Source organism: Phenylobacterium zucineum HLK1, assembly GCF_000017265.1.
Lineage (GTDB): Bacteria > Pseudomonadota > Alphaproteobacteria > Caulobacterales > Caulobacteraceae > Phenylobacterium > Phenylobacterium zucineum.
On sequence record NC_011143.1, the window covers coordinates 161,548 to 276,890 of the forward strand.

The 115,343-nt window shown below is 68.6% G+C and carries 96 protein-coding genes and 3 pseudogenes (1 of these 99 running past the window's edge); 39 read left to right on the top strand and 60 right to left on the bottom strand.

All coding sequences use genetic code 11. From position 1 onward, the window contains the following. Positions 1–573, top strand: the 3' portion of a protein-coding gene (locus PHZ_RS20345; RefSeq protein ID WP_041374494.1) for a ribose-phosphate pyrophosphokinase. 282 nt of this gene lie to the left of the window's left edge; 573 of the gene's 855 nt are visible here — the last part of the coding sequence; its start codon lies off the left edge, out of view; it ends in the stop codon at positions 571–573. A gap of 761 nt (positions 574–1,334) precedes the next feature. Here PHZ_RS20345 and PHZ_RS20350 read toward each other — a convergent pair. From PHZ_RS20350 to PHZ_RS21980, 8 genes are all read right to left on the bottom strand, one after another. After that, positions 1,335–1,976, bottom strand: a complete 642-nt coding sequence (locus tag PHZ_RS20350; protein WP_012520387.1) for an exopolysaccharide biosynthesis protein — start codon at positions 1,974–1,976, stop codon at positions 1,335–1,337. A 175-nt stretch (positions 1,977–2,151) separates the two neighbouring features. Next, on the bottom strand, positions 2,152–3,273 hold the full coding sequence (locus PHZ_RS20355; protein ID WP_041374495.1) for an MFS transporter: 1,122 nt from the start codon (positions 3,271–3,273) through the stop codon (positions 2,152–2,154). A 50-nt stretch (positions 3,274–3,323) separates the two neighbouring features. Then, positions 3,324–5,711, bottom strand: a complete 2,388-nt coding sequence (locus PHZ_RS20360; protein WP_012520389.1) for a heavy metal translocating P-type ATPase — start codon at positions 5,709–5,711, stop codon at positions 3,324–3,326. Between the two features lie 42 nt (positions 5,712–5,753). Next, positions 5,754–6,413 (bottom strand): methyltransferase family protein, encoded by a 660-nt coding sequence (locus PHZ_RS20365; protein WP_012520390.1) that lies wholly within the window; start codon positions 6,411–6,413, stop codon positions 5,754–5,756. 11 nt (positions 6,414–6,424) lie between these two features. Next, the gene (locus PHZ_RS20370) at positions 6,425–6,631 is read right to left on the bottom strand and encodes a DUF2933 domain-containing protein (RefSeq protein WP_236611943.1); all 207 of its coding nucleotides are present in this window, start codon (positions 6,629–6,631) and stop codon (positions 6,425–6,427) included. Positions 6,632–7,457: 826 nt separating this feature from the next. Next, positions 7,458–7,775: a TFIIB-type zinc ribbon-containing protein gene (locus tag PHZ_RS22305; RefSeq protein WP_012520392.1), complete on the bottom strand. Its 318-nt coding sequence runs from the start codon at positions 7,773–7,775 to the stop codon at positions 7,458–7,460. A 165-nt stretch (positions 7,776–7,940) separates the two neighbouring features. Beyond that, positions 7,941–8,432 carry a hypothetical protein gene (locus PHZ_RS22310; protein WP_148217028.1) on the bottom strand — a complete coding sequence of 164 codons (492 nt, stop codon included), beginning with the start codon at positions 8,430–8,432 and terminating at the stop codon, positions 7,941–7,943. 333 nt (positions 8,433–8,765) lie between these two features. Next, on the bottom strand, positions 8,766–9,413 hold the full coding sequence (locus PHZ_RS21980; protein ID WP_049758502.1) for an RNA polymerase sigma factor: 648 nt from the start codon (positions 9,411–9,413) through the stop codon (positions 8,766–8,768). Between the two features lie 455 nt (positions 9,414–9,868). On the opposite strand from PHZ_RS21980, the gene PHZ_RS23865 reads away from it, so the two are divergent. Further along, positions 9,869–10,276 carry a transposase gene (locus tag PHZ_RS23865; RefSeq protein ID WP_407946781.1) on the top strand — a complete coding sequence of 136 codons (408 nt, stop codon included), beginning with the start codon at positions 9,869–9,871 and terminating at the stop codon, positions 10,274–10,276. A gap of 442 nt (positions 10,277–10,718) precedes the next feature. Here PHZ_RS23865 and PHZ_RS20385 read toward each other — a convergent pair whose 3' ends face one another. Next, on the bottom strand, positions 10,719–12,260 hold the full coding sequence (locus tag PHZ_RS20385; protein ID WP_049758503.1) for an efflux transporter outer membrane subunit: 1,542 nt from the start codon (positions 12,258–12,260) through the stop codon (positions 10,719–10,721). Positions 12,261–12,466: 206 nt separating this feature from the next. On the opposite strand from PHZ_RS20385, the gene PHZ_RS20390 reads away from it, so the two are divergent. From PHZ_RS20390 to PHZ_RS20415, 6 genes are all read left to right on the top strand, one after another. Continuing rightward, a complete protein-coding gene (locus tag PHZ_RS20390; RefSeq protein WP_407946778.1) occupies positions 12,467–13,408 on the top strand; it encodes an HlyD family secretion protein in 942 nt (313 codons plus the stop codon). 100 nt (positions 13,409–13,508) lie between these two features. After that, positions 13,509–15,116 (top strand): ATP-binding cassette domain-containing protein, encoded by a 1,608-nt coding sequence (locus PHZ_RS20395; RefSeq protein ID WP_148217030.1) that lies wholly within the window; start codon positions 13,509–13,511, stop codon positions 15,114–15,116. A gap of 14 nt (positions 15,117–15,130) precedes the next feature. Continuing rightward, positions 15,131–16,207 carry an ABC transporter permease gene (locus PHZ_RS20400; RefSeq protein WP_236611944.1) on the top strand — a complete coding sequence of 359 codons (1,077 nt, stop codon included), beginning with the start codon at positions 15,131–15,133 and terminating at the stop codon, positions 16,205–16,207. Beyond that, positions 16,207–17,310 (top strand): ABC transporter permease, encoded by a 1,104-nt coding sequence (locus tag PHZ_RS20405; RefSeq protein ID WP_041374498.1) that lies wholly within the window; start codon positions 16,207–16,209, stop codon positions 17,308–17,310. Before PHZ_RS20400 ends, PHZ_RS20405 begins: the two co-directional genes overlap by 1 nt. Positions 17,311–17,347: 37 nt before the next feature. After that, positions 17,348–18,364, top strand: coding sequence for a hydroxyacid dehydrogenase (locus PHZ_RS20410; RefSeq protein ID WP_012520400.1), 1,017 nt, complete (start codon positions 17,348–17,350; stop codon positions 18,362–18,364). A 130-nt stretch (positions 18,365–18,494) separates the two neighbouring features. Then, on the top strand, positions 18,495–18,980 hold the full coding sequence (locus tag PHZ_RS20415; RefSeq protein WP_236611945.1) for a hypothetical protein: 486 nt from the start codon (positions 18,495–18,497) through the stop codon (positions 18,978–18,980). Positions 18,981–19,101: 121 nt separating this feature from the next. Here the strand turns inward: PHZ_RS20415 and PHZ_RS20420 are convergent, their stop codons facing one another. After that, positions 19,102–19,335 carry a hypothetical protein gene (locus tag PHZ_RS20420; protein WP_012520402.1) on the bottom strand — a complete coding sequence of 78 codons (234 nt, stop codon included), beginning with the start codon at positions 19,333–19,335 and terminating at the stop codon, positions 19,102–19,104. Positions 19,336–19,547: 212 nt separating this feature from the next. On the opposite strand from PHZ_RS20420, the gene ftsH reads away from it, so the two are divergent. The 3 genes from ftsH (at position 19,548) to PHZ_RS23715 (ending at position 22,416) form a co-directional block, all read left to right on the top strand. Continuing rightward, positions 19,548–21,455 carry an ATP-dependent zinc metalloprotease FtsH gene (ftsH, locus tag PHZ_RS20425; RefSeq protein ID WP_012520403.1) on the top strand — a complete coding sequence of 636 codons (1,908 nt, stop codon included), beginning with the start codon at positions 19,548–19,550 and terminating at the stop codon, positions 21,453–21,455. Between the two features lie 644 nt (positions 21,456–22,099). After that, positions 22,100–22,357 carry a hypothetical protein gene (locus PHZ_RS20430; protein ID WP_012520404.1) on the top strand — a complete coding sequence of 86 codons (258 nt, stop codon included), beginning with the start codon at positions 22,100–22,102 and terminating at the stop codon, positions 22,355–22,357. Then, positions 22,342–22,416 (top strand): hypothetical protein, encoded by a 75-nt coding sequence (locus tag PHZ_RS23715; RefSeq protein ID WP_236611948.1) that lies wholly within the window; start codon positions 22,342–22,344, stop codon positions 22,414–22,416. The genes PHZ_RS20430 and PHZ_RS23715 overlap by 16 nt, the downstream gene beginning before the upstream one ends. 4 nt (positions 22,417–22,420) lie before the next feature. Here the strand turns inward: PHZ_RS23715 and PHZ_RS20435 are convergent, their stop codons facing one another. The 9 genes and pseudogenes from PHZ_RS20435 to PHZ_RS20475 all read right to left on the bottom strand — a co-directional run bounded on the left by PHZ_RS20435 (position 22,421) and on the right by PHZ_RS20475 (position 32,871). Then, on the bottom strand, positions 22,421–23,383 hold the full coding sequence (locus PHZ_RS20435; protein ID WP_012520405.1) for an alpha/beta hydrolase: 963 nt from the start codon (positions 23,381–23,383) through the stop codon (positions 22,421–22,423). Then, positions 23,364–25,580, bottom strand: a complete 2,217-nt coding sequence (locus tag PHZ_RS20440; protein WP_012520406.1) for a TonB-dependent receptor — start codon at positions 25,578–25,580, stop codon at positions 23,364–23,366. The genes PHZ_RS20435 and PHZ_RS20440 overlap by 20 nt, the downstream gene beginning before the upstream one ends. A 49-nt stretch (positions 25,581–25,629) precedes the next feature. Beyond that, complete coding sequence (locus tag PHZ_RS20445; protein ID WP_049758507.1) at positions 25,630–26,736, bottom strand: helix-turn-helix domain-containing protein; 1,107 nt, start codon at positions 26,734–26,736, stop codon at positions 25,630–25,632. Positions 26,737–26,781: 45 nt separating this feature from the next. Then, positions 26,782–28,426: pseudogene (locus PHZ_RS20450) on the bottom strand (long-chain-fatty-acid--CoA ligase). A 79-nt stretch (positions 28,427–28,505) separates the two neighbouring features. Further along, entirely contained in the window at positions 28,506–28,781 is a 276-nt protein-coding gene (locus PHZ_RS20455) for an AAA family ATPase (RefSeq protein WP_012520408.1), read from the bottom strand. Positions 28,782–29,166: 385 nt separating this feature from the next. Continuing rightward, entirely contained in the window at positions 29,167–30,426 is a 1,260-nt protein-coding gene (locus tag PHZ_RS20460) for a three-Cys-motif partner protein TcmP (RefSeq protein ID WP_012520409.1), read from the bottom strand. A gap of 37 nt (positions 30,427–30,463) precedes the next feature. After that, positions 30,464–31,240 (bottom strand): phage Gp37/Gp68 family protein, encoded by a 777-nt coding sequence (locus PHZ_RS20465; protein WP_012520410.1) that lies wholly within the window; start codon positions 31,238–31,240, stop codon positions 30,464–30,466. 114 nt (positions 31,241–31,354) lie between these two features. Next, positions 31,355–32,173 (bottom strand): nucleotidyl transferase AbiEii/AbiGii toxin family protein, encoded by an 819-nt coding sequence (locus tag PHZ_RS20470; protein WP_236611925.1) that lies wholly within the window; start codon positions 32,171–32,173, stop codon positions 31,355–31,357. 86 nt (positions 32,174–32,259) lie between these two features. Beyond that, on the bottom strand, positions 32,260–32,871 hold the full coding sequence (locus tag PHZ_RS20475; protein ID WP_148217033.1) for a type IV toxin-antitoxin system AbiEi family antitoxin domain-containing protein: 612 nt from the start codon (positions 32,869–32,871) through the stop codon (positions 32,260–32,262). A 613-nt stretch (positions 32,872–33,484) separates the two neighbouring features. Between PHZ_RS20475 and PHZ_RS20480 the strand changes: the two genes are divergently transcribed. The 3 genes from PHZ_RS20480 to PHZ_RS20490 are packed head-to-tail and all read left to right on the top strand — an operon-like array spanning position 33,485 to position 44,536. Continuing rightward, complete coding sequence (locus PHZ_RS20480; protein WP_236611926.1) at positions 33,485–42,025, top strand: GH36-type glycosyl hydrolase domain-containing protein; 8,541 nt, start codon at positions 33,485–33,487, stop codon at positions 42,023–42,025. Next, positions 42,022–43,671, top strand: coding sequence for a phosphoglucomutase (locus PHZ_RS20485; RefSeq protein ID WP_012520414.1), 1,650 nt, complete (start codon positions 42,022–42,024; stop codon positions 43,669–43,671). The genes PHZ_RS20480 and PHZ_RS20485 overlap by 4 nt, the downstream gene beginning before the upstream one ends. A 25-nt stretch (positions 43,672–43,696) precedes the next feature. After that, entirely contained in the window at positions 43,697–44,536 is an 840-nt protein-coding gene (locus PHZ_RS20490; protein WP_012520415.1) for a universal stress protein, read from the top strand. A 297-nt stretch (positions 44,537–44,833) separates the two neighbouring features. On the opposite strand, the gene PHZ_RS20495 is transcribed toward PHZ_RS20490, so the two are convergent. From PHZ_RS20495 to PHZ_RS20510, 4 genes are read right to left on the bottom strand one after another with little or no spacing between them, the layout of a single operon-like run. Next, positions 44,834–46,486: an isovaleryl-CoA dehydrogenase gene (locus tag PHZ_RS20495; protein ID WP_012520416.1), complete on the bottom strand. Its 1,653-nt coding sequence runs from the start codon at positions 46,484–46,486 to the stop codon at positions 44,834–44,836. A 16-nt stretch (positions 46,487–46,502) separates the two neighbouring features. Continuing rightward, entirely contained in the window at positions 46,503–47,156 is a 654-nt protein-coding gene (locus PHZ_RS20500; protein WP_012520417.1) for an RNA polymerase sigma factor, read from the bottom strand. Between the two features lie 38 nt (positions 47,157–47,194). Then, a complete protein-coding gene (locus PHZ_RS20505; protein ID WP_012520418.1) occupies positions 47,195–48,058 on the bottom strand; it encodes a universal stress protein in 864 nt (287 codons plus the stop codon). Between the two features lie 14 nt (positions 48,059–48,072). Further along, the gene (locus tag PHZ_RS20510) at positions 48,073–48,684 is read right to left on the bottom strand and encodes a general stress protein (RefSeq protein WP_012520419.1); all 612 of its coding nucleotides are present in this window, start codon (positions 48,682–48,684) and stop codon (positions 48,073–48,075) included. A 193-nt stretch (positions 48,685–48,877) separates the two neighbouring features. On the opposite strand from PHZ_RS20510, the gene PHZ_RS20515 reads away from it, so the two are divergent. The 4 genes from PHZ_RS20515 to PHZ_RS20525 all read left to right on the top strand — a co-directional run bounded on the left by PHZ_RS20515 (position 48,878) and on the right by PHZ_RS20525 (position 52,907). Beyond that, positions 48,878–49,708, top strand: a complete 831-nt coding sequence (locus PHZ_RS20515; protein ID WP_012520420.1) for a universal stress protein — start codon at positions 48,878–48,880, stop codon at positions 49,706–49,708. Positions 49,709–49,905: 197 nt separating this feature from the next. Next, positions 49,906–50,163 carry a cation transporter gene (locus tag PHZ_RS22315; protein WP_236611950.1) on the top strand — a complete coding sequence of 86 codons (258 nt, stop codon included), beginning with the start codon at positions 49,906–49,908 and terminating at the stop codon, positions 50,161–50,163. Continuing rightward, positions 50,102–51,130, top strand: coding sequence for an IS110 family RNA-guided transposase (locus PHZ_RS20520; protein ID WP_012520421.1), 1,029 nt, complete (start codon positions 50,102–50,104; stop codon positions 51,128–51,130). Before PHZ_RS22315 ends, PHZ_RS20520 begins: the two co-directional genes overlap by 62 nt. A 496-nt stretch (positions 51,131–51,626) precedes the next feature. Next, entirely contained in the window at positions 51,627–52,907 is a 1,281-nt protein-coding gene (locus tag PHZ_RS20525; RefSeq protein WP_041374499.1) for an NRAMP family divalent metal transporter, read from the top strand. A 419-nt stretch (positions 52,908–53,326) separates the two neighbouring features. Here PHZ_RS20525 and PHZ_RS20530 read toward each other — a convergent pair whose 3' ends face one another. From PHZ_RS20530 to PHZ_RS20550, 5 genes are all read right to left on the bottom strand, one after another. Continuing rightward, on the bottom strand, positions 53,327–54,292 hold the full coding sequence (locus PHZ_RS20530) for a bifunctional enoyl-CoA hydratase/phosphate acetyltransferase (protein ID WP_012520424.1): 966 nt from the start codon (positions 54,290–54,292) through the stop codon (positions 53,327–53,329). A 207-nt stretch (positions 54,293–54,499) separates the two neighbouring features. Next, positions 54,500–54,703, bottom strand: coding sequence for a biotin/lipoyl-containing protein (locus tag PHZ_RS20535; protein WP_236611927.1), 204 nt, complete (start codon positions 54,701–54,703; stop codon positions 54,500–54,502). 244 nt (positions 54,704–54,947) lie between these two features. Further along, positions 54,948–55,220 carry a hypothetical protein gene (locus PHZ_RS20540; RefSeq protein ID WP_148217039.1) on the bottom strand — a complete coding sequence of 91 codons (273 nt, stop codon included), beginning with the start codon at positions 55,218–55,220 and terminating at the stop codon, positions 54,948–54,950. Positions 55,221–55,342: 122 nt separating this feature from the next. Beyond that, entirely contained in the window at positions 55,343–57,532 is a 2,190-nt protein-coding gene (gene gnd / locus PHZ_RS23725; RefSeq protein ID WP_012520426.1) for a phosphogluconate dehydrogenase (NAD(+)-dependent, decarboxylating), read from the bottom strand. A 28-nt stretch (positions 57,533–57,560) separates the two neighbouring features. Next, positions 57,561–59,933: a phosphoketolase family protein gene (locus tag PHZ_RS20550; RefSeq protein ID WP_012520427.1), complete on the bottom strand. Its 2,373-nt coding sequence runs from the start codon at positions 59,931–59,933 to the stop codon at positions 57,561–57,563. Between the two features lie 212 nt (positions 59,934–60,145). On the opposite strand from PHZ_RS20550, the gene PHZ_RS20555 reads away from it, so the two are divergent. Next, positions 60,146–60,361: a hypothetical protein gene (locus PHZ_RS20555; RefSeq protein ID WP_041374501.1), complete on the top strand. Its 216-nt coding sequence runs from the start codon at positions 60,146–60,148 to the stop codon at positions 60,359–60,361. A gap of 190 nt (positions 60,362–60,551) precedes the next feature. Here PHZ_RS20555 and PHZ_RS20560 read toward each other — a convergent pair whose 3' ends face one another. Both PHZ_RS20560 and PHZ_RS20565 read right to left on the bottom strand, forming a co-directional pair. Then, on the bottom strand, positions 60,552–60,758 hold the full coding sequence (locus PHZ_RS20560; RefSeq protein ID WP_012520428.1) for a hypothetical protein: 207 nt from the start codon (positions 60,756–60,758) through the stop codon (positions 60,552–60,554). Between the two features lie 125 nt (positions 60,759–60,883). Continuing rightward, positions 60,884–61,582: a helix-turn-helix domain-containing protein gene (locus tag PHZ_RS20565; RefSeq protein WP_012520429.1), complete on the bottom strand. Its 699-nt coding sequence runs from the start codon at positions 61,580–61,582 to the stop codon at positions 60,884–60,886. A 299-nt stretch (positions 61,583–61,881) separates the two neighbouring features. Here PHZ_RS20565 and PHZ_RS20570 point away from each other — a divergent pair, with 299 nt between their 5' ends. The 3 genes from PHZ_RS20570 to PHZ_RS20580 are packed head-to-tail and all read left to right on the top strand — an operon-like array spanning position 61,882 to position 64,298. Then, positions 61,882–63,255: a PAS domain-containing sensor histidine kinase gene (locus tag PHZ_RS20570; protein ID WP_330218147.1), complete on the top strand. Its 1,374-nt coding sequence runs from the start codon at positions 61,882–61,884 to the stop codon at positions 63,253–63,255. Then, a complete protein-coding gene (fixJ, locus tag PHZ_RS20575; RefSeq protein ID WP_012520431.1) occupies positions 63,245–63,859 on the top strand; it encodes a response regulator FixJ in 615 nt (204 codons plus the stop codon). Before PHZ_RS20570 ends, fixJ begins: the two co-directional genes overlap by 11 nt. Before the next feature lie 7 nt (positions 63,860–63,866). Further along, positions 63,867–64,298: a response regulator gene (locus tag PHZ_RS20580; RefSeq protein WP_049758509.1), complete on the top strand. Its 432-nt coding sequence runs from the start codon at positions 63,867–63,869 to the stop codon at positions 64,296–64,298. Positions 64,299–64,396: 98 nt separating this feature from the next. On the opposite strand, the gene PHZ_RS20585 is transcribed toward PHZ_RS20580, so the two are convergent. The 4 genes from PHZ_RS20585 to PHZ_RS20600 form a co-directional block, all read right to left on the bottom strand. Beyond that, complete coding sequence (locus PHZ_RS20585; RefSeq protein ID WP_083771052.1) at positions 64,397–65,650, bottom strand: SAM-dependent methyltransferase; 1,254 nt, start codon at positions 65,648–65,650, stop codon at positions 64,397–64,399. A gap of 182 nt (positions 65,651–65,832) precedes the next feature. Next, on the bottom strand, positions 65,833–66,918 hold the full coding sequence (locus PHZ_RS20590) for a chromate transport protein (RefSeq protein WP_148217040.1): 1,086 nt from the start codon (positions 66,916–66,918) through the stop codon (positions 65,833–65,835). 47 nt (positions 66,919–66,965) lie between these two features. Continuing rightward, positions 66,966–67,586, bottom strand: a complete 621-nt coding sequence (locus PHZ_RS20595; protein ID WP_012520435.1) for an RNA polymerase sigma factor — start codon at positions 67,584–67,586, stop codon at positions 66,966–66,968. A gap of 197 nt (positions 67,587–67,783) precedes the next feature. After that, entirely contained in the window at positions 67,784–69,373 is a 1,590-nt protein-coding gene (locus PHZ_RS20600; protein WP_012520436.1) for an ABC1 kinase family protein, read from the bottom strand. A gap of 414 nt (positions 69,374–69,787) precedes the next feature. On the opposite strand from PHZ_RS20600, the gene PHZ_RS20605 reads away from it, so the two are divergent. The 3 genes from PHZ_RS20605 (at position 69,788) to PHZ_RS20615 (ending at position 74,348) form a co-directional block, all read left to right on the top strand. Next, positions 69,788–70,372, top strand: coding sequence for a lysophospholipid acyltransferase family protein (locus PHZ_RS20605; protein ID WP_236611928.1), 585 nt, complete (start codon positions 69,788–69,790; stop codon positions 70,370–70,372). A gap of 197 nt (positions 70,373–70,569) precedes the next feature. Continuing rightward, positions 70,570–72,990: a phosphoenolpyruvate synthase gene (gene ppsA, locus PHZ_RS20610; protein WP_012520438.1), complete on the top strand. Its 2,421-nt coding sequence runs from the start codon at positions 70,570–70,572 to the stop codon at positions 72,988–72,990. Between the two features lie 47 nt (positions 72,991–73,037). Next, entirely contained in the window at positions 73,038–74,348 is a 1,311-nt protein-coding gene (locus PHZ_RS20615) for a hypothetical protein (protein ID WP_012520439.1), read from the top strand. A 52-nt stretch (positions 74,349–74,400) separates the two neighbouring features. Here the strand turns inward: PHZ_RS20615 and PHZ_RS20620 are convergent, their stop codons facing one another. From PHZ_RS20620 to PHZ_RS20665, 10 genes are all read right to left on the bottom strand, one after another. Next, positions 74,401–74,724, bottom strand: coding sequence for a hypothetical protein (locus tag PHZ_RS20620; RefSeq protein ID WP_041374503.1), 324 nt, complete (start codon positions 74,722–74,724; stop codon positions 74,401–74,403). A gap of 80 nt (positions 74,725–74,804) precedes the next feature. Next, a complete protein-coding gene (locus PHZ_RS20625; RefSeq protein ID WP_012520440.1) occupies positions 74,805–75,557 on the bottom strand; it encodes a Bax inhibitor-1/YccA family protein in 753 nt (250 codons plus the stop codon). Between the two features lie 106 nt (positions 75,558–75,663). Beyond that, on the bottom strand, positions 75,664–75,948 hold the full coding sequence (locus PHZ_RS22910; RefSeq protein ID WP_148217041.1) for a hypothetical protein: 285 nt from the start codon (positions 75,946–75,948) through the stop codon (positions 75,664–75,666). Positions 75,949–76,324: 376 nt separating this feature from the next. Then, positions 76,325–77,161, bottom strand: coding sequence for an enoyl-CoA hydratase-related protein (locus PHZ_RS20635; RefSeq protein WP_041374504.1), 837 nt, complete (start codon positions 77,159–77,161; stop codon positions 76,325–76,327). A 115-nt stretch (positions 77,162–77,276) separates the two neighbouring features. Further along, positions 77,277–78,413 carry a methionine adenosyltransferase gene (locus PHZ_RS20640; RefSeq protein ID WP_012520443.1) on the bottom strand — a complete coding sequence of 379 codons (1,137 nt, stop codon included), beginning with the start codon at positions 78,411–78,413 and terminating at the stop codon, positions 77,277–77,279. A gap of 110 nt (positions 78,414–78,523) precedes the next feature. Beyond that, on the bottom strand, positions 78,524–78,832 hold the full coding sequence (locus PHZ_RS20645) for a hypothetical protein (protein ID WP_049758513.1): 309 nt from the start codon (positions 78,830–78,832) through the stop codon (positions 78,524–78,526). 79 nt (positions 78,833–78,911) lie between these two features. Beyond that, positions 78,912–79,382: an SRPBCC family protein gene (locus tag PHZ_RS22325; protein WP_187149119.1), complete on the bottom strand. Its 471-nt coding sequence runs from the start codon at positions 79,380–79,382 to the stop codon at positions 78,912–78,914. A gap of 422 nt (positions 79,383–79,804) precedes the next feature. Further along, positions 79,805–80,509, bottom strand: a complete 705-nt coding sequence (locus PHZ_RS20655; RefSeq protein WP_012520445.1) for a copper resistance protein B — start codon at positions 80,507–80,509, stop codon at positions 79,805–79,807. A gap of 30 nt (positions 80,510–80,539) precedes the next feature. Beyond that, complete coding sequence (locus PHZ_RS20660; RefSeq protein WP_041374506.1) at positions 80,540–82,189, bottom strand: copper resistance system multicopper oxidase; 1,650 nt, start codon at positions 82,187–82,189, stop codon at positions 80,540–80,542. A gap of 90 nt (positions 82,190–82,279) precedes the next feature. Next, positions 82,280–83,482, bottom strand: coding sequence for an acetate/propionate family kinase (locus PHZ_RS20665; RefSeq protein WP_236611930.1), 1,203 nt, complete (start codon positions 83,480–83,482; stop codon positions 82,280–82,282). A gap of 74 nt (positions 83,483–83,556) precedes the next feature. Between PHZ_RS20665 and PHZ_RS20670 the strand changes: the two genes are divergently transcribed. Continuing rightward, complete coding sequence (locus tag PHZ_RS20670) at positions 83,557–84,246, top strand: DUF6629 family protein (protein ID WP_012520448.1); 690 nt, start codon at positions 83,557–83,559, stop codon at positions 84,244–84,246. A 226-nt stretch (positions 84,247–84,472) separates the two neighbouring features. After that, entirely contained in the window at positions 84,473–84,856 is a 384-nt protein-coding gene (locus PHZ_RS20675; RefSeq protein WP_012520449.1) for a response regulator, read from the top strand. Between the two features lie 27 nt (positions 84,857–84,883). Here the strand turns inward: PHZ_RS20675 and PHZ_RS20680 are convergent, their stop codons facing one another. The 5 genes from PHZ_RS20680 to PHZ_RS20700 form a co-directional block, all read right to left on the bottom strand. Further along, on the bottom strand, positions 84,884–85,534 hold the full coding sequence (locus PHZ_RS20680) for a DUF2231 domain-containing protein (protein ID WP_049758516.1): 651 nt from the start codon (positions 85,532–85,534) through the stop codon (positions 84,884–84,886). A gap of 238 nt (positions 85,535–85,772) precedes the next feature. Further along, complete coding sequence (locus tag PHZ_RS20685) at positions 85,773–86,057, bottom strand: hypothetical protein (protein WP_012520451.1); 285 nt, start codon at positions 86,055–86,057, stop codon at positions 85,773–85,775. An 80-nt stretch (positions 86,058–86,137) separates the two neighbouring features. After that, positions 86,138–87,622: a calcium-binding protein gene (locus PHZ_RS20690; RefSeq protein ID WP_012520452.1), complete on the bottom strand. Its 1,485-nt coding sequence runs from the start codon at positions 87,620–87,622 to the stop codon at positions 86,138–86,140. A 138-nt stretch (positions 87,623–87,760) separates the two neighbouring features. Then, positions 87,761–88,192, bottom strand: coding sequence for a Cu(I)-responsive transcriptional regulator (gene cueR / locus PHZ_RS20695; protein WP_012520453.1), 432 nt, complete (start codon positions 88,190–88,192; stop codon positions 87,761–87,763). Next, positions 88,189–90,708: a heavy metal translocating P-type ATPase gene (locus PHZ_RS20700; protein WP_012520454.1), complete on the bottom strand. Its 2,520-nt coding sequence runs from the start codon at positions 90,706–90,708 to the stop codon at positions 88,189–88,191. Before PHZ_RS20700 ends, cueR begins: the two co-directional genes overlap by 4 nt. Before the next feature lie 316 nt (positions 90,709–91,024). Between PHZ_RS20700 and PHZ_RS20705 the strand changes: the two genes are divergently transcribed. The 3 genes from PHZ_RS20705 (at position 91,025) to PHZ_RS20715 (ending at position 92,177) form a co-directional block, all read left to right on the top strand. Beyond that, on the top strand, positions 91,025–91,426 hold the full coding sequence (locus tag PHZ_RS20705; RefSeq protein WP_012520455.1) for a four-helix bundle copper-binding protein: 402 nt from the start codon (positions 91,025–91,027) through the stop codon (positions 91,424–91,426). 142 nt (positions 91,427–91,568) lie between these two features. Next, positions 91,569–91,835: a DUF305 domain-containing protein gene (locus PHZ_RS20710; protein WP_236611931.1), complete on the top strand. Its 267-nt coding sequence runs from the start codon at positions 91,569–91,571 to the stop codon at positions 91,833–91,835. Between the two features lie 111 nt (positions 91,836–91,946). After that, entirely contained in the window at positions 91,947–92,177 is a 231-nt protein-coding gene (locus PHZ_RS20715; protein ID WP_012520457.1) for a hypothetical protein, read from the top strand. A gap of 28 nt (positions 92,178–92,205) precedes the next feature. Here the strand turns inward: PHZ_RS20715 and PHZ_RS20720 are convergent, their stop codons facing one another. Then, positions 92,206–92,643 (bottom strand): DUF411 domain-containing protein, encoded by a 438-nt coding sequence (locus PHZ_RS20720; RefSeq protein ID WP_012520458.1) that lies wholly within the window; start codon positions 92,641–92,643, stop codon positions 92,206–92,208. After that, a protein-coding gene (locus PHZ_RS20725; RefSeq protein ID WP_407946656.1) for an IS3 family transposase occupies positions 92,643–93,808 on the bottom strand; the annotation gives its coding sequence in 2 pieces (ribosomal slippage) (positions 92,643–93,550 and positions 93,550–93,808; 1,167 coding nt in all). The genes PHZ_RS20720 and PHZ_RS20725 overlap by 1 nt, the downstream gene beginning before the upstream one ends. 64 nt (positions 93,809–93,872) lie before the next feature. Between PHZ_RS20725 and PHZ_RS20735 the strand changes: the two are divergent. The 4 genes and pseudogenes from PHZ_RS20735 to PHZ_RS20745 all read left to right on the top strand — a co-directional run. After that, positions 93,873–95,291 (top strand): annotated as a pseudogene (locus PHZ_RS20735) (copper resistance system multicopper oxidase); the annotation flags it as partial. Next, complete coding sequence (locus PHZ_RS20740) at positions 95,288–96,352, top strand: copper resistance protein B (RefSeq protein ID WP_012520460.1); 1,065 nt, start codon at positions 95,288–95,290, stop codon at positions 96,350–96,352. The pseudogene PHZ_RS20735 and the gene PHZ_RS20740, both read left to right, overlap by 4 nt. A gap of 228 nt (positions 96,353–96,580) precedes the next feature. Beyond that, positions 96,581–96,892 carry a hypothetical protein gene (locus PHZ_RS22915; protein ID WP_148217043.1) on the top strand — a complete coding sequence of 104 codons (312 nt, stop codon included), beginning with the start codon at positions 96,581–96,583 and terminating at the stop codon, positions 96,890–96,892. A 559-nt stretch (positions 96,893–97,451) separates the two neighbouring features. Next, entirely contained in the window at positions 97,452–99,554 is a 2,103-nt protein-coding gene (locus PHZ_RS20745; protein WP_012520461.1) for a TonB-dependent receptor, read from the top strand. Positions 99,555–99,681: 127 nt separating this feature from the next. On the opposite strand, the gene PHZ_RS20750 is transcribed toward PHZ_RS20745, so the two are convergent. From PHZ_RS20750 to copC, 7 genes are all read right to left on the bottom strand, one after another. Next, positions 99,682–100,074, bottom strand: coding sequence for a copper-binding protein (locus tag PHZ_RS20750; RefSeq protein WP_012520462.1), 393 nt, complete (start codon positions 100,072–100,074; stop codon positions 99,682–99,684). After that, on the bottom strand, positions 100,071–103,220 hold the full coding sequence (locus tag PHZ_RS20755; protein WP_012520463.1) for an efflux RND transporter permease subunit: 3,150 nt from the start codon (positions 103,218–103,220) through the stop codon (positions 100,071–100,073). The genes PHZ_RS20750 and PHZ_RS20755 overlap by 4 nt, the downstream gene beginning before the upstream one ends. Beyond that, complete coding sequence (locus PHZ_RS20760) at positions 103,217–104,695, bottom strand: efflux RND transporter periplasmic adaptor subunit (RefSeq protein WP_012520464.1); 1,479 nt, start codon at positions 104,693–104,695, stop codon at positions 103,217–103,219. Before PHZ_RS20760 ends, PHZ_RS20755 begins: the two co-directional genes overlap by 4 nt. Continuing rightward, a complete protein-coding gene (locus tag PHZ_RS20765; protein WP_012520465.1) occupies positions 104,692–105,930 on the bottom strand; it encodes a TolC family protein in 1,239 nt (412 codons plus the stop codon). Before PHZ_RS20765 ends, PHZ_RS20760 begins: the two co-directional genes overlap by 4 nt. Before the next feature lie 79 nt (positions 105,931–106,009). Further along, positions 106,010–106,282, bottom strand: coding sequence for a hypothetical protein (locus tag PHZ_RS20770; protein ID WP_148217044.1), 273 nt, complete (start codon positions 106,280–106,282; stop codon positions 106,010–106,012). 185 nt (positions 106,283–106,467) lie between these two features. After that, positions 106,468–107,400, bottom strand: a complete 933-nt coding sequence (gene copD, locus PHZ_RS20775) for a copper homeostasis membrane protein CopD (RefSeq protein WP_012520466.1) — start codon at positions 107,398–107,400, stop codon at positions 106,468–106,470. A gap of 3 nt (positions 107,401–107,403) precedes the next feature. Further along, on the bottom strand, positions 107,404–107,769 hold the full coding sequence (copC, locus tag PHZ_RS20780; RefSeq protein ID WP_012520467.1) for a copper homeostasis periplasmic binding protein CopC: 366 nt from the start codon (positions 107,767–107,769) through the stop codon (positions 107,404–107,406). A 479-nt stretch (positions 107,770–108,248) separates the two neighbouring features. On the opposite strand from copC, the gene PHZ_RS20785 reads away from it, so the two are divergent. The 5 genes and pseudogenes from PHZ_RS20785 to PHZ_RS20805 form a co-directional block, all read left to right on the top strand. Continuing rightward, positions 108,249–109,238 carry an AAA family ATPase gene (locus PHZ_RS20785; protein WP_041374509.1) on the top strand — a complete coding sequence of 330 codons (990 nt, stop codon included), beginning with the start codon at positions 108,249–108,251 and terminating at the stop codon, positions 109,236–109,238. 140 nt (positions 109,239–109,378) lie between these two features. Continuing rightward, complete coding sequence (locus tag PHZ_RS20790; protein WP_148217045.1) at positions 109,379–110,113, top strand: hypothetical protein; 735 nt, start codon at positions 109,379–109,381, stop codon at positions 110,111–110,113. 74 nt (positions 110,114–110,187) lie between these two features. Continuing rightward, the gene (istA, locus tag PHZ_RS20795) at positions 110,188–111,723 is read left to right on the top strand and encodes an IS21 family transposase (protein WP_012520261.1); all 1,536 of its coding nucleotides are present in this window, start codon (positions 110,188–110,190) and stop codon (positions 111,721–111,723) included. 20 nt (positions 111,724–111,743) lie between these two features. Continuing rightward, on the top strand, positions 111,744–112,502 hold the full coding sequence (istB, locus tag PHZ_RS20800) for an IS21-like element helper ATPase IstB (RefSeq protein WP_012520260.1): 759 nt from the start codon (positions 111,744–111,746) through the stop codon (positions 112,500–112,502). Positions 112,503–112,599: 97 nt separating this feature from the next. Beyond that, a pseudogene (locus tag PHZ_RS20805) lies at positions 112,600–113,643 on the top strand (transposase); the annotation flags it as partial. A gap of 141 nt (positions 113,644–113,784) precedes the next feature. Here PHZ_RS20805 and PHZ_RS20810 read toward each other — a convergent pair. After that, on the bottom strand, positions 113,785–114,906 hold the full coding sequence (locus PHZ_RS20810; protein WP_012520470.1) for a GIY-YIG nuclease family protein: 1,122 nt from the start codon (positions 114,904–114,906) through the stop codon (positions 113,785–113,787). Between the two features lie 29 nt (positions 114,907–114,935). Further along, the gene (locus tag PHZ_RS20815; protein WP_236611934.1) at positions 114,936–115,211 is read right to left on the bottom strand and encodes a helix-turn-helix transcriptional regulator; all 276 of its coding nucleotides are present in this window, start codon (positions 115,209–115,211) and stop codon (positions 114,936–114,938) included. Positions 115,212–115,343: the final 132 nt, after the last annotated feature.

A 115,343-nucleotide genomic window follows, 5' to 3' on the forward strand; every position in this document is an offset into this window, starting at 1 on the left:
GGTGAAGCGATCACCTCGAGCCATTTCGCCAAGTTGCTGTCGGCCGAGTTCGACCGGGTGATCACTGTCGATCCGCATTTGCACCGGCGCAGGGCGATGTCGGAGATCTATAGCGCCCGCGCCGACGTGCTGCACGCGGCTCCAGCGCTGGCGACATGGATCGCCGCCGAGGTGTCGCGGCCGCTGATCATCGGCCCGGATATCGAAAGCGAACAGTGGGTGTCCGAGGTGGCGACCGCCGCAGGGGCGCCGTTCGCGGTTCTGCGCAAGGAGCGCTTCGGGGACCGGGAAGTTCGCATCGCCTTGCCGGACCTGACGTCTTGGGAGGATCGCACCCCGGTGCTGGTGGATGACATCGTCTCGTCAGGGCGGACCATGATGGAAGCCGCCGACGGCCTGGTGCGCGCCGGTCTCGCCCGGCCAGTCTGCGTCGCCGTGCACGCCCTGTTCGCGGAGGACGCCTATGAGCGCCTGGCGGCCAAGGCGCAACGGGTGGTCTCCACCGACGCTGTGCCCCACGCGAGCAACCAGATCCCGCTGACGGGGCTGATCGCGGAACATCTGCGGGAATGAGTTGCCGATCTGACGCCCAAGCGCAGCCGCCGAGAGGTGTTAGGAGCGCGCGCTATGCCGGGGGGTGATTGCAAGTCTCGAACGCGACGTAGCACGCCGCCGTGCAACATCTGGAAGTCACGAGCGCGCTCGCCGCGCCGCATCAGCGGCGCCGCCGTCACGGGTTCGCAGTTGGGAGTTCGTGGAGGATGAGGAAGGCGGATGAATTCTGGCGGCCGATCGCGAGCGCCCCGCGGGATGGAAGCGCTATCCTGCTCTACGTTTCCACACGCGGGGGAAACCGCGGAGGATTGGATCGGCATAGGCTTTTTTGAACGGCCCGACGACCTTGGCGAGGGCGGCTACTGGAAAGGTGAGAACCCGACCGTGTCCGCCGTTGGGGCCACCCATTGGGCGCCGCGGCCTGAACCACCCGCGGCGCTTGGGTCCCCGGCGCACCGGGGCCCGCCCAAAGCCGCTCTGTGGCGTGTCGCTGCAGGCGCCGCCATCCTCTTGAGTCTTACCTCAGCCGTGGCTTGGCGGGCCGCTACGGTCTCGGCCCGTCGCGGCGCCCCAAGGTTCAAGACTCGGGACAGCAAGTAGCATCAGCCGGGTGACGCGTTCGGGAGAGAGCAACTTCGGCGTCTTAGCCTGACCTGCCCCCATCCGTCGGGGCCGAAGACCGCCAACCCGGTCCTCCTGTGCGCCAGGGCGCCTGTACCCCAAGCTTGCGACCGGGCGTCACTGCGGCGTGTCGCGCGCCGGGCCGACGGGCTTGCAGTTCAAATTCCCAAGACGCCCAGCCAAATGAGGAGCCGGTTGACCGCCGCCATGACGACTTGGCCGCTCAACACAAGGACGCCGAAGCTGATCGCGGCGGTGAGATAGCCGACGACGGCGAGTGCGCCGTCGCGGTGGACCAGACTGAGCCCCAGGATGGCGATGGCCGTCGCCGGGAGGAGGTTTCCGAGCGGAATGGGGAGGATCAGCACCGCAGCGAGCGCCGTGCAAATCAGCCCTATCAGCATGTCTCCCGGCCCGCCGAAAAGGAACGCCAATCTGCGTGTCGTGAGGCGCTCCACCTTGGTGAGCCACGGTCCGATGCGTTGGTAGACATTAGCCAGGGCGGAACGCGCGATGATCCGCCGTCGGATCGATCCGGGAAGCCAGGGTTCCGACTTTCCGCACGCGAGCTGAGGCGCCAGAAGCAGAAGCGGCATGCCGAGCACGGTCGAGCTGCCGGGGGGAAGCGGCAGAAGGTTCGGAATGGCGAAGACGAACAGCGTCGCGCCAAACGCCCGAGCGCCGAAATGGCCGACGAGGTCGTCGATGCTGAGGTCGGCCTCCGGACGTTGGGCAAGCTGCGCGAGCAATGCAGAGAGGGTGACCGATTCCTCGTCTGGACAGAGCTCCGCCTGGCTCATGGCCCGTCCCTTCGCGGTCCGTGAGCCGGGTGGCGAGGCCGCGGTTTCTTGCTGCTCCGCTTCCGCCGTGAGGGTTCAAAACCAACAGGATGACACAGGACTCGCGGCGGCCGGTTCGCCGCTCGCGCTCGGTCCTGGAGACGATCGACCCTCAGAGACTTGGGTCCAAGCGGCTTCAAGCGTCGGCTCCCAGGCGCGCTCGCTTCCAGCCCGCGGCCAAGACGAGGGCCAGGAACGCCGTTGTCCAAAGTGCGACAGGCGCCTCGGCGGCCTGCGAAACGCCGGCGCCGAGCGCGGCGAGCAGCTGTCCTGCGCTGACGGCGGCATACTGCAGGCCCAGTCCCGCGCCCTGCGCGCCCCTCTGCAGCCGCGACGTCAGATAGCTGGCCAGCACGTTGAGCGCCGCGCCGGCGGCCGCCACCACAGCGATCACCAGCGCCAGCGGCCAGAAGCCGCTGGCCAGGGGCGTCACGGCGAGACCCGCGGCCAAGGCGATCAGCAGTGGCCGGAGCAGCCGAACCGCCCGTGCGGCGGAATTGCGGCCGGAGAAGATGATCACTTGGGTCAGGAACATGACCGCCCCGCAGAAGCTCAGCAGCAGGGAGGCTGAGGTGCGGCCCGCATCGTCCGGCCCGAATGGCACGGCCACGGCGATCTCCTGGGCCACGGCCGACCCCGCCGCCACGGCCGACAGCGCGAGCAGCAACGCCCGCGCCCCAAACCGCCCGCGCCCGGCGGCGCCGGTCGCTGCGGCCTTGGGATGGACGGGTTCAACGCCCGCCAGGAGCAGGGCGCCCAGGGCGGCGGTCAGCGCGGGCAGGGCGTAAGGCGCGAGCGGCCCGACCGGCGCAACGGCTTCGCCGATCAAGGGGCCGGCCAGATACCCGGAGAGAACCGAGGCATTCAGCCAAGCGAACCGCCGCGCGCGCGCGTCCGGATCCGACCATCGGTCCGCGAGGTAGGCGAGGGCCGTCGGTGCGACAGCTGCGGAGAAGGCTCCGTCGAGGCCGCGCGCCAGATAGAGTTCGGGGAGTCCGTCGACCAGCTCGCTCGCCACGAACGCCGTCGCGAAGCCTAGCGCGCCCAGCGCCATGATCGGCCGCCGCCCGAGACGGTCCGAAAGCCGACCCCAGATCGGCGCCGCGACGAGAGCCGCGCCGAAGTAGACCGCGGTGATCCCGCCGACATGGCGCGAGCGCCAGGCTTCGCCGCCCGCGCCAGCCAGATCGCTCAGCAAGGCGGGCAGGCGAGGCAGGGCGATGCCGTAGCCGGTGGCCACCGCGAAGGCTGTCACCATGAGGACGGGAAGCGTCGCCCTGACCTGAAAGCGGGATGCCGACGCCCGGCTCAAGCCGCCTGTTCCGCGACTGTAACCGCCGCCGTTCGCCGACCATGCGGGCGTCCTTCGCCGAGGCGAAGACGCTTCAGCAGGAGCGCGTTGACGGCGACCAGCACGGAGCTGCCCGACATGGCGATGGCGGCCACCTCCGGGCTCAGGGTGATGGGATAGAACACCCCGGCCGCCGCCGGGAACGCGACCACGTTGTAGCCCACGGCCCACCAGAGGTTCTGGTGCATCTTGCGCAAGGTCGCTCGTGAGAGCTCGATCGCCTTCACGACGTCGAGGGTGTCGCTGCGCATCAGGACGACCTTGGCGCTTTCGATGGCGACGTCTGTGCCGGCGCCGATGGCGAACCCGACGTCCGACTGGGTGAGGGCGGGGGCGTCGTTGACCCCGTCGCCGACCATGCCGACCTTGTTGCCCTGCGCCTGCAATTCCTTGACCTTCGCCGCCTTGTCGCCGGGCAGCACCTCGGCCAGCACGATGTCGATGCCGAGCTCGCGTCCGATGCGCTGCGCCGTGCCCAGGTTGTCGCCGGTGATCATCGCCACCTTCACGCCCAGGGCCTGCAGTCGCTCGATGGTTTCCCGCGCGGTCGGGCGCGGCGCGTCGGCGATGGCGATCAGGCCGATCACCCGACCGTCCTGGGCGATGTGGGCGACGGTGCGGCCCGCGCCCTGCAACTCGACCGATCGGGCCGCGAGCGGACCCAGATCGATGCCGTTCTCCTCCATCAACATGCGGTTGCCCGAGTAGACCGTCCGACCGTCCACGACAGCGCGAACGCCCTTGCCCTCAAAGGCGGCGAAGTCCGTCAGCGGCGGCAGCGCGAGCCCCTTGGCGCGCTCGAGGACGGCGACGGCGATGTGGTGCTCCGAGCCTTGCTCGATCGCCGCGGCCGTGGCGATGACGGTCGCCTCGTCGAACCCTGGACCGGGGACCACCTGCTCCACCTTGGGCTGGCCCATCGTGAGGGTGCCGGTCTTGTCGAAGATGACGACGTCGAGCTTGACGGCGTCCTCCAACGCGGCGGCGTCCTTGATCAGGATGCCGTGGGCGGCGCCCAGGCCGGTGCCCACCATCACCGCCATCGGCGTGGCGAGGCCGAGCGCGTCGGGGCAGGCGATGACGAAGACCGTGATGGTGAGCGTCAGCGCGAAGAGCAGCGTCTGGCCGATGATCCAGAACCAGACAGCGAAGGTCAGAAGGCCGATGACGATGGCCGCGAGCACCAGCCACTGCGATGCGCGGTCGGCGAGGAGCTGGGCGGGCGCTTTGGAGTTCTGGGCCTCCTGGACCAGCTTCACGATCTGGGCGAGCGCGGTGTCGGAGCCCACCTTGGTGGCGCGGTATCGGAAGGCGCCGGTCTTGTTGATCGACCCACCCACAACGGTGTCGCCGACCTTCTTGGAGACCGGCAGGGACTCCCCGGTTAGCATCGACTCATCGATCTCCGATGCGCCCTCTTCGATGACGCCGTCGACGGGGATCTTGCCGCCGGGCCGGACCACCACAACGTCCCCCACCAGAACTTCGGAGGTCGAGATCTCCACCTCGACCCCCTGGCGGATCACCTTGGCGGTCGGGGGGGCGAGATCCATCAGACGCCGGATAGCTTCCGAAGCGCCGGCGCGGGCGCGCATCTCCAACCAATGCCCGAGCAGGATAAAGACCAGCAGCAGGGCCGAAGCCTCGTAGAAGTTCTCCGCCTCGAAGAAGAAGGTGGTCCCCACACTGAACAGATAGCCGGTCCCGACGCTCAGCAGGACAAGCACGGCCATGTTGAACACGCCGCGCTGCAGGGCTCTGACCGCCGCGATGAAGAACGGCCAGCCCGGCCACAGGATCGCCCCGCTCGCGAGCACGAACAGGACGAGATCCAGGTCCCAGCCGAACGGCGGATTCACCCGCAGGAAGTCCATGCCCATCGGGGCGAGGAAAAAGATCGGCACGGTGAAGGCCAACGCCACCAAGAAGCGGTTGCGCATGTCCCGGGCCATGGCCTGCATGTCCATGCCGGGCCCGTGCCCCATGTCGGCCATGGCGTCGTGCTCGCCGTGGTCGGCGTGCTGCGCCTTCGACGCGGCCTTGCTGGACGGCGCGGCCTTGTTATGCGCGTGGTCGTGACGCGCATCGGCGCTGACCGCGTCCTGGCCGGGCGCGCAGACGTGGCGCGGCACGACTTGCCCGGCGCAGTGGAAACCGCAGTCCCGCACCGCCTGTTCGAGCTCGGTGTCACTGACCAGCGCCTCGTCGTAGGTCACGGTGGCGCTGGCGGACGCGAAGTTGGCGGCGACCTTGCGGACGCCCTTATGGCGCCGAAGGTGCTTCTCGATGACCAGAGGATCCAGCGGCGTGCGGAATCCGGAGACGTCGACTGTCGTGGTGCGCATAGGCGAAAAACTCGCAGGTTGCGGCGCGCGGAAAGCGCCGGATCAGGCGGGGGAACGCTTGGCGTTCTGGGACGGACGCAGCCGTGGGATAAAGGCTGGGGTCGTGCGCTTGTAGGCGGCATAGGCCTCGCCGAAGCGCGCGGCGGTCTCGCGCTCTTCGCTCACGGCCAGGCGCCAGTACATGAACACCAGCACCGGGAACAACGCGAGCGTGAGCAGGGTCGGCCACTGCAGCAGGAAGCCGAACATCACCAGGACGAAGCCGACGTATTGCGGATGCCGCACGCGGCTGTATGGACCCGTGGTGGCCAGCGTGCCCTCCCGCTGTGCACGGTAGAGCACCGGCCAGGCCGCCGAGATCGCCCAGAAGCCGCCGCCGATGAAGGCGAAGCTCAACAGGTGGAAGGGGCCGAAGTGGGGGTTGGCCTTCCAGCCGAACATCATCTCCAGGAGGTGGCCGGCGTCGTGCGACCACCAGTTCACGCTGGGGAAGCGGCTCTGCAGCCATCCCGAAAGCAGGTAGATCGTCAGGGGAAAGCCGTACATCTCCGTGAAAAGCGCCACCAGGAAAGCGCTGAAGGCCCCGAAGGAGCGCCAGTCCCGCTTCGTCTTCGGCTTGAAGAACGTAAAGGCGAAGAAGATGAACAGAGCGGAGTTCAGGATCACCAGGGACCAGAGGCCGTAGGCGGGCGTGTCGGACATGGCAGCCTCTCTCAGCGCTTGTGTTGATGCGACTGGCCGCCGGTTTGGCCGTCAGCGTCGCCGCCGCCGTGACCCCCGTGTCCACCGTGCATGCCCATGTGCAGCAGCGGGCACAGTAGCAGCAGCAGAAACGGCAGCCAGCCGAGCATGTGGACCCGGTGCTCGCCGACCAGCAGATAGATCAGGCCCGCAGCGAAGGCCGCGATCGTCAGCCCCATGAGGAGCTTCCGCGCTCTCGGTTGCTGCGCGCCCTTCTGAGGCCCAGCTTGCGCATGTTCCATCTGACCTCCTGGCGCGGACGCGCTGCCCACGTTGAATGTTCTGCGCAAACGACGCGGGGGAAGCCGAGAACATTACAGCGGTGTGGTCCTGCTCCCGGGTCCATCCACGCGGTCCTAAGCGCCCCGCATTGGAGACGAGATGGCCTGGACGGCGGGCGCGATCATAAATCAGTCTGCCCGGGGGCTCGTGCCGCCAGGAAGTCCCGCGCGGGCCCACGAGAGGGCTTCCTGCAGCCGCTTCTCCTGGTCGGGAGAGACGGAGGAGCGGATCACCCGGCCCCCGAATGTTGCGAGTCCGGCCAACACCTTATCCGAGGAGTACGGGGGCCCCGTGCGTACTTCCGGTAAGGGATCGGTCAGTGAGGAAATCGCGGCCATGGGTCTGTCAGGGCAAGAACCCTCGAGCACACGACGCAGGCGGCTCCTGTGGAAGGTCGCTCTGATCGTGGGGGCGGGTGTCTCCGCGCTGGCGATCCACTGGCCCGAGGAGCGATCGCGGAATGCCCATGACGACGAGCGGCTTTGGTTCTCGACCGGCCAACGTGACGCTCACGCCGCTGCGCAACGCTGACCGGCTCGTCGGGCGTGGGAGTGCTTCTGGGCGACGGTGTTGCGCGCGAGCATCTAGACGTGGTGGTCGAGGGCGAGCCGGTGTGTTGGAGCCGCTGTCCGACCAGCTGCGGTGAACGCCTCGCCGAGGCGCCCTACGTCCTCCGCTCACCGATGGCGGGGCGCTCTGAATCTCATACCGCCACGCATGGGCTCAGACGTCGAAGTAGCCGCCGAGGAAATTGCGCAGCGAGCCGCCGTGGTGGCCGCCTCCATGGCCACGCCCATGAGCGTGACCGTGATCTCGGGAGCGGCGATAGTCGTCCTGGCGCTGAGGCCCGTCACGCGTTTGCGGTTGGCCGAAGTCTGCCGCCGCCGCATGCTCGATGATCTTGTCCAGTTCGCCGCGATCGAGCCACACGCCCCGACATTTGGGGCAGTAGTCGATCTCCACGCCCTGTCGTTCGCTCATCACGAGGTCGACCTTGCAGTTCGGACATAAAAGGCCGTGCGAGGTCACTTGTTCGGACATGGTCCTGCCTCCGTCGGAGGGTGGGCGGCCGCGGCCCCCGGGCAGACCGATGACCTGGGCTTGTGTGGCGCGGCGGCGTTGAGGTGCGGGTCTGCTTCGCGCGTGGGGCATCCTGACGATCGCAGGTCTGCCGGCCCACGAGGGCCGTGCGCTTTGCGGGCGTTGTCACAGTCGTTCATAACTGAACACCGCCCGCACAGGGTCGTACTTCCGACCGGGCCGGGCGACGTGGAATGTGAGGCGATAACGACCGGGTTGCGGCAGCGCCAGATAGCCGCCGTAGGTTGGCGTCCTGGCGCCTTCGATCGGCCGCAGCGGCATGGATCCGTGTCCGGGATAGCCATGACCTTTGATGTTCAGCATCACGTCGGCATCATCGATCGGTGCGTTCGTCTGCACGTCCCGGGCTTTCAGGGTGACATGATAGAGATTGGTCCGCTCCCCCACGTGTCGGGGCGGCAAAGGCTGGGTATGCGCCGCCGCTTCCGCCGATCGTGTAGCGGCGGCGGGCGCGGCGACGCCGTACTCGAACCTGACCCCCTCCACCACCTGGGATCGACCCCTGACGCCTGGGGAGTCACATGCCGCCGTGGCCGCGGAGACCACCGCGAGCAGCAGCGCGCGGGCGGCGAAAGATCGGGCATGGGGCTCAGACATGTGACCTTCTCTCGAGACTCCACCTTCAGGGTCTCGCGCGATGACGCAGGGCAAGGTCCGCCATTACGTACATGAGGCTCGGAAATACCCGAGAGGTCTTCAAAGGAGTGCTTGCCCGGCGCTAGCGCCGGGAGCCTAGGACGGCGATCAGCGTGGCGCCAGGCAGGAGCCGCACAAGGGCCGCCGCCCAATCGTGCGCTTCGCGCGCGTCGGCGCAGATGGCGACCTCGAAGGCGGGACCCTCGCCGGGGCGATCGAGGCAAATGATATAGCTTTGCATCTGGAGGCGTCCTGAATGGGGGTTGGTGGGCGTGTCGGCGGCTCCCGGCGGAGCTAAGGCTGGAGCAGTTTCTCGGCGCGGGTCTTGGCCCAGCAGTCGGCGAGGGGGCAGGCCTGGCACGTCTCGGCCATGGCCTGGCGCAGGGCGCCTCGGGCGCGGTGCAGGCGCACGGCGGCGTTGTTGGCGGTGAGCTCGAGCCGGCGGGCGACCTCTTTGAGCGGCCGGTCCTCGAGATAGGTCTCGCCGAGGATCTGCCGGTACTCGGGCTTGAGCGCGCCGAGCGCGGCCTTCAGGCAGTCGCTCGGGGCGACGAGATCCGCCTCGTCGTCGGCCGCGTCCGGGGCGGGCTGGACGGCGAGGGCCTCGAGGGTGCGGCGCCGGACCGCGTCCCTTCGGTAGCGGTCGACCACCAGCCGGCGCAGGGAGACGCCCATCCAGGCCTGCGGGCGCTGGACCGCGCCGAGGGTTTCGGCGTGCTGCAGGAACTTGATGGCGGCGTCCTGCCAGGCGTCCTCGGCGTCCTGCAGGCAGGGCAGGCGGCTGCGCAGGAAGCGCAGCTGGCGGGGCCGCTCGGCGGCGAGCTGCAGGGCGAGGTCAGGGGCGCCGCCTTGAGTATCCGACAGCCCGGAGAAAGATTCCCACGGCTGTAATGTTTCGGCGCGCCCAGCGTTGTCGAATTGTGAAGCAGCGGCGTGAAGCATTCGACTTGTCCCTCGATCTGTTCGACGCGAAATCTCAACGCTGAAGGGTGAGGTTTCTTTGATCGGGATCAAGGTTGATCTTTATCTTCCGAGGCAGGGAAATTCTGAGGGATTTCGCCGCTAGGTGCGTAAAACCTAAATCCGGCGAGTCCAGGGTGGCCGCAAGGTTGAGACCGCGCGGCGCGCACCTAACCGCTGCCTCGCCGCCAGGGCTCAGTGACTGAAGAGGACGGGCAAGCGAGGGCTTGCTCTAGGAGCCGGACCCATAACCAGGATTCCGCATACGTTCGAACCGTGATTCACAAGCTTTCAGAGGAGGGCGCGAATGACGGAATTCTGGCCGGCTTAAGCCGTTGCTGCCGAACAAGCCGCGCGGTGTGCCGCGGGCGGATGCGCCGGCCGTCTACCCGACCGAGGAAGACCCTGTACAACCGCTGTGTCCGCCTGCGAAGCTGATGCTCGACAGCACCTGCGCCACGGCGCACCGCTCGGCGGCTGGCGGAGAAGGGGGGGCTCACGCCGACGCCACAGGCCGCTCGCGTGGCGGACGGACCACCAAGCTCCACGCCCTGGTGGACCAACGCGGCCGGTTGGTGGCCTTCGTCGTCACAGCCGGGCAGCGCCGCGACGCCGTTGTCGCCTCCGAGCTGATCGCCAGGACGGCGGACGCCCACAGCCTCGCCCGCGGCACGCGGCCCGTCATCCACTGCGCCTTACCGCAAGCGCCTGCACCCCTTCGACGCCGAGGCCTACAAGCGCCGCAACCTGGTCGAGCGCCTTCTGCGGGCTCAAGGACTTGCGCCGCATCGGAACCCGCTACGACAAGCTCGCCTGCACCCAAGCCGCCGCCGTCTGCCTCTTAGCCATCGTCACTTGGTGGAATGAGACCCGACCCTTAGTCCTGCCGCCCAGGATTCACTCCCTGCCCGGCTGCGCCGGAATGCGCCGGCCGCGTTCAGGTCGCTCTCCATGCGAGAGGGCCACTCTGATCAGCCTTGTCCGCGGCGTCGTGTCGATTCGAGCACCGCCGTGACCCCGTGCCGGGCCAGGCGGGTGGCAAGGATATCCGTCGGCGTCGCCCCATCTCCGAACGCCTGGCGACGCTCACGATGGTGATTTCGCGCGCGCCGCGCTTCTCGCGTGTCCTTCCAGCCGTTTATGATCCGCTCGCAGCCAAGCCTCCGACGACGGGCTAGGCTGCACGTGGATGAGAAGGGTCTTGTAGTCCATCACGGCTTGTCCTGTCCGGTGCGCACCTGGATCCTTCGGAAGCCGTAAGGGCTCCGACCCGCAATCGCGACGCGATCAGCGCTGGCAGGCCGCAACGGTCGTCGCCCCTTCGTCCCAGCCGCCGCCGAGCGCCTTGTGCAGCGCGACGAGATGGATCGAGACGGCGCTCGTACTTTCCACGAGCAGCAGTTCGCTATCGTGCAGCGTCCGTTCCGCATCCAGCACCTCGAGGATGCTGTCGAGGCCGTTCTCGTAGCGCCATCGCGTGAGTTGGAAGGCGGCTCTATTCTGGTCGACGGCGCGCGCAAGCGCCGCGCGGCGGGTCTGCTCCTCGGCAAACGCCGTGAGCGCCCCGTCGACCTCGTGCAGCGCGCCCAGCACGGTTCGCCCGTAGGCGACCCCGGCGGCTTGCGCACGATAGGCCGCCGCCTGCATTCTGGCGCGGCGGCGTCCGCCATCGAGAAGGGGTAGCTGCGCCTGCGGACCGATCACGCCGAAGCGGCTGGCCCAGTCGACCAGGTTGGTCAGGTCCTGCGCCTGGTATCCGCCGGTCGCGAGCAGGGTCAGGCGCGGATACCGCTCGGCGCTAGCGACGCCCTGGCGGGCGACCGCCGCATGCCAGCGCGCCTCCGCCGCCCGGATGTCGGGTCGACGGCAGATGAGTTCCGCAGGCAAGCCAATCGCCACCTCGGCGGGTGGGGCCGGGACCGAGCCGACGGTTTCGAGCTCCGCCCTGAGCGCGCCGGGCTCAAGGCCGAGAAGGCGGCTCAGCGCATTGATGTCCGTGGCGATCTGCCGATCGATCAGCGGGAGTTGCGACTCGATCAGGCTGGACTGCGCCGCCGCTCGGGCGACGTCCACCTGAGTGGACAGGCCAAGTCGCCGCCGGTCGCCCGCGACACGCATGATCTCGCGCGCCGCGGCCAGGTTCTGTGTCGCCGTGGCGCGCTTAAGCTGCGCGCCGCGCAAGTCGATGTAGATCCGACCCACTTCGCCAAGGACGGTGACCTGAATGTCGCGCCGATCCTCGAGCGTGGCTTCGCCGTCGGCGTCGGCCGCCTCCACGGCTCGGCGCACCCGGCCGAAGAGGTCCAGCTCCCAGCTGGCGTCGAACCCCAGCTGGAATTGGCCGTACGGGTTCGCCGGCGCGGCGGCGGGCAGGCCGGCGAGGCCCGGGAGCGCCTCTAGGGCGCCGAACAGCTTGCCGGTCGGGGTATTCTCGCTGACCCGCTGACCCTGCCACGAAGCGACCGCATTGAGGCTCGGCCGTCCTGCGCCGGCGACGGCGGCGCGCTCCGCCCGCGCCTCGGCGATCCGCAGCATCGCCTGGCGAAGATCCAGGTTCGCCTCGCTGGCGCGCCGGATCAGCGAGGTCAGGACAGGATCGTCGAACGCCGCCCACCAATCGGACGAGCGGACGGGCTCTTGGACGGCTCGGCTCGTGGTTGTGGGCGAAGGCTTGGGGGACCACGCGGCCGGCGTCTTCGCCTGCGGACGCCGAAAATCGGGCCCCGCGGTGGCGCATGCGGTGAGCGCCAGGGACGCGAAGGCGATGAGGGGTGCGGCGCGCGCGCCTCTCAACGTGGCCCGGTGCGCCCGCCCGATCTCGAATTCCATTGGCCTCTCCGCGCGCGGGTTCAGTTGGGCGTCGCCCGCAGAGACGCTTTCATCGGGGGCGTCATTACGCCGATCCTGAAATCCGGGAGCTGTAAGCTTATCAGGCGTCAGCGCGTCTTATGTCGGAGGGGCGCGGCGCGCGCAATCTTGGCCAATCGTATGTGGAGAGATCTGTGGGGCTGCCGGCCAGACGCATAAGCTATATCGTGGCCTTGGGCCTGGTTGTACTGGCCGCCGGCTCTGCAGGCCTTTACTGGACGCTGAAGCCGCGCCCGTTGCCGGATCAGGTGATCTATGGAAGCGGCCGGATCGAAGCCGATGAGGTCCGCATCGGTGTCGAGGTTCCGGGGCGCCTCGTCGAAAACGCCGCCGTCGAGGGCCAGACTCTCAAGGCGGGCCAGCTGGTGGCGCAGCTGGACGCCGGGGACTACGAGCTCCAGGCGCTGCGCGCCGGCGCGCAGCGGTCAGCCGCCGAGCTTGCGGCCGCGCAGGTCGGCCCTCAGCTCAACGTCGCCCGGCACCACGCGCAGACCGCGCGCTCCGATCTGCAGCGCTTCGAGACCTTGGCGCCGGCGGGCGCGGTCTCGGCGCGAGAGGTCGATCTCCAGCGGAACAGCTATCAGGCGGCGGCCGAGCAGGTTCGCGCGCTCAGTGCGCAACGGTCAGAAGCGCTCGCGCAAGCCGAGGTGGCCTCCCACAGCCTGGCGCTGGCCCGGTCGCAGATCGCCAAGACCCGGATCTATGCGCCGATTTCGGGGGCTGTGCTGGAGCGGCTGGCCGAGCCGGGGGAAGTGATTGGCGCCGGCCAAGCCGTGGCGGTGATGGCCGATCTCGCGCGCGTAAAACTGAGGGTTTTCATCAGCGAACGCGACCTGGGCAAGATCCGCCTCGGCGCGCCCGTGCGCCTGCGCGTCGACGCCTTTCCCGGGCGTTATTTCGAGGCGCGCGTGGCCCGCATCGACGCGCAGGCTCAGTTCACGCCGCGCGATGTGCACATGGCCGATGAACGCAGCCGCACCGTCTACGGGGTGACGGTCGAGGCGGCCAATCCCGAGGGGCTGCTCAAGCCCGGCATGCCGGCCGACGCCTGGATCTTGTGGAACGGCAAGGCGGGCTGGCCGGCGCGCCTGCAACCGCCGGAGGCGTGAGGTGGCGTCTTCCGCGGTCATCGAGGCGCAAGGACTCGGCCGCCGATTTGGCGCGCGTACGGTCCTCGAGGGCCTGAGCTTCGAAGTCCACGCGGGCGAGGTGTTCGGGATCGTCGGCCCGGATGGGGCCGGCAAGACCACGCTTCTGCAGATGCTGGCGGCGATCCTGCGCCCGAGCGCCGGGACCTGCCAGGTCCTAGGCGTCGATGTCAGACACCGTCCCAGCCTCGTTCAGGCCAGGGTCGGCTTCATGTCGCAGGGCTTCTCGCTGTACGACCGACTGACGGTTGCGGAGAACCTCGCCTTCGCCGCGGCGATCCGCGACGTCCCGCAGCCTGCCTTGGCACCGCGTAAGGCGGAGCTCCTGGCGATGGCCGGGCTGGACCGGTTCCAAAAGCGTCGGGAGGGCGCGCTCTCGGGCGGCATGCGCAAGAAGCTCGCGCTGTGCGCCAACCTTATCCACGAGCCGCCCTTGCTGATCCTCGATGAGCCGAGCCTGGGCGTCGATCCGCTGTCGCGCCGAGAGCTCTGGCGGATTCTCGACCGCGCCAGAGCGGGCGGGCGCACCATCGTGTTCGCGACATCCTACATGGACGAGGCCGATGCCAGCGACCGGGTGATGCTGCTCTCGGGCGGTCGTCCGCTGGCGCTGGGGCCCCCCGGCGAGTTGCGGGCTCGGGCGCAGGGCCGCGTCTATCAGATCAAAGCCTCAAAGGCGGCGGGCCTCGAAGATGCGCTTCAGGCCCAGCCCAAGGTGATCAGTTTTCAGCGCCGCGCGGGCGACGAGCTGCGCGTGCAGATGCGCGACGCCGCCCCGCCTGAGACTGTCGAAGGACTCACCGCCGAGCCGGCCGAGCCGTCGATGGAGGATGTGTTCACGGTCGCCTCGGCGGGACCCGGACCTCCGCCGCCCGAGTCTATGCGGGCTGCGCTTGGGACCGAGGCGCCGGCGCACCGGGCGGACCGATCGGTCATCGACGCCGCGGGCGTCACCCGCCGTTTCGGCGATTTCACCGCCGTCGACGCGGTGACGCTTTCAGTCCGGTCGGGAGAGATCCTCGGCCTGCTGGGGCCGAACGGTGCGGGCAAGACCACCCTGATCCGCATCCTCTGCGGCCTTCTCGCGCCCACCCACGGCCGCGCCCAGGTGGCCGGCTTCGACGTCGCCCGCGAAAGCGCCGAGGTCCGCGCGCGGATCGGCTACATGTCCCAGCGCTTCTCGCTCTATCCGGATCTCACCACGCGGGAGAACCTGAGATTCTTCGCGCGGGCCTACGGGGTGGCGCGCGATGCGCTGGACACCCGCACCCGCTGGGCTGCGCAGCGCACGGGTCTGGACGCCGACGATCAGAAGACGGTCGCCGCCTTGTCCGGCGCCATGCGCCAGCGACTGGCGCTGGCCTGCGCCATCGTGCACCGGCCGGAGGTGCTCTTCCTGGACGAGCCCACCTCCGGCGTCGATCCGCTCTCCCGCTATCGGTTCTGGCGGTTGATCGCCAGCTTGGCGGCCGACGGCATCGGCGTGGTGGTGACCACCCATTACCTCGAAGAGGCGACCTTTTGTGATCGTCTCGGCCTGATGATGGACGGGCGGATGATCGCCCACGGCGCCTTGTCGGACTTGACGCAAACGCTCGGCTTGCAGCGCGCCAGCGTGGAGGATGTGTTTCTGGGCTTCATCGCCCGCGAACGGGCGAGGGCGGCGTGAACCTCCGCCGGCTCTTGGCCTTCTCGCGCAAGGAGGTCCTCGAGATCTCGCGCGATCCCTTCACCATCGGCGTGGCGCTGTTCATGCCGGTGCTGATGCTGTTCCTGTTCGTCTACGGCATCTCGCTCGACGTCGAGAACGCTCCCTTGGTGGTCGTCGACCAGGACAAATCGCCCGCCAGCCGGGAGCTGCAGGCGCGGTTCCTCAACTCCGGCTATTTCAAGCTCAAGGCCGCGCCGGACGACGCTCGATCCGCCGAGCATGCCTTGATGCGCGGCGAGACACGGGCGGCCTTGTTCATCCCGAAGGATTTCGGCCGCCGGCTCGCGGAAGGACAGTCGGCGCCTGTTCAGCTGATCGTCGACGGCACCTATGCGAGCAGCGCCGCCATCCTGTCGGCCTACGGCCGCGCCATCCTCTACGCCTTTCCGGGCGAGCTGCGATCGAGCGTCCGTCCGGAGGTGCGGGTCTGGTACAATCCGCAGCTGCGCAGCCGCAATTTCATCGTGCCGGGTCTCTTCGCCGTCATCCTGATGGCGTTTCCCCCGTTGCTCACGGCGCTGGCGGTGTCGCGCGAAAAAGAGCTGGGGACCATCGCACAGATCTACGCCTCGCCCCTGACCAAGGGCGAGTTCATCACCGGCAAGTTGCTGCCTTATGCGGGGATCGCGTTCGTGGAGCTGCTTATCGTCTTCGCCGGCGGGCTCCTGTGGTTCCAGGTGCCGGTCCGAGGCAGCTTCGCCCTCCTGGTCGCCGTGGGGCTGCTCTATGTCGTCTGCACGGTCAGCATCGGCCTCTTGGTCTCGACTCTCGTGCGCACGCAGCTGGCGGCGATGCTGGTGGCGCTGATCCTGACCATGATGCCGGCCTTTCTGTTCTCCGGGTTCGTCTATCCCATCTTCACGATGCCGAAGGCGTTCCAGGTCTACTCGGCGGCCTTTCCCACCCCCTACTTCCTCGACGTTTCGCGAGGGATTGTCCTGCGCGGGTCCGGACTGGCTGAGCTCTGGCCCAGCATCCTGGTCATCGCCGGCTACACGATCGTCGTGTGTGTGCTCGCCGCCTGGCGCTTCAACAAGAGGATCGCCTGATGCGGGGGCGGCTTGTCGGACTGCTCTCCAAGGAGTTCACGCATTTCCTGCGCGACCCGGTGATGCTGTTCGTCGTGATCTTCCTCTACACCGCCGAGCTGGTGATGTGCACCATGGCCTTGGGCTTCGACGTGCAGAACCTGAAGCTGGGCGTCATCGATCACGACCGATCGGTGGCGAGCCGCGCCTTGGTGGAGCAACTGGTCGCCGGCGACAGCTTCGTGCTCGTCGACCAGTTCTCGGCCATGGGCCAGACCCAAGAGCGGCTGCAGCGCGGAGCGCTGGACGTGGTCGTGGAGATTCCGCCCAATTTCGCCGCCCGGGTCGAGCAAGGCCGAGAAGCTGCGCTGGGCGTCGTGGTGGACGGCTCGAACGGCAACGTTGCGGCGCGCGCCAGAGCCTATGTCATCGAGATCGCCTTGCGATACGCCAGCGAACGCGCGCCGGACGCGGCGCGGACCGTCGCCGGCGTCAGCCCGGAAGTGCGGGTCTGGTACAATCCTGATCTCACCAACACCCGCTTCATGGCCCTCTCGATGCTCGCGCAGGCCGGACTCATGCTGGGCGTGGTCCTGCCGGCGGCGGCCCTGGTGCGTGAAAAACAGGGCGGCACCATCGAGCAGCTGCGCGTGACTCCCACCCGCGCGCATGAGCTCTTCATAGCCAAGGTAGCGCCAACGATTGTCATCTGCACCGGCGCCATCTTCCCCTCGCTGCTGATCGTGACCCTCATGGGCGTGCCCATGCGCGGCGACGTGCCCACCCTGTTGGCGCTCACCGTCGTCTTCCTGCTGAGCGCTGTCTCGCTCGGCGTCTTCGTGGGGATCATCACCAGCACGCTGCAGCAGGCGATGCTGCTGAGCTTCTTCGGGCTTTTCCCGCTTCTGTTCCTGTCCGGGACCATCGCGCCGATCGAGACGATGCCCCCCTGGCTGCAGACGGCCTCGCTGGCCAGTCCGCAGCGACACTATGTCGAGATCGTCGCCGGCCTCTTCCTGAAAGGGGCGGGTCTGGCGGAGCTCTGGGCGCACGCGGCGGCTCTGGTGGGGATCAGCGCCGCCATGTTCCTCGGCGGCTGGCTGCTGTTCCGGCGGCAATGGTGAGACGCGCCGCCAGACTGCGGAAAGGCAGGATCATGTCATGAGAATCGTCGTCTTCGAAGCCGAGGAATGGGAGCGTGAGGCGTGCCTGACCCTTGAGCCTGGGCACACTGTCGCCTGCACTCCCGACGCGCTGGCCGCAGAGGCGGCCGACCTCTTCGCGGACGCTCAGGTGATCAGTCCCTTCGTCAACTCAGACCTCAGTGCGACGGTTCTGCGGCGCTTCCCGCGCCTTGAGCTCATCGCCACGCGATCGACCGGGTACGACCATATCGATCTGGACTATTGCCGGCAGCACAAGGTCACCGTCTGCAACGTGCCGGACTATGGCGACCAGACGGTGGCGGAACATGCGTTCGCGCTCCTGCTGGCGCTGATCCGGCACGTCCCCGAAGCGAGCGCTCGGGCGCGACAGGCCAACTTTTCTCAACAGGGACTGCGCGGGTTCGAGCTCGCTGGCAAGGTGATGGGCGTCGTGGGCGTGGGGCGCATTGGCCGGCGGGTGATCGCGATTGCGCGCGGCTTCGGGATGGATGTGGTCGCCTACGACAGGGCGCCCGACGCCGAGGCGGTAAGAACACTCGGCTTCCGCTACGCGCCGCTGAACGAAGTCCTCGCGACCGCCGACGTCCTTTCACTGCATGTGCCGGGGGGCGCCGGAAGCCGCAGCCTGATCTCGGACGCCGAGTTCGGGCGCATGAAGCCTGGCGCCATCCTCGTGAACACTGCGCGCGGCGGGGTCGTGGACGCGCAGGCTCTGGTGCGGGCGCTGCATTCCGGCCGTCTGGCGGGGGCCGCGCTCGACGTGATCGCCCAGGAGCGGAGGATGCGCGACGAAGCCGAGATCTTCCGAGAGCGCCTGACGCCGTCGCCTGAGAGCCTGCAGGCGCTGCTGGCCGACCACGCGCTGCTGCACATGCCCAATGTTCTGGTCACGCCCCACATCGCCTACAACACGGAGGAGGCGGTGCATCGCATCATCGACACCACCTTGGCCAACATCTTGGCCTTCGCGCACGGGACGCCGCAGAACGTCGTCGCCTCACCGTCGCCGTAATCCGGCGCAGGCGCCGCGCGTCCTATCGTGAGGCTCCGTCGGAGGTCCAGCCTTGCTCCGTCCGTCCAAGTCTCGCCGGCGGCGCGCCTTCTCCAGCCGGCTGCCAGCCGCGGTCTGCGGGGCCCTGATCATGGTCCTCGCGTTTGTGGCCCTGCTGGCGCCGCTGGCCGGACCGACGATCGCTGTCGCCATCTTCGCGGGCGTCTTGCTCGGCGCGGGCTTGGCCGGGACAGTGGCGCTGCTTGATCTGCGCACGCCAGGGCTGGCGTGGCGCATCGCCTGGGTGAGCCTCGCCACCTTGTCGGGCTTGGCCGTCCTTTATCACCACTGGACCGGATCGGGGTCTCTGCGTGGGGTGGTCGGAGCGGCGCTTGTGCTCTTCACCCCCTCTGTCGTGGCGCTTGCGCTGCATCGCCGGGCCCGCGGCGGCCGTGCATGGCTGTGGCCGAGTCTGGGAGGGGTGGCGGCGCTCGCGCTGGTCGGGCTTCTGATCTGGGCGCCGCCGCATTTGGGCCTGATGCTTCTGGGCCTCTTCCTGGCGGTCAATCTGGCGGCTTTCGGCGTCACGCTGATCGCCAGCGACCTGGCGCGGGACATCAGCGCCGAGGCGCTCTGAACCGCGGTGCAGCAGATTGCGCTTGGGAGCGGACCCGAAGGTCCGCTCCCGGCGCAAGGCCTGACCAGGGCGATCAGGCTAAGGGCGAGCGGGACGGGGGGCACTCGCCCATTTTCGCGGCTCAGCGCCGGCCGCGAAACAGGTTGTAGAGGCCGCCGGCGACCAGCGCCGTGTACCAGCCGCAGGCGAAGGCGCCCACGGCGCCCAGAACGATGTCCGAGGGTTCGCGCCAGTCGAAGACGGGAACGATCCGCGCGAGGAAATGCCCAAGGTCCGGAGGCAGCAGATAGCCGAGCGCCACGCAGAGCAGGACGGTCAGCAGGAAGAAGACAGAGAGGCTCCAGCTCAGCGCCATGAGCTGCACGCCGGAACCGGCGCGTCACTGATCGATGGCTTCGCTGCGGCTCATGGCCGGCCTCCAAGCGCCGGCCTCTGCCCCGGCTCTATGAACAAGACGCCGGGCTCGGCGCGAACTTACACAGACGGCCTGTGCGAGTGGGCTTGACTTGCCTCAAGGCGCGCCCGGACGAGCGGCGTTCTTTTGCAAGGGATGCTAAGGAGCTTACGATGGTCAACGCGCCGCGGCCGCAGCCGAAATCCCGGCTGAAGTTCGACATTCTCTACTTCGCCGTGGCGTTGATGGCGATCGTCTTCATCCAGGATCTCGCCCGCCAGGGCCATGACAAGGTGATCCCTTACAGCGAGTTCCGCCAGCTCGTCGACAAGGGACAGGTGAAAGACCTGGTGGTCGGGCCGACGCGGATCACCGGGGCCTATCTGCAGGCCGGCAAGGACGGTCAGGCTCAGCACTTCTCGACAATCCGGGTGGAGGCTGGCATCGCCGAGGCGCTGGCGCGGCGGAACATCAAGTTCTCCGGTCAACCCGAGCCCGGGCTGTTTCAGAACCTGCTTTCCTGGTTCCTGCCGACCATCGGCTTTGTGCTGATCTGGATGTTCATGATGCGGCCGATGATGTCTGGACATGGGCACGGCGGGTTGATGGGCATCGGTCGCAGCAAGGCGAAGGTCTATGCGGAGCAGGAGGTGAAGGTCAGCTTCGCCGACGTCGCCGGCGTCGACGAGGCGAAGGAAGAACTCGCTGAAATCGTGGGCTTCCTGAAGGATCCCACGACCTACGGCCGTCTCGGCGCGCGCATCCCCAAGGGCGTGCTGCTGGTGGGCCCCCCCGGCACCGGCAAGACGCTTCTCGCCCGGGCGGTGGCCGGGGAGGCGGGCGTCAAGTTCTTCTCCATCACCGGCTCGGAGTTCGTCGAGATGTTCGTCGGCGTCGGCGCCGCGCGCGTGCGCGACCTTTTCGAACAGGCGCGCGCCCAGGCGCCGGCGATCATCTTCATCGATGAGCTCGACGCCTTGGGGCGCGCGCGCGGCGCGGGCCTGGACGTGCCCGGCGCCGGCAATGACGAGAAGGAGCAGACCCTCAACCAGCTGCTGGCGGAGATGGACGGCTTCGATCCCAGCGCCGGCGCGATCGTGCTGGCGGCGACCAACCGGCCGGAGATTCTCGATCCGGCCCTGCTGCGCGCTGGCCGGTTCGACCGCCAGGTGCTGGTGGACCGTCCCGACCGGAAGGGTCGCGCCGACATCCTCGCGGTGCATCTGAAGAAGATCAACGTGGCCGACGGGCTCGATCGGGAGACGGTCGCGGCCTTGACTCCGGGCTTCACCGGGGCGGACCTGGCGAACCTCGTCAATGAGGCGGCCCTGGTGGCCACCCGGCGCGGCGCCGACGCCACCACTCTGGAGGACTTCAACCAGGCGATCGAGCGCATCGTCGCGGGCGCCGAGAAGAAGAGCCGCATCCTCGGTGCGAAGGAGCGCGGCATCGTCGCGCACCACGAGATGGGCCATGCGATCGTGGCCATGTCACTGCCGGGGGTGGATCCGGTCCACAAGGTCTCGATCATCCCGCGGGGGATCGGCGCCCTGGGCTACACCATCCAGCGGCCCACCGAAGACCACTTCCTGCTGAGCCGCTCGGACCTCATGAACAAGATGGCGGTGCTGCTCGGCGGGCGGGCGGCGGAGACCTTGGTGTTCTCGGAAGCCTCCACGGGGGCTGCGGACGATCTCGCCCGCGCCACCGACATCGCCCGGGACATGGTCGCGCGCTTTGGGATGACCCCGGAGCTGGGGCAGGTCGCCTACGAGCCCGAGACCTCGGCCTTCCTGGGTGGCGCGCGACCGATGTGGCGGCCACGGTCGTATGCGGACGGCACCGCCGAGGCGATCGACCAGGTGGTGAAGGCGCTTGTGGCGGAGGCGTTCGACCGGGCGACGGCCATTCTGCGGCGTAATCGGCCCGTTCTGGACAGTGCGGCCCAGGAGCTCCTCGCCAAGGAGACGCTGTCGAAGCTCGACGTCGAACGGATCAGCGGCACCGTCACGCCGGAGCCGCCGGCCGACGCCTTGACGCCGCCATCGGCCAAGCGTCCGAAGCTGCAGAGCGCGGTGTGAGGCGCGGCGCCGCAAGGCGCTGACCATTGGAGCGGCGGCTTTCTAGCGCATCCTTTGCCTGCAGCGCCTTCGCGGGCGAATTGCGTGTTCTGTTCGGCGAGTGCACTGACCATCGATCGCTGGCGTCCGTGCATTGCGCCGGCGCGGCACGCGGCGGGCAATCTCTCAGCGCTAGCCGGGGCTCTGAGTTCGCCGCTCATGGTGCGTCCGGTGGAGCCGGGCTGCGGAAGGCGCCTTCACCGATCGGCGCACGCGCTCGCCATCCGGAAGGATCCGGACGGTGCTCCAGCGCCATAAGCAGCCATGCCGACATGCAAAGCGCGGCGGCGCAGAGCGGGCGTACACGCGTGCGAGCCTTGCTGATGCGCAAACCATCCGCCGGCGCGGTGCGCGCGGCGATCGGCCTAGAACCCTAACCTCCGCGCCGGGCCCTGGGTGGCGTAAACCCCGCTTATTTTAGGCTCGGTTTGTTGGAGGCCGTTGAGCGAGGGTCGGCTGCAGGGATGCTCAGGGCGTGCCGGCGCAGCCGGCGAACGGCGATCAGCGCGGCCAAGCCGCCGCCAGCCGCTAGGAGGAGAACTGCCTGTTCTCGGGCGACCACATCATGGGCTGGTCGACGACGGTGATCGCCCCGCGACAGCGACATGACGGCCTACCTGAGGAGCCTCGACCTGATCCGGGCGCGCGGCTTCGACACGCTGTGGCCCACCCACGGGCGGCCGATCCGCGACGTCGCGGTGTTCATCGACGCCTACAAGGCGCACCGGCAGGAGCGCATCGATCAGATCCTCGACCCGCTGAAGGCGGGGCCGGGCAGCCTCGGCGAGCTGGTCCCGCGGCTCGACGCCGACGTGGACCCCGCCTGTGGCCCGCGGCCTTGCGCTCGATGCTGGCGGCGATGATCCACCTGGAGCGCGAGGGCCGGATCCGGCGGGACGGCGGAGCCTACCGGCTGGCGTGACCCCTCAGGCCAGAGCGCGCAGGCGCCGGCCGATCTCGGCGATGACGTCCCGGCCCCGGGCGATCCGCCCGGCGAACAGGACGAAGCCGTGGATCGCGCCCGCCACGCAGAGGTGCTCCACCGCCACGCCGGCGGTGGCGAGACGCAGGGCGTAGGCCCTTCCCTCGTCCCGCAGCGGGTCCAGGCCGGCGGTCACGACCAATGCGGGCGGCGTGCGCGCCAGCGCCGCGTCGGCCGCCAGGATCGGCGAGGCGCCGGGCTCCTCCCCCGCCGCGGGAGTGGGCAGGTACTCGGTCTCGGCGTTGCGGATGTCGGCCTCACGCAGGAAGAAGCGGCCGTCCCCGAGCGCCGCCCGCGACTGGAAATCGGCGTGGGCGCTGGCGCTGATCACCGGATAGACCAGGACCTGCAGCGCTAGGCGCACGGAGGTGCGCTGGCAGACCGCCGCCGCCAGGTTCCCCCCGGCGCTGTCGCCCGTCACCGCGATCCGCGCCGGATCCGCCCCCAGCGTCTCGGCCTCCGCCGCCGCCCAGGCCAGGGCCGCCTCGCAGTCCTCCAGGGCGGCTGGATACTTGTGCTCGGGCGCCCGGCGGTAGTGGACGTCGACGACCACGCAGCCGCCGGCCGCGCAGTAGGCGCGGCACACCCGCTCGTAGCCCTCGGGATCGCCGATCGCCCAGCCGCCGCCGTGGATGTGCAGGAGAAGCGGCGGGCGGGCGGCGGCCTCCGCCGGCCAGTAGATGCGCAGCGGGATGGGGCCGGCCGGCCCCGGGATCTCGCGGTCCTCAATCCCGGCGACCGGCGCCGGGGCCGGACCATAGGCGAGGGCCATCCGGCGCAGCATGGCCCGGCGGTCATCCACCGTCGGCTCGGCGGGGACGTCGGCGAAGTCGACGGCCATGGCCGCCAGCAGCGCCGCCGTCTCGGCGTCGGGGCCCGCCTCCGGGCTAGAACCGGTAACGGACATTGACCGAGTAGGTGCGCGGGGCGCCGTAGTAGCCGAGCTGGACGCCCGGCGAGTCCGTCAGGTCGAAGGCGTGCTCGCGATAGCGCTCGTCGGTGAGGTTGCGGCCCGAGACGACCACGCTCCAGGGGCCGCCGGGCTGCGACCAGACCACCGAGGCGTCGAGCAGCGCGTAGCCGTCCTGGGCCAGCACCTCGCTGCTCGATACGGTGAGGTAGGTCTTGGACCGGTAGCTTACCCCGCCGGTGAACGTTAGCTCGCCGGCGTCGCCGAGATCGAGGTCGTAGCTGGCCGACAGGCGTCCGGACCACTTGGGCGCGTTGACCAGATGGCGCTGGTCGCTGATGTCCACGCCGCCGTCGATGTACTCGTCGTATTCGCTGTGCAGATAGGCGCCGTTGGCCTCGATGCGGAACTTGGGCGTGACCACCGCCGTCAGCTCGGTCTCCAGGCCGTACATGTTGGCCCGGCCGGCGTTGTCGAACACGGCCACGAAGTTGCCGGTGGCCGGATCGGCCGCGAACCGGCTGAGCTGCAGGTTCTTGTAGTCCTGGTAGAAGGCCGCGAGGTTCAGGCGCACGCGGCGCTCGGCCAGCTCGGTCTTCAGGCCGGCCTCGTAGCTCCACTGGGTCTCGGGATCGAATGACTGGGCCGCGGCCGTGTTCCGGCCGTTGAAGCCGCCGCTCTTGAAGCCCTTGCTGGCGCTCACATAGGTCAGCACGTCGTCCGAGAGCTGGTAGTTGAAGGCGACCTTGGGCGTGAACGAGGACCAGTCCTCCTCGGCCTCGAAGCCGGTGACGTTGAAGCCCGCGCCCGTCCGGAACAGCCGCTCCATGTCCTCGGCGCTCGGCGCGACGGCGGGGTCGAACCACTCGCCGCGGTTGTCGGTCCACTTCTCCTCGTAGGTGTAGCGGGCGCCGACCGTGACGCTCGCCCGGTCGGTCAGCTTGTAGTCGAGCTGGGCGTAGGCGGCCGCGCTGGTGTTCTCCGCAAGCCGCAGGCCAGAGGTGTTGGCCGGGAACGGGAAATAGGTCGGTCCAGGCAGGATGACGAAGAAATCCGGGCCCACGAGCCCCGCGAACGTCTCATCGTTCTCCTTGAAGTAGAACAGGCCCGCCACCGCCGACAGCCGTTCACCCTTGTAGAGGACCTGCAGCTCCTGGCTCGTCTGGTCCTGGTCCTCGAAGTCGTAGATGCCGAAGGACTCGTCGGGCGAGGAGTCGAGGTCGAGATGGGTGCGGTATTCCATCTCGCGGTAGGCGGTGATCGACTTGAAGGTGAAGGGACCGCGGTCGTACTGCAGCGTCAGGGCCGCGCCCCGGGTCTTCAGCTTCTCCAGGTCGTTGTAGGTCGCCTCCACCACGTCGGGATCGGCGATCACCGGCCGCAGGGCGCCGGTGTTCACCGAGTAGATCGGCGTCTCGCGGTGCGGCGTGCGCGACGCATCCGGACTGTTCCTGGAAGCGTCGAGCGTCAGGTAGGCCGAGAAGTCCGACGTCGGTCGGAAGAGCAGGCTGATGCGCCCGGCGATGGTGTCCTTGTCGCCGTCGTCCTCGCCGGTCAGCAGGTTCTTCGTGTAGCCGTCGCGCCGGGAGGCGGCGAAGGCGACCTTGCCCAGCAGCACGTCCGAGGCGATCGGGCCGCCGAGCACGGCCTTGAAGCGCCGGTCGTCGTAGTTGCCCAAGGTGGCGTCGAGATAGCCCTCGACCTCGTTCGTCGGCCGGGCGCTGGTGAACTTCAGGGCGCCGCCGATGGTGTTGCGGCCGTAGAGGGTGCCCCGCGGCCCGCGCAGCACCTCGATCTGCTGGGGATCGATGACGTCCAGGAACGAGCCCTGGACCCGGCCCATGTAGACGTCGTCGAGATAGACGCCCACGCCCGGATCGTTGAACGAGATCGAGTCGATCTGGCCGACGCCGCGGATGTAGACGACGGCGTTGGAGGCGTCGCCCACGTGCAGCGACAGGTTGGGCACGTGGGACTGAAGGTCGCCCACGGTCTCGACCTGGTCTTCGTAGAGGCTGTTCGCGCCGAAGGCGCTGACCGCGGCGGGCACGTCCTGGAGGTTCTCGGTCTGCCGCCGCGCGGTGACCGTCAGTTCCTCGACCTGCGTGACCTCGTCCTGGGCGTGGACCGCGCCAGCCCAGGCCAGCAGAGCCAGAGCCGAGACGCCGCCAAGCGCGCGTTTGCCGTATCCCATGCCGTTTCCCCCTGTCGCCGACTGCGCGGCGCTCGATGCTTGGGGGCCATTAGACCGCGTGCGGATCGCCTTGCCGACGACCGGACGGCTCATCTTTGAGGGAACAATTTCGCTCACGCCAGCCGCTCGGCGTCACGCCGTTCCAGGCCTTGAAGGCGCGCGTGAAGCTGCGGCAGTCCGAGAACCCCAGCGCCTCGGCCACGTCGCCGACGCTGGAGCCCTCCGCCAGGCGGTCGCGGGCGGCGCCGTTGAGCACCTCGCGCCGCAGGCCGCGGAAGGAGGTCCCGTCCGCCGCCAGCCGCCGGCGCAGGGTCGCGACGCTGACGCCCAGCCGCCGGGCGACCACCGCCTGGTCCTGGAAGCCGTCGGCCAGGGCCTCGCGGGCGCGGCGCGCGAGGTCCGAAGCGGCCGGCGCGGGCGCCGTCTGCCGCGCCTCGATCAGGGCGATCAGGCGGTTGTGCACCGCGTGGTCCGGCGGCAGGCCGTAGCCTTCGGTGAGCGGCCGAGCCGCAATCGCCGCATCGTAGGTGAGGCCGAACCCCGCCGCGCCGTAGGTGACGGGCGCGTCCCAGAGCGCGAGGGGCGTGGCGTCCCGCGGCGCGGGCCGACGCGTATGGACCCGTCTCAGCATCGGCGTGAGGTCCTCGCCCGCCAGCGTGCAGAAGGTCGCGTGCAGGAACAGCAGCACGCCCTCCAGGCAGAGCTGGATGTAGGTCTCGGACGACTGGGCGTAGGGAAAGGCCGCGTCGTCGACGAAGTAGACCAGGGCCCGCCCGTGGCGCTCGACGCGGTTGTAGTCGCCGCCGTGCAGCAGGTTGTAGGCGCGGGCGATCCGCTCCATGCCGTCGGCCAGGGTCGCGGTGCGCGCGGCGTCGGAGATGACGAAGTCCGACGTGCCCGTCACCAGCGGCCGGGCCGAGAGGTAGAGGGTTTCCTCCCGCGAGGCCTGTTTCATCGCCCGCCAGAAGCGGAAGTAGTCGGTCAGCGGGATCGTCCCGCCGGCATCGGCCGCGGTCCGATCCGGAGACAGGCCGAACCGGGCCGGCACGTCCCCGGCCCCGGTGGACTGCGCCAGGGCCAGCAGGGGCTGGAGATCGGCGAGCGGCACCTGGAGGGCGCCGCGGCCTTCCCCGGCCGCGCCAGGCCACCCTTCCAAGGAAGGCTCCGGACGCATCCGACGCGGCCCCGTCCCCAGCAGCCCCTAGGCCGTAACCGGCTGCTTCGCCGTCGGCAGGACGTAATCCTTCATGCGCCCGCGGATCAGCTTCTTGTCGATCTTGCCTGTCGCGCCCAGCCGGTTGTCGTCGACGAACACCACGTCGTCGGGCATCCACCACTTGGCGATCTTGCCGTCCAGGAAGGCCAGGAACTCGTCCTTGATGGCAATCTCGCCTTCCTTGAGCTTGACTACCAGGACCGGCCGCTCGTCCCCCTTCGGGTGGGCGGCGCCGATCACGGCGCAGATGGCGGCCTTCGGATGGCCCACGGCCAGGTTCTCGATCTCGATCGACGAGATCCACTCGCCGGCCGACTTGATCACGTGCTTGGCCCGGTCGGTGATCTGCATGAAGCCGTCCTCGTCGATGGTCGCGACGTCGCCGGTGTCGAAGAAGCCTTCCTCGTCGAGGATGTCGCCGCCGTCGCCCTTGAAGTACTGGCCGACCACGAACGGGCCCTTGACCATCAGCCGGCCGAAGGTGGTGCCGTCGTGCGGCAGGCGCAGGCCCGCGTCGTCCACCAGCTTCATCTCCATGGCCACCGGCGGACGGCCCTGCTTCAGCTTGCAGCGGATCTGCTCCTCGGGCGGCAGCGCCGCGGTGGCGGCGTTCATCGAGCACACCGTGCCCAGCGGCGACATCTCGGTCATGCCCCAGCCGTGCATGATGTCGACGCCGAACTCGTCGCGAAAGCGCGCACAATGGCCTCCGGCACCGCCGAGCCGCCGATCATCACCCGCTTCAGGGTGGTGATCTGGCCCTTCGTCTCGCGCAGGTGGGTGAGCAGCATCTGCTAGACTGTCGGCACGGCGGCGGAGAAGGTGACGCCCTCCGTCTCCAGGAGCTCGTGCACCGAGGCGCCGTCGAGCTTGGCGCCCGGCATGACCATCTTCGCGCCCACGGCCGGGCAGGAGAAGGCCAGGCCCCAGGCGTTGGCGTGGAACATGGGCACCACCGGCAGCACCACGTCCTTGGCCGAGAGGTTCAGCACGTCGACGCTCATGGTCACCAGGGTGTGCAGGAAGTTCGACCGGTGGGTGTAGAGCACCCCCTTGGGATTGCCCGTCGTGCCCGAGGTGTAGCAGAGGCCGGCCGGCGTCTCCTCGCCGAAGCCGCCCCAGGCCACGTCGGGCGAGTTCTGCTCGACCCGGTCCTCGAAGCAGAGGGCGCCGGGGAAGTCGACGCCCTTCATCCCCTCGCGGTCGGTCATGACCACGATGTGCTTCACGGTGGGCATGTTCGCGCGCTGGGCGGCGATCACCGGCACGAAGGTGGGGTCGGTGAAGAGGACCTTATCCTCGGCGTGGTTGACGATGTAGCAGAGCTGGTCGACGAACAGGCGCGGGTTCAGCGTGTGGCAGACCGCGCCGATCCCCATGATGCCGTACCAGGCCTTGATGTGCCGGCCGGTGTTCCAGGCGAGCGTCGCCACCCGGTCGCCGGGCTGGACGCCCATGCCCTTCAGCGCGTTGGACACGCGCCGGGCGCGCTCGTGAATCTCGGCGTAGGTGGTCCGGACGATCGGCCCTTCGACCGAGCGGCTCACGACCTCGCGGCCCCGTGCCACTCGCGGGCGTGGTCGAGGATCCTGTCGACCGTCAGGGGCCAATTCCGCATGAGGCCCAGCATCTGCGCGCTTCTCCCAACTGAACGCTTGTTAATTGGGGAATACGCTTAGAGAGCCGCTCACGTTTAGGCAACGCGCACGTCAGTCGCGGCCGGCGCTCCAGGCCTTCGCCGCAACCTCCGCCGAGCCCGAGGTGTCCACGCGGGTCCACGCGATCGTCCGATCGAGGGCGGCGAGCTGGTCGCGCAGGACCTCGACGGTCGCATCCGAGGCGTCGCCGGTGCGCCCCGCCACGCGGCCCTCCAGCACCGGCAGCGGCGCCTCCAGCCAGACGCCCTCGAAGGGGACGCTGCATTCGGCCGCCAGGGCCTCGGCGCGGGCCCGCATCCCCGGGCTGGTGAAGGTGGCGTCGAGCACGACCGAGCGGCCGGCGCGCAGCAGTGCGCGGGCGTCGTCGAAGAGCGTGTCGTAGGCGTCTAGGATGATGCGCTCTGCCCTTGCAGGAGCCCCCGCAACCCAGACGATGCGCCATCGACAAAGCCTCGGCGCCCGGCTCGGGTTCGTGCTCTAACGCGCGGCGAACGCATGGTGCGCCTGCACAAGCCGCTCCTTGAGCCGCTAGGGCTGGTGCGAAGGTCCCGGACGACGTCGCGCGCGATGAGCCAGAACTTGGTGTCAAGATAGTCGGCGGTCGGCGGCAAGCCTCGGCAAGCTCGATCTGCCGGTCCTTGGTGTGGGCATCGACCGTGACCTCTGGATGGTCCAGATGATGCGCCAGCGTGTTCAGTTCGGCAGCCGTCGCTCAGCGGTCGCCCGACGGCCCTTCCAGCTTCGCGAAGAGGGGAAAGAACGTGCGCTGATTCTTCAGGCGCAGCGTGTCCCCGATGGTGATCGTGTTCGGCTTGCGCCGCTCGCCGCCGGTGGGCGTGATGATCTCGAGCTCGTCGCTCTCGATCATGGCCGCGTGGATATCGTCGGTGTGCGCCGGGGTCGCATTGTAGATCGACTCGTAGAATTCCCCGACGTTCATGACGTCGCCGGCGCCCGCCACGAGGCGCGGGATGTCCGCGAGAAGCTCGGTCTTGGCGCCGCCGCGCCCGCCTGCGTCGAAGAGGTAGAGGGCGCCGTCGCGCGCCGGATCGTAGGCCAGCATGTTCAAGCCCGAACGGCCGAAGTGCGCCTGCTCGCTGCTGTTGGCGTGGAGCACGTCGTTGTAGACCTGCCGCGCCCGGTAGTTGTTCGCGAAGTGGACCAGCCAGTAGCGCCAGCCGTCGGGATTATGGATCGAGAACGGGCTGAGGAACGGCGCGCAGCCCTTGAACGCCTCGAAGACGACGCGTTCGGCCGCGCCTAGCCAGACATGGTTGCTGACCGGGCCGGAGAAACCCCGAAAGTCGGCGGCCGAAAGCCCCAGCGGTCGCACCTGCGTCTCCAGGAGCGCTGGGTCAGTCCGACTTAGGAACGCCAGCAGCGACTCGATGGCGAAGGTGTAGAAGATCTCGGCGGACGGCGTCGCCCGCATGATGTTGACCAGGGTCGCTCGTTCGACGGCCGAATGCCCGCACTGGTCGAGGTTGAAGAGCACGTTCCGATAGCGGCCCTCGGCGACCAGGTCGCGGATCGCCGGGTAGCCTGCCTCGAAATCGTCGGACATGTAGCCGACATTGAGGTGCAGCTTCGGGCAGGTGTCCTTCGCAGCGGCCAGGATCGGGGCGCAGTGGGTCTTCAATAGTTCGGTGACGTCACGTTTGGCGTCGTTGAAGATCAGGAGGCACTCGATCTCGACGGGACCGAGGCCCTGCGCGGCGCGCTGAAGGTTCACCGCCTCGAGCGCGCGCTGCAGTTCCTCGATGAAGATGATCGGGGACCCGGGGCTTCCGCACCGATACCGCCCCGCGCCCGAGAAGCCGTCCACTACTGCCAGCCGGAACTTGGTCTGCTGCGGGATTTGGCAGCGCACGGTGATGTAGCGGAAGAAGTACTCCCGCAGGATCTTATGCTTCCGCTCGGTGTGATCGTCGAGCGGCGCGCCATCCGCCCATGCATACGCCTTGCTGACCACCTATCGCTCCCGGCGGGCCTGGGCTGCGCCTAGCTGCCTACAGCTCAGGGGCGATCGGCATCTCGTTCCAAGTTCGCCCCCTGTACTCGCGGCCATTGGCCTTCTTCGACCGCCGCTTGTTGTCCTTCCCCCAAGTTCCCCACTGCTTGAAGAAGAAGGCTGTACCATAGCTGCCGCACCGTTCGTAGATTTCGTCAATCCACTCCTCTCGGATCGGCCGGGCCGCACGCCCGCTCTCGCCGCCAACGATCGCCCAATGGATCCCGGTCAGGTCAACCTCGCCTACCGGGCCAATCAGGGGCTCGAACGAGATGAAGCGAATGGCTGCGGGCGCGCGCCGCAGATGTTCGACGCGTCCACAAGCTTGGGCGTCCTCCACGCTCGTACCGAGCCAGACGTTGGGCAACACGTCTGGAACGCAGCTGGCGACCACCTCGGCCATGCGCTCGGGCCGCTTTGTCAGGATTTGATAGTTGTGATGCGGCGTCTCGCGCATGACGCGCCACACCGAGAGAATGAAGTCGTCGCTGACCGCCTCGTGGAAGAGGTCGCTCATCGAGTTCACGAAGATCTTGCGCGGCCTCTTCCAGGCGTATGGGATCTCGAGCGCAGCCGTGTCTTCCCGGACGACGCCGTTCCAGATCGTTCGGCCGCCGCTGCGACGCGTCAGCCCCCGATACTTCGAGGCGCCCATCGCCTCGAGCCGCCGCGCCATCTCCATGGCGTAGCAGTTGGTGCAGCCGGCGGTGACGATGGAACAGCCCGCGACCGGATTCCACGTGGCGTCGGTCCATTCGATCTGCGTTTCCGCCATGCTGTCCCCTTGATCGGCGTCGCCGCCGCGGACGGCGGACCTTGGCGCGCTCGCGCGCTCGTGAATATGGCTAACGAAGCTTTATCAAGCGTTGCGGCCCGCGCGGCCCGCTCTTCACGTGGTCCAGACGCCACCCGGCGGCCAACGGCCCGCGAAGGTCTCGCCATCCGCGATGCGGAGCGTCGGCGCCATCACGAGTTCAACGATCTGGGCCTGAATCTCGGGGAAGGGCTCGGGCGCCAGCGAAATCTCCGTCCGCTTCAGAAAGGCGGTCCACTGGGCCTGCTTGGCTTCCGCGAAGCCAGCGGTGAGGGCGAGCGGTGGCTCTTTCGGCAGCGGCGTCTCTCGGCGTGCGAACGTCGCGGCGATAGCCTGGGCCAGGACCGCCCCCTCGAAGGCGAAGGTGTTGGCGATGGCCCAGAGATCGAAGAAGTCCTTCATGCGCGAGTTGACCATTCCAAGCGCGGTCATCGCCTGGAACTTCTCCGCCACCACCGTCTCCGGCGGGTAGGCGCGGAGCTTTGGCGGCGGCAGATCGAGCAGGGACGGATACTCGATGTCCTGTGCGCCCGGCGTGATGGCGTCGCCGAAACCGATGTCCACATGGATCGGGAGCCGAGCGCCGGCGAGTTCGGCCTGGAAGTCGAGGCGAACCCCGCTGTACTCGTCCTCGGCGCGCGCGGCCGCCGCCACGATGGTGTCCGGTTTGAAGACGATCCCGTCGTCCCCTGGGATCACCATCAACTCTCGGAACAGACCCGCGACCTGATCGGGGTCGTTGTTGCCGAAACCCAGGAGGTCCAGGTCCCCAGTGGCGCGGTATGGCGTGGGCGCCCAGAGGCTGAAGAGCATGGCGCCTTTGAGCACGAAGAGCTGCCGGTAGGGCGAGACGCTGAGGCGCCACAGGAGCCGCTCGATGACGTAGCGGGTCATCAGGAGCTGGGCGTTCTCCTTCCGCTCGCGGGCCCGGTTGGTCAGCCGGGCGCGAGCCGAGACGGCCATGTCCTTGGGCTTGTCATTCACGTGAGCGCCTCGAGGTAGGGGCGCATCACGGTTTGGACCCGGTCGATCTCCGCGAACCGCCAAAGCTCGTCGATGGCCGGTCTGCGATCAGGACGCCGCATGAGGTCGCGCAGCCCCTCCACGGCCACGTCGAGGCCGATCTTGTTTCGGTACTTGAAGCAGTCGACCACCGTCTTAGCGGGCGAGGTGATCGGCACCGGCACCTGGTCAATCTCGTGACGCTCGACGCCTTCGCGAAGCGCGCGGCCGCTGGCGCGGATCACCCGGATCTGTACGGGCGCGCTGGTGGGCGCCCAGTCCTTGGGGCCGAGCAGCATCCAGACCGCGTGGGGCGTCTGGGTGGTGAGGTCATGGTACTGCAGGGCCGAGAGCAGGCCGATCACGCCGCGGGGTTGGATCCGGACGGCCTCGGCCAGGCTTGAGGCCGCGTCGGAGGGGGAGTCGGCCAGGCGATAGAGTCCGCGTCCGACCTGCAGCAGCACGCCGTCTTCCGTGAGGCGCTTGAGATACATCCGGGGCACGCCGGCCGCGTCGAAGTCCGATCCGCGAGCGATCCCTTGCGCGCGGGCGACCTCGATGGCGCGTTGGCGGTGACCTCTGGGTTCCATGGGGGTGTTATAAATCCTCGGAGAATGTTCGCAAAGTCCGAGATCTTGTAACAGGGCCATGGGGGCAAACCACCCTTCAGGCAGCGAGGTCAAATGTCTGCTGTTGCGCCTTAGACCATCGTCGTTCAGCGCCGCTCGCCCTGAACCAGCGCTGCACAGATGCTTACACATCTCGACGTTGGGCAGAAAGAATGTATTGTAAATCCAGCCATTAGCGGCAGGTGCGCCGGATCAAAAGCAGGCGCAGCGCGGAGCCGATTGCGGCAATCGGAGGCCCCCGTGAGCTGCGGAGGTGACGGCGAACAGCTTGCCTGCTCCGAGCTCAAGCCGCGCCACGAACGTGGCGGACGTCATGCCGCTGTCGGTTGACGCCGTTCTGACGAGGATGACGGCCAGGGTCGGCGCAACAGCTGTGATCCCTTCCCCCGGATCTGAATCAGTCGCCGCGCGGCCAAAGTCGCGTGGAATGGCGATGGCGCCGCTGTAATTGCGGGCGGTCCGCGTGCGTCTGGTCGGGGATGAACACCGCCCCCGGACAACGCGCAGGCGTCGGCGCCGACTCGCGCCGGCGCGGTAGATCCTTCGATTACCACAGGTGCGGAGGGTTTCGGCCGTGGCGTTAGACCTGATCCGACGCGTGCTGGAACGTAGGTCCGGCGCTCTTTGGTGTGATCGCGCGCCGATTCGCGCCGAGCTGTTCAGCATCGAGCGGCTCGAGGCGCACGCCAAGACGCTCGCGCTGGCTCAGCCGGTCGCGGCGCGTCCCAAGGCTGGCCGCAGCGTCGCGGGGCGGCTGCTGGACAATCAGCGCCGGCTCGTCGAGGCCTACGCCGTCCTGCAGCGCTCTGGCTCCGGCGGCGAGGCCGCCACGCCTGCCGCGCAGTGGCTGCTGGACAATTTTCATGTGGTTGAGGAGCAGGTCCGCGAGATTCGGCGTGACCTGCCGCCTGGCTACTACCGGCAGCTCCCCAAGCTGATCTCAGGCCCGTTCGCCGGCTATCCCCGGGTGTTTGGTTTGGTGTGGGGGTTTGTGGCGCACACTGACAGCCGCTTCGACGTGGAGATGCTGCAGCGCTACGTCAACGCCTACCAGACCGTTCACCCGCTCACCATCGGCGAGCTGTGGGCGGTGGCCATCACCTTGCGCCTGATTCTCGTGGAAAACCTCCGACGGCTCGCTGACCGGATCCTGGAGAGTCGCGAGGCCCGCATGGCCGCAGACCAGGTCGCCGATCGCTTACTTGGCGCCTATGGCCGTGACCCCGAACCCGCCGATGTCGCGCTGCAGGCCTGGGAGGGGCGGCGGCGGCTGCCGGACGCCTTCACCATGCAGCTGCTGCACCGGCTGCGCGACCAGAATGCGAGCATCGCCCCCGCCTTGAGCTGGTTGGACGAGCGGCTCGCCGCGCAGGGCGCGACGGCGGACGGTGTGGTTCGCGAGGAGCATGACCGGCAGGTCGCCGCCGCCGGCACGGTCCGCAACATCATCACCAGCCTGCGGCGCATCTCGGAAGTCGACTGGCTCGACCTGGTCGAGCGGATGAGCCTCGTCGACGCGGCTCTGAACCGCGCCGGCGACTTCGCGGAGATGGATTTCCCCACGCGAAATCTCTACCGGACAGCCATCGAGGCCCTGGCGCGCGGGAGCGGCAAGAGCGAGATCGAGGTGACCCGGGCGGCCATCGCCCGCGCGCGGGCCTGCGCTGGCGAAGTGGCGAGCTGTCACGTCGGCTGTCACCTGATCGGCTCGGAGCGGCGACGCTTCGAACAGACGCTGGGATACCGGCCGCCGCTGCGCTCGCTCCTGGGTCGCACCTTTCAGCGATTGGGCGCGGGAGGCTACGCCGCCGGGATCCTCTCCGCGGCGGCGGTGATCCTCGTCCTGCCGCTGCTCTACCTGCGCGACGCCGGCCTCGGCGACGGCTGGCTCGCGGCGCTTGCGGTGCTCGGCGTGATCCCCGCCTTGGAGCTCGCGGTAGCGATCGTCAATGCGATTGTGACGCACAGTGTCCGCGCCAGCTTCCTGCCGGCGCTGGAACTCGCGGGCGGAGTGCCGTCCGAGCATCGCACGCTCGTGGCGGTGCCCATGATGCTCACCACGCCGGAGGCGATCCAGGAACAGGTCGAAAACCTTGAGATACATTACCTCGCCAGCGCCGAAGGCGAGGTGCATTTCGCCCTGCTGTCGGACTGGACCGATGCCGACAGCGAAGGCGAGCCGGAAGACGCCGATCTTCTCGCCGTCGCCGCCGCGGGCGTCGAGGCGCTGAACCGGAAATATGGTCCGGCTCCGGGGGGAGACCGCTTCCTGCTGCTCCATCGCCGTCGCGTCTGGAACGACAGCGAACGCCGCTGGATCGGCTGGGAGCGTAAGCGCGGCAAGCTGCACGAGCTGAACCGGCTGCTGCGCGGCGCGAAAGACACGACCTTCGTCGCTCCGCCAGGGACAGCCCTGAGCGTTCCGGCGGGCGTGCGCTACGTCATCACCCTGGACGCCGACACCCGCCTGCCGCCTGACACCGTGCGGCGGCTGATCGGCAAGATGGCCCACCCGCTCAACCGTCCGCGCCTGGACCTTCGAAGCCGTCGGGTCGTGGAGGGCTACGCTATACTCCAGCCGCGGATTACGCCGGCGCTGCCGGTCGGCCATCGCGGCTCGGTTTTCCAGCGGCTGTTCTCGGCCGCGAGCGGGATCGACCCTTACGCGGCCGCGGTCAGCGACGTCTACCAGGATCTGTTTGGCGAAGGCTCCTATGCGGGCAAGGGGATCTACGATGTCGACGCCTTCGAGGCGGCGCTCGCCGGGCGTGTCCCCGAATCCACGCTGCTGAGCCACGACCTCTTCGAAGGGGTCTATGCGCGCGCCGGCCTGGCCTCCGATGTGGAGGTCGTGGAGGACGCGCCGACGCGCTACGACGTTGCGGCTCTGCGGCATCACCGCTGGGCTCGTGGCGACTGGCAGCTGCTGCCCTGGATCCTGCGTATCCCGGCCGGCCGATGTCGCACCCCAGGGCCCGTGCCGGTGATCGGCCGGATGAAGATGCTCGACAATCTGCGGCGGACGCTCACCGCGCCGGCGGCCGTGGCCGCGCTGTTCGCAGGCTGGGCCGCCCCTGGCGCCCACGCCGCCGTCTGGACGCTGTTCGTGCTGGGCTCCGTGGTTGCGCCGGCGCTCATGCCGCTGATCGATGATCTGGCGCCGCGGCGCGCCGGAATCCGCGCCCGCGACCGTCTGAAGGCCATGGGGGCGGACCTGGGGATCGCTGTGGCGCGCGCGCTGCTGCTGATCGTGTTGCTGGCGCACCAGGCATGGCTGATGTCGGACGCCATTGTGCGCACCCTATGGCGGCTGTTCGTCAGCCGCCGCCGGCTCTTGGAGTGGGTGCCGGCCGCACAGCTCGCCGCAGGCCTTCGCGCGGACTTGGCCGCCTTCTATCGCCGCATGTGGGGCGTCTTGCCTTTGGCTATCGCAGGCCTTGCGATCGCTGCGCTTTGGTCAGGGCGGGCTTGGCCGCTGGCGGCCGGCGTCTCCTTCGCCTGGCTGTTTGCGCCGCTGCTGGCGCAGCGGGTCAGCCGGATCCAGCCCCTGCCGGAGGCGGACGAACTGGCGCCCGCCGACGCCTGCGCCCTGCGTCTGACCGCGCGGCGAACCTGGCGCTATTTCGAAACCTACGTCACCGCGGCCGACAACCACCTCCCGCCCGACAACGTGCAGGAGGATCCGCCGGCGGTCGCGCATCGCACGTCCCCAACGAACATCGGGCTTTATCTCCTCTCGACCGCCTGCGCGCGCGACCTGGGTTGGATCGGGGCTGGCGAGGCTCTGGAACGCGTCGAGGCCACGCTCGCCACCCTGCAGCGGATGGCTCGCCACCGCGGACATTTCCTCAACTGGTATGACACCCGTGACCTGCGCGCGCTCGAGCCGCAGTATGTCTCAACGGTCGACAGTGGAAACCTCGCGGGATGCCTGCTGGCGCTCGCCCGTGGGTGCCGCGCCTGGCGCGACGAGCCGTTGCCGCTGGCGTCGCGATGGGCGGGGGTGGCGGACGCGATCGATCTGGCGCGGGAGGAGGTGGCGCCGCTCTGCGCGCCCGCGGTGGCCGAGCATCAGACCTGGCGGCGCCTCGACCTGGCGCTGCGGGGTCTCTCTGACGCCTTGCGCGGCGGCCAGGAGGAGCCAGACGCCCGGGCGGCGTTGGAGGCCGTGCTGCGCGAATGGGCCGGCCTCGCTGAACCGCTCCGCGGGCTGCTGGCCGAGCGGGAGGACGCTACAGAGCTGGCCTATTGGTTGTCGGCGGCCGAGGCGGGGCTCCGCAGCCATCTGCGCGATTTCGAGTTTCCTGAGTTCGACCGCCGGCTCGGGGCGGCGGAGGCTGTGGCGCGGCGGCTGGCGCTGGAGATGGACTACGGGTTCCTGCTCGACCAGGACCGCAAGCTGCTGTCGATCGGCTACCGCGTCGCCGAAGGGGCGCTGGACGCCAACTGTTACGATCTGTTGGCGTCCGAGGCGCGGCTGGCGAGCTTCCTCGCCATCGCCAAGGGAGACGTGCCGGCGCGCCATTGGTTCCGCCTGGGCCACGCGGTGACGCTGACGCCCGAGGGCGCGGCCCTGATCTCCTGGTCAGGCTCCATGTTCGAATACCTGATGCCGGCCCTCGTGATGCGATCCCCCGCCGGCAGTCTGCTGGAGCGGTCGTTGCGCGCGGTCGTCCGCCGGCAAATCGACTACGGTCGAAGCCATGGGCGTCCCTGGGGCGTCTCGGAATCGGCGTTCAATGCGCGCGATCTCGAGTTCACCTATCAGTATTCGAACTTCGGCATCCCGGGCCTCGGGCTGAAGCGAGGTCTCGGCGACGAGGCCGTGGTCGCCCCGTACGCCACGGCGCTGGCGGCGATGATCGATCCCCGCGCCGCCGTCGCCAATTTCGAAGTCTTGACGGCGGCGGGCGCCAAGGGACGACACGGCTTCTATGAGGCGCTGGACTACACGCCCGCCCGCGTCCCGGACGGCCAGCGGGTCGCGATCGTGCGATCGTTCATGGCCCATCACCAGGGGATGACGGTCACCGCCTTGGCGAACACGTTGCTGGGTGGTCTGTTGCGCGAGCGCTTCCATGCCGATCCGCTCGTGCAGGCCGCCGAGTTGCTGCTGCACGAGCGCATGCCACGGGACGTACGGCCGGCGACAGCGGCCGCAGAACTCGCCAACACGCCTCTGCCCGAGGCGCCGGAACCGACGCTGGGGCGTCGCTATACGTCGCCGCATGGCGCGAGTCCGGCCACGCACCTGTTGTCGAATGGCCGCTACAGCGTGCTTCTCACCGCCGCGGGCGCCGGCTACAGCCGCTGGCGCGGGCAGGCCCTGACGCGCTGGCGCGAGGATGGGGTGCGCGACGACTGGGGCGCCTTCCTGTACCTGCGGGACATGCGCAGCGGCCAGGTGTGGTCCGCCGGCTATCAGCCGACCGCCGCCGAGCCCTCGGATTTCGGCGTGACCTTCTTCGCGGACCGCGCCGAATATTGGCGCCGGGACGGCGAACTCCTGACGGAGCTCGTGGTTCTGGTCTCCGCCGAGGACGATGGGGAGCTCCGGCGCCTGACCCTGACGAACACCGGGGATGCTGAGCGAGAGATCGAGATCACCTCCTACGGTGAACTGGCCCTCGCCCCCGACGCCGCCGACGTCGCCCACCCGGCCTTCTCCAAGCTGTTCGTGGACACCGAGCATCAGGCGACGGTGGGCGGCGCCTTGCTGGCGACTCGACGACGTCGCGCGCCGGACGAGCCGGAGATCTGGGCCGGCCACCTGGCCGTCGTCGAGGGCGAGGGGCTCGGCAAGCCGGAGTTCGAGACCGACCGGGCGCGATTCCTGGGCCGAGGGCGCGACGTCCGCGCGCCGGCCGCCGTCATGGAGGGGCGCCCGCTGAGCGGCCAGACCGGCGCCGTGCTCGATCCCATCTTCGCGCTCCGCCGGCGGCTGCGGATTGCGCCAGGGTCCACGGCCCGGGTGTCCTTCTGGACCTTCGCCGCCGGTTCGCGCGAGGCTCTATTGGACTTGTTGGACCAGCACCTTGACAGCGCCGCCTGCGAGCGGGCCGCAGCCCTGGCCTGGACCCGGGCGCAGGTGCAGCTGCGCCACCTCGGCGTCACCCATCGCGACGCGGAGGACTTCCAACGCCTGGCGGGCCACCTGATCTACGCCGCGCCCGCCCTGAGACCGCCATCGGACGTGGTGGCGGCCGGCGCGGGGGGACAACCGGACCTCTGGGCGCTGGGGATTTCCGGCGATCTGCCCCTGATCCTGTTACGCATCGACGCGGTCGAACACCTCGCCGCCGCCCGTGATCTGCTGCATGCGGCGGAATACTGGCGCCTGCAGCGGCTGGCGGTGGACGTGGTGATCCTGAACGAACGCGCCGCCTCCTACATCCAGGACCTGCAAAGCGCGTTGGAGTCACTGGTGCGGGCCACGCAATCGCGGCGCGCGCCGGACGAAGAACCGGTCGCGGGCGGGGTCTACGTGCTGCGCGCCGATCTCGTCTCCCCAGAGATCCAGGCTCGCCTGCTTTCGGCGGCGCGGGTGGTGCTGTCGGCGCAGCGGGGGCGGTTGGGGGACCAGCTTGACCGGCTTGGGGATCTGCATGGGACCCCGCCGCCGCCTTTGGCGGCGCCACAGGTTTCGGCCGCGCCATTGCCGTCGTCGCGCATTCTCGACCTGGAGTCCTCCAACGGCATCGGTGGGTTCGCGCGGGAGGGCCGGGAGTATGTCGTGGTCCTTGGACCCGGTCAGACCACGCCCGCGCCCTGGATCAACGTGGTCGCCAATCCGGGCTTCGGCTTCCAGATTTCCGCCGAGGGCTCCGGATACACCTGGGCCGTCAACAGCCGGGAGCATCAGCTGACGCCTTGGTCGAACGATCCTGTCGCCGATCGCGGCGGCGAGGCGCTGTACATTCGCGACCTCGACACCGGTGAAGTCTGGAGTCCGACGGCCTATCCCGTGCGGGACCCGAAGGCGACCTACGTCTGCCGCCACGGCCGCGGCTACAGCCGGTTTGACGTCTCGGTCGGTGATGTCGAGACCGAGCTCCTCGCCTATGCGCCCCTGCAGGACCCGGTGAAGATCCTGCGCCTGAAGGTTCGCAACCTCTCGGAGCGGCCGCGCCGGCTGTCCGCGTGCGCCTATGTGGAATGGGTGCTCGGCCGCAGCCGGGGCGCGGCGGCGCCCTTCACCGCCACGCAGCTCGATGGGGCGAGCGGCGCTCTGATGGCGTGGAACCGTTGGGATCCGGGCTTTGGCGACCGCGTCGCCTTTCTGGACGCCCGTGGCCGCCAGACGAGCTGGACAGGCGATCGGCGGGAGTTCATCGGCCGCAACGGCAGCCTGCGTCGGCCGGCGGCTCTGGCGCATGGCGCCCCGCTCTCCGGGCGGACCGGGGCCGCGCTCGACCCGTGCGGAGCGATGGACGCGCCGCTGGCGCTCGCGCCTGGGGAGACCGCCGAGCTGGTCTTCCTGATCGGCGAGGGCGAAGACGCCGAGGCGGCCCGCAAGCTGGTCGCGCGCTATCGGGAAGCGGACCTGGATGAGGTCCTGGCGGAGGTGGACGGCTATTGGGAGCGCCTCCTGGGCGCCGTTCAGGTGCAGACGCCCGACCCCGCGCTGGACCTGATGCTCAATGGCTGGCTGCTCTACCAGACCGTGGCCTGCCGTCTGTGGGCGCGGGCCGGCTTCTATCAGGCAAGCGGCGCCTATGGCTTCCGCGATCAGCTACAGGACGTGATGGCGCTGCTGCACGCGGCGCCGGACACCGCCCGTGAGCATCTGCTCAGGGCCGCGGCGCGCCAGTTCCCGGAAGGCGACGTACAGCATTGGTGGCTGCCCCACTCCGGCCAGGGGGTGCGGACACGCTTTTCCGACGACCGGGTGTGGCTGGCCTACGTGGTGGCGAACTATGTGGTTGCGACCGGCGATCGTGCGGTGCTCGACGAGCCCGTCCCGTTCCTTGAAGGCGAGCCGCTTGAGCCCACCGAAGCGGAGGCGTTCTTCCGCCCCGGAGCCGGCGAAAGCGCGAGCCTCTATGAACACTGCGTCCGGGCGCTGGAGGCCAGCCTGCAGCTCGGCGGCCACGGCGTCCCGTTGATCGGCGGCGGCGACTGGAACGACGGCATGAACCGGGTCGGCCACCGCGGCCAGGGCGAGAGCGTGTGGCTGGGCTGGTTCCTCCTTCGCACCTTGGCGGACTTTGCGCCGCTTGCGGCGGCGCGGGGCGAGGCGGAGCGCGCCGCCCGTTGGGACGCGCACGCCGAGGCTCTGAGGGCAGCGCTCGAACGGACCGCCTGGGGCGGCGACTGGTATCTTCGCGGCTGGTACGACGACGGCTCGCCGCTGGGTTCGGCCGACAGTGAGGAGTGCCGCATCGACGCCATTGCGCAATCGTGGGCCGTGCTCTCGGGGGCGGCGCAGCCGGCCCGCGCCCGCCGGGCGCTGGCGGCGGTGGAGCGGGAGCTCATCGATCCCGATGCCGGATTGGCCCTGTTGTTCGCCCCGCCGTTCGACAAGGGCCTTAAGGATCCCGGCTACATCAAGGGCTATCCGCCCGGCATACGGGAGAACGGCGGGCAGTACACGCACGCCGCAGCCTGGACGGTCATGGCCTTCGCCGCGTTGGGGGAGGGGGATCGAGCTGCGAGCCTCTTGTCCATGCTCAACCCCATCAATCACAGCCGCACGCGATCGGAGGCGCAGCGCTACAAGGTCGAGCCCTATGTGGTCGCCGCCGATGTCTATTCGCACCCGCCGCATGTGGGTCGCGGCGGCTGGACCTGGTACACTGGCGCGGCCGGCTGGATCTACCGCGCCGGTCTGGAGTCGCTGCTCGGCCTACGCCGCCGCGGCGAGGCCTTGGTGCTTGATCCGTGCATCCCGCGCCACTGGCCAGGCTTCAAGCTCGTCTACCGATATGGCGACGCTCGCTACGAGATTGAGGTGGAGAATCCCGACGGCGTCTGCCAAGGCGTCGCCGAAGCGATTCTGGATGGCGTGCCGCTGCTGGAGCGACCGGTGTGCATCCCCCTCAGCCCCGCCGAGGCGGTGCGGCGTCTGCGCATCCGCCTCGGGGCCGCTGCGGGCCGCCAGGGGCGCGTGGCGTGAGGCGCCACGTCGATCCACGCGCGGGACGTCCCGTGGCGGCGGCGGACCTGATCGACGTCCCGGAGCTCCTCGACGCCTACGCCGCGGTTCGCCCGGAGCCGGCCGATCCGGCGCAGCGCGTGGTCTTCGGGACCTCCGGCCATCGCGGCTCGGCGCTTGCCGGGACCTTCAACGAGGCCCATGTCGTGGCGATCTGCGGGGCGATCTGTGTTCACCGAAAGGCGGCGGGCGTCGATGGGCCGCTGTTCCTGGCCGGCGACACCCACGCCCTCTCCACGCCTGCGCTCAGGACGGCGCTTGAGGTGTTCGTCGCCGCCGGCGTCACGGTGATGCTCGACGCCCGGGACGGCTACACCCCGACGCCCGCCGTGTCGCACGCCATCCTGCGCCACAACCAGGGCCGGGCGGCGGGTCTGGCGGACGGCGTCATCCTCACCCCGTCGCACAATCCGCCCCGGGATGGCGGGCTGAAGTACAATCCGCCACATGGCGGGCCGGCCGAACCTGCGATCACGGAGACGATCGAGCGGCTCGCGAACGCGGCGCTGCCCACGGCGTTGCAGGACGTCCCGCGCGTTCCCTACGCCCGCGCAGCTCGCTCCGGGCTGGTGGCGCGTTACGACTATCGGACCTGCTTCATCGCCGAGCTGCCGCAGGTGGTGGACCTTGCGGCGATCCGCAAGGCAGGGGTGCGGATCGGTATTGATCCGCTGGGCGGGGCCAGCGCCGAGTACTGGCCTGTGGTCATGGAGACCTATGGCCTGCAAGGCGCGGTCGTCAGCGAAGCCATAGACCCCCGGTTCGCCTTCATGACTGCCGACCACGATGGCGAGATCCGCATGGATTGCTCTTCGCCCTATGCGATGGCTCGGCTCGTCGACCTTCGGGGGCGCTTCGATGTCGCGTTCGGCAACGATCCGGACGCCGACCGCCATGGCGTGGTCACGCCCTCGAGCGGGCTGATAGCGCCGAACCGTTACCTGGCGGCGGCGGTCGCCTACCTGTTCGGACATCGGCCCGCCTGGCCCGCTAGCCTTGCGATCGGCAAGACCATGGTCACCAGCGCCCTTCTCGACCGGCTCGCGGCCAGGCTCGAGCGGCCCCTGGTGGAGACGCCGGTCGGTTTTCGCTGGTTCGTCGAGGGGCTTTGCGACGGCACGCTCGGCTTCGCGGGCGAGGAGAGCGCCGGCGCGGTGTTCCGCAGGTTGGACGGGACCCTTTGGACGACGGAGAAGGACGGCTTCAGCCTGGGACTCCTGGCTGCGGAAATCCTCGCGCGAACCGGCCAGGGTCCGGACGCTGTGTACGAAGCCGTCGCCGACGCGCTCGGTCCCTCCTACTATGAGCGCATCGACGCGCCGGCGACGCCGCGGCAGAAAGCATGGCTGCGGGGCCTGAAACCGCAGGACCTGCAGCTCGATCAGCTCGGCGGCGAGCCGGTGCTTTCGGTGGAGGTCGCGAGCCCGCGCGGCGAGCCGTTCGGCGGCGTCAGGGTCAAAACGAGGAGCGGCTGGTTCGCGGCCCGTCCCTCCGGGACCGAGCCGCTCAACAAGATCTATGCCGAAAGCTTCGTCAGCCTGGACCACCTGCAGGCGATCCAGGCGGGGGCGCAAGGGGCGCTGGACGCGCTCAGCCGAGGCGCCTGAACCCGAGACACCTGAGGAGAAGACGATGAGCATTGGCCGCATCCTGGTCTCTGTCGAGGCGGAGCCGCAATATGACTGCCTCGCCCTGGCCGTCGCCTTGGCGGACGACCTTAAGGCGACGCTCGTGGGTCTTGGCGTGGAAGCCATGCACATGCCGATGTTCGCCGAGCCCATGTTGGGCAGCGGTTTGGCCATTGAAGCGGCGCTGCGGGTCGAGGAGGACCGCACTTCGGCTGCGTTGAGGGCGGCTGAGGCGCGATTCCGCGCCGCGACCGACAGACTGCCCTCAGGCGCCGAATGGCGCTCGGGCCGCAACTTCCCCCTTTATGACGTCGCCGCGGCCGCCCGCACGGCGGACTTGATCATCACCAGCCTGGCAGGGCGGGCGCACCGCTCCGACCATAGCATCGCCGCGCCGGCGGCCCTGGTCCTGCAGGCCGGCCGCCCCGTGCTGGCCGCGGCGCCCTCCTTGGCGCAGCTCGACCTCGGGTCTGTCCTGGTGGCGTGGAAAGACGTCCGTGAGGCGCGCCGCGCGACGGCGGACGCCCTGCCGCTGCTGAAGCGTGCAGGGTCAGTGGTCGTCGCTGAGATTTGCCGGCATGGCGAGAAGGCGCAGGCAGAGGGGCGGCTCGCCGATGTCGTCGAATATCTCGCGAGTCACGAGATCATCGCGAGTGCTCGCGTCTGCCCGGACCAGGAAGATGTCGGCGCACCGCGGCAACTGCTCGAACTGGCCGATGAGCTGAAGGCCGGCCTCATCGTGGCCGGGGCGTATGGCCACCCCCGGGTTCAGGAACTGGTCTTCGGCGGTTTCACCCGAGCCTTGCTGCAACAGGTCGACCGCGCAGTTCTTCTTAGCCACTGAAGGTGCGCAGTAAGCACGGAGCTCCATGTACCCGGCCAGCTTCACGGGTTCACGCCCGAGGCGGGGTGGCGCTTCGGGCGGAGGAGAGTGTTCTTTCCTCCGGAAGAGCCCCCGATGGTTACGACCGGCTGACGAGCAAGGCCCAGTCGACCATCGCGCACCCTGTCCGGGTGACGAACTTGCTTATGTCATCGAAGCCAATCGCGTCGTGCGGACGAAGGCGCCGAGGGTCTGGCCTGCCGCCAGCCCGCGCAGGGCCAAGTGCCTGGCGGCCGCCCGGCCATTCTCGCGGCGCGCTCAGGTGAGCCCATCGCCCGCGCGATCCACGATCCCGTGCAGGTCGAGCCCCGCAGGTAGCAAGCCAAAGGCGCCGCGTTCGCCGCCCACTCGCGTGGCCAGGAAGGCGTCGGAGATGATCGGAGGGGCGTGGCGCGCCAGCAGAGCGGCCTGGACCGTGACGACGAGGTCGCGGCAGTAACGCCGCAGATCCCCTTCGCCAAGACCTTGCCGGGGCGCAGAGAGCACCACCTCGATCTGCGCGTCCAGCCGGCGATCGACGCCGGCCAGCGGCGCGAGTTCGGCGGCCACCGCCTCCAGGCATCGTGGCTCGCGTTGGAGGGCGCGGAGCACGTCCAGGCACACCACGTTTCCGGAGCCTTCCCAGATCGAATAGACGGGAAGCTCCCGATAGAGGCGCGGCATGCCGCTGTCCTCGATGTAACCAGCCCCGCCCAGCACCTCGAGCGCCTCCGCGGCCAGGATCGGGCCGCGCTTGCAGACCCAGAACTTCGCCGCCGGCGTCACCAGCCGGCGCAGCAGCGTCTCGGGTTCATCCTCCCGGGCGTCGAAGGCGCGCGCCAGGCGGAAGGCCAGCGCGGTGGCGGCCTCGACCTCGAGAGCGAGGTCGGCCAGGACGTTGGTCATCAGCGGCTGATCGACCAGTCGCTTCTGGAAGGCGGTGCGGTGGCGGGCGTGATGGAGCGCTTGAGCGAGCGCCTGGCGCTGCACGCCCGCAGAGCCCAGGACATTGTCCAGGCGGGTGTAGCCGACCATCTCCAGGATGGTGGCCACCCCGCGGCCCTCGTCGCCCACCAGCCAGCCGAGCGCGCCCTCGAATTCAACCTCCGCCGAGGCGTTCGATCGGTTTCCGAGCTTGTCCTTCAGACGCTGAAACCGGAGCGCATTGAGATCGCCGTCGGGTGTCCAGCGGGGCACGAAGAAGCAGGAGAGGCCGCCTGGCGCCTGGGCGAGGATAAGGAAGGCGTCGCACATCGGCGCCGACATGAACCACTTGTGGCCGACGATGCGGTAGGCCTCGCCGGGCGCTCCGCTGGCGAGCGGCGCGGCGCGGGTGGTGTTGGCGCGCACGTCCGAGCCGCCCTGCTTCTCAGTCATCCCCATCCCGATCAGCGCCCCCGACTTCTCGGCGACGGGGCGGTGCGCCGGATCGTAGCGGCGCGAATAGAGCTTCGGCAGCAAGGCGCGAACGGACGCGCCGGCCTGGGCGAGCACCGGCGCGGCGGCGTAGGTCATCGAGATTGGGCAGCTCGTCCCCGCTTCCACTTGGCCGCTCATGTAGAGGCCGGCCGCCCGGTGGACGTGCGCGCCGGGTTTGGGCTCCGACCAGGGCGAGGCGTGGATCCCTTGCGCGACCTGCATGCCCATCAAGGCGTGGTAGGCCGGGTGGTGCTCGACCCAGTCGATCCGGCGGCCGAAGCGATCGAAGGCGTGCAGGCGCGGCGGGTCGCGATTGGCGAGCGCCCCATGCTGCAGTGTTTCCGCCGTCCCGAGTTGTTCGCCATAGGCGGTCAGGTCGTCCAACGCCCAGTCCGCCCCTTCGCGGCGCACCGCCTCGATGAGCGCCGCATCCGAGCTGAACAGATTGTAGCCCTCGAGCGGCGGCGGCTGATTGAAGACCTCATGGGTGCGAAACGCCGAAGGCTCCACCATGCCGGCTCCCAAGGGCTCAGCCCGCCGCCGTGCGCCGCGCGCGGATCTGGCGGATATGTTCACCCTCTTCGCACTGGCAGTCGAGAAAGCCGTGTTGCGGACAGGTGAGGCAGATCTCCTCGAGCCGCAGGCGCAGCGTCCGCCGCCCGCGATGGAGCCGCACGTTGACGTTGTTGAGCGTCAATCCGAGCGTCACTGCGACGCGATCGCGCGGTTCGCCGAGCAGATCGATCCGCCAGATCAGCTCGCTGTATTCGGCTTTAAGAGTCGGCAGCAAACGGTAGAGGCAGAAGCAGACGGCGGTATCCACTTCGACGTCGGGCGCGACGGCAAGCTCCTCGAGGTCCGCAGGATCGCGCGGCGAGTCTTTTCGGCGCGCGGCGCGCCGGTGATGATCCACCAGCGTCGTCGCGAGGATCCGGCTGAGCCAGCCCCGGACCGACTGGATGTCCCTGAGATCCTTCGACCGCTCCAGGGCGCGCGCGATGAACTCCTGCAGCACGTCCTCGGCGTCGTGGGGACTGCCGAGACGCCGACGCAGGAAGGCGAGAAAATCCCGGTGACACTCGACGAGTTCGCGCCGAACCGCCGCATCCGCGGCCTTGGCCGCCTCGCTCTCGTCTTGCGAGTCGAAACCGGGCGCTGGAGGATCTTCGCTTGGCGACGTCATGGCGGCTCCTCGAGGCTCATGCTGCGGACCGCAAGCGCTTAGTGGCTCAGCAGGACGAAGCGCTGCGGCGCGTGGAGGAGATCGCGGGTCACGCCGCCGAACGCCCATTCTGCGCGACGGCTGTGCCCGTAAGCGCCGGTGACGATGAGGTCGGCTCCGAGCGCCGCGGCCGCGATGTCCAGCTGCTCCGCGGGCGGCGCATCCGTCACCGCCACCTCCGCCCGGGCCTCGACGCCGCGCCGGCGCAGGTTTGCAGCTACAGCGGCCGCGTCGTCGTGCGCCGCTGCGCGTGAACCGTCGTCCTCGCAGACGCTCTGGACGAGCACCTCCTCGGCGAGCTGCAGCAGCGGCAGCGCGTCGCTGACCGCCCGCCGCGCCTCGCGGGTGTCCTTCCAGCCCACCACGATGCGGCGCGCCTCGAGCCGAATGACCGCAGGCGGGGTCAGCAACACGGGCCGCCCGCTTCCCAGGACAAGATCGGCCGCGTCCGGCCGTTGTTCGCCATCCGCGCCGCGTCGATCCGGCGCGGCCACGACGATGAGATCAGCGTCCCGCGCGGCGCGTGTCACCGCGCGCCCCGGCTCGTCGTGAGCCGGGCGCCACTCAGCCTCGAGGCCGGCGCTGGCTTGTTCGAACGCCACCCGCGCGAGCAACAGGTCAGCGGTCACCTGACGTTCGAGGTCGTCGGCCATTTGGCCATAGGCGAAGCCGCCATCGGCGTCCCAGACCGGCGGAAGGTTGAAGCGTTCGGCGCCTACGCCGATGAGCCGCGCGTGGAAGCGACGGGCCAGATCGGCGGCGACGCTCAGAACCTCGGCCGCGCCGCGCGAAGCGACATGCAGGACGAGACTCTCGTAGCGCGCCGAGACCGCAGCGCCCGCAGAGGACGGCAGTTCGGACATCCTGACGCCCTCTCTCACCGGGTTGATGCCGAGCCGGGCGCAGCGACGGCCTCGGCGCGTTCGCGCGCGGCGTGGCCGGCGTGATGAGCGCAGGTGTGTTCGTGCACGTGCAGCTCTGCGGGCCCCGCCGCCTGCAGCAGCGCCTGGGCGCGCTTGATCTCCTCCGGAGCGCCGTGCGCCATGACCAGGAAGCGATCGGCTTTGATCGCCTCTTCGTAGCGCAAGACGGTGTCTTTCGGGATACCGATGCTCACCAAGGCGCCCGCGAGCGCGCTGAGGCCGCCCCCGAGCAGCGCGCCTTCGGCCGCGCCGACGAGCATGGCCCCAAGATGACCCAGCACGACAACCGGCCCGATCAGGGGAACGGTCATCAGCACGCCGCCGACGAACAGGCCCCAGAGCGCGCCCCAGAAGGCGCCGTTCTTCCCCCAGAGCTTGATGCGGTCGCCGATGTTGTAGAAGCCGATCACCTTCTCGTCGGAATGGTAGCCCTTGCCGACGATCGTCAGCTGCTCCAGCGGAAATCCCGACTGCCCCAGCTTTCGGACGGCGTCCTCGGCCTGGGCGTGGCCGTCAAACACAGCGACGGCGACATTCTCTTCAGCTTTGGCGACTTCTTCGTTCATGGCAGCGGGTCTCCTCGACCGATCGGGTCAGATCGCATTCTAGGACGCGCGGGTCCTTGCGTTCATTACGGGGCGAGGTGAAGCGCGGCGGCCCGCCGGGTCTTGGCGCACCGCAACGCCGGGTTCGGCGAAGGCTGTAATGCACCCTCCCTCGGGGCGTCTTGTTTGCAGGACCGAGAGACGGGAGGCTGAATTGACCTACAAGGCTATCATGGTTGTCGCTGACGCGACGGATTCCTGTGAACGCCGCGTCAATCTCGCCGCGCACCTGGCGCGCGACTGCAACGCCGTCCTGCTTGGCGTGGCTGCAGAGACGATCTCGGGCAATTACTTCGGCGCGATCGGTGAGGCGGGTTACATCGCCGGCGAGCTCATCGAGAGCCAACAGTCGCTCGTGGAGGCGGACCTCCAGACAGCGGAGCGGCACTTCCGCGCGGCGACCGGCGGGCTGCAGGCCGAATGGCTGTCGCTCAGGGGGCCGACGCTTTCGGCCATCACTCAGGAGGCATGCCGCGCGGATCTGGTGATCGCGGGCCGGCGCTCCGGCGACGACTTCGGCTTCAACCGCGGCAGCGGCGCCGCCGACCTGCTGCTGCTGTCGGGCCGGCCGGTCTTGGTTGCGCCGCCCGAGCTCGATCGCCTGGACACTCGCACCCTCATGGTCGCCTGGAAGGACACCCGCGAGGCGCGGCGGGCGGTTGCGGACGCCCTGCCGCTTCTGCAGCAGGCTGAAAAGGTCATCGTCGCCGCGGCCGGAGAGGGGGGTGACGATGCTGAGCCTGATGCTTCGCTGGGACGGATCTCGGACTATCTGGGCCGCCACGGCGTGGCGGCCGTAATCGACCGGGTCTCGGATGACGGCGATGACGTCGGCAGCCGCCTCGTCCGCGCCGCGCAGGGCTTCGGGGCCCAGCTCGTGGTCGCCGGGGCTTACGGCCATTCGCGCGCTCGCGAGTGGGCGTTCGGCGGGGTCACCGAGCACCTCATTCGCCATTCCCCCGTCGCCAGCTTGATGAGCCACTAAGCGCCGAGGATCGGATCAGCGGAGGTGGCCCTCGTGGCGACCACGCCCGGTCCAGCGCGCGCGCACCTGATCAACGGGCATGGCGTCGCTCCTCCAGCGCCCGAGCCGTAATCCAAACGGCCCGCCGGCGTCTCCTCATCAAACGACGCAAGCATCTAGCGCTGGAGTTGATGATGACGACGCTGAAAGTGAAGGGCATGACCTGCGGCGGCTGCGCCGCGGCCATCAAGCGGGCGATCGCCAGGGTGGACCCTGGCGCCGCCGTGGACGTGGATCTCAAGGGCGGCCAGGTGCACGTGCAAAGCAGATGGGGTGGATGGCTCCCGCTCACGGCATCTGAGTGCCAGACTTGTGGAAGTTGTCGAACAACCACGAGCGAAGGGAGCCACCCAGATGGAGATTACAACGATCGGCCTGGATCTCGCCAAGAGCGTTTTTCAGGTTCACGCGGTTGACGCCGAGGGGAAGGTCATCGTCCGCAAAGCTCTTCGACGAGCCCAGGTTCTGCCGTTCTTCAAGACCGCGCCGCCCTGCCTGGTGGGGATCGAGGCCTGCGGCACGTCGCACCATTGGGCGCGCGAGCTGAGGCGGCTCGGCCACGAGGTGCGGCTGATGCCGCCGGCTTACGTGAAACCCTACGTGAAGCGCGGCAAGACCGACGCCAACGACGCCGAGGCGATCTGCGAGGCGGTGACGCGGCCGACGATGCGGTTCGTGGCGATCAAGTCCGAGCAGCAGCAGGCGGCCCTGGCGCTGCACCGGACCCGAGATCTGCTGGTCAAGCAGCGCACCCAGCTGGTCAACATGATCCGCGGCCTCCTGGCTGAGTTTGGGATCGAGATGGCGCGCGGCCTGCATCATGCCCTCGACCTAGCCGCACGGGTTGCTCAAGGCGCTGCGCCGGACGTGCCCGAGCTGGCGGCGCGAGTCATCACCGGCCTGGCGGGCCAGATCGGCGATCTGCAGGTCCGTCTCACGGCGCTGGAGAAGGAGCTGCTGACCTGGCATCGGACAAACGAGCTGTCTCAGCGCCTCAGCACCATCCCTGGCGTCGGCCTGATCTCGGCCACGGCGCTTGCCGCCTCAGTCACCGACGCCAGCCGCTTCCGCTCCGGGCGGCAGTTTGCGGCCTCGCTTGGCCTAACACCGCTGCAGAACTCCAGCGGCGGCAAGGAGCGGATGGGGAGGATCTCACGGATGGGCGATCGATATCTGAGACGCCTGCTGGTCGTCGGCATGACCTCGCTCGTGCGCCGTGCACGAACAAGACCGGACTCGGTCGACCCGCGCATCGCTGCGATGCTGGCGCGCAAACCCGCTCGCGTGGTGACGGTGGCCGCGGCCAATCGCACCGCCCGTGTCGCCTGGTCGATCATGGCCCGCGGCGGCGTCTACCGCGCGCCTCAGGGCGTGACCGCCTGACAGATTAGCTGATCGTCGACGACCAGCTTCCGGAGGTTGCGAGCGCGATGTGAAGTGATGGCGAACCGGTCAGACCGGGAGCTGGGACACCCCGCGTAGTGTCCAAGGCGTCGAAGCCTGCAAAGCAGAGTGGGACCCAGCTTGCGGACACCATCAGGGCCAGCAGTCCTTGAAACGACTGCATCAACAGGCCGGACACAAGACTGCACCCGACCCAGCCGCCAAAACATCAAATCGAGCCTTGCAACGCGGGAGCCATCCACACAGGACGCGACGCGGCGACGCTCAGATCGGCGATCGAGACGGCCGGGTATCAGGTCGTGAACTAGGACGCCCAAGGCGGACTTCGCGAGACGGCCGAGGTAGGTTGATGGCGGCCGCGAGGGTGCGGGCGCGCCGAGGCGCGGGACGTGCCTCCTCACGATCGCCTTTTGACTCAGGAGGCTGCGCCGCCCGGCGCGTCTGTGGCATCGGAGCAGGGGCGGCGGCAGCCAGCATGGCCTTGAAAGAACGACTTGGACGCGCGGCCACGACGGTGCGCGCGCTGGGCCCTGGCCTTGTCACAGGCGCTGCCGATGACGATCCCGGCGGGCTCGCCACCTACTCTCAGGCCGGGGCCCAGTTCGGCTTCGGGCTCACCTGGACGATGCCGTTCACCTTCCTGCTGCTGGCCAGCATGCAGGAGATCAGCGCGCGTATTGGGCGGGTGACCGGGCAGGGCCTCGCCGCCAGTCTGCGCGGCGCGTTTCCGCGGCCGGTGCTGGTGCTGATGGTAAGCCTGCTGCTCATCGCAAACACGATCAACCTGGGTGCGGACCTCGGCGCGATGGGCGAGGCGACCGCCCTCATCGTCGGCGGGCCAGGCCACCTTTACGTGGTGCTGTTCGGCGCTTTTTGCGCTGGGGCCCAGATCTTGCTCCCCTACAAGCCCTACGTGCGGCTGCTGAAATGGCTCACGCTGTCGCTCTTCTTTTATGTGGGGGCGGCTTTCAGCTTGCAGGTCCCGTGGGGCGCGGTGCTGGTCGGGACGCTGCTGCCCAAGATCAGCTGGACGCCTGACTATCTGATGGCCGTGGTGGCGGTGCTGGGGACGACGCTCTCGCCCTATCTGCTCTTCTGGCAGGCGTCGGAGGAGGCCGAGGACGTCGTCGCGAACGGGGGCGCCGCGTTGCGGCAGGTCCCCGCGCATGGCGGCGCGGAAATGCGGCGCATTCGCCTGGATTCCTATATTGGGATTGGGTTCTCCAACCTCATCGGCCTCTTCGTCATCGTCACTACCGCCGCGACGCTGCACGCGTCTGGCGTGCGGGACATCGGCACAGCGGCCGAGGCGGCGACAGCCCTGCGACCGATCGCGGGCCCCTTCGCCTTCTTCGCCTTCGCGGCGGGGATTATCGGTACTGGGCTCCTCGCCGTGCCGATTCTGGCGGGATCCTCCGCCTATGCCGTGACGGAGGCGTTTGGCCGCCCGGTGGGACTTTCGCTCAAGCCTGCCCGCGCCGCGATGTTCTACAGCACCTTGGCGTTGTCGACCGCTCTGGGCGTCGGCATGCATTTTCTCCCCGTCCCGCCGATGAAGCTTCTCTATTGGAGCGCGGTCCTGAACGGCGTGGTGGTGGCGCCGGTCATGGCGATCACGGTGATCGTGGCAAGCCGGCCGAAGACGATGGGAGGGTTTGTCTTACCGCTGCCGCTCCGGATGGTTGGCGGCGCGGCCACAGCCGTCATGGCGGTGGCGGTATTGGCGATGTTCGCAGCTTGGCTCAAGCCGAGCTGATGCCGATCGGAGGCGAACGCTATCGTCGGCCGCTGAGAAAAGTTGGCCTTCCGCGGTGGGGCGAGCAGAAGGGCGCTGGCGGAGAATAGATAAGGCGGCTGGATAGAGGTGGTGGGCGCTGCGCACCGCATGCGCGAGCAACGCATGGTCGACATCGGCGGCGGCCTCGGCATAGACGCCGCGGACGAGCGATAAGTGCTCGCCGCTCTGCGCCAGGCCGTGTGCGCGGCGCTTGTCGATGGTCTCGCCAACGAAGTGCAGGGTCATGGACCGTCTCGCATCTAAGAAGCGCGAAAGTCAGGTCGCGGCGGGCTGCCGGTGCGCGATAGTCGCGCGATGAGCCATCCGGAGATGCGGCGCAGGCGCCGCGGCGGACGGGGCCGCAGCTGGCGGCGTTCATGGTGGAAAATCCGATCTCCTCATCGGACATACTTGCTAGGCTTGTGCTGGCTGACGAGGATGGCGAGTGCGCACGACGCTAGACGCGAAGCCTCGGGATCGGATCGGCTGGTCAGCATGATCGGCACGCGGGCGCCCATGACGATCCCCGCGGACTGCGCATTCGAGAGGTAGAATAGCTGTTTGGCCAGCATGTTGCCAGACTCAATGTCCGGCACGATGAGGATGTCTGCTTGACCCGCAACGCTCGAAACAATGCCCTTGGCCCTCGCCGCTTGCCGGGAGATCGCATTGTCGAAGGCTAAGGGCCCATCGAGTTTGCCGCCGACGATCTGGCCCCGATCGGCCATCTTGCAGAGCGCCGCCGCATCGACGGTCGAGACCATCTTCGGGTTTACCGTTTCGATCGCCGAGAGGATGGCCACCTGGGGCTCGGCCAGATCCATGGCATGGGCGCAGTCGATGGCGTTCTGCACGATGTCGCGCTTCGCGGCGAGATCCGGCGCGATGTTCAGCGCCGCGTCGCTCACCAGCAGCGGCCGGGGATAGCTTGGGACGTCGAGCACGAAGACATGGCTCATCCGCCGGTCGGTCCGAAGGCCGGAGCCGGCGTCGACCACGGCCTCCATCAATTCCTCGGTGTGCAAAGCCCCCTTCATGATCGCCGCGGCGTCGCCGGTCGCCGCGAGCTGGCAGGCCTTGGATGCAGCCTCATGGCTGTGCGTGGCGTCGATCAGCGCGTACGCGCCGAGGTCGAGACCGGCGGCGTGTCCAGCCGCCCGGATGCGATCTGTTGGTCCGACGAGGATAGGTTCGATCAAACCGCGTCTCGCCGCCTCAACCGCCCCCGCCAGCGAGAGCGCGTCGACCGGGTGAACGACGGCTGTCCGCAGCGGCGGTTGCGCCTCGGCCAATCGCATCAGCCGCTGCAGCTGTGATCGCGTTGAGGGCGGATTCTGAAGGGACCTGCTCGTCTGGACCGTCATGGCTGCTCCGGCTTTAGTCATTGATCTGGCACGTCTTGAGCGATGTCACCGGAAGACCAGCCGCGAGTCCGAACTCCTCCGCCGGTCTCCGGGAGCCGCCGCCATCAGTCGCCCTGCGTTCGGTTGCATTCGACCGTGCGAGTGCGCCGGAGCTCAAAAGGACAGAGCTGCGGGTTCCGCAGTGTCGGCCGCCGTAAGACCCCTCTCTCACACCGGCGCAGCAATCTCCCCGAGGACAGATCCTGGCTCGATGACGGCGTCGACAACGGCCAATGCGACCACTCGGCCGCTGACGGGCGCCACGATCTCGTGCAGCGCGTCCTCGATGCGGACCTCCATGACGGCGTCCCCGCGGGCCACCGTGGCGCCCGTCTCGACCATCCAACGTTCGACCGTCCCCTCGGGCAACATGCTGGTCGCCCAAAGATCCTGACTGGCTCGGATTTCGGCTATGCGCCTCACCTGTTAGCTGTCCTGCAGTAAGAAAACCGCGCTTGCGCCGTAGGCGCAGCCTCTCAGTCGATCCGCGTCGGGACGGCGGACTAGCGGGCCGCAGCGGCGGCCGCTCCGGCCGGTGGGCGCGACGGCATCCGTCCGTGCTGCCGAACAGGGGCCTCCGGTTGCATTGAGACACGTCATCGGAAATGTCGCAGCCCTACCTCAGCCTATAGGTGAAACCTGCCAGTGGAGGAACGCCGTGGACAGGGGTCGTGTCGCTGAAGATCAGTCGCTGATCGCCCGGCGGCGCATCGGACGGCTTCAAGAGCAGGCGAAAGGGCCGGGCGGCCGCCGACCCTGGCCTCGCGTCCGCCAAGCCGTCGGAGAGCTGGGACGGCAGACTTGCGACGATCAGGTCGAAGCGAATCCCATCGACCACCTTCGACTGGCGCTCGCCGCCCGCGCGCTCGCAGGCGGCGAGCGCCAGCACGACGCCAGCTGCGGCGCAGAGGCGTCTGGCGGCGCGAGCGCGCCCAGCCAGCCCGCCGGCGGGAACGGACAAGCCCCGCAACCCAGATCGCCGGTCGAAGTCCGGGGCCGGTGAGCGCTTGATCATGAAGCGCTGACCCGCGCCGTCCTGGAGAGCGCCGCATCCCCTGCCTCGACATGCCCGCCGAATGCGGCCCTCAGCGCCGAAATCAGTTTGTCGCCAAAGGTGTGGGGCGTCCGCGAGCGGAACCGGGCGTAGAGCGCCGCCGCGAGCACCTGAATCGGTTCTTCCTGGTCAAGCGCAGCGCCGATCAGCCATCGCGCTTCGCCTCCGTCGCTCACCGCGCCGACATAACTGTCTAGTGCGGAATCTTGCGCCAAGACTTCGGCGGCAAGGTCGAGGAGCCCAGAGGACACGATGCTGCCGCGCCGCCAAGCCTGGGCGATTTCGGCGAGGTCGAACGCGTATCGTTCAGACTCGGGCAGGGCGTCGGAGTCGCGACCCCGCAGCACACTGAAGCCTTCTGCAAAGGCCTGCATCAGCCCGTACTCGATGCCGTTGTGGACCATCTTCACGAAATGCCCGGCGCCGACCGGACCGGCGTGAACGTAGCCACGCGCCGGCCGCGGATCCCGCCCCGCAGCCGGCGGCAGGCTTTCGGGCGTTGGCGGCTCGCCGGGCGCCAGCGCTTGGAAGACGGGGTCCAGCTCCGCCACCACGGCCGCTTCGCCGCCAATCATCAGGCTATAGCCGCGCGACAGCCCTGCCAGGCCGCCCGCCACGCCCACGTCAAGGAAACGAAACCCTTTGGCGGCGAGCTGTGAGCCGCGGCGGATGGCGTCGCGGTAGTAGCCGTTTCCCCCGTCCACGATGACATCGCCGGGGGCGAGAAGCTTGGCGAGCTCAGCAATGGTCGTCTCGGTGGGCGCGCCCGCGGGCAGCATGAGCCAGACGACGCGCGGCGCGCTCAGCTGTTGGACGAGATGGGAGAGGCTTTCTGCTGCAGGGGCGCCCTCGGCCGAGAGGATCGCCGTCCTCTGCGGGTCCTGGTCGTAGATGATGCAGGCTTGATCGTGGCCTTGGAGCCGGCGGACCATGTTTGCACCCATGCGACCCAGGCCGACCATCCCCAGATGCGGCCCGGCCGGGGCGGAGGCCTGAGCGGGGGACGGCGGCGGTTGCGGGGCGCCCAGGATCCGGCGGCGCTTCTCGGCGAGGGCTTGCAGGAGGCCGTCGAACGCGGCGGTGAAGCGCTCGACGCCGTCAAGGAGCAGCGCCTTGCAGGCCGCGTCGACATTGAGCCCGTAGGCGTCGGCAGACGTCAGAACGTCATAGGATTCCGACGGATGTTCCAGCAGGCGTGAGTGCGCCTGGCCGTGGTCGCGAAACGCCTCGAGCGTCTGCAGCGGCATGGTGTCGACCGTTCCCGGGCCGATCAGGCTTTCGACGTAGAGCACATCCGAATAGGCGGGATCTTTGACGCCGGTCGAGCCCCACAGCAGCCGCTGCGGCGCGGCTCCGGCCTTGGCGAGCGCCTGCCAGCGCGGTTGCTCCAGGACTTCCAGGTGGCGGCGGTAGGCGATCCGGGCGTTGGCGATCGCCACCTTGCCGCGCAGGCGGCGCAGCGCGGCGGCCGTATCGCCCTCGCAGACTTTCAACCGCCGGTCGATTTCCGCATCGATGCGGCTGTCGATTCGACTGACGAAGACGCTGGCCACCCCGTGCACGCCCTGCAGGTCGCCGCCGGCCTGGAGCCGATCTTCAAGGCCCGCCAAGTGGGCTGCGACGGCGGCCAGGTACTGGTCGACGCTGAACAGCAGGGTCACGTTGACGTTGATCCCTTCGGCGATCAGCTGGCGCACCGCCGACAACCCCGGTGATGTGCCGGGCACCTTGATCATGAGGTTCGGGCGATCGACGGCCCGCCACAGGCGCCGGGCCTCGTTGATGGTCGCGTCCACGTCAAACGCCAGCCGAGGCGAGACCTCCAGGCTCACATAGCCGTCGCCGCCGCCCAAACGGTCGTAGGTCGGCCGCAGCAGATCGGCCGCGAGCTGAACGTCGGCGACCGCAAGCTGTTCATAGAGCGCCACCGGCTCGGCGTCGCCGGTCTCGAGCAACGCCGCGATGCGCCGGTCCTCCGCGTCGCCCGCGAAGGCCTGCTGGAAGATGGCGGGGTTGGTCGTGACCCCGGTGACGGCGTCCTCGGCGATCAGCCGCGCAAGGTCGCCGCTCTCCAAGAGCGGCCGGTCCAGCCGGTCGAGCCAGATAGCTTGGCCCAAGCGGGCGAGATCCTGCAGGGGGTTGCTCATCATCACTCTCCAGTCAGGCTGCGACCGGTCAGGCGCGCAGCACCCGCGGGTCGCCGACGCCGAGCACGGCCTCGAGCTCCGCCGGTTGCAGCAGATCGGTCGGCGGCGCGCCCAGAAGGTCGGCGACGTCCGCGAGGATGTGCGCCCAGGTGCAGCGGTTCGCGAACAGCATGCCCGGCACGTCCAAGGTTCCGCCCCGGCTGATGTAGCCGCGGGCGCGCGTGGCGCTTCGTCCGCTGTCCAGTCTGCGCAGGAGCCCGAGCATGGGCTCCGGCCGTGTGTGGGTGATCAGGATGCGCCGCTTCGTCGGGGGGAAGAGCGCCTCAAGCTGCGCGTCGTCCAGGACGAACTCGGCTTCCAGGTCGTCACGTGGGTCCCGTAGCCGGCCGGGCTCGAGGATTGCGGTGACACAGACTGTGTCGCGTCGGCCCACCATCCGCTCGGCCGCCTTCAGCGCCTCCTGCAGCTGGTACGCCCCGATCGCAACCAGCTGCACGTCGCAGGCATCAGGCTCGCCCAAGAGGTGGATCGCGCCCTGCCGGAAGGCCGCTTGCGCCTGCTCGGCCGTGAGCACCAGCGGGACCGGTCGTTTGGGAACCACCAGGCAGCCGATCTGGCCGCGATTGCGGTAGAGCTCCCGCAGCGCTTCCACCGCGCTGTTGGCGTCGACGGGAAACAGCACCCGCGAGGTCTCGGACATCTCCCCCAGCAGAGCTTCGGCCAGGGTGGGATCCTGGTGGGACTGCTCGTTCTTGGCGTTCTCCCAGGTGTGCGAGGTGGCGATCAGGGGGATGCCGATCCAGCCGGGCGGCTGCCCGATCTCCCGCTGCCGGCGGGCGAAGATGATCTCCTGCCGCACCGCCCCGAGCATCTTCATGGCGAAGGCCTCGTAGCTGACGATCAGGTTGAGGCCGCCCTTGTTGCCGAGGGCCGCGCCCGCGACAGCTTCCTCGTTGAGCGCGGTGATGACGCCGCCTGTGACCGACTCCGGCTGCCCGGGCTCAGGCCGGTTGACCCGGTGGCGCAGGCGCTCCAGCGTGCCGCCCATCTGGTTGCTGCGGAGCTCATCCGGGTTGCCGACCCGGACACGCAGACCGGGGTTGGCGTCCACTAGACGGACGAAGTAGTCGTCGATGGCCTGCATCGCCGAGCTGGCCGGCCCTGGGGGGGCCAGCCAGCGGGGCTCCGGCAGCACGGGCGCTGGCGGCCGCCGCACCGCCAACGGGTGATCCCGTTCGAGCGGCCGGCCCTGGGAGTGGTGGAGGCTGAAGGCGGCGACCGCCACCTCCAGCTCCTCGGTCGGCACGAAAAGCGCCGCCGCGCCCGCATTGAACTCGTCACGCGCGGCGCGGTCGGTGCGCGGGTTGCCGGAAAGCGGAAGATTGTGCGCGCGGTTCGTCGCGGCGCCGGGAAATCCGAAACCCTTGGGCGCGTGCGCGACCGCGTAGGGCAGGGGCGCTGGATAGGTCCGCTGGCCGGCGGCGAAGTCGTCCGTCATTCGTTCGCCCTCCAGGATCGCCCAAGCAAACGCGGCCGGATCGCGGCCGTCGATCTCGAACGGCGAAAAGCCGCTCATCCGGAGATGATCAAGCAGCCATTCCGCGCCGCCTTCTTGGGCGATCTCCGTCCGCTGCTCGATGCGACGGCCGTTGAGGATCATCACTGGGACAACCGTCCCGCTGTCCTCGGCGCGCCACCAGCGCGGCGACCAGTCGGCGCCGCGCTGTTCCTCAAACGCGCCGTCGCTGAGGAAGGCGACAAGACGCTCGCCGGCGAGCGGCATGTGCACGTACTGCACTTCTGCAAACCCGAGGTAGCCGCCCTCCAGCACGCCGCCGGCGGTGTGCGGGCCCACGTGGCTCCCGAGCGGCGCGGCCGGGGCGCCGTCGGACGCTTGCGCGTAGCTGTAGAAGTCGGCGGAGAGCCGGCTCAGCCCTTCGGCGCTGCGGTCGTAGCGCCCGACTTGCGCGGGAGACAGGTTGCCGACCAGGACGTTGACCGCTTCGATCGCCGCCACGCAATGGCCCTGGCCCATCACCCAGCTGCGGGTGGCGCCGGTCAAGGCGTTGGCCGCGAGATAGCCGACATAGGCGGGAACCATATTCAGCGACCCGCCGGTATGGCCGTCGGGCGCGGCCTTGAACGCCTCGGGGGGCAACGGCGCGCCACTGGGGTCGACCACCTGCGCATAGGTCATGTGCGCGACCAGCCACATCGCGGCGCTCGTCAGCCGATCGGCGGCGGCGAGAATACGGTAGACCTCGTCCCGGTCGCGCACGCATGCGCATCCGACCAGCCGGTCCGCCAGCGCCTGAGCGCGCTCTGCGGTCTCTTTCGAATGGCCGATCACGCCATAGCCGGCCCGCCAGACGTCCTCGTCGGGGGACGCTTCGGATCGCATGGGATTCTGATCCACGGGGATCTCCTGTCGCGGTAGGGACGTGCTGTCCAAGACGCTTGCCCGCGCCCTATGTTACATTCCCCCGAGAGGGGAACTGTTGGCGGCAGCTGCGCGTCGCGCGTAAGGCGCGCCAGGCTGTTGCGTCATTTAGGCAAGACCAATGCCGTCGGCGCCGTCACCGGGCTGCCGACACCCCTTTGAGGAGTCCAGCCATGGCAGAGCCTGACACGATCAGCACGCGGGAACGCGGAACGATCACGTTTGAAGTGGTCAAGGAGGCCTACGGCTGGGCGGTGCGCCGGGACCGGCAGATGATGACCCCATGCTGGTGCAAGGCGCTCGCCGTCGATCAGGCCCAGCGCATGGTCGATGCGCTGCGCCGGCACGGCGAACGCGCAGAGATGCGCGTGAGCGATATCGATGGCTAGCCGCGCGGGAAAGGACCGGTAGCCGCTCGGGGGCGGGCGCGCCGAAGGTGGCGCGGTTCGCGATGAGGACGGCGGCCTTCGAAGCCGGGGACGCCAAGGCTGTGGGTCGCTTGCGCGCAGCGCCTGGGGCGAGCGAGAATTGGGAGGGCTACCAATTTCGGGGCAGCGTGCGTCCAGCGATGCTTAGGTCCTAGCCGGGCGGCGGCTTACGATCCCGCTTGACGCGAAACAGCTCGCCGTCGCCACAAGAGACGTCGACGGCTTCGTACTGCGGGTTCTGCGCCAGCAGCGCGCGAGCCCTTTGCATCGCCTCGACGTTGGTCTTGCAGGTGACGGCTTCGACGCGCGAGGTGTTCTCGTCGGCGGCGCGGAGATAGAGGGCGTAGGTCTTCAACACCGCGGAACCCTGGAAAGCAATTGATCGCGGAGACCTTGATCTGGGTCAAAGGCTAAGCGTAGGCGTTCGGCCTGACCCATGCACCGATGGTCCGCTCACTTGGCCCTCTCGCCTGCGCCGGCTCGTCAGGCGGCTAGGTTCATCAAGGTCTCGCGATCGCGCAGGACGACTTGGCGGCAGCTCGGCAAGGCGATCACTTTATCGTCCTGCAGCTGGCTCATCGTGCGCGACACCGTTTCGATGGTAAGGCCCAGGAAGTCGGCGATATCCTGTCGCGACATCGGCAACTCGATGCGGTTCGGCGCGGGGATCCGCTCAGCCATGTCCATCAGGAACCAAGCCAGCCGCTCGCACGCGCTCTTGCGGCCAAGCACCAGCATGTGCTCCTCGCTGCGGCGCAGGTGATGCAGCGTGAGGGCCAAGAGCTTGTGGGCCGTAGTGTTGTCGCGCATCGCCCGGTCAGAGATCTGGCTGCGTCGGATAGCGAGCACCTCGCAGTCCGTCACGGCTTCGGCTGAAGCGGCATGATCGCCGAGGGCCTGCAGACCGAACACGTCTCCGGGAAGGAAGAACTCGGCGATCTGGCGACGTCCGTCGGCCAAGATCCGATAGGTGCGCACGACCCCCTTCATGACCCTGTAGATGTAAGTCGCCGGTTCGCCTTCGCCGAAGATCTCGGCGTTGCGCGCGTAGGTCTTCCTGACGCCGGTTGCGCCAAGCGGGTCCTTCGCCGATTCTGCCGGCGCGTCGGCCGGGGCCAAGAAATCCTTGTACTGGTCCTGAAGGACTGAGGCGTTCGGGGGGAAGGACGGTTGGACGTGCATCGGTTCGCTCCAGGACGCATATTCGTGCTGGACCGATGAGTAGGCGGCCCAACCGGCGCCGAAAATTCCGGAGATCGCCCATTGGGAAAACTACGTAAGGCGCCGCCACACGGTTGGTGTCGAGGCCGGAACGAGGAGATTTGCGTGCGGGGGCGTCATTGCGAGCTGGCGTAAGGCTGCGGAGACTTCTGGCGGCGGAGCATTGGACAGGAAGCCTGGCCGGGCGTTGCCTGATCGCGGTCGCTCTGGTCAGCGCGGCGGCCGTCGCCGAACGGGGCTTCGCCGCGCAGGCTGAAGGGGTGGCGACTTACCTGTTCGCCACGGCGGCGGTGGGAATCGCCGGGGTCTATGGCGGCGGCGTTCCCGGCGTTGTGGCGACCGTCGTCGGCATCGGCTATGGCCTCCTCTGGGGAAGCGCCCCGACGTTGGAGCCTGCCGCCATGTTGTTCGGCCGGACCGTCGCCTTTGCGGTGATCGGGCTCGGCGCAGCCTGGGTAGGTGAGCGGCGCCGCATCGCGATTCGCAGCGCCGAGAAGGTCAACGCCGATCTGGTCGCCCAGCAAGCGCACCTTCGCTCGATTCTCGAGACCGTGCCTGACGCGATGGTGGTGATCGACAGCCGCGGGCGGATCCAGTCGTTCAGCACGGCCGCCGAGCGCCTGTTCGGCTACTCAGCCGGGGAAGTGGTCGGCAACAACGTGAACATGCTGATGCCTGCGCCGTATCGCGAAAACCACGATACCTACCTTGAACGCTATTTGCGCACGGGCGAGCGACGGATCATCGGCGTGGGCAGGGTGGTCGTGGGCCAGCGCAAAGACGGATCGACCTTTCCGATGGAGCTCTCGGTCGGCGAGATGCAGTCTGGCGCCAGCCGGTTCTTCACCGGCTTCGTGCGGGACCTTTCCGAGCGCCAGCTCACCGAACAGCGCCTGCACGAGCTGCAGAGCGAGCTGGTCCACGTGTCCCGGCTGACGGCTCTGGGCGAAATGAGCTCGGCCCTGGCGCACGAGCTGAACCAGCCGCTCTCGGCGATCGCCAATTACCTCACAGGCGCGCAGCGGCTTCTGGCGCGCCAGAAGGACGCAACCTCCCAGAAGGTCAATGGCGCTTTGGACAAGGCGGTCGCGCAGGCGCTGCGATCGGGCGACATCATCCGGCGGCTTCGGGAGTTCGTGGCGCGCGGCGAGACGTCGCAGCGGCCGGAGAGCGTGGCCAAGCTGGTCGAGGAAGCGAGCGCGCTGGCGCTCGTCGGGGCAAGGCAGCTGGGCGTCCGCGTGGTGTTCGATTTGGACGAGCGCGTCGACTATGTGCTGGTGGACAAGGTCCAGATCCAGCAGGTCGTGCTGAACCTCATCCGCAACGCCGTAGAAGCCATGACCGACAGTCCGCGGCGAGAGCTGACGGTGGCCAGCGCCCCCGGGCCGGACGGCATGGTCGACATCAGCATCGCCGACACCGGTCCAGGAATCGACAAGGATGTGGCCGGGAAGCTGTTTCAGCCCTTCGTGACCACCAAGGCGCAGGGGATGGGCGTGGGGCTCTCGATCTGCCGCACGATCGTCGAGGCGCACGGCGGGCGCATCTGGGCCGAGCCCAACCGGGGCGGCGGCACGATCTTCCACTTGACGGTGGCCGAAGCGACCGCAGAGGAATTGGCGCATGCCCGGTGAGCTTCTGATCCACGTGATCGACGATGACGAGGCCGTGCGCGACTCGCTGGAGTGGGTCTTCGAGACCGCCGAGATGGCCGTGCGCACGCATGAGTCGGCCATCGCCTTCCTCGGTTCGCTCGAAAGCGAGGCCTCGGGCTGCATCGTCACCGACGTGCGCATGCCCGAGATGAGCGGTCTTGACCTGTTGCTCGAACTCCAGAAGCGGGGCGTCCGCATGCCGGTGATCGTGATCACTGGCCACGGCGACGTGCCCTTGGCGGTGGAGGCGATGAAGGCGGGCGCCCACGATTTCCTGGAAAAGCCGTTCGAAGAAGCCAGGCTGCTCGCCGCGGTCCGTCGCGCCTTGGAGCGGGGCGCGGATCCGCCGCCAACCCAGGAGCAGGCCGACGCCCGCACAAGGGTCGCCCGTCTGTCGCCGCGCGAGCGGCAAGTCCTGAAAGGGCTGGTGGTCGGCCAGCCCAACAAGACCATCGCGTGGGAACTGGGGATCAGCGCGCGAACTGTGGAGGTCTATCGGGCCAAGCTCATGGAGAAGATGCAGGCCGACGCCTTCGCCGACCTGGTGCGCTTGGCCGTGCTGGCCGGCGACCTGGACGGCTAGAGCTGCGTTGCTGCAGATCAAGGCGGCGCGCGTCGAGCCGCGGCATGATCCGCCGATGTCGCCGCCCCTGGCCGAGGTCCCACAGCTCATCGCCGTCATCGAAGATGATCGGGCGGTTCTGGACGCGCTGGAGTTTGCGCTTGAGACGCAAGGGTACGCTGTTTGCGCCTTCGAAGGCGGCCGCCAGGCTCTCAGCAGCGGCAGCATCGATGAAGCTGACTGCCTGGTGATCGACTACGCCATGCCGGACATCGACGGCATCGCTTTGCTGCAGGCGCTGCGCCAGCGCGGTCTGACATGCCCCGCGATCATCATCGCCAGCACCCCGACGCCGCAATGCCGCAAAGGCGCGGCGGCCTTGCACGCCCAGTTGCTTGAAAAGCCCCTGATGCAGGATGTGCTCGGTGAACGCATTCGGCAGGTCCTGGCGCCGCGATAGAGCTTTCCCGGCCAAGACGCCCGCACAGGCCTGCCCGCCGGGGCCACCTGCGGGGTCAGCGGCGGCTTGCGTCGGGCGAGCCGATGCGTGCCAAATGGTCAGGTCCCCGCAAGCCGCCGTTCGTTGTCGACCATATAGTCGCGCGTGAGCGGGAGCGCCGCCACGTCGCGGGCCAGCTGGATCTGGAACACCATCAGGCTGCCCACCCGGAAGCCAGCCTCACAGGCCGCCAGATAGAACTCCCACATCCGGCAGAAGCGCTCGTCGTATAGACGCGCGGCGGTATCACGGCCGGCCTGGAAGCGCTCGTACCAACGGCTCAACGTCTCGGCGTAGTGCAACCGCAGGACCTCCATGTCGGTGACCCAGAGGCCGGATTTCTCGATAGCCGCGAAGACTTCCGACAGCGACGGGCAATACCCGCCGGGGAAGATATACTTGTCGATCCAAGGATCGCTGTCGCTCGGCGGGTCCTTGCGGCCGATCGCGTGAATCAGCGCCACCCCGTCGGGCGCGAGACGCTCGCGCACCATATCGAAGAATTCCCCATAGTGGGGGACGCCCACATGCTCGAACATGCCGACCGAGACGATGCGGTCATAGACGCCGGCCTCTTCCCGGTAATCTCGCAGATGGAAGCGGACCCGGTCTTGCAGGCCTTCTGCACCGGCGCGGGCCTGCGCCACGGCGAGCTGCTCCTGCGACAGGGTCAGGCCATCCACCCGCGCGCCGCAGCTGCGCGCGAGCTCCAGGGCCATGCCGCCCCAGCCGGAGCCGACGTCGAGCACCTTGGCGCCCGGCTGCAGGCGCAGCTTGGCGGCGATGTGCCGCTTCTTCTTCGCTTGCGCCGCTTCGAGGCTTTCATCGCCGGACTGAAAATAGGCGCAGGAGTACTGGAGATCGTCGTCCAGGAAGAGCGTGTAGAACTCTTCGGAAAGGTCATAATGGTGGGCCACATTGGCGCGGGCGCGGGCGATGGGATTGTGCCGCCGCAGCTTGGTCAGCGGGGCTGCGATCTCCTTGACAGCGCGGGCTTCATTGGCCAGCTCACCCGCTGCGGCCACCCCGATCAGCAGGAAGTCGCGCAGCGAGCCTTCCTCGATCACCAGGGATCCGTCCATGTAGGCTTCACCGGCGCGGAGACTGGGGCTGGCCAGGAGGCGCGCCGCCTCGCCTGGCTCGGTCAGCCGAACCGTGACGAACGGGGCGTCGCCGGTTCCCACCACGTGACGCTCGCCCCAGGGGTCGATCAGCGCCAGGGATCCCAATCGCACCGCGCGCCTGAGAAGTTTCACCAGCAGTTCGTATGCAGCCCGCTCGGGAATGATCGAGCTCAGCGCCTGTCGCAGCATGGGTCAGCCTCTAGCGTATTCGGACACCCGCCCCAGACGCTTTCGGCCGCCGGCGCATTACAGGCCCCTGCAACTGAAACGTGCCGCCAGGAAGAGAGCGACTTTGCGAAGTGAAAACGGTTGGATCGCCGCCGCGGCGAGAGCAGAGGTCCGCTCTGGCCCGCGAACGGCCTCCTGTCCCTTTAATCGGCGCCGGCGCCCGCGCTGGCGAAGGCCGCAAGACCCAGCAGGGTGGCCATGACCACGTAAGCGGCCCCGTAGGGGAGGGGACTGGCTGAGGCCGCCGTCCAAGCCAGCACCCCGGCGGCTTGCCCCAGGAACAGGGCGGCCACGACGCAACCTGTACAGTTTGGGACTACGCTCTGGCGCCAGGCGAACAGCGGCGCCGCAAGCCCGGCCAGGCCCGCCCCGATCAGCGCCGCAGCGGCGAGCGCGAAGGGCGCGCTGAGCGCGCCCTGCAGCAGAATGAACCCAAGGGCCGCGCAACCAAAGGCCCCGCCCAATCGCGCGACGCGCGCCCGGCGGCGCAGCATCTCACCGACGGCGACGCCGATGAACGCGCCCACGGCCGCCGCGACAAGCAGCCCTGCCGCAGTCACCGTCTGTCCGGCGGCGGTCGGCGCCGCCAGACCGGCCAGGGCCAGGCCAAGCCCCCCGCCAGCCACCGCCAGCAGCACATGCGGATTTAAGGCCTGGCGCCGGCGGTGCGCCTGGTCGGACAGCGCGTCAGGGGCCCGCCCGTCGTGACCGGCGGCATGCAGGAGGCCGTGCCCGGCGACCGCGAGGGCCGCTGCGAGCAAGGGGGCCATCGATGGCCGTAGACTGTAGCTGGCCGCAGCGCCCGCGAAGACGGGCAGCATCCACGCCGACCCGAGGTGGGCGGCGCCGTTCGCAGTGCGCTCCAGGCGCGCGAGCGTCGACCTCAGCACCCCGCCTGCGACGGCGCCCGCCGCAAGAGCGCTCAGAGGGCCGAGCGCGCCCGACGCGCCCCCGCCATGGACCGCAGCCATGCCGCCAAGCGCGAGCGCGATCAGGCTGAGCGCAAGCGGCGGCGACCGGCGGGTGAAGGCCGGCCGCACGCCGACCAGCAGGCCGAGGGTGCCTCCGCCGAGCATGTATGCCAGAAGCCCCGGCCCTGACGCACTCCCCAGCCCATAGACCACGCCGCCGCTGGCGCCCGACACGGCGGCCGCTGCGAGGAGGGCCAGTCGCGTCAAACGAGGGCGCGCGCCTGCCCGGGTGGGATCGGGGGTCTCACCCACCAGCACGCCTGCGGGCTGGCGCGCCTCCAAGACGCAGCAGCACTGGACCCGGCCTACGCTTGGAGCAGTTTCTCGGCGCGGGTCTTGGCCCAGCAGTCGGCGAGGGGGCAGGCCTGGCACTTCTCGGCCATGGCCTGGCGCAGGGCGGCGTTGTTGGCGGTGAGCTCGAGCCGGCGGGCGACCTCCTTCAGCGGGCGGTCCTCCAGATAGGTCTCGGCGAGGATCTGCCGGTACTCGGACTTGAGCCCGCCCAGCGCGGCCTTCAGGCAGTCGCTGGGGGCGACGAGATCCGCCTCGTCGTCGGCCGAGTCCGGGGCCGGCTGGACGGCGAGGGCCTCGAGGGTGCGGCGCTGGACGGCGGCCCGTCGGTAGCGGTCGACCACCAGCCGGCGCAGGGAGACGCCCATCCAGGCCTGCGGGCGCTGGACCGCGCCGAGGGTTTCGGCGTGCTGCAGGAACTTGATGGCGGCGTCCTGCCAGGCGTCCTCGGCGTCCGGAAGGGAGGGCAGGCGGCTGCGCAGGAAGCGCAGCTGGCGGGGCCGCTCGGCGGCGAGCTGCAGGGCGAGGTCAGGGGCGCCGTCTTGAGTATCCGACAGTCCGGAGAAAGATTCCCACGGCTGTAATGTTTCGGCGCGCCCAGCGTTGTCGAATTGTGAAGCGGCGGCGTGAAGCATTCGACTGTCCCTCGATCTGTTCGACGCGAAAACTCAACGCTGAAGGGTGAGGTTTCTTTGATCGAGATCAAGGTTGATCTTTATCTTCCGAGGCGGAGAAATTCTGAGGGATTTCGCCGTCCGGTGCGTAAAGCCGACCTGACTTGGGTAGCGGCGACGCGCGTCGACCAGCAGGGTCGCCGACAGGCCCCGGACGATCAGTTGCCGTCGGTGCGATCGATGCTGCGCACCAGGCGGAAGGTGAACCAAAGCGCCAGGGCGTAGCCGACGGCCGCGAGCAAGGGCAGGTCGCCGAGAATGCGAGGGCCGATGCTGTGCTGCATCAGCAGGGATGCCGCGATGTAGAGGCCCAGCGCCACGAGTGCGATAGCGATCCGATCGGCCGCGCGCCCCAGACGACCCGCGGCGTTGACGACATCGGGGAAACGCAGAGACAGTCCGCCGCCGTTGCTGGCGCGGCGCAGGAGCTGCGAGATTTGGTCCGGGAGCTCCTCGGCCGCGACCGCCGTTTCCCATTTCAGACGGCGAAGCTTGCCGGACGCATCATGGCTGATCGCACCACTCGCCAGGAGCGACTCGCCGCTTTCGTGGAAGGCGCGAGTCACGTCCAATCGCGGATCCAGTGCTCGAAGCGTGCCCTCCGCCGTGAACACCGTACGGACCAGGGCGGCCAGATGCGGCGGCAGCACCAGGGCGTCGCTGCCGCCCAGGCGGGCGATGCTCATCATGACGGCGGCGATCGACCACTCCTGTAGCGGCGCGCCTTCGAGATCGGTCAGGATCGCTTCGACGCCGCGCGTCACCGCTTCGCGATCGGCCGTGGGCGACAGCAGACCCAGATCAAAGGCCGCGTCGGTCAGCCAATCCGAATCTTGTCCAGTGAAGGCCTGTACGAACGCCAGGAGGGCGCGCCGCGACCGGGAGTCCAGCACGCCGACCGCGCCGAAGTCATGGAAGCACAGTCGTCCGTCGTCCATGACGAAGATGTTGCCGGGATGGGGATCGGCGTGGAACACGCCGAGTACAAAGAACTGGCGCAGGTAGAAGTCGATGAACGCCTTGGAGAGGAGGCCCGCGAGGGGCGTCAGAGCCGGATCGCCGACGAGCCGCCCGTGGCTCATCTCCTGGACCAGCACGGTCTCGGTTGTGAGCGCATCGTCGACGTCGGGTATGAAGATGCTCGGGGAACCCTGGAAGGCGCGAACGAAGCGACGCACGTTGCGCGCTTCCTCCCGCAGGTCGGTCTCGCGGCGCAGGTTGCGCCAGATCTCGTGCAGCAGCTCGACGGTGCGGCGGCGCCGCAGGAAGGGTATGGTGGCGCTGGCGACCGCCGCCACCGCCACCAGGATGCGCATGTCGCGGTCGATCTGCGCCCGAACGTCGGGACGCAGGATCTTCACGATCACTTCGCGCCCATCGTGCAAACGGGCCCTGTGCACCTGAGCCACGGAGGCGGCGGCCAGGGGTTCGGCGTCGAAGCTCGCGAACACCTCATCAAGGGGGGCGCCCAGCGCCGCCTGCGCCGCGCGGGCCGCGGCCTGGCCGGAAAACGGGGCCACGTGGTCGCGGAGGCGGGAGAGTTCCTGTGTCCAGCGGGCGGGAAGCAGGTCGCGGCGCTGGCTGAGGGCCTGGCCGAGCTTGACGAACGTGGGGCCGAGCCGTTCCAGCGTGCGCCGAAGCCGGGCGGGGAAGTTTCGCCGGCGGGGCGGCGGAAACCGTTCGGCCGCAGCGGCCAATAGCAAAACGGTTGCGGCCCAGCCGATCCGAAGGGCCCGGAGGATGTTCACCTTGCGCCTCTTGAACCGTCACACCAAGCTACGGGGAGACGCCCCGGCGAGCGATCGATTACAGGCGGGCCTTGCCAAGCATGGTTGCGCCGCCGCGGCGGGCAGACCCGATGGGGTGAGAGGCGTCCTCGTGGAAGTCACCGACTCGGGGTGGCGACACTGGCGTTCTCATCGGCCTGCCCGCCGGTTCGTGACGCGCGGGGCGTAATACGGGCGGGCAGCGGGCGTCTTCCAAGCATGCGCGCTCCTCCCGAAGGATCGCGGAGGAGTCCTGCCCAGGCCCTCCGATCCTGGACCTTTGACGCTCTGTGGGCCATCTGGACGGCCCTGTTCGGTTTGACCATTCCGCTCCTGTGGGGCCTCGGCTCACCACCCCGCCTCGTGCGTAGCGGCTCGAGAGTCTGGGCGCGCGGGGTGCTGGCGCTGCTCGGCGTGGTCGCGGGGGTCCGCTACGTGGTGCGAGGCGCCTCCAACCTGCCGGACCGGCCATGCCTGATCGTCGCCAATCACCAGTCGACGTGGGAGACTATCGCCGCCCTGGCGCTGTTTCCGGAGGTGGCGATTGTCGCCAAACGGGAGTTGCTGCGCATTCCAGTCATGGGTTGGTATCTGCGTCGCTCCCCGATGATCGTCATCGACCGCGAGGAAGCGGGCAAGGCCCTGCGCGAGATGACGGCGCAGAGCCGCGCCGCGATGGCCGAGGGCCGTTCCGTGCTGATCTTCCCCGAAGGCACCCGAACCCCGGTCGGTAAGCCGGTCAGCTTCAAGCGGGGCGTAGAGTTGTTGTACCGCACCCTCGAGGCGCCGGTAGTGCCGGTCGCGCTGGACTCCGGCCGATTTTGGCCGCTGGGCTCTCGGCTGAAGGCGCCCGGTGTCATCACCGTTTCGCTCCTGTCGCCGATCCCGCCGGGCCTGCCGGCCGCAGAATTCGCGCGACGCGCCGAGTCGATGATTGAAACGGAGAAGGCCGCGCTTGTCGCGTCCGGCGCCTCGTCGTGAATTTCCACCCGTCCCTGCGCTCGGCCGGCAGCGGAAGCGCCGGGCGTAAGGCTCTTCATCCGTCGGCGTCTGTGAACCGGGCGCCGGCCTGATCCCGCAACCCGCGGGCCGCACAGCGTCGCGGCGCGCTCAGCAGTTGGGCCCGGAACCTTCGAGGCGACAGCGCCACCGTTGATCGCCGCCACAGGAGCTAAGAGATGCCGCCGACCACGCCAGAGTTTGTCGCCCCCTTCGAAGCGCTTGGCCGCGGTGATGTCGCGCGGGTGGGCGGCAAGAACGCCTCGCTCGGGGAAATGGTCGGCCAGCTCGGCGCGCGCGGGGTGCGGGTGCCGCCGGGGTTCGCGACCACCGCCGAGGCGTACTGGCGGTTCCTCGACCACAACGCCTTGCGCCCGGTGATCGCCGAGGCCCTGTCTGATCTCGCCGGCGGGCGCGCCGCCCTGCAGGACGTCGGCGCGCGCATCCGGCAGGCGATTCTGGCCGCGGCCTGGCCAGAGGAGACCGCCGATGCGATCCTGCGGGCCTATAGCGTGCTCTGCGCGCGCATCGGCCGCATCGACGCCGATGTCGCGGTACGTTCCAGCGCCACCGCCGAGGATCTTCCGGACGCCAGCTTCGCGGGCCAGCAGGAGAGCTTCCTGAATATTCGCGGCGAAGACGCCCTGCTGGCCGCCTGCCGCCGCTGCTACGCCTCGCTCTTCACCGACCGGGCGATCAGCTACCGCATCGCCAAGGGGTTCGACCACATGAAGGTGGCGCTGTCGATCGGGGTGCAGCAGATGGTGCGCTCCGACCGGGCCGGCGCCGGGGTGATGTTCTCCATCGACACTGAAACCGGCTTCGACAAGGTGGTGCTCATCAACGCCGCCTGGGGTCTCGGGGAGACCGTCGTTCAAGGCGCCGTAGACCCCGATGAGTATCAGGTGTTCAAGCCGCTGTTGTCAGAACCCGGCGTCCAACCCATCCTGGAGAAGCGCCTGGGGGCCAAGGCCCAGAAGATGATCTATGCCGGGCCCGGCGAAGCGCCGACCCGCACCACGCCGACCTCGCGCAAAGAGCAGTCCAGCTACGTCCTGGACGATGGCGAGATCCTCTCGCTGGCGCGCTGGGCCTGCGAGATTGAGGCCCATTACGGCTGTCCCATGGACATGGAGTGGGCCAAGGACGGCGAGAGCGGCGAACTCTTCATCGTCCAGGCTCGCCCGGAGACGGTGCAGTCGCGCCGGAGCGCGGGTGCGCTCAACAGCTACCGTATTCTCGCCAAGGGCGCAGAGCTCGCGCGGGGCTTGGCGATCGGCGACGCCGTGGTGTCCGGCCGGGTGTGCCTGATCGCCAGTCCGGAGGAGATCGGCCGTTTTGTCGATGGGGCGGTCCTGGTCACCACCTCCACTGATCCCGACTGGGTGCCGATCATGAAGCGTGCGGCGGCGATCGTGACCGACCACGGCGGGCGCACCTCGCACGCGGCGATCGTCAGCCGCGAACTTGGTCTGCCGGCGATCGTCGGGACTGGGGACGCCACCCAGGTCCTGCATGACGAGCAGGAGATCACGGTCTCTTGCGCGGAGGGCGATCAGGGCTTCGTCTATGAGGGCCGGGCCGAGTTCGAGGTCCAGGCGCTCGACGCCGCCGGCCTGCCCCCCACCCGCACCCAGGTCATGCTCAATCTCGCCAACCCAGCCACGGCGTTCCGCTGGTGGCGCCTGCCGGCGGACGGCGTAGGTCTGGCCCGCATGGAGTTCGTGGTGAGCAACCACATCCGGGTGCATCCGATGGCGCTGGTGCGCTTCGATGCGCTCAAGGACGAAGCTGCGCGGCAGGCGATCGCCAAGCTCACGGAAGGCTACGCCGATCGCACCGAGTACTTCGTCGATCGCCTGTCGCGCGGGCTGTCGCGCATCGCCGCCGCCTTCCATCCGAAGCCGGTGATCATCCGGATGAGCGACTTCAAGACCAACGAATACGCCAATCTGCTGGGCGGTGCGGAATTCGAGCCCAAGGAAGAGAACCCTATGCTCGGGTTCCGCGGGGCCTCGCGCTACTACTCGCCGCGCTATAGGGACGGCTTCGCCCTCGAATGCCGCGCGATCGCGCGGATGCGCGAGCTGATGGGCTTCCGCAATGTCGTCGTCATGATTCCCTTCTGCCGCTCGGTCGGTGAAGCGGACCGGGTGCTGCAGGTCATGGCGGAGAACGGCCTCGAGCGCGGCCGCGGTGGGCTGCAGGTCTATGTCATGTGCGAGATCCCCGCCAACGTGGTGCTGGCGGCGGACTTTGCGCAGCGCTTCGATGGTTTTTCCATCGGCAGCAACGATCTCACCCAGCTCACCCTGGGCGTCGACCGGGACTCGGGCGAACTGGCCGAATTGTTTGACGAGCAGGACCCGGCGGTCAAATGGATGATCAGCCAGGTTCTCGTCGCCGCGCATGCCGCCGAAGCCAAGGTCGGCATCTGCGGCGAGGCGCCGAGCAACCATCCCGAGTTTGCGCGCTTTCTGGTCGAGGGCGGCATCGACTCCATCTCCGTGAGCCCGGACAGCTTCGTGGCGGTCAAGCAGGTGGTCGCCGCGGCGGAGGCCGCCGCAGACGCGCAATCCACTCCCGAACCTGCAGTCTGAGCCGAGCTGCGGACGCATCACTGTTTGACCGACACGAGCTCGCGCCCATGAACGCCCCTGTCCCGCCCAAGGCCGCCCCGTCGCCACCGCTCCGGCGCAGCGATGAGCTGAACGGCGGCTGCGTCTGCGTCACCCTGGACCGACGCGTGCTCGCAAGGACGCTGGACAGCGAGGTGGGCGCGCCGGGCTTCGCCAACGGTCTGGCGGAGGCGCATCCTTGGTTGTTCGCCCATTCGCCGCTCTTCGTGCCGGCGGCGACCTTAAGGCAGATGGGCCAAGTCGTCGCCGCGGTCGAAGCGGCCGCGCGTCTTCCGCGATACCGCCAAGCCGTGCTGGCCTGGGCGTCCCCGTTGGCCCACGCCGACTTCGGGCCTGCCGGCGTGCTGATGGGCTACGATTTCCACCTCACCGAGGCAGGGCCCAAACTCATCGAGGTGAACACCAACGCCGGCGGCGCCTTCCTCAACAGCCTTCTGGCGCGCGCGCAGCGCACCTGCTGCGCCTCAGCCGGCGTCGCGGCCGACACTCCCAGCCACGCCGATTTTCAGGCCCGCGTCGCGGCCATGTTCCGGGAGGAGTGGCGTCGTCAAGGTCGCTCAGGCCCGCTCCGTCGCGTTGCGATCCTCGACGACCTGCCTGAGGCGCAGCCGCTGTTCCCCGAGTTCCGGCTGGCGCAGGCGCTGCTCGCCTCTCAGGGAATCGAGACCCTGATCGGAGATCCCCGCGATCTGGAGTTTGACGGGACCGAGGTGAGGTTGCAGGGGGTCCCGGTCGATCTCGTCTACAACCGGCTGGTGGACTTCGCCCTCGAGGAGGTCAGCCATCAGGTGCTGCGGCGCGCGTACGAGGCCGGCCGCCTCGTGGTCACACCCAATCCACACAATTACGCCGTGTTTGCCGACAAGCGGAACCTGACGCTCCTGAGCGACCCCGAACGGCTGCGCGGCTTGGGCCTGGAGCCCGCCTCAGTGGGCGTGCTGCAGAGCGTCGTGCCACAGACGGTGCTGGTGACGCCGCAGAACGCCGCCGCCCTGTGGACTGATCGCCGCCGATGGTTCTTCAAGCCCGCGCGCGGCCACGCCAGCAAGGCGGCCTACCGAGGCGATAAACTCACCCGCCGGGTGTGGGATGAGATCCAGCGTGCGCCTTACGTCGCCCAGGCCTTCGCGCCCCCGAGCGTGCGACGCCTTCAACACCAGGGGGAAGCTGTCGAACTGAAGGTGGACGTGCGCCTGTACACCTATGCGGGCCAGGTGCTTCTGGCGGCGGCCCGTCTCTATCGCGGCCAGACCACCAACCTGCGGACGCCTGGCGGCGGCTTCGCGCCGGTCCTTGTCGTCGCCGACGACGCGAGGTGAAGAAGCCCCGCGACCGGTCCTTTGCGCACCGGCGGCGGGGCTGATCACCGGCCTAGCGCTTCGACGGCGCCGCCGCGGTCGACGACTCCTTCGCCATCAGAGCCTGGCACTTGTCGTGCATCGCCTTCATTTCGGCCGGGCTCAGCGGCTTGCCGCCGGGCCAGGTGGCGGCGCCGGTCTTGTCGCGGCCGTGATCGTGCGGCTGCTTCGGGTCCATCTGACGGCCCATATAGGCCTTGCATTGCTCATGCATCTGCGCGTCGGCCGCCGCCTGCTTGGCCTCCTTCACGCCGGGGTGGTGGTCGGCATGATCCTGCGCGAAGGCGGCGCCGCCCGCTGCCAGAGCCAACGCCGTCGCGGCCACGATGATCTTCATCTTGCTTCTCCGATCCTGCGCCAACAGGGCGCTCAGAGACACTGACGCAGCCGCCGACCGGCCCTTACGCAGCCGAACGATCAGCGGCGCTGTCCGAAGAGGCTGAGGAGGAATTGGAAGAGGTTGATGAAGTTGAGATAGAGGCTGAGCGCGCCATAGCTCGTGGCTGCGCCGAGAGCCGCCTGATCGCCGCCGAGCTCGTAGTAGGTGAGCTTGAGGCGCTGGGTGTCGTAGGCGATCAGCCCGGCGAAGATCAGCACGCCCGCGGCGCTGATCACGAAGGAGAAGCCAGGCGGATTCCAGAACATCTGCACCAGCGAGGCGATCACCAGGCCGATCAGGCCCACCAGCAGGAAGCTGCCGATGCCGGTGAGGTCCTTCTTGGTCGTGTAGCCGAACAGGCTCAGCGCCCCGAAAGCGGCCGCTGTGATGAGGAAGGTCGAGGCGAGCGACGCGCCGGTGTAGACGAGCCCCAGCACCCCGAGGGAGGCGCCGATGAGCGCGCAAACCGTCCAGTAGAGCGCGCTGGCGCCCCGCGCCGTCGGCTGGCGCATGGCGAACATCGACCCTAGCAGGACGACGAGCGGGGCGAACGCCACGACCATCCCGATCAGGGTGTAGCCGGCGAACCGGCCATCTGGCGTGAGCCGGAACATCAGGTCCCGCACGGGGGGGACCATGCTCGTCAGGTAGGCCAGGACCGCCGAGAGGACGAGGCCAAGGGCGACCTTGTTGTAGACGCCCACCATGAAGCTGCGCAGGCCGGCGTCCACCGCCATGTCCGCGCGTTCCATGGGCAGGCTACGCAGCCGGGTCTCATTCGAGTTCGCCATCGGTCCCTCCTAGCAGACAGGGCAAGCGACGGATCGCCTCACCCTCGCCGCAAAAGACGCAAGCACCGCACGAAGCTTACACGCGCCCGCGTCCCGAGCCGATGGATCAGGCGCGCTCTGCGCCCCGAGGCTCGAAACTTTGCCAGCCTGCCTCGGCCGCGGAGGTCGCGGGATGGACGACGACGCTGTCGGGACTTGCGCCGGTCAGGATGGCCTTCGCCCGGCGGACCTGGACCGGCGAGCCGTGCGCGATCAACAGGAGCCGGTCGGCCTTGACCGCCGTCTCATAGCGAACGACGGCGTCTCTGGGCAGTCCGATGCTGGCCAGTGCGCCGGCCAACACGCCAGCGCCGCCCACGACCGCTGCGCCCTCGGCCGCCGCCAGCAGCATAGCCCCAAAGTGGCCGAGGACGACGATCGGGCCTACCAATGGCGCCGTCATCATCAGGCCGCCAACGAACAGCCCCCAGACCCCGCCCCAGAATGCGCCGTAGCGTCCCCAGAGGATGATCCGGTCACCTACGTTGAAGAAGCCGACGGCGTGCTCTTCGGCGTGGTAGCCCTTGCCGACGATGCTGAGCTGCTGGATCGGGAAGCCGCCGCCGGCAAGCTTCCGGATCGCGGCCTACGCGTCGGCGTGCCGCGCGAAGACGGCCACCACGGTTTCCTCATCATCCATCTCTGCTCCGAGGGTTCTGCGTGGCTCCGACGCCACTCTGTTCAACGACGGCGACGCGCCGGCGCGCTTACGCCTTGCCGGCCCGTCCTCAACCGCGCCAGGCGGGCTTGCGCCGCTCCAGGAAAGCAGCGACGCCCTCGCGCGCCTCCGCGCCGGCTCGCAAGGCGGCGCCGCGGCGCGCCAGCTGGTCTTTTGTGGCCTCGTCGCGATCCTCGGCCTCGCGGAGCATCTGCTTGGTTTCCGCAGCGGCCTGCGGCGCGCTGGTCATCACCCAATCGATGAGACGGTCCATGGCGCGGTCGAGATCCGCAGCGTCGGCGAGCACCTCGCGGACCAGACCAACCCGTGCCGCGTAGGCGGCATCGATGGTCTGCCCCGTCACGAACAGCGCGCGAGCTTCGCGCCAGCCCACGGCCCTCGCCACAGGGGAGGCGGACAGCGCCGGCGCGAGGCCCAGCCGAACCTCTGGAAAGCCGAACGTGGCCTGCGCTGTCGCCAGGGTGATGTCGCAAGCTGCGGCAAGGCCGACGCCGGCGCCTCGCGCCGCGCCTTCGCAGAGGGCCACGGTAAGGGCGGGGGTCTCCTCGATCGCCCTGAGCAGCGCGGCGAAGCTCTCGCCGGCCGCGCGGAAGTCGGCCTCCGTCCAGTCTGGCAGCGCGCTCTGCATCTCCGTCAGGTCGGCGCCGGCGCAGAAGTGGCCTTCGGCGCCGCGCAGAAAGACGACCCGAACCCCAGACGCGCCCTGCAGGGTTTCGAAAACCTCGGTAAGCCCTTCGACAGCAAGGCTATTGAGGGCGTTGCGGCGCTTCGGGCGGTTGATCGTTACGATCGCGACCCCCTCCTGCGTGGCCTCGAGGCGCACGACGTCCGCGACGTTGTCGATAATGACGTTCTCGACCAAGGGGTCGCTCAGCGGATTGATCATGCGGCTTAGCTCCTTCGTGAAATTGTGCGGCCGACGGGGCTTCGTCGATCTGAACCGCCTCTCCGAGGCGCCGACGCCCGGACGCGCGTTCGACGGCTCAAGATCGCAAGACTTCTCAGAACAGCGCCACGCGGCCGTGAACGAAATCTTCGAGGCGGCCGGGCAAGGCGGCGAGCTCCCTGGCGACGATCGCCTCGATCGAACCCCGTACGTCCCGCAACGCCTCGCCCCGGCCGAGCTCACACCGCAGCTCCGCCACCGCAGGCTCCGTGATCGGCGCGCCGATCTGGCTGACCAGGAGGCATTCGGCGCGGCGGACCGGCGCCAGCTCGGCCACCACTGAGCGGGCGATCTCTTGCGCCGCGACGTTGTAGATCTTGCCGACATGCGTGACCGGGTTCTTGCCCGCGGCCGCTTCCAGGCTCATCGGCCGCCCCGGGGTGATCAACCCGCTGACCCGGTTGCCTCGGCCCACCTGCCCGTCATCGCCGGATTCCGCGGACGTGCCGGTTACCGTGAGATACAGCAGGCCTGCCTCTGGCTGATCCGCGGCGTTGACCGCCACACGACAAGCGCGGAAACCCCGCTCAGCCGCGCTTGCGGCGGCCAGATCGGCGATCGCCGCCTTCTCCGCGAGGTAGGCGTCCAGGTTGCGGAGCTCGCCGCCGATCAGGGCGCAGGAGATGGTGAGGGTCACGTCCTGGCCTGTTCGCACGGCCATGATCTTGACATCCTCGCCCCACGCGGGGCGTCCCGCGTCCTGCAGGGCGCGTTCCAGGTCAAGGACCAGCTGCTCCAAGGGGCTCAAGGGCGCATAGCCCACGCCGATGGAGGTGTCGTTGGCCCGCGGGATCGCCGCGGCGGAGCCCTCGAAAAGCCCCTGCAGCTCCGCCGAACCAGGCCGCAACACCGGATGGATGCGGACGTGGCGTTCGGCGTCGAGCGCATGCAGGTGCTCGCGCAGCCAGCGGCGTGCGCCCTCCACGGCGAGCTCCTTGAGCTCGGCGCCGCCGTTCTTCTGCAGCGCCGCCGCCCGCCCCGCCAGGTAGATGTCGATCGGCTCGGCGATGCGGTCGCCGCCGAAGGCCGGGGAGGCGCGGCCGGCGCAAAGCAGCGCCTTGTCGACGTTATGATGCAGGATCAGGCCAAACGCCGCCTGGTAGCGGCGGCACAGATCGCGAGACAGGTTCTCCGCGAGGGCGTCGCAGATGCTGTCCGGATGGCCGCAGCCCTTGCGCTCGACGACCTCCACCCGCCCGCCGTCGGATGGCAGCCGCGTCAGCCACAGGTTCCTGACCGTGCGGGATCGCCCAGCACGACCGTTCCGCGCCCGGTCCGGCGGGGGAGCGGCCGGCAATCCGCTCACGCCCGCCGCTTGGCGAAGACATTATAGAGCGATCCCCACACCACGGCCGTATACCAGCCGCAGGCGAAGGCCAAGATCGTGCCGGCGAGGATGCTCGCCGGCGCCGCCCAGTCGAGCTCGGGGTAGACGGCCTGGAGCAGGTGGAACGTGGCCAACCCAGGCACGAAGGCGCCAAGCGCGCACAGCAGGAAGGTGATCGCAAAGAAGAGCGAGAGGCTGAGGCCGAGCGGGGCGATCTGCACCGCCCGCTCGGCAGGACCCCGCGCGCGGCGCAGCGCGCCGGCGTCGGGAGAGGTGACGGACATGGCGACCCTCCTATCTTGCCGGTGCGGGCCGGCTGTCGGCCGCGATCCCGGCACGGGGAAGACGCAGCCGCGGCTGAGCTTACGCGCCGCCGGCGGTTGTAAGCCCCGCCTCCAGGAGGCGCTTGGCTTGGCGAAGGCCCTGATCACCGTCCCGCTGGTTGCGGCGGCGAAGAAGCAGGGCGTCGAGCAGCCTGAACCAGCGCGAGCGATAACGGTATCGCACGTCCCGCTCAACCGCTGTGGCGCCCTGCTCGGGACGGAAGCGCAAGGCGACCGCCGCCTCCATTGGGATGGAGGCGGACCTGAGTTCGATACGCCAAAGGTACGGCGCCTCGTTGGCCACCACTTGCCACTTTGCCCGTCCGCGGACACCGTCGGCGCCGACCAGATCCTCGCTGAAGGTTTCACCAAGCTTGGCCTGATGGTCCACCGCTCCGGCCACCGAGACGGAGGCGGGATGCCATCTTGGAGCGTTTGCAGGTGCCGTGAAGAAATCGAAGACCGCCGCGGGCTCCCGTCGTATTCGTATGCTGCTCGTGATCCGGCTCATCGGCGGAGCCAGGGCGGCTGGATCCACACCGAACACCGTCGAATAGTCGGCTGGATCAGTCCGCTCCAGACCGCAGCCGCGCCAAGGCCAAGTGCGAACGCGCCGGTGGACACGAGCGCCAGCGCCCATGGGCCTGCGAAATCAATGGAGGGCAGAAGCAGAGGATAGAGGTTCCACCCCAGAGCGATTGCGGCAAGACCCACGATGACATACGCCAAGCGGCCGATCCAACAGGGGCGCTCGCTCCGCGCCCGCCTGCTACGACGAGCGCTAGGCCGACTGTCAGTGGGCAGGAAACGGCGCCCCTCGTCGTTGCGACTCATAGGTCCCGCTCCGGTTCCGCGGCGGGGGAAATCCGCTCACCCCTATAGACGCCGCAGCGCGGCCGGCGTTACGCCCGCTCGGGGTTTCGTGCAGCCGAGCTAAAACAGGAGGCGCAAGCCCACGCGACCAGAGGTCTCCTTCGCATCGCCCCCCGCCGCCGTCAGCAGCCGCTTGGTGGAACCGTAGCGCCGGGCCCAGCTGACGCCCACGTAGGGCGCAAAGTTGCGGGAGAACTCGTAGCGGAGGCGGACGCCGGTCTCCGTATCCATCAGTCCCGACCCTTCCAGCAGCTTGGGGTCGGTCTTGGAGGCGAACCTGGCGGTGACGAACGGCTCGGCGAACACCCTTTGCGTCAGGGTGAGCTCGTAGGTGCCCTCGAAACGTCCGGTCAGTCGCCCCCCTTCGCTCAGGAAAGCCGCGGCGTCGACTTCGAACCAGTAGGGGGCCAGACCCTGCACGCCGAGCACCGCGGACGTTCGGGCGGCGGGCTCGAGGGTCTGGCGCACGCCGGCCTGCACGTCCCAGAAGTCGTGGATCGCCCGCGAATAGAGCAACTGCACGTCCGCTCGGTCCGGCGACCCGGCCGACTGCAGGTTGCCGGTCGTCTTGACCCAGGCCTTCTGCTCGTCGTTGCCGATCCACCCCTGGGCGTCCCAATCGAAATCGCTCTCCCCTTCGGTGGAGCTTCCGACATCAGTCCGGGAAAGCCAGAAGGTGTAGGGGGCTGCCGCGTCTGCGGCCTCGGCGCGGAGCGCAGGTGCAGACAGGCAAGCCACCGCGGCGGCCAGCAACAAGGATCTCATGGTCGTCTCCTAGAGAGGGCGTGCGGCGGGCTAGTCCGCGACCACTTCGGCCACCTGCAGGGTGGTCATCATCCCCGTGGCGGCGTGAAAGAGGATGTGGCAGTGGAAGGCCCAGGTCTTCAGCGCATCGACCGTCACGTCGGCGGTGACGGTCTGGTTAGGACCGACGACGACGGTGTGCTTGCGCGCGCCCAGCGAACCGTCGCCGTTGACCAGGTCCATCCACATCCCGTGCAGGTGCATGGGATGGTCCATCATGGTGTCGTTGACGATGCGGACCCGCACCCGCTCGCCGAAGCGCACCTTCAGCGGTGGCGCATCCGGCCATTTGCGGCCATCGATGGACCAGTAATAGCGGTTCATCGAACCGGTCAGGCGGATCGTCACCTCCCGAGTCGGCGGCCGCCTGTCCGGATATGCGGCGGCAGCGGCAAGATCGCCGTAGGTCAGTGTCTTCGAAGGCGCGCTCTGTCCGGGATGCAGATGCTCCTCCATCTCGGGCTCGCCCATGTCCATCTCAGGTGTCCTGGCCTCCTCCATGCCCGGCATGTCGTGCCGCGCGAGCCGCGGCGGCGGCTCCGGGGCGCCATGTCCTGCGTGCGCGCCCGGAGCCATCTTCATCCCGGGCATCGGCATGTCGGCGAGAGTGCGCACAGGCCGCGCGTCAAGCGGCGGGATGGGCGCGGCCATGCCCTCGCGCGGGGCCAGCGTGGCGCGGGCATAGCCCGAGCGGTCGAAGGCCTGCGCAAAGAGTGTATAGGCTTGGTCCGCCTCCGGCTGGACGATCACATCGTAGGTTTCGCCCATAACCATCCGGAACTGATCCACCTCGACCGGCCGCACGTTCTGGCCGTCGGCTTGGACGACGGTCATTTTCAGCCCCGGGATGCGGACGTCGTAGAAGGTCATCGCCGAGGCGTTCACGAAGCGCAGGCGGATCCGCTCTCCAGGCTTGAAGAGGGCGGTCCAGTTAGCGGCCGGATCCTTCCCATTCACCAGGAAGGCGTAGCCGGACACGTCAGTGAGGTCGGTGGGGTCCATCCGCATCCGCCCCCAGGCCAGCCGGTCGCGCAGAACGGCGGCGCGCGCCTCACCGTCGGGCGCGCGCCGCAGGTCGGCGAAGAAATCGCCCACGGTGCGACGGTTGTAATTGTACCAGCCGCTGTCCTTCTTCAGGTTCCGCAGCGCCTGGTACGGATTCTCCTTCAGCCAATCGGAGAGCACCACGACATACTCGCGGTCAGCCGCGATCCCATCCGGTGTCGCCGGATCGATGATGATCGGCGCAAAGATCCCCTGCTGCTCCTGCAGGCCCGAATGGCTGTGGTACCAGTAGGTGCCGGACTGCCGCACCTTGAAGCGGTAGGTGAAGGTCTGCCCCGGCTTGATGCCGTCGAAGCTGAGCCCCGGCACGCCATCCATATCCTGCGGCAGGATGATGCCATGCCAGTGGATCGACGCGTCCTCCGCCAGCCGATTGGTCACGTGGAGCGTAACGTCCTCGCCCTCGCGCCAGCGCAGCAGCGGTCCGGGAATCTGTCCGTTGATGCTGAGCGCCGGGGACGACTTGCCGCCGGCGGTGACAGTCGCAGGCTGGAGGCTCAGGTTGTAGACGGCCCCGAAGGCCGGCGCGGCGAGCGCCAGAGCTGCGAGGGCCGAGGCCGAAGCAAGAAGACGCATGAAGGATCCTGTGAACGTGGTCGTGCGCAGGGACGCGGGCACACGCCTCAGCCTTACAGACGGCGGCTGCGGCGAGGCGCCGCGGGCGGCTCAGCCGCCGTCTGGGGCCGTGATGTTCGCGTCGCGCAGCGCTTCGGCCATGGCCAGTTCCTCGTCGGCGGGTTCGACGAGCACCCGGACGCGGCCGGTTCCGATCTCCGGCGCGCCGGCCTGATTGCGGCGCGCATCGATCTCCACCTCCAACCATCGCATCTGGCCGCAGACGCGCGCCCGGATTTCCGGGGAGCCTTCGCCGACACCCCCGGTGAACACCAGGGTGTCGAGCCCGCCCAGGACGGCGGCGAGAGCGCCGATCTCCCGCACGACGCAATAGACGAAGAAGCTGACGGCCTCGGCCGCCTCGCACGAGGCGCTCGCCAGGAGGGCGCGCATGTCTCCCGAGATCCCGGAAAGTCCCAGAAGTCCCGATTCCTCGTAGAGGAGACGGCTGACAGCGTCGGGCGCCAATCCGCGCGCCTGCAGCAGATGCAGGACCACGCCGGGATCGAGCGCGCCGCATCGCGTGCTCATGGGGACCCCATCGAGCGTGCTGAACCCCATGGTGGTCGCAAGGCTGACGCCGGCGCTCAAGGCGCAGAGGCTCGCGCCGCTGCCGAGGTGAGCCACGATCGCCCGTCCGCCGGCGTGCTCCGGATCGAGCGCCTGCAGGCGTCGGGCGACATGCGCATAAGAGAGGCCGTGGAAGCCGTAGGCGACCAGCCCGTCCTCCAGAAGATGCCGCGGGAGGGCGTAGAGCCGGGCGAGCCTCGGCTGCGCCGCGTGGAAGGCGGTGTCGAAGCAGCCCGCGTGGACTGCGGATGGAAGGCGCCGCATGGCCGCCTCCGCCACATCCAGACTTGCGTCCTGGTGAAGCGGCGCGAGCGGCGAAAGCGCGCGGAGCGCGCGCAGCGTCTGGTCGTCGAGGATCGCGGGCGCCCGGTGTTGCGATCCCCCGTGGACGATCCGATGGGCCACGACGCCCACGTTCTGCAGCAGGCCGCGTGCGTTTAGGGCAGCCAGGAGATGTTCCGCCGCGGCGGCCGGGGGAAGCGGTCCAGCGATGCGCTCAAATGGCGCGCCGCCCGCTTCGGCCTCGAACGCGAGCCGCGGTTCGGAGCTGAGATCGCGCAGGCTGCCGCGGGCGAGAGGCCGCAACCCAGTCAGATCGAACAGCGCAAACTTGAGGCTGGACGAGCCCTTGTTCAGGACCATCAGGCGCTTGGCGCGAGCGTTCATGTTCTGGGATGAGGGCATGGGCGTGCGCTAAACGTATTGCACCAAGGGTGACAGACTCCACCCGTCTTTCGCCAACCGGTTTGGAGAACAGCATGTGCTTTTCCGCGGCGGCCAGCTTTACGGCCGCGAGCGTGCTGGCGCCGCTCGGCGTGGCCAGCCTGGTGCGAGCCTGGCGAGGCGAGCGTCGTTACCTGGCGCTGGCCACACTGCCGGTTCTCTTCTCGGTGCAGCAGCTGATGGAGGGCTTCGTCTGGCGTTTCGGCGCCATCGGCGACGCCGCCGCCGTGGAGCGGTTTTCGCTCGCGTACATGTTCTTCTCCTGGCTCGCCTGGCCCGTCTGGGTGCCGTTCTCCGTCTACTTTCTGGAGCCAGGCCGCCGCCGGCCCATCTATCTCGTCCTGGCGATCGCTGGGGGGCTGCTCGGCGGTCTGCAGTACGTCCCCTACTTCGCCCACGAGGGGTGGCTCACCACTCGCTTCCTTGGCGCCGCCATCAGCTATGAAGGAACGGAGCTCCTCGATTACGTCATCGGCCGAGATTTCACCTATGCGATATACCTGTTCGTGGTCATCGGACCGCTGCTGCTAAGCAGCGATAAAGATGCACGGGTGTTCGGTGTCCTCGTCGCTCTGGTCTTCGTGGCGACTTATCTGTTCTTCCAGTTCGCGTACATCTCCGTGTTCTGCTTTGGGGGCGCCTTGATGTCGCTCTACCTCGTCTGGCGTCCGTTCTCCACGCCCCCGCGCGGCCGAGCGACGACAACTTCCCCCGCACTTGCGTGAGCCACCGGCTCTCGGCGAGGGCCCAACTCGCCAGCGGTCGCGCAAAGCTGAGGTGGAGAGACGAGGAGCTGAGAGCTGCGGTTGCGGCGATTGCACCAGACCTTCTCGACGATCTTGCCATCGGGACAGCCGAGTTGAGACTGAGCTTGAGCGGGACTGTTGACGGTGTCCCTGAGGGGTGTCCGACATCTGAGCCGTATGGGCTCTTGGTGCAGTCGGGGTTTCCGTGTCGCTGCCACTGGTCCTTGTTGTCGATGATGAGGCGGCATGCCGCCTGATCGCCTGCGAAATGCTCGCAGACGCGGGCTTCGTTTGTCTTGAAGCCAGCGATGGTGTCGAGGCTACCAGGGTGGCTTGTCAAACGCAGCTTCGCCTCGCCGTGGTGGACCTGCTGATGCCAAACAAGGATGGGATCGAAACCATCATGGATCTCCGCCGCCGCAGTCCCGAGACCCGTCTCGTGGCGATGAGCGGCGGTGCGGGCAAGCTGGAGGCCCACCACCTGCTGCACACCGCGAGAGCACTCGGAGCGGATGCGGTGCTATTCAAGCCCTTTCGCCCGGCGGAGCTCTTACAGGCGGTTCATGCGGCGCTCACAGCGGTCCGCTGACCTGTCGCCTTGAGCCCAGGTCCAGGCTCAAAAGGCAAGATGGTCCACTCCATGGATCAGGGCGCCTCCGAGGTAGCCGTTGACGCCGATCGCCAGCACCGTGAGGCCGAGGAGGCCGCCGTACAGCGCCCCGGCGCCGGTTCCGCGGCGGCGCAGGAACCGATTGTTGGCCCACCAGGTGACGAGCGCGAGCCCGGCGATGGTGCTGCCCAATAGGCGGTGCGCGGTCTCCAGCGGCTTGTCCTCGGCCAGATTCCAGCCCATCGCCATCCAGCCCAGTGCAACGGCCACCAGGGCGCCCAGCGCGCCGAGGGCCACGAGGATGCGGGTTGTCTCAAGCATTGAAGGTCGACGACGGACGATGGCCCAGGCCTCCAGAGCGCCGGCGACGATGAAGAGGGCGATCGGGAAATGAACGACGGACGGGTGCCAGCGGCCGAGCCAGTCGACGAGGCGCCCGGTGAACGACGTCGGACGCGGCTCGGCCGCCATGTGGCCGGGGACCGCGGCGTGGGCGGGCGTGGCGCCCGCCATCGGCGGGCTGGCCGCCGGCGTCCCCGAAGCCGCGGCTCCTGCGGCGGCGGCCTGCTGCGGGTGATCCTTGTGAGCACGCGCGGGGGCCGTCAGGAAGAGCGGCAGCAGCATCGCCACGAGCAGCGCCAGCAGTCGGGTCCGCATGACCGAGTCTCCGGTGGGTCTATAAGCTCTACGCGCCGGGCGCGGACTTCCCCTCGCGGACGGATGCGGCCCAGGCCATCGAGCCGAAGCCCGTCCAACGCAGCAGAGGGTCGGTGACGAACGCGGCGTCCTCCGAGCGCAGGAAGGCTATCGCCGCGCCTCCTCTTCTGACTGGCCGAGGTTCGTCAGCGCATGAGTTGCGCGCCTCCATTGGAGCGCGCCGGCCTCCGCGCACGGCTCAACGCTTGGCGGGATCCAACCCCTCCATCTTGGAGTGATCCATCCCAGGCATGTCGGCGTGGTCGGCCGGCGAGGCCTCCGGCGAAGGCGCAGCCGGGCGTTGGGCGGGCGGCGGTGCGGCGGCGGGGGCTGGAAGGTTGGTCGCCGCCGCGGCCGGCGGCGCGGCGGCGGGAGCGTCGGCCGCCGGCGTCGCCTCGACGGGTGCAGGCTCCTCCTGACGCTGGCAGGCGGCCAGAGCGGCGACAAGGCCGGCGGCGGCGAAAAGGGCTGGGACTGTCTTCATGCGAGTCTCTCCTGAAAAGGCCAGGCGCCACAGGCGCCCAGCCCTATAGCTGGCTACGCGCGGCGGGGCCGACGCCCTCATCAGCCGGGGAACACCAACCAGGAGCCATAGTCGTTGATCCCGGCCACGAACCCGGGCTCATCGACGAACATGAAGTCGCTTTGGCGGAGGTCCGCTCTAAACACGCCTTGAAGCAGCACGCCGCCTTCTGGATCCGTATCGGCGTCGGTGTTCCAGGAGACGAAGGCGCCTTCGGCCCGATCGGTGACCGAGACCTGGTCCGGACGAATGTCGCGGAGCGCGAGGTGGTCGAAGGCGCCCTGCGCCTCGCCTAGCGCTTCGAAATCGAGCACCACATCGAAGCCGCTGTCAGGCGAGACGATGTAGGCGTCGGCGCCCGTGCCGCCGGCGATGGTGTCGTCGCCCATGCCGCCTTCGATCATGTCGTGGCCCGCCCCGGCGTCGAGGGAGTCGGCGCCGTCCATGCCCATCAGCTCGTCGGCCATCGCCCCGCCAACCAGGGTGTCCGCGCCCATGCCGCCGTCCAGGCGGTCCATGCCGTCGCCGCCGTCCAGCAAGTCGTCTCCGGCGTCGCCCTGCAGGATGTCGTCGCCGCCAGCGCCGGTCAGCGTGTCATTGCCGTCGCGGCCGAACATGTTGTCCCAGGTCGCGCCGCCGGTGAGCTCGTCGTCATGGAGCGTGCCGACCACCACCTGATAGGCTTCGTCACCTTGAAAGCCGAACCGCGCGGGCCCGTCGCGCAACTCGTCGTCGGCCGCCTTATCGAATTTCTCACCGTGCAACCGGCGCTCGTGAGCCGTGGGGCCTTCCGAACTGGGCGACGGTCGCTCGGCTGTCGGTCCGGCCGGGTCCTGCGCTCCGGGCGGAAGGTCCGGCGCGTCGGCGAACATGAAGTCGTCCTGCGCCAGATCGGACTGCCGCACTCCCTCGAGCAGCACCGAGCCGCCCGCCCAGCTGATCCGGACCCCCGCGGCGGTGTCCTGGAAGCTGAGGTCTTCCCAGCCCAGGCCACGCAAGGCGAGGTGGTCGAACATGCCAGGACCGGCCGTGAAGTCGCGGATCACATCGTCCCCGCTCGTGCGGTCCACCGCAAACGCGTCCGGGCCGAGCCCGCCGACCAGGGTGTCGTTGCCCAGGCCGCCTTCAAGGTCGCCGTGGCCCGCGCCTTCGTCCAGGTAGTCGTCGCCTTCGTCGCCGTGCAGCGAGTCCGCCTCCGCAGCGCCGAATAGGCGATCGCGGCCAGAGCCGCCGATTAGCCGATCGCTGCCGTCCCCGCCGCTCAGGGTGTCGCGACCCTGATCGCCATAGAGGACGTCATCTTGGTCGCCCCCGGTGAGGAGATCGGCTCCGGACAATCCCCACAAGTGGTCGCGCGCCTCATCGCCGGTCAGGACGTCCGGCTCGCTGCCGCCTACGGCCAACTTGTAGTCGTAGGGCACATGTCCGGCGTCGAAGTCGAACACCAGCCCGCCGCGCGCAATGTAGTCGTCGGCCAACTCCTGAAGGGGCCGTTCTTTCCAATGATGAGTAGGTTTGTGCGACATAGACCCCTCTAAGATTACAGTACAGGGAAGGTTTCCGCGCGCCACGCGGGCCGCAGAACTTTGCCCTTAACTGCTCTTCGAAGCGCCAGTTCCAGCCCGGGCGGCGGCGGCGCAAGAATTGCCGCCGGAGCGCCTCGTTCAGCGGCCCCGATCGACCGACCGGGCGATTTCGTCGCCCTCCTCCTCGCCAGTAAGGTCAACGAGGATCGGGCAGTCGGGGCGGTCGTCGCCGGCGCAAGCGCGGGAAAGGCGCTGGAGCGTGTCCACCATCGCCTGCATCTCCGTCAGCCGAGCTTCAAGTTCGGCCACATGGCGATCGGCGATCGCCTTCACGTCTCGGCTTGGCCGTGCGCGGTCGCGCCAGAGCGACAGAAGCTGCACGATCTCCGGCACTGAAAACCCCAGGGAACGCGCGCGTTTAATGAACCGCAGTTCGTTGATTTCGCGCGGGCCATATTCCCGGTAATTCGAACCGGTCCGGTTCGCAGGGCGGACCAGGCCGATCGAGTCGTAATACCGGATCATCTTCGCGGACACGCCGGAAGCTTTCGCGGCCTGGCCGATGTTCATGCTGCGCCTCCGGGGATCGCGACCGGTTCGGGTTCGCCCCTCGGCTCAGGGGCGGCCGTTGAGCGGAAGCGGCGCAGACGCAGCGCATTTCCGACGACGCTGACGCTGGAGAGCGCCATGGCGCCGGCTGCGACCATCGGCGAGAGCAGGACGCCGAACAAGGGATAGAGCAGCCCGGCGGCGACCGGAATCAGCAAGATATTGTACCCGAACGCCCACAGCAGATTTTCCCGAATGTTGTTGAGCACGGCCCGGCTGAGCGCGATGGCGGTGGCCACCGCGCGTAGGTCGCTTCGCATCAGCACCACGTCCGCGCTCTCGATGGCGATGTCGGTGCCGGCGCCCATCGCCAGTCCGACGTCGGCGGTGGCCAGCGCCGGGGCGTCGTTGACGCCGTCGCCCACGAAGGCGACCCGGCCATACCGCTGCTGCAGCGCCTTCACCGCCTCCGCCTTGCCGTCCGGCAGCACCTCGGCCAAGACATCGTCCAGTCCCAGAGCCGCCGCCACGGCGCCGGCCGTGCGCCGGTTGTCGCCGGTCACCATCACCACCTTCAGGCCGGTGCGGTGCAGGGCCGTCAGGGCCTCGGGCGTCGTTGGTTTGATCGGATCGGCGACGGCCAACAGGCCGGCGAGCTCCCCATCGATGGCGGCATAGAGCGGCGTCTTGGCCTGGGCGGCCATCTGCTCGGCCGCATGCGCAACAGGTGAGATCGGGACTCCCAGGTGCGCCATGAAGCGATCCGCCCCCACCTCGATGCGGCGGCCCGCGACCTGGGCGCGCGCGCCAAATCCCGGAACCGCCTCGAACGCCTCAGCCTCTGGAACCTTCAGGCCCTTCGCTTTAGCCGCCTCGACGATGGCCTGGGCGATCGGGTGTTCCGAGCGGGTTTCGACGGCCGCCACGAGGCGCAGGAGCTCAGCCTCCTCGAAGCCCGGGGAGGGGTCCAGGTCGGTCAGCGCCGGCCGCCCGAGCGTCAGGGTGCCCGTCTTGTCGAAGATGACCGCCCGGACGCTGTTCAGGGTCTGCAGGGCCTCGCCATGGCGGAAGAGGATGCCGAGTTCGGCGGCCTTGCCGGTGCCGACCATGATCGACGTGGGCGTCGCCAAGCCCATGGCGCAGGGGCAGGCGATGATCAGCACCGCCACGGCGTTCACCATCGCGAAACTGAGGGCCGGGGCGGGGCCCACCGCCAGCCAGACAGCGAAGGTGAGCGCCGCAGCGCCGATCACCGCCGGAACGAACCAGCCGGTCACCTTGTCCACGAGCGCCTGGATCGGCAGCTTGGCGCCCTGGGCCGCCTGGACCATGCGGACGATCTGCGACAGCAGAGTCGCGGCCCCCACCTTCGTGGCCCTGAAGCGGAAGGCGCCGGTCTTGTTGACCGTCCCGCCGACCACGTCGTCGCCGACGCCCTTGGCGACGGGGACCGGTTCGCCCGTGATCATGGACTCGTCCACGAACGACGCGCCTTCGACCACCTGTCCGTCCACCGGAACCCGTTCGCCCGGCCGCACGGCGACCACGTCGCCGGCGAGAACCTGGGCGATAGGGATCTCGCTTTCCTCGCCGTTGCGCAGCACACGGGCTGACTTCGCCTGCAGAGTCATGAGCCGCTTGATGGCCTCGCTCGTCCGGCCCTTGGCCTGCGCTTCGAGGAGGCGGCCGACCAGGATCAAGGTCACGATCACCGCGGCCGCTTCGTAATAGACGTGGTCGACGCTCTCCGGCAGCAGCCGTGGAGCAAAGGTGGCGACAGCGGAGTAGGCGAACGCGGCGCTGGTCCCGAGCGCCACCAGGGAGTTCATGTCGGGAGTGCGCCGGACGAGGTTCGGCAGGCCCTTGGCGAAGAACCGCAGCCCCGGCCCGAAGAGAACGAAAGCGGCCAGTCCGAAGCTGATGATGCGCCACGGCTGTTCCCCGATGACGCCCACCAGCCAGTGATGCACGCCCGGAATGACGTGGCGCGCCATCTCGATGATGAAGAGCGGAGCTGTGGCGACCGCGGCGAGCACCACGGAGCGCCGGAGCCCCGTGACCTCCGCCTCGCGGGCAAGCCGCTCACGGTCCGCCTGCTCAGACGCCTCCCCCACGGGAGAGGCGCCGTAGCCGGCCCTCTCGACCGCGGCGATGAGAGCCGGGATCTCGGCTGCGCCTTCAAGCGCCACGATCGCGGCGGTTTCGGTGGCGAGGTTGACGCTCACCGTCAGCACGCCAGGAACGTCCTGCAACGCGCGCTCGACGCGGCCGACGCAGCTGGCGCAGGTCATCCCATCGATCTTGAGGTCGAAGGTGCGCTTCAGCGGCTCATAGCCGGCGCTGCTTATGGCGTCCACGACGGCCTGGGCGCGTTCCGGGGAAGTCACCGCTACATGCGCGCGCTCCGCGGCCAGGTTCACCGACGCGGCGGCGACGCCCGGCACCGCCTTGATGGCTTTTTCCACGCGGCCGACACAGCTGGCGCAGCTCATCCCCAGCACCGGGATGTCGATCGAGGTGAGGGTAGCCTCGGGCATGCGGGGAACTCCTATCCGACGACGCCCGCCTCAGATGGACCTTCCCATGATGGGAGGGTCAAGGGCCTCGCCAACAAGAGCATTCGCCGGTCTCCCTCGCGCGGAGTTGTAGAAGGTGATCGAGTGCGGGATGCAGACGAGCCGCGACCTAAGCCGCGCCGCCGGTCAACTCCCGTCTATTCAATACCGATACGCGCCACCCGTCCGAGCCCCTCACATTTTCCAGGCTTCCGACGATCTTTTTCGCGATGGTCGCTTAGGCAGGAACCTCCCGGCTGAAGAGGGATTGAACGCGCATCGCCACTGGAGAACGGCCATGCACGCCCAACAGATGATCAGTACGCATCCGCAGGTGCGAGGAAGCACCAATGACAGCCTCGTCCAGTGTATTGAGGCGTGTTACGACTGCGCCCAAGCCTGCACGGCCTGCGCCGATGCTTGTCTGGGCGAGGACGCGGTGCGCGAGCTTATTCAGTGCATCCGTCTGAACCAGGACTGCGCAGACATCTGCGCGGCAGCCGGCGCGATCGCCTCCCGCCGGACGGGCTCCAATCCCGAGGCGATCCGCGCGGTGCTGGCCGCCTGCCAGGACGCCTGCCGAGTCTGCGCCGAGGAATGCGAGCGGCACGCCTCGATGCACGAGCACTGCCGCATCTGCGCCGAATCCTGCCGGCGTTGTGAGCAGGCCTGCCAAGCCGCCTTGCAGACCGCCCACTGAACCGCTGAGCAAGACCGTGAACAGATCAGCAATCTTTGCCCTGGGGGCCGCGCTTGTGGCGGGGCCGGCTTTGGCTCAACCCGCCGCGAAACCGGCTCCCGAGCACAAGGGTATGGACCACAGCGCCATGCAGCATGGCTCGATGGCCAAGCACGAATACGCGCAAGTCATGCAAGGCATGCACAAGACCATGATGTCGCGGGAGGACGCCGACCCTGATCGGGCGTTCGCCCTGAAGATGATCGAACATCATCGGATGGGGATCGCTATGGCCGATGTCCTGCAGAAGCACGGCGACAACCCTGACGCTAAACGGATGGCCACGCGGATGGCCGCAGAGCAGCGTAAGGACATCGCGGAGCTGCAGGCGTGGCTGGACAGAAACGGCGGCCGCACCCCAAAGCCCTGATCGCCGGCGTCCGGAAGGTGTCAACAGCGGGCGCTGGGGTCATCGTGGCGCCGCCGCGGTCTTGGCTCGAGCGTCGGCTGGGCTGTTCGTCCGCACCCAGGAGCAAACCTTATGAAGCGCATTGCGGCTTCATCAACCGCGCTCGCGATGGCGGCGGCGGCGCTAGCCGGCTGCGGGACGCTGCAAGGCCCGCAGCCGACGGCGGAGCGCCGCGCCGCTTGTGAGCAGATGCTCACGACCATGGGCGAAGGGGCGACCCACAGCCATACGTCGGACAAGACCGGCGCGGTGAACGCCATGGGCCTCACACACGCTCAATGCCGGCGGATGCTCGGCCGCTGAACCGACGCCGGTTTCCTCCAGGGGCGGCTCAGCCGTGATGGGCGAAGACGCGTGTGCGGCCTGTCCGGTCGAGCAGAAGAAGGGTCGCGTAATTTTCAGACTGCTCCGACGGAGTCTCCATCCCGGGCGAACCGATTGGCATGCCAGGGACGGTGAGCCCGATCGCCTTCGGTTTGTCCGCCAGCAGACGCGCCACATCGGCGGGCGGAACGTGCCCTTCGACGACATAGCCGCCCACCAGGGCCGTGTGGCACGAAGACAGGGTGAACGGCACCCCGTATTGGGCGCGAATCGGATTGAGGTCCTGCACCTCCCGCACAATGGGATTGAAGCCGGCCCGGCGCATGTGCGTGATCCAGCCGTTGCAGCAGCCGCAGTAGGGCGTCTTGTAGACGACCAGGTCGCGTGACGGCGAGGCTTGCGCGCAGCCGCCGGCTGACCTGCCCCCCGCCGGTCCCTCGATCATTATGAGAGCCCAGGGGGTTGGTAGCTGATCTCCAGCGCCGGCGGTAGCGGCCGGGCGGTGGAGCTGATCAAGTTGCGCAGCCGGCCGGCCGCGGGGTTCAGACGCACGGCTTCCGGGGTCAGTCCGCCGTGCGCCGAGTGCGGCCTGACGTGGTTGTAGTCGAGCCGCCAGCGCTCGATGACAGCCCGGGCCTCGGCGAGGTTGGCGAAGACCTCCTCGTTCAGGCACTCGTCGCGCAGCTTGCCGTTGAAGCTCTCGACGAAGCCGTTCTGCTGCGGCTTGCCGGGCGCGATGTAATGCCAGTCGACGCCGGTGCGGTTGGTCCATTCCAGCATGGCCCGGCTGGTCATCTCGGTCCCGTTGTCGCTAACGATGGTCGCCGGCCGGCCGCGCCGGGCGATCAGGGCGTCCAGCTCGCGGGCCATGCGATGGCCGCCGATCGAGGTGTCGACCACCAGCGCCAGCGCCTCGCGGGTGAAGTCGTCGACGATGCACAGGATCCGGAAGCGCCGGCCCCAGCTCAGCGTGTCGGCCACGAAGTCCAGGCTCCAGCGCTGGTTCGGCCCGTCCGGCAGCGCCATGGGCGCCCGCGTGCCGGTGGCGCGCTTGCGGCCGCGCCGCCTTCGCACCGCCAAGCCCTCCTCGCGGTACAGCCGGAAGAGCTTCTTCTTGTTCATGCTGACGCCTTCACGCTCGAGCAGGATGCCGAGCCGCCGGTAGCCGAAGCGGCGTCGCTCCGCCGCCAGGCCCCGCAGCCGGGCGCGTACCTCCGCATCGCCTGGCTGGGCCACGCGGCGCACTGTCTTCGGATCGACCTGGACCAGCCCGCAGGCGCGCCTCTGCGAGAAGCCGCGCTCCGCCATCAGGCGAAGCACGGCCTCCCGGCGCGCTGCAGGCCCGATCAGTTTTTTCCCAGCAGGTCCTTCAGCGCCGACACGTCGAGCATGGACTCCGCCAAGAGCTTCTTCAGTCGCCGATTCTCGTCCTCCAGCGTCTTCAGCTTCTGGGCATCCGACACGTTCATGCCGCTGTACTTCGCCTTCCACCGGTAGAAGGTCTGCTCGCTGATCCCATGCCGCCGGCAAACCTCCGCCGTCGGGCTCCCGGCCTCCTGCTCCCGCAGCACGCCGATGATCTGCGCCTCGTTGAACCTGCTCTTCTTCACGTCCGTCTCCTCAGGGTGACGGACTCTCACTCAAACCGAGGGATCAGGAAGGGGGCAGGTCAACTGGTACCACAGCCACTCGGGTCTGCAGGAAGCCCAGGGCCACTACGGGCCCATCATCATCGACCCGGCCGCCCCCGACCCGGTCGAGTACGACCGCGAGCACGTCGTGGTGCTCGCCGACTTCAGCTTCCTTCATCCGCACCGGATCTTTCAGAAACTCAAGCAGCAGGGTGGGGTCTTCAACTATCAGAAGCAAACCATCGCCGGCCTGCTTGCGGGCAAAGACCAGACGCTGCGCGAGCGGATCGAGTGGGCGAAGATGTTGATGGACCCCACCGACATCTCCGACGTCACGGGCGCGGTCCTGAAGTTCCTGGTCAACGGCCACGGCCCCAACGAGAACTGGACGGCGCTCTTCAAGCCAGGCGAGCGGGTGCGGTTGCGGTTCATCAACGCCGCCGCGCAGATGATCTTTAATGTGCGCATCCCGGGCCTGCGCATGACGGTCGTGGCGGCGGATGGACAGAACGTCCGCCCCGTAGAGGTGGACGAGTTCCAGATCGGCAACGCCGAGACCTATGACGTGATCGTCCAGCCGACGGAGGACCGCGCCTATACCATCGTCTCCGAGGCGGTGGACCGCTCCGGCATGGGACGCGCCACCCTGGCGCCGCGTCCCGGCATGACGGCGCCCGTGCCGGCGCTGCGGGAGCGCCCCTTGGCCACCATGAAGGATATGGGCATGGACATGTCGGCCCATGCCGGGCGCGGCGGGGCGGCCGCGGCCGCCGCGGGCGCGCCGATGGGCCATGGCAACATGCCGGGGATGGACCATGGCGGTGCGGCCGCCCCCCCGGCGCCGCCAGGGATGGCGCCCCCCAGGCCCCGCGGCTCTGACGTCATGGCGGACATGCCCGGCATGGACATGAACATGCGCGATCCCAAGAACGCGCCCCAAGTGAAGATGGGACCCGGGGTGCAGATGATCTCCCCGATGCCCATGGACCGCACCGGCGATCCGGGCCAGGGGCTGGAAAGCGTCGGCCACCGGGTGCTGGTCTACAAGGATCTCGTCGCGCTGGAGCCGAACCCCGACGCTCGGCCGCCGGAGCGCGCGCTCGAAATCCGTCTCACGGGAAATATGGAGCGCTTCATGTGGGGCTTCGACGGCAGGAAGTTCAGCGAGAAGCCGCCGCCCTACGCCTTCCGAAGAGGCGAACGCGTGCGCGTCACCCTGGTGAACGACACCATGATGACCCACCCGATCCACCTGCACGGCCACTTCTTCGAGCTGGTGCACGCCCCTGTTGGACAGCTGCCCCGCAAGCACACCGTCAATGTCCTGCCGGGGGGAAAGGTATCGTTCGACATTACCGCCGAAGGCGGCGACTGGGCCTTCCACTGCCACATGCTCTACCACATGCACGGCGGCATGTTCCAAGTGTTCAAGGTGCGGCCATTCGAAGGAGAGGCCGCATGATCCGCCTTCTCCTGATCAGCCTGCTGCCCGCGGCCCTGGCTACGCCGGTCCTCGCTCAAGCCGCCGACCCGCACGCAGGACATCAGGCGGCCACACCCGCCCCGCCTGCGGCGCCGGCGGACCCGCACGCCGGCCACAGCACGCCCGCCCCTGCTGCGCCGGGCGATCCACATGCCGGCCACGCCATGCCGTCCACCGCGACGCCGCCGGCGGATCCTCACGCCGCGCATGGCGCGACACCGCCCTCGGCTGCGCCGGCCGACCCGCATGCGGGCCACGCCATGCCTGCAACGTCCGGAAGGCCGTTGACCGCCGCCGAACAACCTGTGGGCTCCGCCCCGCCACCGCCGCCGCCGACCGACAATGCCGCCGACCGCGTATTTGAGCGGGCTGCGATGGACCGCGCGCGCGGCATCATCCTAGAGGAACACGGCGGCGCGCGCGTGTCGAAGGTGATGGGCAACATTCTCGAGGCTAAGTCGGACCCGAAGGGCGGTTATCGCTGGGATGTGGAAGCCTGGTACGGCGGCGACCTCAACCGCTTCGTCGTCAAGACGGAAGGCGACGGGGGCCGCGAGGACGGCGTCGAGGCTGCGGAGGTCCAGGCGCTCTACTCCCGGGCGGTGGCGCGGTACACGGATGTCCAGGTCGGCGTGCGGCAGGACTTCGAGCCGCGCGGCCGCACCTACGCCACGGTGGGCGTCGAGAGTCTGTTTCCGTATTGGTTCGAGGCGGAGGGGGCGCTGTTTCTGTCCGACAAGGGGGACCTCCTGGCCCGGATAGAGGGTACCTACGATCTGCGGCTGGCGCAGCGGCTGGTGCTGCAGCCGCAGGCGGAGCTCGGCCTGTCTGCACAGGATATCCGGGAGACGGACACCGGCTCGGGCTTTACGCATCTCGAGTTCGGCCTGCGGCTGCGTTACGAAATCCGGCGGGAATTCGCCCCCTACATCGGCGTCGCCTACGAACGGAGCCTCGGCCGTACGGCCGACTTCGCCCGCGCCGCAGGCGAGGACGTTGAGAGCACCAGCTTCGTGGTGGGGCTCCGCGCATGGTTCTGACCCGCTAGCTGCCTTGCTGCCCTCCCGGCTCGCAAATTCGAGCCGCAACCCCTTCGCGTTCGTAATCGCCTGAGGTAGCCCGAGCGTCAGATCTACCTTCAGCCCTGTGCCCGAACAGGAGAAAGGTCTCAACCGCTGCGCAGGGGCACGAGCGAACAAGATGCATCGCTCCCGCAGATCACCGATGAAAGGCGAACAGGGCATCGGGGTTTGTGATAGATTGCGGGCATGCTGCGTCTGCGGATCATGGTGGGCGCAATCCTTGCGCTGGCGATCATCATCGCGCCGGCCTCTGCGAGCCGGGCCGCTGCCTGCGTCTGCGAGGAGCCGACGCCCTCCTGCCAATGCCACGCCCCAGAATGCCGCCTACTACCGACGCAGGGCTCAGCGTGCGCCTGCGCCGCCGCGGCTGCGCCGCTGCCGAACGTCGAAGACTGGCAAACTCCGACCAATGCCGGCCAAGCGTGGACGATCATCGCTCAGGAGCGGCTTGCGGGCCTTAATCCCGCACCGCCGCGTCGACCACCGAAACCCGTCTGATTGCGAGAATTGCAGCGGACTCTGTCCGCCGTGTCACGCGGCCGCCGCTCCGAAAATGGACCGGCGCCCCATCAGACGAGATGACTATGAAACACCTGTCGAAGATCTGCGCGGCTGCCCTCCTTAGCGTCAGCCTCGCCGCCTGCACGACCCAACAGGCCAATCCGGCCAGCGCAGGCAATCCCAAGTTCACCACCGGGATTTCGGCGCCCGAGCCCGTTCGGCGTTGATGCCGAGATGCACCAGGCGCTTGAGGGGTCGAGCGCCACGATGCGTATTTCTCGGCAAGCAGCACTCCCGCTCTCGCCCATTATCCCCCGCTGAGCGGTGAGGAAGGGCGGTCCGGATCGGATCGCCCTTCGGCTGCCCGAGATGTCGCCACAGATCGGAGGCGTGCTTTTGCACGGGCTCGAAAGCGCACTTACGACCGTGCGCAGGTACATCTGCGCGCGGTCGGTAGTCGGCTGCGTGGCTAGGCTCGTACTTGCGACTCATTCTCATTGCCATCTGCAGGGCCAGAGGTTAGGAACGCTTCGCATTTGCAATATGGATGGGGAGCATGAAGGGCCGACGCGCACATTATCTGGCCGCCGCCGCACCGCTGGTGCTCGTCCTTGCCGGAACGTCGGCCGGCGCAACGGACACGCTAACTTCACCGCAAGTCTCCTCACTAACGGTCGTGGCTCCGCAGGACGACGCCTACAAGGTCGAGCGCACGGGCACGGCCACCAGGACCGACACACCGCTGGCGAATGTTCCCCAATCGGTCACGATCATCACAGACGAAGCCATTCGGGATCAGTCGATGCGCAGCATCGCAGATGTGGTTCGCTACGTGCCTGGCGTCACGAGCGGGCAAGGTGAAGGCCACCGCGACGCCCCGACGCTCCGCGGCAACTCCACGACGGCTGACTTCTTCGTCGATGGTGTGCGCGACGACGTGCAGTACTTCCGAGACCTCTACAATGTCGAGCGGGTCGAGGTGCTGAAGGGCGCGAATGCGATGATCTTCGGCCGCGGCGGCGGCGGCGGGATCATCAACCGCGTGATGAAGAAGGCCAACTGGGCGACGGAACGCCAAGCGGCGGTCGAACTCGGATCCTATAGTCTTCGCCGCTTCACCGCCGACGTCGGCCAACCGCTGGCCGGCGGCTTCTCGGGCCGGATCGTCGGGGTCCACGAAAACGCGGAGAGCTATCGCGACTTCGTCGAGGTTGAGCGCTGGGGCCTCAACCCCTCGATCGGCTGGCGCGACGACCGGCTGACCGTCGTCGCCTCCTACGAGCACTTCGAGGACGATCGGACCGTCGACCGCGGCATTCCATCGCAAGCGGGCCGACCGTCCGCCGCCCGGCGCAGCGCCTTCTTTGGCGACCCTGACCAGAGCTTCGCCGCGACGCGGGTGGACCTGCTGAACCTGGCGGTCGAATACCAGCTCACGCCGGACCTTGTGGTGCGCAATCGCACGCTCTGGGGCGACTACGACAAGTTCTATCAGAACGTCTATCCGAGCGGCGCAGTCGGATCCAACGGTATGGTCAACCTTGCCGCATACAATAGCCGAAGCGACCGCGAAAACCTGTTCAATCAGACGGATCTCGTGCTGAAGGCCGACGTCGCGGGACTGAACCACACCCTGCTCATGGGCGCCGAGCTCGGGCGCCAGGTATCGGACAATGTTCGCCTGACCGGTTTCTTCAACAGCACCAGCCTGAACATGCCGGTGTCGCTGGCCAGCCCGACCCGAGGCGGCGTTCCGATCGCCTACCGGCCCAACGGCTCTGATGCGAACAATCACGTCGTCGCCAACGCCGCAGCGCTCTACATGCAGGATCAGGTGGAGATCACGCCCGAGCTCCAGCTCGTGCTCGGGCTCCGCTACGACAGCTTCGATCTCGATTACCGCGACAACCGCAGCCCCGCCCGCTTCTCGCGCAAAGACAAGCTCTGGTCCCCGCGCTTCGGCCTCGTCTACAAGCCGGTCGGAGCGCTTTCGCTCTACGCCAGCTACAGCGTTTCCTATCTGCCGAGCTCAGGAGAGCAGTTCAGCTCTCTGACGGCCAGCACGGCTGGTTTCGAGCCCGAAGAGTTCAAGAACTACGAGGTCGGCTTGAAGTGGCAGCCGAGCCCGGTCGTGATTTTGACGGCCGCGCTCTACCAGCTCGACCGTACCAACACGACCTCGCCGGACCCGGCCAACCCAAACCGCCTCCTGCTGACGGGTGAGCAGCGCTCGCAGGGCTTCGAGGCCAGCATCACGGGTCAGGTCACCAGCCGCTGGCAGGTGCTCGGCGGCTACGCCTACCAGGAGGCGGAGATCACCCGGACGACAGCCGCCGCGCCGCGCGGACGCCAGGTTCCGCTCGTCCCCGAGCACTCCTTCTCGCTTTGGAATAAGGTCGAGTTGACGCCGATGTTCAGCGTCGGTCTGGGCGTCATCCACCAGACTGATGTCTACACCTCGATCAGCAACGCCGTGAAGCTGCCGAGCTTCACCCGCGCGGACGCTGCTCTGTTCGTGCGCCTACAGGAACGCCTCGAGGCCCAGCTCAACGTGGAGAATGTCTTCGACAAGGACTATTTTCCGACCAGCCACGGCGACAACAACATCCTGCCGGGCGCGCCGCGTTCTGTTCGAGTGGGGCTGCGGACCAGTTTCTAGCCTGCCAAGGGCGCTTCATCGCCGCCGGATCGGTCCCGCCGGCGCGGCCCACCTGACGAGGTGGAAAGCGGGGAGGCCGCTGGCCAAAGTCGAACGATCACGCTGACCGGGCTGCCTCCCGCATGTCTTACTGCTTGCTGATGGCGGTGATCTCGCCGCCGCCATCCTTGAGGGTAAGGTCGAAGGCGACCTTGTCGCCGGCCTTGACGCTCTGAACCAGGGGAGGGGCGGCCTTGAAGGCCATGGTCATCGCCGGCCAGGCCGCCTCCGCGATCGGGCCATGGGCCACCGTGATCGTCCCGGCCATCGGATCGACCGCGGTCACCGTCCCGGCGCCTTTCGCAGTCTTCGCCGCCTCGGAAGAGGCCATGTTCATGCCGGCCATGTTGCCGTCCGCGGGCGCCGGCGCCGCCGCGGAGTTCCCGGACGGCGCCTCCGCGGTCGCATCGGACTTCTGCCCGCAGGCCGCCAGGGTCCCTGCGATCGCGAGCGCGCCGGCGGTCAGGTAGATGCGCTTCATTGGGGATCTCCTTTGAGGATTGAAGTTCTGGAAGGGCGTCGACGCCGAAGCAGGAGGTATCCTGCCGGTACGACGAACATAGACAGAAGCGGCGCCGTCAGCATGCCGCCGATCATCGGGGCCGCGATGCGGCTCATCACTTCCGAGCCCGCGCCGTGCCCGATGAGAATCGGGAAGAGGCCTGCCAAGATCACCGCAACAGTCATCGCCTTCGGCCGCACGCGGAGCAAAGCGCCCTCGCGGATCGCCGCCTCTACATCGGCGGCGTCCGGCCGCGGCCCTCGCTCGGCCAGCGCATGCTTAAGATAGATGAGCATGACGACCCCGAACTCCGCCGCCACGCCGGCCAGCGCGATGAAGCCGACGCCGGTGGCCACCGATTGTTCGTAGCCGAGGAGGTAAAGGGTCCAGACGCCGCCGGTGAGGGCGAAAGGCAGGGTGAGCATGATCAACGCCGCCTCGTCGAAACGGCCGAAGGTCACGTAGAGCAACACGAAGATGATCGCCAGAGTGACCGGGACGACCAGCTTCAGCCGCTCCGCCGCGCGTTCGAGATATTCGAACTGGCCGGAGTAGGCGATCGAGACGCCAGGCGGCGCCTTGACCTCCTTGGCGACCGCCTGCTGCAGGTCCTTGACCACGGAGTTGAGGTCACGGCCTCGCACGTCCACATAGATCCAGGTGGAGGGCCGGGCGTTTTCGGTCTTCAGCATCGGGGGTCCGTCGGCGACGCGGATGTCGGCGACGGCGCCCAGGGTGATCTGCTGTCCCGCTGGCGTCAGGACAGGCAGGCTCCGCAGGCCGTCCAGGCTGTCGCGCAGCTCGCGCGGGTAGCGCACGCTGATCGGGTAGCGCGCCACCCCCTCCACCGTCTCGCCGATGGTCTCGCCGCCCACGGCCCCCGAGACGATCTCTTGGACGTCGGCGATGTTAAGGCCGAAGCGAGCCGCCGCTGAACGGTCGATCGACACGTCCACATATCGCCCTCCAGTGAGCCGCTCGGCCAGGGCCGAGCTGACCCCCGGCGTGCGGCGCGCCACCGCCTCCACCTGAGCGGCGACGCGGTCCAGCTGCGCAAGGTCGGGTCCGGAGACCTTGACGCCGATCGGGCTCTTGATGCCAGTCGCCAGCATGTCGATCCGGTTGCGGATCGGCGGGACCCAAACGTTGGCCAGGCCGGGGACCTGGACGGCCCGATCCAGCTCCTCCACCAGCTTCTCTGGCGTCATGCCGGGCCGCCACTCACCGCGCGGTTTGAATTGGATGGTGGTCTCGAACATCTCCAGCGGCGCCGGATCGGTGGCGGTCTCGGCTCGGCCCGCCTTGCCGAACACGGTCTTCACCTCGGGCACCGTCTTGATCAAGCGGTCCGTCTGCTGCAGCAACTCCGAGGCCTTGGCCGCGGAGAGGCCGGGCAGGGCGGAGGGCATGTAGAGCAGGTCGCCCTCGTCCATCGGAGGGATGAACTCGCCGCCGAGGCGGCTCACCGGCCACGCAGTCGTGGCGAAGACCGCCAGCGCAATCAGCAACACCGTGCGCGGCCTGCGGAGCACCCAGTCGATGGCGGGCTGATAGGCGCGGGTCAGCCAGCGGTTCACGGGATTTTTCTCCTCGGGCGGGATGCGCCCGCGGATCAGGTATCCCATCAACACGGGGACCAAGGTCACCGAGAGGATCGCCGCGCCCGCCATGGCATAGCTCTTGGTGAAGGCGAGCGGGGCGAAGAGTCGCCCTTCCTGCGCCTGCAGGGCGAACACCGGCACGAACGACAGGGTGATGATCACCAGGCTCAGGAACAGCGCGGGCCCCACTTCCGCCGCGGCCTCGGTGATCAAGCGCCACCGCTGCGCGGACGTGAGCGTCTCCTCCGGATGAGCGTGGGACCAGCCTTCCAGCCGTTTGTGGGCGTTCTCGATCATCACGATGGCGGCGTCCACCATGGCCCCGACGGCGATGGCGATACCGCCCAGGGACATGATGTTGGCGTTCACCCCCTGCATCCGCATGACGATCAGGGCGAAGAGCACCCCGAGGGGAAGGGTGAGGATGGCGACCAGCGCGGAGCGGGCGTGCCAAAGGAACAGGCCGCAGACGATGGCGACCACGACGAACTCCTCGAGCAGCTTCTGGCTAAGATTGGCGATCGCCCGGTCGATCAGCTGCGAGCGGTCGTAGGTGGTCACCACCTCCACCCCTGGAGGCAAACTGCGCTTCAGCTCTTCGAGCTTGCCGCGCACGGCTTGGATGGTCTCGCGGGCGTTCTTGCCGGAACGCAGGATCACCACGCCGCCGGCCACCTCGCCCTCACCGTTGAGCTCGGCCACGCCACGGCGCATCTCCGGCCCCAGCTGCACGAAAGCCACGTCGCCCAGCCGGACCGGCACGCCGCCGGCGGCGGTCCTCAGCGGAACGGCCTCGAAGTCCTCGAGCGTCTTCAGATATCCGCTGGCGCGGACCATGTACTCGGCCTCGCCGAGCTCGAGCACCGACCCGCCCGCCTCCTGATTGGCGCGCCGAAGAGCCTCCGTGACCTGCTGATGGGTGACCCCGTAGGCGGCGAGCTTCACCGGGTCGAGCACCACCTGGTACTGCTTCACCATGCCGCCGATACTGGCCACCTCCGCGACCCCAGGAAGAGTCTTCAGCTCGTAACGCAGGAACCAGTCCTGCAGGCCGCGCAGCTGGGCGAGGTCGTGGCGGCCGCTGCGGTCGACGAGGGCGTACTCGAACACCCAACCCACGCCCGTGGCGTCCGGGCCGAGAGAGGACCTCGCCTGTTCAGGCAGGCGCGACTGGACCTGGTTGAGGTACTCCAGCACCCGCGAGCGGGCCCAGTAGAGGTCCGTCCCGTCCTCGAAGAGGACATAGACGAAGCTGTCGCCCAAGAAGGAGTAGCCGCGCACCGTCTTGGCCCCCGGCACCGAGAGCATGGTGGTGGTGAGCGGGTAGGTGACCTGGTTCTCGACGATCTGCGGGGCCTGGCCCGGATAGGACGTCCGGATCACCACCTGCACATCGGACAGGTCGGGAAGGGCGTCCACCGGCGTGGACCGCACCGCCCACAGGCCGGCGGCGAGCAGGGCCGCCGCCGCCAGCAGGACAAAGAAGCGGGCGCGCACGGATGCGCGAATGATGGCGGCGATCATTGCGCATCCGCCTTTCCGAGCTCTCGTACGACCGGGCCCCTCGGGGTCTCCTCGAACCCGAACGCTACGCGGTCGCCGACCCGCAGCCCTTGCGCAAGCTCAGGGCGCGCCAGCGGAAACTGCATCGTCATGGCCGGCCAGCCGGCGCTGGGTATGGCCGCGTGGGAGAGGGTCACGGCTTGCGGCGAGATCTGCTCCACGCGCCCGGTTGACCGGTGGAGGACGGGGGCGGCGTGAGCTTGCGCCGGAGCGGGCGCGGCGGGTCGCGGCTCGACGCCGGCCAGGCTCGCCTCGGAGTCGATCAGGAACTGACCGGAGGCCACCACCTTTTCCCCGACCGAGAGGCCGGCCAGGATCTCCGTCTTGCCGGCCCCTTCTCGGCCGGTGCGCACCTCGGCGGGCGTGAACCGCCCGCCGTCGCGGGCGACCATCACCAAGGTGCGGCGCCCCGTGCGGATCAGCGCCTCGGTGGGCACGACCATCGCGGGGGTTTCGGGGCCGTCGAAGCGGACAGTCGCGAACATTCCCGGTCGCAGCCGTCCGCGTGGGTTGGGCAGTTCGATTCTCGCCGCAAGCGTCCGGCTCTCGCTCTGCGCCTCCGGCAGAATGGCGCTGACCCGCCCCCGGAAGGTCTCGCCGGGATAGGCCGCCAAAGTCGCCGAAACCAGCTGGCCCGGCCGCAGTTCGCTGGCCTCCGCCTCGGGCACCGCGGCGTTGAGCCACACTCGGGCGAGGCCGTTCACCTCCGCGAGGGTCTGGCCGGCCGTCACGCTCATGCCCTGGCGCACGCCCAGTGTCTTGATCGCTCCACCCGTCGGGGTGGTGATGGTGATGACGTTGCGGACGCGGCCGGTGCGCTCGACGGTCGCGATGAGGCTTGGCGGCATTCCCAGAAGCTCCAGGCGCTGACGGGCCGCGCGAACCAGGACCGGGTCGCCCGCACGCTGCACCGCCAGGAACTCGCCCTGGGCGCCGGCCCACTCCGGGACCAGGAGGTCGGCAAGCGGAGCGCCGGCGGCGACCACGTCGCCCGGCGCCCGCGCGTACACGCGCTGCACGAAGCCGGCGGCCCGCGCCTGGACTATGGTGATGTCGCGCTCGCTGAAGCCGATCAGCCCGGTCGTAGTGAGGACGCCGGGTATGCTTGCCCGCTCCACCGTCGCCAGACGGACGCCGAGGGCCTGCGCCCGCGAAGGGTCGATGCTCACGCCTGCGGCGGCGTCCGCGCCAGCTTCGTCCGCGTACTTGGGAATCAGTTCCATGCCCATGGAGGACTTGCCTGGGCCAGGGTATCGCTCCCCCGGCAGCATCGGGTCGTACCAGTAGAGGATCTTGCGGCCGCTCTCCGCCTGGGCCGGTTGGGACGCGGGCGCTTGCAGGCGGGCGAGGCCGAACCCCGCGGCGCCGCCGGCGAGCGCGATGGCGCCGGCGATCAGGCCGAGGCGGGTATTGCGGGAGAGATTGAAGGCGCTCATGGGGCAGGGGTCCCGTAGGTGAGGGCAAGGCGGGCGGCGACGCGCGCCAGCTCCGCTTCGCGGGCGATCTCGTCGAGCTTGGCGTCGGCGAGGCTGTCGAAGGCCATCAGCACCTCGGCGAGGCCGGTGGAGCCGGCCGCGTAGCTGGCGACCTCCAGGTCGGCGCGTTTGCGCGCCAGCGGGAGCAGGGCCTCGCGCGCACGGCCGAGCCGCTCGCGGCGGGCGTCATAGTCGGCGAGCTCCGACTTCAGCCGAGCCTCCAGCTCAAGCCGCGCGGCCTCAGTCTGGGCGCGGGCGGCCGCCAGGTCGGAGACGCGTCCGGCGACGACCGGGTCCTGCCGCCGCTTGGCGAACAGGGGCAAGCTGACCGTGACGCCAACGGAGACCATGTCGCCGAACGCCGGGTCGCGGCGCTGGTAAGCAGCTTCGACGGCCCAGTCGGGACGCTTGTCCGCCCTGGCGGCGGCCAGCTCCGCCTCGGCGCGGACACGCTCGGCGGCCGCTTCGCGCAAGGCCGGGTGCCGCTCCATCCCCGCAGCCAGAGCCGCGCCGTCGATGGCGAACGCCGGCGGCGGGCCCTCCGCCTCGGCCGCCGGATCGCCCACCCACCGCGCAAGCTCGGCCCGCGCGCGGGCTTCGGCGGCGCGAAGCTCGCTCCGCTGATCGGCCAGTTCGGCTCGCCACTGGTCGGCCTCCACAGTTTCGCCCGGCCGGGCGGAGCCGGCGGCCAGGCGGGCGGGAAGGGTCTTCCAGAGCGGCTCGAGCGAGGCTTCGACATCGGCAAGCGCGCTCAGCCGCCGGCGAGCATAGTGGAGGTCCAGCCAGGCCAAGGCTGCGCCGAGGCGGGCCTCGAGCGCCTCCTGGTCCCGCGACGCCTGGGCCGCACCAACCCCCGCCTGCGCAACCGCGCTGCGGGCCTGCCGCTTTGCCCGGTTTGGAAGTTCCTGCATCACGCCGACCCGCGCCATGGTCATCTCGTCGGCGTTCATGCGGCCGGCCATCGGGCCGCTGACGGGGGCGTTCTCGAGGCCGAAGCTAAGGCGGGGGTCGGGCAGCTGGCCGGCCGCCGGCGCGGCCGCCAGCGCGCCGCGTACCCGTAGGTTCGCGGCCTGAACGGCCGGGGCGGACTGGTCGGCCCGGGCGACGGCTTCGTCGAAGGTGAGCGGCCCGGCATGGGCCGAGGCCGCGGCCGCCCCGCCGATGATCAGCGGGCACAGCCACTTGAGGGGAGGCATGTCCAGGACTCCTGGGATAGTGACACCGGGCGCCGCAGGGCGCGCCCGAACTCAGCCGGTGTCGATCAGCCGGCGCGGATCAGGCGACGAGCGCCCGGGGCGGCCGCAGAATCCCCTCGCCGGGCCGGGAGACCACGAGGTCGTCGGGCTCGAGTCGATAGACCATGCGCCCGGGGATCGGTTCCCCAAGGACATGGGACGGTGGGGTGACGGCTGGCGGGCTGGCGTGGCAGGCCATGCCGGGGCGGCAGTCACCTCCACTCGGGACCACAGGAGCGTGATCGTCGCAGCAGTCGAGAGATCCCGCGTTCGCATGGGTGTCGGCCGCCGCGGCGGCCGAACCCTCGGACATGGCCGTTTTCCCCGCGAGCGCCGTTGGCGCGAGCAGGAGAATGGCCAGACAAGCCATGACCGAGACGATCTGCCTGAAGAGGCGCGTCAAGCTCAACGTACGGCGCTCCGCGCCAGCGATTGATCCACAAAATCTACCACACACTAGCGGTTCGGCGACAGGCGCGCCTTGATGCGCATCAAGCGTCACCCCCCGGAGGGCGGCGCGAGGGTCCCAAGCCAGGCCACGAGCGCCAGGATTCCAAGCCCTGCCCCGGCTTCGACGATCACGCTGCGACGGAGCGCCGCGAGCGCCGCCGCCGCGGCGGAGCCTGTGGCGAGCGCCGCTTCCAATCGCGGGGTGAGCCGGTAGCGGTTGGCGGCGGCCAACCCCAGCATGAGGGCGAACAGCAACAGCTTCACAGAGAGCAGCCGGCCGTACTCGCTCGCCCACAAGGTCCACACGTTCGACGGACCGACCAAGTACCAGCTGTTGACCAATCCGGTGAGGATCAGGGCGGCGACCGCCGTCGCGCCGATGCCGCCGAAACCATGCAAGGACCGGTGCACGACTCGGCCAGCCGCCGCGCCGATCGACATCGGCCGCCACAGCAGAAGCAGGAACGCCGGCAGCGCTCCGAGCCACAGCCCCGCCGCCAGGGAGTGGACAACATCCGCCACTAGGTGAACGAGCGCGCCCGCGCCTTCCGTGGCCGCGCCATGGCCCATCCAGGCCCAGCTTGCCGTCGTCACTCCGCCGAGGACCGCGAGGAGCCCCCAGAGCCAGGCGCCCGGCCGAAAGAGAAGGAGGCCAACAGCCGCGACGGCGGCCGCGAGGGCCCGAAAAAGCGCCGCGCGGCCGATCCCCGTCCCACCAGCCACAAAGGTGAGCGCCGCGGGCTTGAGGCCTTCCGTCAGCGAACCTGCCATGGTGGCGGTTTGGACGATCAGCCCCAGCACGGCGCCCACGAGTGTCAGGAGCGTCGCCACGACGAGCAGACCCCGCGGCCAAGCCAGCGCCGGAGGGGCGAGCTCGCCCGCTCGGGGCAAAGCGTAGAGGAGGAACAGCGAGGCGCCGAACAGGATGGCCGCACCCGTATACTGAGCGAACCTCAGGACGACGAGCGCGGCCTCGAGCACGCCTCAGTTCACCTTGAAAGAAAGGTCGCCGGTCATGCGGTGGCCGTCGGGGCCGGCGGCATGCCATTGGACCTTGTAGGTGCCCTTCATGAAGGCGCCCTGCGGCGTCCCCGTTAGGGTCCTACCGTCGGCCGACACGGCAGTCTTCACCGGGACCTTCATATTGTGCTCGACCATGGTCAGGTCGAACCCGGAGAAGGCGGGCACGACCTTTTCGCTGAACGTCAGGCTGATGGTCTTCGGGGCCGCGACGACCGTCTCGGCGGCCGGCGCCGAGCTTACCAGCTTCGCGTGGGCGGCGGCTTGAGAAGCTAGGAGAAGGGCGGTCGAACTAGCGGCGATCGCAACAGCAAGGCGGCTACGGAGCATCTGGTGTCCTCATGGTGGGAATGTGCCAGGTATACGCGCCAGCGAGCTGCATCCCTCGGATTGGGGGATAGGTTAGAGAGACCGATCCGCAAAGCGCTCCTATTATGCGAAAAGTTTGGCATGTTTCTGAGGCTGGCAACGACGGTGAGCCCATGAACTGCAGCTGGACGCGTTACGCCAAGCCGCTGGAACAAGACCCAAGGGCACGGCTCTAGACCGGGTCAGGCCGCCGTGGACCTGGCTGGCCTGGTTCAAGTGCACGTCGCCAGGGCGACGGATGAAGTTGTCGTCGGGCCTTATCGCACGCAGGTGAACCCATTTGCTCGCGCCCTGCGCGCCAGCCCCATCACCTTGCGGCTCGCGGCCATCCGCCCCCTCGCGGCCCGGCGTGGTTGACGCCATCTTAAGGCCTGGCCCGGAATGGTCCGCGGTCAGGAATTCCACTAACGTCCTGCAGATGGGCATTTAGACGAATCGTCATGGCGCGCGGCGAGCTGATGAAGAAACTGCTGGCGAGCTACGGCCGGGACGACGAGTTCCGCGCCGTCGCCGAGCAGATCATCCTTGAGGAAGAACAAAAGAACAACCGCGTGCTGGCGCGCACGCTTCGCAAGACCCTGGATAACGCCCAGCCTGCGACGCCCGCCCCGAGGGCGCTGGCGCCGCTCATTCCGTTTCCCGACGCGGCCAGCGATTTCGTCGAGCGGATCGAGCCTCAGCACAACAAGAATGACATCGTGCTCAGCGACGAGAACGTGCGGGTCTTCGTCGACCTGATGCATGAGTTCCGGCGCGGCGACGAAATCCGTCGGCGCGGCCTCGACGTTCGCTCGAAGCTGCTGTTCTGCGGGCCTCCCGGCTGCGGCAAGACCCTCTGCGCGGAGGTGTTCGCAGCCGAGCTCGGGCTACCCCTCTACGTGGTCAAGATCGATCGGCTGATCTCGTCCTATCTCGGCGAGACGGCGGCCAACATCCGCAAGATCTTCGAGTTCGCTCGGAAACAGCCCTGCGTCCTGTTCCTCGACGAGTTCGACGCACTCGCACGGTCGCGCGACGACACCAGCGAGCACAATGAGCTGCGGCGTGTGGTCAACAGCCTGCTGCTGTTCATCGACCGCATTCGTCCCAAGGGCTTCATGATCGCCGCGACGAACCTCGACCAGTCGCTCGACCCGGCGATCTGGCGCCGCTTCGACGAGGTGATCTGGTTCGACAAGCCCGACCGGCAGATGATCGAGCGGTTCCTTCAGCTAAAGTTCAAGAACGTGGCCCTCGACTTCGACCCGCTTGCCCAAGCGGGCAAGCTCGAAGGCTATTCCTATGCCGAGATCGAGCGCGTCTGCGTCCAGGCGATCAAGTCGGCCGTCATCCATCGGCGCAGGACCGTCCGCGAGCAGGACCTCCGCCGCGCCATCGCCGATGAGGTTCGCCGCCGATCCGGAAGGGCGCGCCTGAAGGCCTCGGACTGAACAAGCCGGCATGCCGCGACACGACCACTTGCGGCTCGTCCGCCTGCCTGAGCAACTGGAGCGCCGCAAGCGGCGGGGGCGCGCCCGCGCGGGATCCAGGTCACCACAGCGGCCGGCTCGAGGCCGAGCTCACGGCGGCGGTGGAAGAACAGCAGCGCCGCCGTCGACCGGAGTTCGTTGATCCGTCCCTGATCCTGCGCGTGCGCATGAACGGCATGACGCTGGAGGAAGACTGGGAGCGGCTCGGCCTGACGGTGCTCTCCACCGACGACGACAAGACGCTCGTCCTGTTCGCTTCCGAGGATGATCTGCGGGGCTTCCGCGAGCGCCTCGCCGCCTATTCGCGGGGCGTCCCCGACGGGCAGGCCTCACCAGCGTACAGCGGGTTCATCAATCGCGTCGAAGAGATCGCCGCGGTGACCCCTCGGGACCGCATCGGAATCCGCCTGCGCGAGGAGGGCTTCTCCGAGCCTGCCGACTTTGTCGACGGTCGCGAGTTCGTCCTGGACCTGGAGCTCTGGGAATTCGGGCGCCGCGAGGCGCGAACGCGCAAGCTCGACCAGATCGCCGACTATATCGAGAGGCGGGAAGGGGAGGTCCTGGACCGCTATGTCGGCCCGTCGATCACCATGTTGAGGCTGCGCGCCGACGGGGCGGTCGTCAGGACCCTGCTCGATGTGGAGGAGGTGGCAGCTCTCGATCTCCCGCCGGAGCCGGACGTGGCCATCGGCGAGGCGTTGAACCTGACGCTGGAAGAGCTTCCGGCCCTCGCCTGCGAATTCCACGCGATCGTGGGCACGAATTCCACGGCAAGGTGGGCACGAATTCCACGCGATGGTGGGCACGGATTCCACGGGATCGTGGGCGCCCCCTGATCTGAGGGGGGTGAGCGCGGTTCGGCCGACAATCTGAGGGCTAAAGGTCCCCTGTGCTGAGCAGAGGGGGCCCGATGCCGACCGAGAGATTGTCGATGCGCCGGATAAGAGAGTTGTTGCGCCTGAGGTTCGAGGTCGGCCTGAGCACCAGGCTGATCGCGACGTCGCTGGGGATCAGCAAAGGCGCTGTGGGCGACTACCTGCAGCGGGTTCAAGTCGCCGGGCTGGGCTGGCCGCTGCCCGAGGACTTGGACGACACGGTGCTTGAGCGGCGGCTTTTCCCCGGGCCGCCGCCAAGCAAGGCACCGCGGGCCGAGCCGGACTGGGCCGCCGTGGACCGAGAGCTGCGGCGCAAAGGCGTGACCCGATCTCTGCTCTGGCAGGAATATCGGGCCGAACATCCCGATGGGTACGGCTACGCCTGGTTTTGCGAGCACTATGAAGCCTGGAAGGCGCGGCGATCGCCGACGATGCGCCAGAAGCACCTGGCGGGCGACAAGGTCTTCGTCGACTACGCCGGCGATCCGATCGAGCTGATCGATCCCGAGACCGGCGAGGCCCGGCCGATGAAGCTCTTCGTGGCGGCCATGGGGGCGTCGAGCTACGTCTACGCCGAGGCGCGGCCCAGCGAAGGCTTGGCGGACTGGATCGGTTGTCATGTCGGGCTCTTCGCCTTCCTCGGCGGCGTGCCGGCGACCATCGTCTGCGACAACCTCAAGGCCGGCGTGGCGCGCGGCGACCGCTACGAGCCGCAGATCAACCGGACCTACCAGGACCTGGCGCGGCACTACGGAACCGCGGTGATCCCGGCCCGGCCGTACAAGCCGCGTGACAAGGCGAAGGTGGAGCAGGCCGTGCTGCTCGCCGAGCGCTGGATCCTGGCGCGGCTGCGCAACCTACGCTTCTTCAGCCTGGTCGAGCTGAACGCGGCGATCGCCGAGCTCGTCGCAGAGCTCAATGCCCGGGTGATGCGCGCCTACGGCGCGAGCCGCGCGGAGCTCTTCGCGGCGGTGGATGTCCCGGCGCTGAAGCCGCTGCCGGCCGAGCCCTACGCCTTCGCCGAATGGAAGATCTGCCGGGTGGCGCTCGACTACCATGTCGAGATCGACGGCTCCTGGTACTCCGTCCCCTATCGGCTGATCCGCGAGCAGGTGGACGTGCGGGCCAGCGAGCGCACGGTGGAGATCTTCCACAAGGGCCAACGCGTCGCCAGCCACGCCCGATCTCCCGGACGTCGCGGACACACGACGATCCCCGAGCACATGCCCAGCTCGCATCGGCGCCACGCGGAATGGACGCCGGCGCGGCTGATGGCGAGCGCCGGGAAGATCGGTCCCGCCGCGGCGGCGCTGATCTCCGCCATCATGGCCGAGCGGCCGCATCCCGAGCAGGGCTTCCGCAGCTGCATGGGCATCCTCGCGCTGGAGAAGACCTATGGCCGCGCCCGGCTCGAGGCGGCCTGCCAGCGCGCCGCCCAGATCAAGGCGCGCTCGGCGAGCTCCGTCCGCTCGATCCTCCAGACTGGCCTCGACCGCGGCTTCCTCGAGCCCGAGCCGGATCACGAGCCCCTGCGCCACGGCAACATCCGCGGCCGCAACTACTTCCACTGATCCTCAAACCAGGAGACCCAATGCTCGCCCATCCCACCCATGAGCGCCTGATCGCGCTCGGCCTCACCGGCATGGCCAAGGCCTTCGAAGAGCAGCGCGCCGCGCCCGATCTCGCCGCGCTCAGCTTCGAGGAACGCGTCGGCATCATGGCCGACCGCGAGGCGGCCGAGCGCGACACCAAGCGGCTCACAGCCCGGCTGAAGTTTGCTGCGCTCCGGCAGGACGCCTGCGTCGAGGACATCGACCTGCGTACGCCGCGCGGGCTGGACCGCGCGCTCGTCGCACGCCTGGCGGCCGGCGACTGGATCCACCGCCATCAGAACTGCCTGATCACCGGGCCCTGCGGCGTCGGCAAGAGCTGGATCGCCTGCGCGCTTGGCCACAAGGCCTGTCGTGACGGACGCTCCGTCTTCTACCAGCGCGTCCCGCGGCTCTTCGAAGCGCTGGCGCTCGCCCGCGGCGACGGCCGCCACGCCGGGCTGCTCAAAACCCTCAGCCGCGTCGATCTGCTGATCCTCGATGACTGGGGCCTGGCCGTGCTTACCGCCAACCAGCGCATCGATCTGCTCGAGATCCTCGAGGACCGGCAGGGCCGCGGCTCGACGATCGTCACCAGCCAGATCCCCGTCGACCAATGGCACGACGTGATCGGCGACCCGACCCTGGCCGACGCCATCCTCGACCGGCTGGTGCACAACGCTCACCGGCTGACCCTCGCCGGCGACAGCATGCGACGGCTCTCCGGCCACCGCGAGCTTGACGCTCAGACCAACGCCTGACTCCATGCCCACGTCGGCCGACTGCGCCGCCCACGATCACGTGGAATAGGCGCCCGCCATCGCGTGGAATGAGCGCCCACGATCACTGGAATGCGCATTCTGCCTCGACGGCGGGCTCATCACCGGCCGGATGGTGGCGCTGGACGGGACGAAGATGCGGGCCGTCGCCAGCCCGAAGAACATCGCCGGCGCCGAGCGGCTGGCTCGCGACGTCGCACATACCGAGAAGGAGATCGCCTACTACTTGGACCGGCTCGACGCCATGGACGAAGCCGTGACCCAGGGCTTCGACGACCAACCGGTTCACCGGCAGGCCTTCACTGACGCGATCGCCGCGTTGAGCCGGCGGAAGGATCGGCTGGCGCGCCGGCAAGAAATCTTGGTGGAACGCGCCGAAAAGGTGCTGGTCTTCGGCGAGCCCGACGCGAGGCCGATGGGCTACGCCCACTCACCCAAGATGCCCTGCTACAACATGCAAAGCGTCGTGGACGTAGATAGCGGTCTGATCGTCCACCACGACGTCGCCAACGAAGCGAACGACAGCCAACTCCTGCACCCAATGTCGCTGGCGACGATGGAAGTGCTGCAGGTCGACCGCCTGACTGTTCTGGCGGACGGCGGCTACTCGAACGCCCAGGCGATAGCGGCGTGCGAGCACGATCGAATCGAGGTCGCGGCGCCGATCAAGCGCGGCGCGATGAACACCGACTTCTTTCGGCCGACCCAGTTCGCATTTGATGAGGCGTCAGACACCATCCGCTGCCCGGCGGGTCAGACGATGAAGCCCTCCGGCAAACACACCCGCAATCGCGCCATCCGATATCGAACGACCGCCTGCAGGGACTGCCGCCTGAAGCCGAGATGCACAGCGGGCGCCCAACGGACGATCCATCGCCTGTTCGACCAGGCGGCGCTCGATCGCATGGAGGCGAGGATCTACGCCAATCCAAGCCTGATGGTGACGCGCCGATGCACGGTTGAGCACCCGTTCGGCACGATCAAGCGAATGTCGGGAGGTGGTCGGTTCCTTACCCGCGGCCTCAGAGCAGTAAAGGCAGAGGCAGCGCTCTCCATCCTGGCCTTCAACATCATCCACGCGGTGAATGTCTTCGGTCCGGCGCGCCTGACACCGTCGGCCTAAACGGCCGGCTCGATGCGGCGTCCACGCCAGGGCGGCCGGCGAGTTTTGGCACAGCCTGGGGGGGCGCCCCCCGCAGAAGGGGTAGACGGAGACGCCCGGCCGGCTCCGGCTCAGGGGAAACTTCCCCCTCTACCCTTCTGGCTACGTAACCCGCGTATAGGTCTTGCCGTCCAACACCCGCTGCACTTGATCCGTATTCTGAGCCCCGATGCGCAGTGCGATCTCCTCGGCCGAATGGCCTTCCGCCAGCTCGCGGATCGCGCGGACCTGCTCGACGGAAAGCCGGCCGTCCCGCCCGCAGATTTGCGCCACGGCCCAGGCGTCGTCCTTCCACTTCTCCGACACCCACGGCGCCGGCAGGCCCTTGCGCGGGTGCGCCTTCAGCCACTCGGCGACGATGCGGTCCCGTTCGTCCGGCAGGGGGACCAACCGCTCGGACAGCATCCCGTTCTCCCGCAGGTATCTCAGGCCGGATTTGCCGCCGGGGATCATGTTCAGCCGCCGCTCGTCCTCCCAATGCCCGCCGACCAGGTACTCTTCGCTGGCGTACAGCTGCTCCAGGTCCTCGGTGATCCCCATGACCTTATGATGGATGTAGGTGACCCGCCCCGCGGCCAGTTCCTCGCGCAGCTTGCGATGGAAGAGCAGGGGACTGCCGGTCTCCATCGCCCTGCGATGCTCGGCCCAGCGCGCCTGCCAGGTGCGGGTGGTGACGCCGACGTAGAAATAGCCGTCGTCGGGATAGGAACCGCCGTCGCCGAAGATGTGCTGGTAGAGCACATAGGCCTTCTTCGGCCAGGTCTTCGGCGCCAGCAGCAAGGTCGCCGGCGTCGAGAAGAGCGTGGCGGGCTCCTTGACGCCGGCGACGCGACCGGAGGTCTGGCCCATCGCCGCGGCCGTCAGGAGCGCCTGGTCCTCGACGACGTCCACCCGGATCTGCGGCCGCAGCGCCAGTTCGCCGTCTTCGAGCGGCCGGCCCGAAGCCATGGCGGAGCTTCCCACCATCCGATGTCCTTGCCGCAGCCGCTCCTGCGGCGCCACGAACATCGGGCGCCCCGGCAGGGCGATCACATGCGCCACGGGGATGAACTGCCCTGGTTTCACGCGCACAAGACCGTCTTCACGCCGAGCGGACGCCAGCCAATGGGCCCCGTAGTTCGAACGCGTCCAGCTCTGCAGCAGCGCCTCCAGCTCGCGTACGCGGCGATGCATGACCTTCGGGGCCAGGTGCTCCCACCACTGGCGATTGATCGATACCAACAATCCTCTCCGAGCCGGCGCCGGACGCGAGCCTAGCCCCGGCTGAGCATCGATTGCAGGACCTTGAGCGCCCGGGCGCGTTCCTCGGCCGTCAGCGGCGCAAGAAGACCGATCACGTCCGAGAGCGCCTCGTCGGCCTCTTCCTGCGCCAACGGGTGAGGGAAGAAATCTCGCACCGGCGTCTTCAGCGTGCGCGCGAGGGCTTCCAAGGTCCTGAAGCTCGGCGCGCGGGCGCCCCGCTCGACCACCCCGATATATTGCTCGGTGAGACCGACCGCCTCCGCGAGCGCCGCCTGGGTGAGGCCCACGCGTTCCCGGTGCATGCGGATGGCGCGTCCGACCGACTTCTGAAGCCTCACAATCTCTCCCCACGACTCGCGGGGAGAGCCAATCATTATGAGCGCCCGGCGATGAGCGACCGGTAGTGATGGTGGAATGAC

Excerpts from the sequence above, each read along its gene's own strand:
- PHZ_RS20350 (WP_012520387.1), bottom strand. The coding sequence starts at position 1,976 with ATGAGCCAGGCGGAGCTCTGTCCAGACGAGGAATCGGTCACCCTCTCT.
- PHZ_RS20355 (WP_041374495.1), bottom strand. The coding sequence starts at position 3,273 with ATGGTGACAGCCTTCGCGGTGGCCACCGGCTACGGCATCGCCCTGCCT.
- PHZ_RS20360 (WP_012520389.1), bottom strand. The coding sequence starts at position 5,711 with ATGCGCACCACGACAGTCGACGTCTCCGGATTCCGCACGCCGCTGGAT.
- PHZ_RS20365 (WP_012520390.1), bottom strand. The coding sequence starts at position 6,413 with ATGTCCGACACGCCCGCCTACGGCCTCTGGTCCCTGGTGATCCTGAAC.
- PHZ_RS20370 (WP_236611943.1), bottom strand. The coding sequence starts at position 6,631 with ATGGGGCTGACGATCGCGGCCTTCGCTGCGGGCCTGATCTATCTGCTG.
- PHZ_RS22305 (WP_012520392.1), bottom strand. The coding sequence starts at position 7,775 with ATGTCCGAACAAGTGACCTCGCACGGCCTTTTATGTCCGAACTGCAAG.
- PHZ_RS22310 (WP_148217028.1), bottom strand. The coding sequence starts at position 8,432 with ATGTCTGAGCCCCATGCCCGATCTTTCGCCGCCCGCGCGCTGCTGCTC.
- PHZ_RS21980 (WP_049758502.1), bottom strand. The coding sequence starts at position 9,413 with ATGCTTCACGCCGCTGCTTCACAATTCGACAACGCTGGGCGCGCCGAA.
- PHZ_RS23865 (WP_407946781.1), top strand. The coding sequence starts at position 9,869 with ATGCTCGACAGCACCTGCGCCACGGCGCACCGCTCGGCGGCTGGCGGA.
- PHZ_RS20385 (WP_049758503.1), bottom strand. The coding sequence starts at position 12,260 with ATGGAATTCGAGATCGGGCGGGCGCACCGGGCCACGTTGAGAGGCGCG.
- PHZ_RS20405 (WP_041374498.1), top strand. The coding sequence starts at position 16,207 with ATGCGGGGGCGGCTTGTCGGACTGCTCTCCAAGGAGTTCACGCATTTC.
- PHZ_RS20410 (WP_012520400.1), top strand. The coding sequence starts at position 17,348 with ATGAGAATCGTCGTCTTCGAAGCCGAGGAATGGGAGCGTGAGGCGTGC.
- PHZ_RS20415 (WP_236611945.1), top strand. The coding sequence starts at position 18,495 with ATGGTCCTCGCGTTTGTGGCCCTGCTGGCGCCGCTGGCCGGACCGACG.
- PHZ_RS20420 (WP_012520402.1), bottom strand. The coding sequence starts at position 19,335 with ATGGCGCTGAGCTGGAGCCTCTCTGTCTTCTTCCTGCTGACCGTCCTG.
- ftsH (WP_012520403.1), top strand. The coding sequence starts at position 19,548 with ATGGTCAACGCGCCGCGGCCGCAGCCGAAATCCCGGCTGAAGTTCGAC.
- PHZ_RS20430 (WP_012520404.1), top strand. The coding sequence starts at position 22,100 with ATGACGGCCTACCTGAGGAGCCTCGACCTGATCCGGGCGCGCGGCTTC.
- PHZ_RS20435 (WP_012520405.1), bottom strand. The coding sequence starts at position 23,383 with ATGTCCGTTACCGGTTCTAGCCCGGAGGCGGGCCCCGACGCCGAGACG.
- PHZ_RS20440 (WP_012520406.1), bottom strand. The coding sequence starts at position 25,580 with ATGGGATACGGCAAACGCGCGCTTGGCGGCGTCTCGGCTCTGGCTCTG.
- PHZ_RS20465 (WP_012520410.1), bottom strand. The coding sequence starts at position 31,240 with ATGGCGGAAACGCAGATCGAATGGACCGACGCCACGTGGAATCCGGTC.
- PHZ_RS20470 (WP_236611925.1), bottom strand. The coding sequence starts at position 32,173 with ATGACCCGCTACGTCATCGAGCGGCTCCTGTGGCGCCTCAGCGTCTCG.
- PHZ_RS20475 (WP_148217033.1), bottom strand. The coding sequence starts at position 32,871 with ATGGAACCCAGAGGTCACCGCCAACGCGCCATCGAGGTCGCCCGCGCG.
- PHZ_RS20490 (WP_012520415.1), top strand. The coding sequence starts at position 43,697 with ATGAGCATTGGCCGCATCCTGGTCTCTGTCGAGGCGGAGCCGCAATAT.
- PHZ_RS20495 (WP_012520416.1), bottom strand. The coding sequence starts at position 46,486 with ATGGTGGAGCCTTCGGCGTTTCGCACCCATGAGGTCTTCAATCAGCCG.
- PHZ_RS20500 (WP_012520417.1), bottom strand. The coding sequence starts at position 47,156 with ATGACGTCGCCAAGCGAAGATCCTCCAGCGCCCGGTTTCGACTCGCAA.
- PHZ_RS20505 (WP_012520418.1), bottom strand. The coding sequence starts at position 48,058 with ATGTCCGAACTGCCGTCCTCTGCGGGCGCTGCGGTCTCGGCGCGCTAC.
- PHZ_RS20510 (WP_012520419.1), bottom strand. The coding sequence starts at position 48,684 with ATGAACGAAGAAGTCGCCAAAGCTGAAGAGAATGTCGCCGTCGCTGTG.
- PHZ_RS22315 (WP_236611950.1), top strand. The coding sequence starts at position 49,906 with ATGACCTGCGGCGGCTGCGCCGCGGCCATCAAGCGGGCGATCGCCAGG.
- PHZ_RS20520 (WP_012520421.1), top strand. The coding sequence starts at position 50,102 with ATGGAGATTACAACGATCGGCCTGGATCTCGCCAAGAGCGTTTTTCAG.
- PHZ_RS20525 (WP_041374499.1), top strand. The coding sequence starts at position 51,627 with ATGGCCTTGAAAGAACGACTTGGACGCGCGGCCACGACGGTGCGCGCG.
- PHZ_RS20530 (WP_012520424.1), bottom strand. The coding sequence starts at position 54,292 with ATGACGGTCCAGACGAGCAGGTCCCTTCAGAATCCGCCCTCAACGCGA.
- PHZ_RS20535 (WP_236611927.1), bottom strand. The coding sequence starts at position 54,703 with ATGTTGCCCGAGGGGACGGTCGAACGTTGGATGGTCGAGACGGGCGCC.
- gnd (WP_012520426.1), bottom strand. The coding sequence starts at position 57,532 with ATGAGCAACCCCCTGCAGGATCTCGCCCGCTTGGGCCAAGCTATCTGG.
- PHZ_RS20550 (WP_012520427.1), bottom strand. The coding sequence starts at position 59,933 with ATGCGATCCGAAGCGTCCCCCGACGAGGACGTCTGGCGGGCCGGCTAT.
- PHZ_RS20555 (WP_041374501.1), top strand. The coding sequence starts at position 60,146 with ATGGCAGAGCCTGACACGATCAGCACGCGGGAACGCGGAACGATCACG.
- PHZ_RS20565 (WP_012520429.1), bottom strand. The coding sequence starts at position 61,582 with ATGCACGTCCAACCGTCCTTCCCCCCGAACGCCTCAGTCCTTCAGGAC.
- fixJ (WP_012520431.1), top strand. The coding sequence starts at position 63,245 with ATGCCCGGTGAGCTTCTGATCCACGTGATCGACGATGACGAGGCCGTG.
- PHZ_RS20585 (WP_083771052.1), bottom strand. The coding sequence starts at position 65,650 with ATGCTGCGACAGGCGCTGAGCTCGATCATTCCCGAGCGGGCTGCATAC.
- PHZ_RS20595 (WP_012520435.1), bottom strand. The coding sequence starts at position 67,586 with ATGCTTCACGCCGCCGCTTCACAATTCGACAACGCTGGGCGCGCCGAA.
- ppsA (WP_012520438.1), top strand. The coding sequence starts at position 70,570 with ATGCCGCCGACCACGCCAGAGTTTGTCGCCCCCTTCGAAGCGCTTGGC.
- PHZ_RS20615 (WP_012520439.1), top strand. The coding sequence starts at position 73,038 with ATGAACGCCCCTGTCCCGCCCAAGGCCGCCCCGTCGCCACCGCTCCGG.
- PHZ_RS20620 (WP_041374503.1), bottom strand. The coding sequence starts at position 74,724 with ATGAAGATCATCGTGGCCGCGACGGCGTTGGCTCTGGCAGCGGGCGGC.
- PHZ_RS20625 (WP_012520440.1), bottom strand. The coding sequence starts at position 75,557 with ATGGCGAACTCGAATGAGACCCGGCTGCGTAGCCTGCCCATGGAACGC.
- PHZ_RS22910 (WP_148217041.1), bottom strand. The coding sequence starts at position 75,948 with ATGCTGCTGGCGGCGGCCGAGGGCGCAGCGGTCGTGGGCGGCGCTGGC.
- PHZ_RS20635 (WP_041374504.1), bottom strand. The coding sequence starts at position 77,161 with ATGATCAATCCGCTGAGCGACCCCTTGGTCGAGAACGTCATTATCGAC.
- PHZ_RS20645 (WP_049758513.1), bottom strand. The coding sequence starts at position 78,832 with ATGTCCGTCACCTCTCCCGACGCCGGCGCGCTGCGCCGCGCGCGGGGT.
- PHZ_RS22325 (WP_187149119.1), bottom strand. The coding sequence starts at position 79,382 with ATGAGCCGGATCACGAGCAGCATACGAATACGACGGGAGCCCGCGGCG.
- PHZ_RS20655 (WP_012520445.1), bottom strand. The coding sequence starts at position 80,509 with ATGAGATCCTTGTTGCTGGCCGCCGCGGTGGCTTGCCTGTCTGCACCT.
- PHZ_RS20660 (WP_041374506.1), bottom strand. The coding sequence starts at position 82,189 with ATGCGTCTTCTTGCTTCGGCCTCGGCCCTCGCAGCTCTGGCGCTCGCC.
- PHZ_RS20665 (WP_236611930.1), bottom strand. The coding sequence starts at position 83,482 with ATGCCCTCATCCCAGAACATGAACGCTCGCGCCAAGCGCCTGATGGTC.
- PHZ_RS20670 (WP_012520448.1), top strand. The coding sequence starts at position 83,557 with ATGTGCTTTTCCGCGGCGGCCAGCTTTACGGCCGCGAGCGTGCTGGCG.
- PHZ_RS20680 (WP_049758516.1), bottom strand. The coding sequence starts at position 85,534 with ATGCGGACCCGACTGCTGGCGCTGCTCGTGGCGATGCTGCTGCCGCTC.
- PHZ_RS20685 (WP_012520451.1), bottom strand. The coding sequence starts at position 86,057 with ATGAAGACAGTCCCAGCCCTTTTCGCCGCCGCCGGCCTTGTCGCCGCT.
- PHZ_RS20690 (WP_012520452.1), bottom strand. The coding sequence starts at position 87,622 with ATGTCGCACAAACCTACTCATCATTGGAAAGAACGGCCCCTTCAGGAG.
- cueR (WP_012520453.1), bottom strand. The coding sequence starts at position 88,192 with ATGAACATCGGCCAGGCCGCGAAAGCTTCCGGCGTGTCCGCGAAGATG.
- PHZ_RS20700 (WP_012520454.1), bottom strand. The coding sequence starts at position 90,708 with ATGCCCGAGGCTACCCTCACCTCGATCGACATCCCGGTGCTGGGGATG.
- PHZ_RS20705 (WP_012520455.1), top strand. The coding sequence starts at position 91,025 with ATGCACGCCCAACAGATGATCAGTACGCATCCGCAGGTGCGAGGAAGC.
- PHZ_RS20710 (WP_236611931.1), top strand. The coding sequence starts at position 91,569 with ATGGCCAAGCACGAATACGCGCAAGTCATGCAAGGCATGCACAAGACC.
- PHZ_RS20715 (WP_012520457.1), top strand. The coding sequence starts at position 91,947 with ATGAAGCGCATTGCGGCTTCATCAACCGCGCTCGCGATGGCGGCGGCG.
- PHZ_RS20720 (WP_012520458.1), bottom strand. The coding sequence starts at position 92,643 with ATGATCGAGGGACCGGCGGGGGGCAGGTCAGCCGGCGGCTGCGCGCAA.
- PHZ_RS20740 (WP_012520460.1), top strand. The coding sequence starts at position 95,288 with ATGATCCGCCTTCTCCTGATCAGCCTGCTGCCCGCGGCCCTGGCTACG.
- PHZ_RS22915 (WP_148217043.1), top strand. The coding sequence starts at position 96,581 with ATGCTGCGTCTGCGGATCATGGTGGGCGCAATCCTTGCGCTGGCGATC.
- PHZ_RS20745 (WP_012520461.1), top strand. The coding sequence starts at position 97,452 with ATGAAGGGCCGACGCGCACATTATCTGGCCGCCGCCGCACCGCTGGTG.
- PHZ_RS20750 (WP_012520462.1), bottom strand. The coding sequence starts at position 100,074 with ATGAAGCGCATCTACCTGACCGCCGGCGCGCTCGCGATCGCAGGGACC.
- PHZ_RS20755 (WP_012520463.1), bottom strand. The coding sequence starts at position 103,220 with ATGATCGCCGCCATCATTCGCGCATCCGTGCGCGCCCGCTTCTTTGTC.
- PHZ_RS20760 (WP_012520464.1), bottom strand. The coding sequence starts at position 104,695 with ATGAGCGCCTTCAATCTCTCCCGCAATACCCGCCTCGGCCTGATCGCC.
- PHZ_RS20765 (WP_012520465.1), bottom strand. The coding sequence starts at position 105,930 with ATGCCTCCCCTCAAGTGGCTGTGCCCGCTGATCATCGGCGGGGCGGCC.
- PHZ_RS20770 (WP_148217044.1), bottom strand. The coding sequence starts at position 106,282 with ATGTCCGAGGGTTCGGCCGCCGCGGCGGCCGACACCCATGCGAACGCG.
- copC (WP_012520467.1), bottom strand. The coding sequence starts at position 107,769 with ATGCTCCGTAGCCGCCTTGCTGTTGCGATCGCCGCTAGTTCGACCGCC.
- PHZ_RS20785 (WP_041374509.1), top strand. The coding sequence starts at position 108,249 with ATGGCGCGCGGCGAGCTGATGAAGAAACTGCTGGCGAGCTACGGCCGG.
- istA (WP_012520261.1), top strand. The coding sequence starts at position 110,188 with ATGCCGACCGAGAGATTGTCGATGCGCCGGATAAGAGAGTTGTTGCGC.
- istB (WP_012520260.1), top strand. The coding sequence starts at position 111,744 with ATGCTCGCCCATCCCACCCATGAGCGCCTGATCGCGCTCGGCCTCACC.